Source organism: Streptomyces sp. NPDC048473 (genome assembly GCF_043200155.1).
Classification (GTDB): Bacteria; Actinomycetota; Actinomycetes; order Streptomycetales; family Streptomycetaceae; genus Streptomyces.
The window spans coordinates 109,958-222,784 of the sequence record NZ_JBICXE010000004.1; the positions used below are offsets into that span (position 1 = coordinate 109,958).

The 112,827-nt window shown below is 69.6% G+C and carries 108 protein-coding genes, 2 tRNA genes and 3 pseudogenes (2 of these 113 only partly in view); 55 read left to right on the forward strand and 58 right to left on the reverse strand.

Going from position 1 to position 112,827, the window contains the following annotated elements:
• The 3 genes from trpS to ACGFU7_RS08990 all read right to left on the reverse strand — a co-directional run.
• On the reverse strand, positions 1–39 hold the start of the coding sequence (trpS, locus tag ACGFU7_RS08980) for a tryptophan--tRNA ligase (RefSeq protein ID WP_393693784.1). 1,053 nt of this gene lie to the left of the window's left edge; 39 of the gene's 1,092 nt are visible here — the first part of the coding sequence; the start codon lies at positions 37–39; its stop codon lies beyond the left edge, outside the window.
• A 239-nt stretch (positions 40–278) separates the two neighbouring features.
• Positions 279–689, reverse strand: a complete 411-nt coding sequence (locus ACGFU7_RS08985) for a VOC family protein (RefSeq protein WP_393693786.1) — start codon at positions 687–689, stop codon at positions 279–281.
• Positions 690–859: 170 nt separating this feature from the next.
• The gene (locus tag ACGFU7_RS08990; RefSeq protein WP_351196063.1) at positions 860–997 is read right to left on the reverse strand and encodes a DUF6126 family protein; all 138 of its coding nucleotides are present in this window, start codon (positions 995–997) and stop codon (positions 860–862) included.
• A gap of 155 nt (positions 998–1,152) precedes the next feature.
• Here ACGFU7_RS08990 and ACGFU7_RS08995 point away from each other — a divergent pair, with 155 nt between their 5' ends.
• The 3 genes from ACGFU7_RS08995 (at position 1,153) to ACGFU7_RS09005 (ending at position 3,470) form a co-directional block, all read left to right on the forward strand.
• On the forward strand, positions 1,153–2,241 hold the full coding sequence (locus ACGFU7_RS08995; protein WP_393693788.1) for an LLM class flavin-dependent oxidoreductase: 1,089 nt from the start codon (positions 1,153–1,155) through the stop codon (positions 2,239–2,241).
• Positions 2,242–2,264: 23 nt separating this feature from the next.
• Positions 2,265–2,918: an FMN reductase gene (locus ACGFU7_RS09000; protein ID WP_393694256.1), complete on the forward strand. Its 654-nt coding sequence runs from the start codon at positions 2,265–2,267 to the stop codon at positions 2,916–2,918.
• Between the two features lie 129 nt (positions 2,919–3,047).
• Entirely contained in the window at positions 3,048–3,470 is a 423-nt protein-coding gene (locus ACGFU7_RS09005; RefSeq protein WP_393693790.1) for a universal stress protein, read from the forward strand.
• A gap of 90 nt (positions 3,471–3,560) precedes the next feature.
• On the opposite strand, the gene ACGFU7_RS09010 is transcribed toward ACGFU7_RS09005, so the two are convergent.
• Positions 3,561–3,971 (reverse strand): hypothetical protein, encoded by a 411-nt coding sequence (locus ACGFU7_RS09010; RefSeq protein ID WP_393693792.1) that lies wholly within the window; start codon positions 3,969–3,971, stop codon positions 3,561–3,563.
• 120 nt (positions 3,972–4,091) lie between these two features.
• Between ACGFU7_RS09010 and ACGFU7_RS09015 the strand changes: the two genes are divergently transcribed.
• From ACGFU7_RS09015 to ACGFU7_RS09030, 4 genes are all read left to right on the forward strand, one after another.
• Positions 4,092–4,997: a hypothetical protein gene (locus ACGFU7_RS09015; protein ID WP_393693794.1), complete on the forward strand. Its 906-nt coding sequence runs from the start codon at positions 4,092–4,094 to the stop codon at positions 4,995–4,997.
• 209 nt (positions 4,998–5,206) lie between these two features.
• The gene (locus ACGFU7_RS09020) at positions 5,207–6,154 is read left to right on the forward strand and encodes an NADP-dependent oxidoreductase (protein WP_393693795.1); all 948 of its coding nucleotides are present in this window, start codon (positions 5,207–5,209) and stop codon (positions 6,152–6,154) included.
• A gap of 48 nt (positions 6,155–6,202) precedes the next feature.
• Positions 6,203–6,454: a DUF2630 family protein gene (locus tag ACGFU7_RS09025; protein ID WP_393693797.1), complete on the forward strand. Its 252-nt coding sequence runs from the start codon at positions 6,203–6,205 to the stop codon at positions 6,452–6,454.
• A gap of 22 nt (positions 6,455–6,476) precedes the next feature.
• The gene (locus ACGFU7_RS09030) at positions 6,477–8,435 is read left to right on the forward strand and encodes an FUSC family protein (protein WP_393693798.1); all 1,959 of its coding nucleotides are present in this window, start codon (positions 6,477–6,479) and stop codon (positions 8,433–8,435) included.
• A gap of 14 nt (positions 8,436–8,449) precedes the next feature.
• On the opposite strand, the gene ACGFU7_RS09035 is transcribed toward ACGFU7_RS09030, so the two are convergent.
• Positions 8,450–8,851: an RNA-binding S4 domain-containing protein gene (locus ACGFU7_RS09035; RefSeq protein WP_393693800.1), complete on the reverse strand. Its 402-nt coding sequence runs from the start codon at positions 8,849–8,851 to the stop codon at positions 8,450–8,452.
• Positions 8,852–8,861: 10 nt separating this feature from the next.
• Positions 8,862–9,452, reverse strand: a complete 591-nt coding sequence (locus tag ACGFU7_RS09040) for a hypothetical protein (protein ID WP_393693801.1) — start codon at positions 9,450–9,452, stop codon at positions 8,862–8,864.
• Between the two features lie 371 nt (positions 9,453–9,823).
• Between ACGFU7_RS09040 and ACGFU7_RS09045 the strand changes: the two genes are divergently transcribed.
• A complete protein-coding gene (locus tag ACGFU7_RS09045) occupies positions 9,824–11,413 on the forward strand; it encodes a VWA domain-containing protein (protein ID WP_393693803.1) in 1,590 nt (529 codons plus the stop codon).
• Here ACGFU7_RS09045 and ACGFU7_RS09050 read toward each other — a convergent pair.
• The gene (locus tag ACGFU7_RS09050; protein WP_393694258.1) at positions 11,344–12,564 is read right to left on the reverse strand and encodes a sensor histidine kinase; all 1,221 of its coding nucleotides are present in this window, start codon (positions 12,562–12,564) and stop codon (positions 11,344–11,346) included. The two genes, ACGFU7_RS09045 and ACGFU7_RS09050, sit on opposite strands and share 70 nt — an antisense overlap.
• Positions 12,565–12,608: 44 nt before the next feature.
• Positions 12,609–13,262 carry a response regulator transcription factor gene (locus ACGFU7_RS09055; protein WP_164495293.1) on the reverse strand — a complete coding sequence of 218 codons (654 nt, stop codon included), beginning with the start codon at positions 13,260–13,262 and terminating at the stop codon, positions 12,609–12,611.
• Between the two features lie 159 nt (positions 13,263–13,421).
• Here ACGFU7_RS09055 and metG point away from each other — a divergent pair, with 159 nt between their 5' ends.
• A complete protein-coding gene (gene metG / locus ACGFU7_RS09060) occupies positions 13,422–15,026 on the forward strand; it encodes a methionine--tRNA ligase (protein ID WP_393693805.1) in 1,605 nt (534 codons plus the stop codon).
• Positions 15,027–15,098: 72 nt separating this feature from the next.
• Here the strand turns inward: metG and ACGFU7_RS09065 are convergent, their stop codons facing one another.
• The 3 genes from ACGFU7_RS09065 to aspS all read right to left on the reverse strand — a co-directional run bounded on the left by ACGFU7_RS09065 (position 15,099) and on the right by aspS (position 19,050).
• Positions 15,099–15,923, reverse strand: coding sequence for a L,D-transpeptidase family protein (locus ACGFU7_RS09065; protein WP_393693806.1), 825 nt, complete (start codon positions 15,921–15,923; stop codon positions 15,099–15,101).
• 226 nt (positions 15,924–16,149) lie between these two features.
• On the reverse strand, positions 16,150–17,091 hold the full coding sequence (locus tag ACGFU7_RS09070) for an intradiol ring-cleavage dioxygenase (protein ID WP_393693808.1): 942 nt from the start codon (positions 17,089–17,091) through the stop codon (positions 16,150–16,152).
• A 174-nt stretch (positions 17,092–17,265) separates the two neighbouring features.
• A complete protein-coding gene (gene aspS, locus ACGFU7_RS09075) occupies positions 17,266–19,050 on the reverse strand; it encodes an aspartate--tRNA ligase (RefSeq protein ID WP_393693810.1) in 1,785 nt (594 codons plus the stop codon).
• A 207-nt stretch (positions 19,051–19,257) separates the two neighbouring features.
• Here aspS and ACGFU7_RS09080 point away from each other — a divergent pair, with 207 nt between their 5' ends.
• On the forward strand, positions 19,258–21,360 hold the full coding sequence (locus ACGFU7_RS09080) for a SpoIIE family protein phosphatase (protein WP_393693812.1): 2,103 nt from the start codon (positions 19,258–19,260) through the stop codon (positions 21,358–21,360).
• 186 nt (positions 21,361–21,546) lie between these two features.
• Here ACGFU7_RS09080 and ACGFU7_RS09085 read toward each other — a convergent pair whose 3' ends face one another.
• The 3 genes from ACGFU7_RS09085 to ACGFU7_RS09095 form a co-directional block, all read right to left on the reverse strand.
• Positions 21,547–22,626 (reverse strand): AI-2E family transporter, encoded by a 1,080-nt coding sequence (locus ACGFU7_RS09085; protein WP_393693814.1) that lies wholly within the window; start codon positions 22,624–22,626, stop codon positions 21,547–21,549.
• An 84-nt stretch (positions 22,627–22,710) separates the two neighbouring features.
• On the reverse strand, positions 22,711–23,667 hold the full coding sequence (locus ACGFU7_RS09090) for a pirin family protein (protein WP_393693816.1): 957 nt from the start codon (positions 23,665–23,667) through the stop codon (positions 22,711–22,713).
• A gap of 142 nt (positions 23,668–23,809) precedes the next feature.
• The gene (locus ACGFU7_RS09095) at positions 23,810–24,250 is read right to left on the reverse strand and encodes an SseB family protein (protein WP_148836880.1); all 441 of its coding nucleotides are present in this window, start codon (positions 24,248–24,250) and stop codon (positions 23,810–23,812) included.
• A 172-nt stretch (positions 24,251–24,422) separates the two neighbouring features.
• On the opposite strand from ACGFU7_RS09095, the gene ACGFU7_RS09100 reads away from it, so the two are divergent.
• The 7 genes from ACGFU7_RS09100 (at position 24,423) to ACGFU7_RS09130 (ending at position 33,474) form a co-directional block, all read left to right on the forward strand.
• Positions 24,423–26,249 (forward strand): acyl-CoA dehydrogenase, encoded by a 1,827-nt coding sequence (locus tag ACGFU7_RS09100; protein WP_393693818.1) that lies wholly within the window; start codon positions 24,423–24,425, stop codon positions 26,247–26,249.
• Between the two features lie 106 nt (positions 26,250–26,355).
• Positions 26,356–27,054, forward strand: a complete 699-nt coding sequence (locus ACGFU7_RS09105; RefSeq protein WP_393693820.1) for a hypothetical protein — start codon at positions 26,356–26,358, stop codon at positions 27,052–27,054.
• A gap of 23 nt (positions 27,055–27,077) precedes the next feature.
• On the forward strand, positions 27,078–27,743 hold the full coding sequence (locus ACGFU7_RS09110) for a hypothetical protein (protein WP_393693822.1): 666 nt from the start codon (positions 27,078–27,080) through the stop codon (positions 27,741–27,743).
• A gap of 62 nt (positions 27,744–27,805) precedes the next feature.
• Positions 27,806–29,104: a M18 family aminopeptidase gene (locus ACGFU7_RS09115; RefSeq protein WP_393693824.1), complete on the forward strand. Its 1,299-nt coding sequence runs from the start codon at positions 27,806–27,808 to the stop codon at positions 29,102–29,104.
• Positions 29,105–29,208: 104 nt separating this feature from the next.
• On the forward strand, positions 29,209–29,430 hold the full coding sequence (locus ACGFU7_RS09120; protein WP_393693826.1) for a DUF6458 family protein: 222 nt from the start codon (positions 29,209–29,211) through the stop codon (positions 29,428–29,430).
• Positions 29,431–29,561: 131 nt separating this feature from the next.
• Positions 29,562–32,624, forward strand: coding sequence for a BTAD domain-containing putative transcriptional regulator (locus tag ACGFU7_RS09125; protein WP_393693828.1), 3,063 nt, complete (start codon positions 29,562–29,564; stop codon positions 32,622–32,624).
• Positions 32,625–32,793: 169 nt separating this feature from the next.
• Entirely contained in the window at positions 32,794–33,474 is a 681-nt protein-coding gene (locus tag ACGFU7_RS09130; RefSeq protein WP_393693830.1) for a DUF4232 domain-containing protein, read from the forward strand.
• Positions 33,475–33,508: 34 nt separating this feature from the next.
• Here ACGFU7_RS09130 and ACGFU7_RS09135 read toward each other — a convergent pair whose 3' ends face one another.
• Positions 33,509–35,335: an NHL domain-containing thioredoxin family protein gene (locus ACGFU7_RS09135; RefSeq protein WP_393693832.1), complete on the reverse strand. Its 1,827-nt coding sequence runs from the start codon at positions 35,333–35,335 to the stop codon at positions 33,509–33,511.
• Between the two features lie 64 nt (positions 35,336–35,399).
• Between ACGFU7_RS09135 and ACGFU7_RS09140 the strand changes: the two genes are divergently transcribed.
• Positions 35,400–35,891: an LURP-one-related/scramblase family protein gene (locus ACGFU7_RS09140; protein WP_393693834.1), complete on the forward strand. Its 492-nt coding sequence runs from the start codon at positions 35,400–35,402 to the stop codon at positions 35,889–35,891.
• 27 nt (positions 35,892–35,918) lie between these two features.
• Here ACGFU7_RS09140 and ACGFU7_RS09145 read toward each other — a convergent pair whose 3' ends face one another.
• Positions 35,919–36,719, reverse strand: a complete 801-nt coding sequence (locus tag ACGFU7_RS09145; protein WP_393693836.1) for a carbon-nitrogen family hydrolase — start codon at positions 36,717–36,719, stop codon at positions 35,919–35,921.
• 170 nt (positions 36,720–36,889) lie between these two features.
• Here ACGFU7_RS09145 and ACGFU7_RS09150 point away from each other — a divergent pair, with 170 nt between their 5' ends.
• Positions 36,890–37,714 (forward strand): maleylpyruvate isomerase family mycothiol-dependent enzyme, encoded by an 825-nt coding sequence (locus ACGFU7_RS09150; RefSeq protein WP_393693838.1) that lies wholly within the window; start codon positions 36,890–36,892, stop codon positions 37,712–37,714.
• A gap of 89 nt (positions 37,715–37,803) precedes the next feature.
• Here ACGFU7_RS09150 and ACGFU7_RS09155 read toward each other — a convergent pair whose 3' ends face one another.
• On the reverse strand, positions 37,804–39,114 hold the full coding sequence (locus ACGFU7_RS09155; RefSeq protein ID WP_393693840.1) for a nitrate/nitrite transporter: 1,311 nt from the start codon (positions 39,112–39,114) through the stop codon (positions 37,804–37,806).
• Positions 39,111–39,794 carry a GntR family transcriptional regulator gene (locus ACGFU7_RS09160; protein WP_393693842.1) on the reverse strand — a complete coding sequence of 228 codons (684 nt, stop codon included), beginning with the start codon at positions 39,792–39,794 and terminating at the stop codon, positions 39,111–39,113. The genes ACGFU7_RS09155 and ACGFU7_RS09160 overlap by 4 nt, the downstream gene beginning before the upstream one ends.
• Positions 39,795–40,012: 218 nt before the next feature.
• Between ACGFU7_RS09160 and ACGFU7_RS09165 the strand changes: the two genes are divergently transcribed.
• Positions 40,013–40,912 carry a D-alanyl-D-alanine carboxypeptidase family protein gene (locus ACGFU7_RS09165; RefSeq protein WP_393693843.1) on the forward strand — a complete coding sequence of 300 codons (900 nt, stop codon included), beginning with the start codon at positions 40,013–40,015 and terminating at the stop codon, positions 40,910–40,912.
• Positions 40,913–40,983: 71 nt separating this feature from the next.
• On the opposite strand, the gene ACGFU7_RS09170 is transcribed toward ACGFU7_RS09165, so the two are convergent.
• Complete coding sequence (locus ACGFU7_RS09170; protein ID WP_383976279.1) at positions 40,984–41,418, reverse strand: VOC family protein; 435 nt, start codon at positions 41,416–41,418, stop codon at positions 40,984–40,986.
• Between the two features lie 126 nt (positions 41,419–41,544).
• Positions 41,545–42,180, reverse strand: a complete 636-nt coding sequence (locus tag ACGFU7_RS09175) for a hypothetical protein (RefSeq protein WP_393693845.1) — start codon at positions 42,178–42,180, stop codon at positions 41,545–41,547.
• Positions 42,181–42,311: 131 nt separating this feature from the next.
• Between ACGFU7_RS09175 and ACGFU7_RS09180 the strand changes: the two genes are divergently transcribed.
• Entirely contained in the window at positions 42,312–42,704 is a 393-nt protein-coding gene (locus ACGFU7_RS09180) for an SgcJ/EcaC family oxidoreductase (RefSeq protein WP_266731429.1), read from the forward strand.
• A 79-nt stretch (positions 42,705–42,783) separates the two neighbouring features.
• Here the strand turns inward: ACGFU7_RS09180 and ACGFU7_RS09185 are convergent, their stop codons facing one another.
• Both ACGFU7_RS09185 and ACGFU7_RS09190 read right to left on the reverse strand, forming a co-directional pair.
• A complete protein-coding gene (locus tag ACGFU7_RS09185) occupies positions 42,784–42,972 on the reverse strand; it encodes a DUF397 domain-containing protein (RefSeq protein WP_393693847.1) in 189 nt (62 codons plus the stop codon).
• Between the two features lie 5 nt (positions 42,973–42,977).
• Complete coding sequence (locus ACGFU7_RS09190) at positions 42,978–43,289, reverse strand: Scr1 family TA system antitoxin-like transcriptional regulator (RefSeq protein ID WP_393693849.1); 312 nt, start codon at positions 43,287–43,289, stop codon at positions 42,978–42,980.
• Between the two features lie 32 nt (positions 43,290–43,321).
• Here ACGFU7_RS09190 and ACGFU7_RS09195 point away from each other — a divergent pair, with 32 nt between their 5' ends.
• The gene (locus tag ACGFU7_RS09195; protein ID WP_393693851.1) at positions 43,322–43,726 is read left to right on the forward strand and encodes an ATP-binding protein; all 405 of its coding nucleotides are present in this window, start codon (positions 43,322–43,324) and stop codon (positions 43,724–43,726) included.
• Here the strand turns inward: ACGFU7_RS09195 and ACGFU7_RS09200 are convergent.
• The 3 genes from ACGFU7_RS09200 to pdhA (ACGFU7_RS09210) are packed head-to-tail and all read right to left on the reverse strand — an operon-like array spanning position 43,713 to position 47,303.
• Positions 43,713–45,116, reverse strand: a complete 1,404-nt coding sequence (locus ACGFU7_RS09200; RefSeq protein WP_393693853.1) for a dihydrolipoamide acetyltransferase family protein — start codon at positions 45,114–45,116, stop codon at positions 43,713–43,715. The two genes, ACGFU7_RS09195 and ACGFU7_RS09200, sit on opposite strands and share 14 nt — an antisense overlap.
• Before the next feature lie 10 nt (positions 45,117–45,126).
• Positions 45,127–46,107, reverse strand: a complete 981-nt coding sequence (locus ACGFU7_RS09205; protein ID WP_393693855.1) for an alpha-ketoacid dehydrogenase subunit beta — start codon at positions 46,105–46,107, stop codon at positions 45,127–45,129.
• A gap of 2 nt (positions 46,108–46,109) precedes the next feature.
• On the reverse strand, positions 46,110–47,303 hold the full coding sequence (pdhA, locus tag ACGFU7_RS09210) for a pyruvate dehydrogenase (acetyl-transferring) E1 component subunit alpha (protein WP_393693857.1): 1,194 nt from the start codon (positions 47,301–47,303) through the stop codon (positions 46,110–46,112).
• Positions 47,304–47,643: 340 nt separating this feature from the next.
• On the opposite strand from pdhA (ACGFU7_RS09210), the gene ACGFU7_RS09215 reads away from it, so the two are divergent.
• From ACGFU7_RS09215 to ACGFU7_RS09225, 3 genes are all read left to right on the forward strand, one after another.
• Positions 47,644–48,303: a response regulator gene (locus ACGFU7_RS09215; RefSeq protein ID WP_393693858.1), complete on the forward strand. Its 660-nt coding sequence runs from the start codon at positions 47,644–47,646 to the stop codon at positions 48,301–48,303.
• 205 nt (positions 48,304–48,508) lie between these two features.
• Positions 48,509–48,937, forward strand: coding sequence for a pyridoxamine 5'-phosphate oxidase family protein (locus ACGFU7_RS09220; protein ID WP_393693860.1), 429 nt, complete (start codon positions 48,509–48,511; stop codon positions 48,935–48,937).
• A gap of 126 nt (positions 48,938–49,063) precedes the next feature.
• The gene (locus tag ACGFU7_RS09225; protein WP_393694260.1) at positions 49,064–50,056 is read left to right on the forward strand and encodes a phosphotransferase; all 993 of its coding nucleotides are present in this window, start codon (positions 49,064–49,066) and stop codon (positions 50,054–50,056) included.
• A gap of 13 nt (positions 50,057–50,069) precedes the next feature.
• On the opposite strand, the gene ACGFU7_RS09230 is transcribed toward ACGFU7_RS09225, so the two are convergent.
• Positions 50,070–51,701 (reverse strand): protein kinase, encoded by a 1,632-nt coding sequence (locus ACGFU7_RS09230; protein WP_393693861.1) that lies wholly within the window; start codon positions 51,699–51,701, stop codon positions 50,070–50,072.
• A gap of 295 nt (positions 51,702–51,996) precedes the next feature.
• On the opposite strand from ACGFU7_RS09230, the gene ACGFU7_RS09235 reads away from it, so the two are divergent.
• From ACGFU7_RS09235 to ACGFU7_RS09260, 6 genes are all read left to right on the forward strand, one after another.
• Positions 51,997–53,646 (forward strand): protein kinase, encoded by a 1,650-nt coding sequence (locus ACGFU7_RS09235; protein WP_393693863.1) that lies wholly within the window; start codon positions 51,997–51,999, stop codon positions 53,644–53,646.
• 197 nt (positions 53,647–53,843) lie between these two features.
• Positions 53,844–54,509, forward strand: a complete 666-nt coding sequence (locus tag ACGFU7_RS09240; protein WP_393693865.1) for a hypothetical protein — start codon at positions 53,844–53,846, stop codon at positions 54,507–54,509.
• A gap of 83 nt (positions 54,510–54,592) precedes the next feature.
• Positions 54,593–55,207, forward strand: a complete 615-nt coding sequence (locus ACGFU7_RS09245) for a PadR family transcriptional regulator (protein ID WP_393693867.1) — start codon at positions 54,593–54,595, stop codon at positions 55,205–55,207.
• A 135-nt stretch (positions 55,208–55,342) separates the two neighbouring features.
• Positions 55,343–56,122 carry an ABC transporter ATP-binding protein gene (locus tag ACGFU7_RS09250; protein ID WP_393693869.1) on the forward strand — a complete coding sequence of 260 codons (780 nt, stop codon included), beginning with the start codon at positions 55,343–55,345 and terminating at the stop codon, positions 56,120–56,122.
• On the forward strand, positions 56,119–58,968 hold the full coding sequence (locus ACGFU7_RS09255; RefSeq protein WP_393693870.1) for an FtsX-like permease family protein: 2,850 nt from the start codon (positions 56,119–56,121) through the stop codon (positions 58,966–58,968). Before ACGFU7_RS09250 ends, ACGFU7_RS09255 begins: the two co-directional genes overlap by 4 nt.
• A gap of 119 nt (positions 58,969–59,087) precedes the next feature.
• Positions 59,088–59,636 (forward strand): bacterial proteasome activator family protein, encoded by a 549-nt coding sequence (locus tag ACGFU7_RS09260; RefSeq protein ID WP_323183884.1) that lies wholly within the window; start codon positions 59,088–59,090, stop codon positions 59,634–59,636.
• A gap of 122 nt (positions 59,637–59,758) precedes the next feature.
• Here the strand turns inward: ACGFU7_RS09260 and ACGFU7_RS09265 are convergent, their stop codons facing one another.
• From ACGFU7_RS09265 to pdhA (ACGFU7_RS09295), 7 genes are all read right to left on the reverse strand, one after another.
• Positions 59,759–60,745 carry an NAD(P)H-quinone oxidoreductase gene (locus ACGFU7_RS09265; RefSeq protein WP_393693872.1) on the reverse strand — a complete coding sequence of 329 codons (987 nt, stop codon included), beginning with the start codon at positions 60,743–60,745 and terminating at the stop codon, positions 59,759–59,761.
• Between the two features lie 189 nt (positions 60,746–60,934).
• A complete protein-coding gene (locus ACGFU7_RS09270) occupies positions 60,935–62,071 on the reverse strand; it encodes a potassium channel family protein (protein WP_393693874.1) in 1,137 nt (378 codons plus the stop codon).
• A complete protein-coding gene (locus ACGFU7_RS09275) occupies positions 62,029–63,573 on the reverse strand; it encodes a molybdopterin molybdotransferase MoeA (protein WP_393693875.1) in 1,545 nt (514 codons plus the stop codon). Before ACGFU7_RS09275 ends, ACGFU7_RS09270 begins: the two co-directional genes overlap by 43 nt.
• A gap of 416 nt (positions 63,574–63,989) precedes the next feature.
• Positions 63,990–64,838 (reverse strand): NTP transferase domain-containing protein, encoded by an 849-nt coding sequence (locus ACGFU7_RS09280; RefSeq protein WP_393693877.1) that lies wholly within the window; start codon positions 64,836–64,838, stop codon positions 63,990–63,992.
• A 99-nt stretch (positions 64,839–64,937) separates the two neighbouring features.
• Positions 64,938–66,353, reverse strand: coding sequence for a dihydrolipoamide acetyltransferase family protein (locus ACGFU7_RS09285; RefSeq protein WP_393693879.1), 1,416 nt, complete (start codon positions 66,351–66,353; stop codon positions 64,938–64,940).
• A complete protein-coding gene (locus ACGFU7_RS09290; RefSeq protein ID WP_393693881.1) occupies positions 66,353–67,384 on the reverse strand; it encodes an alpha-ketoacid dehydrogenase subunit beta in 1,032 nt (343 codons plus the stop codon). Before ACGFU7_RS09290 ends, ACGFU7_RS09285 begins: the two co-directional genes overlap by 1 nt.
• On the reverse strand, positions 67,381–68,544 hold the full coding sequence (gene pdhA / locus ACGFU7_RS09295; RefSeq protein WP_393693883.1) for a pyruvate dehydrogenase (acetyl-transferring) E1 component subunit alpha: 1,164 nt from the start codon (positions 68,542–68,544) through the stop codon (positions 67,381–67,383). The genes ACGFU7_RS09290 and pdhA (ACGFU7_RS09295) overlap by 4 nt, the downstream gene beginning before the upstream one ends.
• Before the next feature lie 264 nt (positions 68,545–68,808).
• On the opposite strand from pdhA (ACGFU7_RS09295), the gene ACGFU7_RS09300 reads away from it, so the two are divergent.
• Positions 68,809–69,315 (forward strand): Lrp/AsnC family transcriptional regulator, encoded by a 507-nt coding sequence (locus tag ACGFU7_RS09300; protein WP_393694261.1) that lies wholly within the window; start codon positions 68,809–68,811, stop codon positions 69,313–69,315.
• A 336-nt stretch (positions 69,316–69,651) separates the two neighbouring features.
• On the opposite strand, the gene ACGFU7_RS09305 is transcribed toward ACGFU7_RS09300, so the two are convergent.
• Entirely contained in the window at positions 69,652–70,245 is a 594-nt protein-coding gene (locus tag ACGFU7_RS09305) for a TetR/AcrR family transcriptional regulator (protein ID WP_393693885.1), read from the reverse strand.
• 123 nt (positions 70,246–70,368) lie between these two features.
• Here ACGFU7_RS09305 and paaN point away from each other — a divergent pair, with 123 nt between their 5' ends.
• Positions 70,369–72,069, forward strand: a complete 1,701-nt coding sequence (gene paaN, locus ACGFU7_RS09310; RefSeq protein ID WP_393693887.1) for a phenylacetic acid degradation protein PaaN — start codon at positions 70,369–70,371, stop codon at positions 72,067–72,069.
• 192 nt (positions 72,070–72,261) lie between these two features.
• Here the strand turns inward: paaN and ACGFU7_RS09315 are convergent, their stop codons facing one another.
• Genes ACGFU7_RS09315 through ACGFU7_RS09325 form a run of 3 tightly spaced genes read right to left on the reverse strand, consistent with a single transcriptional unit; the run spans position 72,262 to position 75,079 of the window.
• On the reverse strand, positions 72,262–73,047 hold the full coding sequence (locus tag ACGFU7_RS09315; RefSeq protein WP_393693889.1) for a TrmH family RNA methyltransferase: 786 nt from the start codon (positions 73,045–73,047) through the stop codon (positions 72,262–72,264).
• The gene (locus ACGFU7_RS09320; RefSeq protein ID WP_393693891.1) at positions 73,044–74,327 is read right to left on the reverse strand and encodes an HTTM domain-containing protein; all 1,284 of its coding nucleotides are present in this window, start codon (positions 74,325–74,327) and stop codon (positions 73,044–73,046) included. Before ACGFU7_RS09320 ends, ACGFU7_RS09315 begins: the two co-directional genes overlap by 4 nt.
• Complete coding sequence (locus ACGFU7_RS09325; RefSeq protein ID WP_393693893.1) at positions 74,324–75,079, reverse strand: DUF5819 family protein; 756 nt, start codon at positions 75,077–75,079, stop codon at positions 74,324–74,326. The genes ACGFU7_RS09320 and ACGFU7_RS09325 overlap by 4 nt, the downstream gene beginning before the upstream one ends.
• 119 nt (positions 75,080–75,198) lie before the next feature.
• On the opposite strand from ACGFU7_RS09325, the gene paaA reads away from it, so the two are divergent.
• From paaA to ACGFU7_RS09355, 6 genes are all read left to right on the forward strand, one after another.
• Positions 75,199–76,203: a 1,2-phenylacetyl-CoA epoxidase subunit PaaA gene (paaA, locus tag ACGFU7_RS09330; RefSeq protein WP_393693895.1), complete on the forward strand. Its 1,005-nt coding sequence runs from the start codon at positions 75,199–75,201 to the stop codon at positions 76,201–76,203.
• Complete coding sequence (gene paaB / locus ACGFU7_RS09335) at positions 76,200–76,490, forward strand: 1,2-phenylacetyl-CoA epoxidase subunit PaaB (RefSeq protein WP_327368469.1); 291 nt, start codon at positions 76,200–76,202, stop codon at positions 76,488–76,490. The genes paaA and paaB overlap by 4 nt, the downstream gene beginning before the upstream one ends.
• A complete protein-coding gene (gene paaC / locus ACGFU7_RS09340) occupies positions 76,487–77,188 on the forward strand; it encodes a 1,2-phenylacetyl-CoA epoxidase subunit PaaC (protein ID WP_393693897.1) in 702 nt (233 codons plus the stop codon). Before paaB ends, paaC begins: the two co-directional genes overlap by 4 nt.
• Entirely contained in the window at positions 77,182–77,688 is a 507-nt protein-coding gene (paaD, locus tag ACGFU7_RS09345) for a 1,2-phenylacetyl-CoA epoxidase subunit PaaD (protein WP_393693899.1), read from the forward strand. The genes paaC and paaD overlap by 7 nt, the downstream gene beginning before the upstream one ends.
• Positions 77,689–78,747 (forward strand): 2Fe-2S iron-sulfur cluster-binding protein, encoded by a 1,059-nt coding sequence (locus ACGFU7_RS09350; protein WP_393693901.1) that lies wholly within the window; start codon positions 77,689–77,691, stop codon positions 78,745–78,747. It abuts the gene before it with no gap.
• 142 nt (positions 78,748–78,889) lie between these two features.
• On the forward strand, positions 78,890–80,089 hold the full coding sequence (locus tag ACGFU7_RS09355) for an acyl-CoA dehydrogenase family protein (RefSeq protein WP_393693903.1): 1,200 nt from the start codon (positions 78,890–78,892) through the stop codon (positions 80,087–80,089).
• A 73-nt stretch (positions 80,090–80,162) separates the two neighbouring features.
• On the opposite strand, the gene ACGFU7_RS09360 is transcribed toward ACGFU7_RS09355, so the two are convergent.
• The 4 genes from ACGFU7_RS09360 to ACGFU7_RS09375 form a co-directional block, all read right to left on the reverse strand.
• On the reverse strand, positions 80,163–80,507 hold the full coding sequence (locus ACGFU7_RS09360; protein ID WP_393693905.1) for a rhodanese-like domain-containing protein: 345 nt from the start codon (positions 80,505–80,507) through the stop codon (positions 80,163–80,165).
• Between the two features lie 46 nt (positions 80,508–80,553).
• The gene (locus tag ACGFU7_RS09365; protein ID WP_393693907.1) at positions 80,554–81,534 is read right to left on the reverse strand and encodes a J domain-containing protein; all 981 of its coding nucleotides are present in this window, start codon (positions 81,532–81,534) and stop codon (positions 80,554–80,556) included.
• A gap of 58 nt (positions 81,535–81,592) precedes the next feature.
• Positions 81,593–83,053, reverse strand: coding sequence for a DUF2252 domain-containing protein (locus ACGFU7_RS09370; protein WP_393693909.1), 1,461 nt, complete (start codon positions 83,051–83,053; stop codon positions 81,593–81,595).
• A gap of 148 nt (positions 83,054–83,201) precedes the next feature.
• Positions 83,202–84,344 carry a hypothetical protein gene (locus ACGFU7_RS09375; RefSeq protein ID WP_393693911.1) on the reverse strand — a complete coding sequence of 381 codons (1,143 nt, stop codon included), beginning with the start codon at positions 84,342–84,344 and terminating at the stop codon, positions 83,202–83,204.
• Between the two features lie 91 nt (positions 84,345–84,435).
• Between ACGFU7_RS09375 and ACGFU7_RS09380 the strand changes: the two genes are divergently transcribed.
• Positions 84,436–84,906: a MarR family winged helix-turn-helix transcriptional regulator gene (locus tag ACGFU7_RS09380; protein WP_393693912.1), complete on the forward strand. Its 471-nt coding sequence runs from the start codon at positions 84,436–84,438 to the stop codon at positions 84,904–84,906.
• Between the two features lie 90 nt (positions 84,907–84,996).
• Here the strand turns inward: ACGFU7_RS09380 and ACGFU7_RS09385 are convergent, their stop codons facing one another.
• Positions 84,997–85,341 (reverse strand): winged helix-turn-helix transcriptional regulator, encoded by a 345-nt coding sequence (locus ACGFU7_RS09385; protein ID WP_393693914.1) that lies wholly within the window; start codon positions 85,339–85,341, stop codon positions 84,997–84,999.
• A gap of 129 nt (positions 85,342–85,470) precedes the next feature.
• Here ACGFU7_RS09385 and ACGFU7_RS09390 point away from each other — a divergent pair, with 129 nt between their 5' ends.
• A complete protein-coding gene (locus tag ACGFU7_RS09390) occupies positions 85,471–86,082 on the forward strand; it encodes an FMN-dependent NADH-azoreductase (protein ID WP_393693916.1) in 612 nt (203 codons plus the stop codon).
• 174 nt (positions 86,083–86,256) lie between these two features.
• Here ACGFU7_RS09390 and ACGFU7_RS09395 read toward each other — a convergent pair.
• Positions 86,257–86,339, reverse strand: a tRNA-Leu gene (locus tag ACGFU7_RS09395).
• A 315-nt stretch (positions 86,340–86,654) separates the two neighbouring features.
• Here ACGFU7_RS09395 and ACGFU7_RS09400 point away from each other — a divergent pair.
• From ACGFU7_RS09400 to ACGFU7_RS09430, 7 genes are all read left to right on the forward strand, one after another.
• Positions 86,655–87,545, forward strand: a complete 891-nt coding sequence (locus ACGFU7_RS09400; protein WP_393693918.1) for an FhaA domain-containing protein — start codon at positions 86,655–86,657, stop codon at positions 87,543–87,545.
• Between the two features lie 10 nt (positions 87,546–87,555).
• The gene (locus tag ACGFU7_RS09405; protein ID WP_093895021.1) at positions 87,556–88,071 is read left to right on the forward strand and encodes an FHA domain-containing protein; all 516 of its coding nucleotides are present in this window, start codon (positions 87,556–87,558) and stop codon (positions 88,069–88,071) included.
• A 129-nt stretch (positions 88,072–88,200) separates the two neighbouring features.
• Entirely contained in the window at positions 88,201–89,697 is a 1,497-nt protein-coding gene (locus tag ACGFU7_RS09410) for a Stp1/IreP family PP2C-type Ser/Thr phosphatase (RefSeq protein ID WP_393693920.1), read from the forward strand.
• A 23-nt stretch (positions 89,698–89,720) separates the two neighbouring features.
• Positions 89,721–91,121 carry an FtsW/RodA/SpoVE family cell cycle protein gene (locus tag ACGFU7_RS09415; RefSeq protein WP_393693922.1) on the forward strand — a complete coding sequence of 467 codons (1,401 nt, stop codon included), beginning with the start codon at positions 89,721–89,723 and terminating at the stop codon, positions 91,119–91,121.
• Positions 91,118–92,575, forward strand: coding sequence for a penicillin-binding transpeptidase domain-containing protein (locus ACGFU7_RS09420; protein WP_393693924.1), 1,458 nt, complete (start codon positions 91,118–91,120; stop codon positions 92,573–92,575). Before ACGFU7_RS09415 ends, ACGFU7_RS09420 begins: the two co-directional genes overlap by 4 nt.
• Before the next feature lie 167 nt (positions 92,576–92,742).
• On the forward strand, positions 92,743–94,725 hold the full coding sequence (gene pknB, locus ACGFU7_RS09425) for a Stk1 family PASTA domain-containing Ser/Thr kinase (RefSeq protein ID WP_393693926.1): 1,983 nt from the start codon (positions 92,743–92,745) through the stop codon (positions 94,723–94,725).
• A gap of 215 nt (positions 94,726–94,940) precedes the next feature.
• A complete protein-coding gene (locus ACGFU7_RS09430; RefSeq protein ID WP_393693927.1) occupies positions 94,941–95,978 on the forward strand; it encodes a restriction endonuclease in 1,038 nt (345 codons plus the stop codon).
• A 132-nt stretch (positions 95,979–96,110) separates the two neighbouring features.
• On the opposite strand, the gene ACGFU7_RS09435 is transcribed toward ACGFU7_RS09430, so the two are convergent.
• From ACGFU7_RS09435 to ACGFU7_RS09460, 6 genes are read right to left on the reverse strand one after another with little or no spacing between them, the layout of a single operon-like run.
• A complete protein-coding gene (locus ACGFU7_RS09435) occupies positions 96,111–96,839 on the reverse strand; it encodes a class E sortase (RefSeq protein WP_393693929.1) in 729 nt (242 codons plus the stop codon).
• Between the two features lie 27 nt (positions 96,840–96,866).
• Positions 96,867–98,321, reverse strand: coding sequence for a class E sortase (locus tag ACGFU7_RS09440; protein ID WP_393693931.1), 1,455 nt, complete (start codon positions 98,319–98,321; stop codon positions 96,867–96,869).
• A complete protein-coding gene (locus ACGFU7_RS09445; RefSeq protein WP_393693933.1) occupies positions 98,318–98,956 on the reverse strand; it encodes an aminodeoxychorismate/anthranilate synthase component II in 639 nt (212 codons plus the stop codon). Before ACGFU7_RS09445 ends, ACGFU7_RS09440 begins: the two co-directional genes overlap by 4 nt.
• Positions 98,953–99,135 carry a hypothetical protein gene (locus ACGFU7_RS09450; protein WP_393693935.1) on the reverse strand — a complete coding sequence of 61 codons (183 nt, stop codon included), beginning with the start codon at positions 99,133–99,135 and terminating at the stop codon, positions 98,953–98,955. The genes ACGFU7_RS09445 and ACGFU7_RS09450 overlap by 4 nt, the downstream gene beginning before the upstream one ends.
• 56 nt (positions 99,136–99,191) lie before the next feature.
• Positions 99,192–99,890 (reverse strand): class E sortase, encoded by a 699-nt coding sequence (locus tag ACGFU7_RS09455; protein WP_393693936.1) that lies wholly within the window; start codon positions 99,888–99,890, stop codon positions 99,192–99,194.
• 26 nt (positions 99,891–99,916) lie between these two features.
• Complete coding sequence (locus tag ACGFU7_RS09460; protein WP_393693937.1) at positions 99,917–100,684, reverse strand: DUF881 domain-containing protein; 768 nt, start codon at positions 100,682–100,684, stop codon at positions 99,917–99,919.
• Between the two features lie 141 nt (positions 100,685–100,825).
• Here ACGFU7_RS09460 and crgA point away from each other — a divergent pair, with 141 nt between their 5' ends.
• Positions 100,826–101,080 carry a cell division protein CrgA gene (gene crgA / locus ACGFU7_RS09465; RefSeq protein WP_265543105.1) on the forward strand — a complete coding sequence of 85 codons (255 nt, stop codon included), beginning with the start codon at positions 100,826–100,828 and terminating at the stop codon, positions 101,078–101,080.
• Between the two features lie 303 nt (positions 101,081–101,383).
• On the opposite strand, the gene ACGFU7_RS09470 is transcribed toward crgA, so the two are convergent.
• Together ACGFU7_RS09470 and ACGFU7_RS09475 are read right to left on the reverse strand one after the other, a co-directional pair.
• Entirely contained in the window at positions 101,384–102,286 is a 903-nt protein-coding gene (locus ACGFU7_RS09470; RefSeq protein WP_393693939.1) for a rhomboid family intramembrane serine protease, read from the reverse strand.
• 163 nt (positions 102,287–102,449) lie between these two features.
• Entirely contained in the window at positions 102,450–102,977 is a 528-nt protein-coding gene (locus ACGFU7_RS09475; RefSeq protein ID WP_393693941.1) for a peptidylprolyl isomerase, read from the reverse strand.
• A 409-nt stretch (positions 102,978–103,386) separates the two neighbouring features.
• On the opposite strand from ACGFU7_RS09475, the gene ACGFU7_RS09480 reads away from it, so the two are divergent.
• Positions 103,387–104,121, forward strand: coding sequence for a DUF5324 family protein (locus tag ACGFU7_RS09480; RefSeq protein WP_393693943.1), 735 nt, complete (start codon positions 103,387–103,389; stop codon positions 104,119–104,121).
• 307 nt (positions 104,122–104,428) lie between these two features.
• On the opposite strand, the gene ACGFU7_RS09485 is transcribed toward ACGFU7_RS09480, so the two are convergent.
• Positions 104,429–104,791, reverse strand: a complete 363-nt coding sequence (locus ACGFU7_RS09485) for a hypothetical protein (RefSeq protein ID WP_393693945.1) — start codon at positions 104,789–104,791, stop codon at positions 104,429–104,431.
• Between ACGFU7_RS09485 and ACGFU7_RS09490 the strand changes: the two genes are divergently transcribed.
• Positions 104,790–105,263: a hypothetical protein gene (locus ACGFU7_RS09490; RefSeq protein ID WP_393693947.1), complete on the forward strand. Its 474-nt coding sequence runs from the start codon at positions 104,790–104,792 to the stop codon at positions 105,261–105,263. The genes ACGFU7_RS09485 and ACGFU7_RS09490 overlap by 2 nt on opposite strands.
• Here ACGFU7_RS09490 and ACGFU7_RS09495 read toward each other — a convergent pair.
• The 3 genes and pseudogenes from ACGFU7_RS09495 to ACGFU7_RS09505 all read right to left on the reverse strand — a co-directional run.
• On the reverse strand, positions 105,197–106,105 hold the full coding sequence (locus tag ACGFU7_RS09495) for a sensor histidine kinase (RefSeq protein ID WP_393693948.1): 909 nt from the start codon (positions 106,103–106,105) through the stop codon (positions 105,197–105,199). The genes ACGFU7_RS09490 and ACGFU7_RS09495 overlap by 67 nt on opposite strands.
• Before the next feature lie 45 nt (positions 106,106–106,150).
• Positions 106,151–106,303 (reverse strand): annotated as a pseudogene (locus ACGFU7_RS09500) (hypothetical protein); the annotation flags it as partial.
• Positions 106,243–106,636: pseudogene (locus ACGFU7_RS09505) on the reverse strand (ATP-binding cassette domain-containing protein); the annotation flags it as partial. The pseudogenes ACGFU7_RS09500 and ACGFU7_RS09505, both read right to left, overlap by 61 nt.
• 247 nt (positions 106,637–106,883) lie before the next feature.
• Between ACGFU7_RS09505 and ACGFU7_RS09510 the strand changes: the two are divergent.
• Both ACGFU7_RS09510 and ACGFU7_RS09515 read left to right on the forward strand, forming a co-directional pair.
• Positions 106,884–107,502: pseudogene (locus ACGFU7_RS09510) on the forward strand (response regulator).
• A gap of 128 nt (positions 107,503–107,630) precedes the next feature.
• Positions 107,631–107,831: a hypothetical protein gene (locus tag ACGFU7_RS09515; protein ID WP_393693950.1), complete on the forward strand. Its 201-nt coding sequence runs from the start codon at positions 107,631–107,633 to the stop codon at positions 107,829–107,831.
• Positions 107,832–108,056: 225 nt separating this feature from the next.
• On the opposite strand, the gene ACGFU7_RS09520 is transcribed toward ACGFU7_RS09515, so the two are convergent.
• Positions 108,057–108,129: transfer RNA gene (locus ACGFU7_RS09520), tRNA-Ala, on the reverse strand.
• A gap of 170 nt (positions 108,130–108,299) precedes the next feature.
• Here ACGFU7_RS09520 and ACGFU7_RS09525 point away from each other — a divergent pair.
• Together ACGFU7_RS09525 and ACGFU7_RS09530 are read left to right on the forward strand one after the other, a co-directional pair.
• Positions 108,300–108,848, forward strand: a complete 549-nt coding sequence (locus ACGFU7_RS09525; protein WP_393693952.1) for a DNA-binding protein — start codon at positions 108,300–108,302, stop codon at positions 108,846–108,848.
• A gap of 78 nt (positions 108,849–108,926) precedes the next feature.
• Positions 108,927–110,279 (forward strand): serine/threonine-protein kinase, encoded by a 1,353-nt coding sequence (locus ACGFU7_RS09530; protein ID WP_393693954.1) that lies wholly within the window; start codon positions 108,927–108,929, stop codon positions 110,277–110,279.
• A gap of 48 nt (positions 110,280–110,327) precedes the next feature.
• Here ACGFU7_RS09530 and ACGFU7_RS09535 read toward each other — a convergent pair whose 3' ends face one another.
• Both ACGFU7_RS09535 and ACGFU7_RS09540 read right to left on the reverse strand, forming a co-directional pair.
• The gene (locus ACGFU7_RS09535) at positions 110,328–111,719 is read right to left on the reverse strand and encodes a hypothetical protein (protein WP_393693956.1); all 1,392 of its coding nucleotides are present in this window, start codon (positions 111,717–111,719) and stop codon (positions 110,328–110,330) included.
• On the reverse strand, positions 111,719–112,827 hold the 3' portion of the coding sequence (locus tag ACGFU7_RS09540) for a VWA domain-containing protein (RefSeq protein WP_393694263.1). It continues 742 nt past the right edge of the window; the window shows 1,109 of its 1,851 coding nt (coding positions 743–1,851); the start codon falls outside the window, past its right edge — the gene reads right to left on this strand; its stop codon occupies positions 111,719–111,721. The genes ACGFU7_RS09535 and ACGFU7_RS09540 overlap by 1 nt, the downstream gene beginning before the upstream one ends.

Below are 112,827 nucleotides of genomic sequence, written 5' to 3' on the forward strand. Positions count from 1 at the left end.
GTCGGTGTCGGTGTCGGCAGTGGTGTCCGTGACGGTCATGGATCTCTCCTCGCGATGGTGTGTGCGTGGAGGACGGCCCACGGGCTCGGTTTCGTACCGCAGAAGGGCATGAAAAAGGGGCCGTCCATATCGAACGGCCCTGATCCCGTGCTGATGAGGTGGCCGCTCCTAGAAGGAGCGCCACCAGTTCCGGCACGGTACGGAGGTCATGGACCGAGTGTAGCGACTACCGCCCGCCACACCACCTCGCGTTTTCCCTCGCCTCCCTGTCCGGCCCCTCAGGAGTTGGACCATCCGCGCCTGCACAGGACGAGCCGGTATCCGTCCGGGTCCTCGACGGTGACGCCCCACTCGTTCCAGTACGGATTCGGCGACAGGACGCGCTTGCCCCCGTGCTCCTGCAGCTGCTCCACCATCTCGTCCGGCACGGGCTCATCGAGATAGAGGACGAGCAGGTCCTCGTCGGTGGGGCGCGGATCTACGGGGTGGTCGCCGCCGTGCACGAGCTCCAGGTGCCAGGAGGCATCCGGCAGCCCCACCATGAGCAGATCGTGCGCACCGGGCTCCCGTCCCGCTTCGGCGCGGAACAGCACGCTCAGTCCGAGTCCGCCCACCCAGAACCGCTCGGCGGCGGCGAGGTCCCGGGACGGCCGGGCAAGACGAATATGGCTCTGGCCGGTGAACGGCACGGTGGTGCTCCTCCCTGACAGCGGCACGCCCGTCTGCGCACCGAGGCCCGCAGCGTAGGCATTCGGCCCCCCGCCCGCATCGGCACACGGTCCTGGTCCCCGCGACCGGACTCCTGCGACCGAAGGTCTACGTCCTCCGCGCGCCCCGGGCGCTGCCACGCGCCGCCCGCTCACTTCTTGGCGTGCTCGCCCACGTAGAAGAGGATCCAGATGAAGCCTGCGAAGAGATGCGTGGCGAAGACGTACACGAAGACGCGCAGCGCTACGCCGCGTTCCTTCCAGCGCTCGCTCTCGCCGCTCTCGCCCACAGCCCTGCCTCCGTCCGGCCGGAGGCGCCCGGCCTCCGCAACCCGTCCAGGGTACGCACCACCCCGGCCCTCCCCGGCGGAATAGGTCAGGGGGGTGACCCGTTGTAGGGTGTGTTCAGATAGTTCAATGTTCAACAAACTTGGAGGCGGGCGCCATGGAGTTCGGGATCTTCACCGTCGGAGATGTCACCACCGACCCCACGACCGGCAGGACACCGAGCGAGCACGAGCGGATCAAGGCCACCATCGCCATCGCCCAGAAGGCGGAGGAGGTCGGCCTGGACGTCTTCGCGACCGGTGAGCACCACAACCCGCCGTTCGTCCCGTCCTCCCCGACGACCACGCTCGGCTACATCGCCGCCCGCACCGAGAACCTGATCCTGTCCACGTCCACGACGCTGATCACCACCAACGACCCGGTGAAGATCGCCGAGGACTACGCGACGCTCCAGCACCTCGCGGACGGCCGCGTCGACCTGATGATGGGCCGCGGCAACACCGGACCGGTCTACCCCTGGTTCGGCAAGGACATCCGCCAGGGCATCCCGCTCGCCATCGAGAACTACGCCCTGCTGCACAAGCTGTGGCGCGAGGACGTCGTCGACTGGGAGGGCAAGTTCCGTACGCCGCTGCAGTCCTTCACCGCGACCCCGCGCCCGCTGGACGGCGTCCCGCCGTTCGTCTGGCACGGCTCCATCCGCTCCCCGGAGATCGCCGAGCAGGCCGCGTACTACGGGGACGGCTTCTTCCACAACAACATCTTCTGGCCCATCGAGCACACCAAGAAGATGGTGAACCTCTACCGGCAGCGGTACGCGCACTACGGGCACGGCACCGCCGAGCAGGCCATCGTCGGCCTCGGCGGCCAGGTGTTCATGCGGAAGAACTCGCAGGACGCGGTACGGGAGTTCCGTCCGTACTTCGACAACGCGCCGGTCTACGGGCACGGGCCCTCGATGGAGGACTTCACCCGGCAGACCCCGCTGACCGTCGGCTCCCCGCAGGAGGTCATCGAGCGGACCCTGTCCTTCCGGGACGCCGTCGGCGACTACCAGCGCCAGCTGTTCCTGATGGACCACGCGGGACTGCCGCTGAAGACGGTCCTGGAGCAGCTCGACCTCCTCGGCGAGGAGGTCGTCCCGGTGCTGCGCAAGGAGTTCGCCAACCTGCGGCCGGCCGGAGTCCCGGACTCCGCCCCCGTACACCCGGCCGTCGCCGCCCGCACGGCCACGAAGGAGGCCTGACCACCGTGTCCACCACGTCCAGCGTGTTCGCCACCGAGCCCCTGAGGATCGTCGCCGTATCGGCCGGGCTGAGCAGCCCCTCGTCGACCCGGCTGCTGGCCGAGCGGCTGGCCGGCGCCGCCCGCGAGCGCCTGATGGCCGAGCAGGACCGCACGGTCGAGGTCCGGGTGATCGATCTGCGCGATCTGGCCGTCGACATCGCCAACCACCTGGTCACCGGGTTCCCGCCGAGCACCCTGGACGAGGCGATCAAGGAGGTGACGGAGGCGGACGGCCTGATCGCCGTCTCGCCCGTCTTCACCGCCTCGTACAGCGGACTGTTCAAGTCGTTCTTCGACCTGATCGACAACACGGCGCTGACCGGCAAGCCCGTCGTCATCGCGGCGACGGGCGGCACCGCCCGCCACTCGCTCGTCCTGGAACACGCGATGCGTCCGCTCTTCGCCTACCTGCGGGCCACCGTCGTACCGACCTCCGTGTACGCGGCCTCGGAGGACTGGGGCTCGTCCGGCGACGAGTACACCGACGGCCTGCCGTCCCGCATCCGGCGTGCCGGTGGCGAGCTCGCGACCATGATCGCGGGCGGCCGGGCGGCCTCCGGGGCGCCGAGGGCGCTCGGGCTCGACGACGAGGTCGTGCCATTCGAGCAGCAGCTCGCCGACCTCCGGCTGGACTGAGCCTGCTCGAGCGAACCCGCCACCCGAAGCCCTGTCCGGTTTGATTAGAGTTGGACCGAAAGATGCGTCGTGCGAGGTTTTCTCGCACGACGCCTCTGCGCACTGAGCCGAACCGAGCTGGAGGCAGAGATGGGCAGGATCGTAGTGGGCGTTGACGGCTCCGAGTCGTCGATCAAGGCGCTGCACTGGGCCGTACGCCAGGCGGAACTGACCGGTGACACGGTGGAGGCCGTCAACAGCTGGGAGTACCCCTCGACCAGCTGGGCGTCCATGATGCCGGGCATGCCGGAGGACTTCGATCCGCAGGCCGTCGCGACCGTGGCCCTCACCGAGACGCTGGAGGAGGCCCTGGGCGCCGAGGGCGCGGCCACGGTCAGCAAGATCGTGGTGATCGGCAACCCGGCCCAGTCCCTGCTGGAGCGTGCCAAGGGCGCGAACCTGCTGGTCGTCGGCGCTCGCGGCTACAGCGGCTTCAAGGCGACCCTGCTCGGCTCGGTCAGCCTCCATGTCACCCAGCACGCACCGTGCCCGGTGACGGTCGTACGCGACTGACCGCAACTGTGGGCAAGAGAGGACGGGCCCGCGCTCTGCGCGGGCCCGTCCTCTCTTGCCGGGGGCTTCTCACTGCGGCGGGAGACGCGCTCACGTCTCCTCTCGCGTGTAGAAGATGTAGAAGGTGGTGATGAACATCCCGAGGCCGACCGCCAGTCCCAGTGCCGAGGACCGCAGCACGCTCGAATCGGTCAGCCCGACGAGCAGGCCGATCGCCGCGGCTGTCAGCGCGCCGTACGCCACCGCCCGCACCAGGGGCAGCATGGTGTGCTGGATGCGGCCCAGCGCGAAGCAGAGAACGGCGAGCACCACCGCACCGATCAGGCCGTACCAGAACTGCCGGCCGCCGCTCGCGCCGTTGTTGCGCAGGATGAACGACGCGTAGAGACCGTACGCGGCACCCAGCGTGACGGGGATGGCCCAGGCGCGGGCGCTGTGCCCACGTGCCCGTGACTTGTCCCCGGTCCGTCCGCGGGTCGGCATTGCTGCATGAGTGGCCATGGCGGAGAACTCCTTCCGTCGCCCCTTTTCCCTACCAGAGCACACCCGGCCGCGCCGCCCGGCAACTCGGATGGCGCAGGGCCCGGGGCGCGCCGCTCCCGTACGGGATTCCCTGGAGGGGTGCGGACGTATCTCTCGGCGGCTCTGGCGGTGGTGGTGCTGGTGCTGCTCGCCGTCCTCGTCCCGCTGAGCGCACTCTCCGCCTGGGTGGATCTGGAGATCGACAACACGGACCGTTACGTCGCCGCGGTGGCCCCGCTCGCCGCCGACCCCGAGGTACAGAGCACCGTCAGCGACCTCATCACCGACGGGGCGATGAAGCAGATCGACGCCGGGCCGCTCCAGAGCACCGTGCGGGACTTCCTGCACGAGGCGGTGATGTCCTTCACCACCACCGACGCCTTCCAGGCTGCGTGGAACGCCGCCAACCGCACCGCCCACGAGGCCGTGACCGCCGCGCTGAACGGCAACACCGGCGATGCCGTGACCATCGATCTGGCGCCGATGACGGAGCAGGTCAAACAGAACCTGGAGGAGAACGGGGTGCTGCTCGCCAACCTGATCCCGGTTCAGCACACCGACATCACGATCGTCTCCGCCGACCGCGCCGACCAGTTCCGCCAGACCTTCCGGTGGCTTCGGGCCGGCAGCATCTGGCCTGCCGTGGGCACGGTCGTGTTCGCCGTACTGACCGTGGCCGTGGCCTGGGTGCGCGGCGGCCCCGGGCGCAGGCGCTCCGCGCTCGCCGCGCTCTCGGCCACGGCGGTGGCCGGGTTCGGCTTCGCGCTGGGGGCGCTCGTCCTGCGCGTGGGGATCGCGGTCGCCCGCGACCGGGTGCTGTCCGGGGTGCCGGACAGCGAGACGGGCGGTGCGGCGGCGGTGTACGACGCGCTGACGAGCTCGCTGCGCACGACGGTGTGGATCGTGTTCGGTGTGGGGCTGGCGGTGGCGCTGTGCGCGGTGCTCGGGCGGGTGTGGACGGCGCGCGGAGTGCACGGCGGCGGGCAGGGCGGGCAGCGCCCGTAGCGGACCCGGTTCGACGTGCGGCGGCGCGCAGGGCCCGTAGCGAACCCGGTTCGACGTGGAGCGACGGGCAGGATCCGTACCGGACCCGGTTCGACGTGCGGCGACAGGCAGGATCCGTACCGGACCCGGTTCGACGTGCGGCGACAGGCAGGCCGGGGAAGAGTGGTTCTCGTGACTGCCGGATCGGGGACGACTGAGAGGTCTTCCATATGCGAGCCATAGCCGTCAGCGCGTTCCGAGCCGACCCCGCACTGGTCGAGATACCCAAGCCCGAGCCGGAAGCCGGTGAGGTACGGGTCAGGATCGAGTACGCCGCACTCAACCCGTGCGACTGGCAGGCCGCACAGGACTCCCTGGACGACAGCCTCACCCCGCGGGTGTTCCCGCTGGTCGTGGGCGTGGACTTCGCGGGCCGGGTGGACATGATCGGCAGCGGCGAGAACCGTTTCCGGGTCGGCGACCAGGTCTTCGGCCGGGTGGCCGGGCCCGCGGCCGGCGCCGGTACGTACTGCGACTACGTGTCCGTACCGCAGGACTCCGCCATCACCCTCGTCCCGGACGGCCTCCCCCTCCGTACCGCGGCGGCGCTGCCGTCCGCCGGAATGGCTGCTGCCCAGATCCTGGAGATCGCGGTGCTCCGCGGCCACGAGAGCCTGCTGGTCATCGGGGCGGCGGGCGGCGTCGGCAGCTATCTGACCCAGCTCGCGTCGGCCCGCGACGTACGCGTGCTCGCGGCCGTGCGCGGCGACGAACGCAAGCGGATGACGGCCCTGGGCGCCACCGTCACGATCGACACCACGGACCGCTCCCTCGAAGCGGCGGTACGGGAGACCTGCCCGGACGGCGTCGACGCACTCGTCGACCTGGTCTCCACCACCCCGGACACCTTCGCCGCCCATGCCGCGCTGGTACGCGGCGGCGGGATCGCCCTCACCACCCGGGGCGTCGCCGCCGGGGCCGCCCTTCCCGCGGACGTGACCGGCATCGACTTCCGGCTCGAACCCACCCCGGTCCTGCTCGACGTCCTGGCCGAGGGCGCCGCCGAGGGCGTACTGCGCGTGCCCATCGACATCGAGCTCCCGCTGGAGAAGGCCCCGCAGGCCCTCGACCGGAACCGGACGGGCGGCGCACGCGGCAAGACGGTCATCGTGCTCTGAGCCCCGCCTCCGAGCCCCGTGCGTACACCGATCCCCGAAGGAGGCGTCATGGACGACCAGGAACGCGACATCATCGACAACATCGGCGGGCTCATCTCCGAGGAACGGAACCTGCGCGACCGCTCCGCCCAGGACATGGGCCTGACCGAAGACGAGAAGTCCCGCCTGCGTACGGTGGAGGTCCGGCTCGACCAGTGCTGGGACCTGCTGCGACAGCGCCGCGCCCTCAGTGAGTTCGGCGAGGACCCGTCCGCGGCGAAGGTCCGGCCGGCCGACGAGGTCGAGGGCTACCGGGGCTGAACGCACGACGCAGGGGGACGCATTGACCGGCACGGAGGCGGAATCGGGACGCAGGCGTGCGGCACCACCGCCCTGGCTGGTGAGCGGACTTCGCCCCCGGTCGGCCGCCCGCATCCCCTGGGCCGCGGCCGTCCGCGCCTCCATCGCCCTGGCCGCACCGCTCGCCGTCGGCTTCGCGCTGGACCGGCCCGCGTACGGCGCACTCGTCTCCATGGGCGCGCTCTCCGGCGTCATCGGCGACACTGCCGACGCGTACCGGATGCGCATCCTCAACATCGCCGTACCGCAGCTCTTCGGCGCGCTCGGCATCATGCTCGGCACGCTGGTGTTCGGGACCGGCTGGGCGGCCGTCGCCGCGCTGACCCTCGTCGGTCTGGTCTCCGGAATGATGTCGACGATCGGCGCCGTCGCCTCCGTGTCCGGTCTGCTGCTCCTGCTCGACGCGGTGGTCGGCGCCGGGCTCCCGATGCCGAACCCCTGGTGGGTGGCGCCGCTGCTGCTGACGGTCGGCGGCCTGTTCGTCCTCACCATGTCGCTGCTGGCGTGGCCGCTGCGGCGGAAACTGCCGGAACGGGTCGCGGTCGCGGACACCTACCTCTCGGTCGCCGACATGCTCGCCGCCGCAGGCACCGACGCGTACGAGGAGCAGCGGCAGGCCGTCACCCATTCCCTCAACACCTCCTACGACCTGATCCTGGCCCGCCGGGCCCGCTACCACGGCCGCAGCAACGCCATGGTGCGGCTGCTCGCCCAGCTCAATGTCGTCATCCCGCTCGTCGAGGCGGCGTCGGCGGTGCACGTCCGGCGGTGCCCGCTCCCGGACGAGATCCCGGCGGCGGTACGTGAACTGGCCGCCGCCGTCGAGGAGAGCCGCACCGGCGGCGCCGAACTCACCCTGCCCGCCCCGGACTCACCCGCCACCCGGGCGGTGGACAGCGCGCTGCGGCACGCGGCGTCCGTCGTGCACAAGGCCGACCCCGACCCGTACAACGTCGACGACCGGCTCGGACGCCCGGCCGCGCTCGGGGCACGGATTCGGCGGACGACGCGCGACGTGCTGCTCTCCGGGTCCTCGTGGCGGTACGGGCTGCGTCTGGCCCTCTGCATCGGCCTGGCCCAGGCACTGACCTCGCTGGTCCCGGTGGAGCGCTCCTACTGGGTCGCGCTGACCGTCACGTTCGTCCTCAAGCCGGACTTCGGCTCGGTGTTCTCGCGGGCCGTGCTGCGCTCGGTGGGCACAGCGGCCGGTCTCGTGATCGCCGCACCGGTGCTCGCCGAGGTGCCTATCGGCTGGTGGGACGTGCCGGCGATGGTGGTGCTCGCCGCGCTGATCCCGGCACTCACGGCGAAGGGGTACGCGTTCCAGACCGCGGCCATCACCCCGGTCATCCTGCTCCTGTCCGATCTGCTGAACCACCAGGGCGTCCATCTGGTCTGGCCGCGCTTCCTGGACAGCCTGATCGGCTGCGCCATCGTGCTGGTGGCGGGCTATCTGCTGTGGCCGGAGAGCTGGCACGTCCGGGTCGGCCACCGGCTCGCGGACGCGGTGGCGGACATCGCCGACTATGTGGCGTACGCATTCGAGCCGGGCGGCTCCGGCGACCGGGCGGAGCGGGTGCGGGCCCGGCGCCGCATCTACCGCGACCTGTCCGTCGTACGTTCCGAATTCCAGCGCGCCCTGACGGAACCGCCCCCGGTCGGCACCCGGGCCGCGGCCTGGTGGCCGCTGGTCGTCGCGGTCGAACGCATCGTGGACGCGACGACGGCGGCCCGGGTCCGCGTCAACCACGGAGCACCGGAACCGCCGGTCGCGGAGGTGGCCGGGATCCAGCAGCAACTGCGGGAACTGGCGGACGGGATACGTACGAGCGAGACCCTGGTCGGCGTACGCGCGGAACTGCCGGGCGACGAGGAGGGGGTCCTGGCACCCCTGCGCCAGGAGGTGGCTGCGGCGAGGGCGATCGCCTCACCGCAGCCGTAGCCGCGCTCTCCGCGTCACCCCGTGGGGCCCGCCCCCCGCAACCGCTCCATCTCCCGCCGGTCCCGCTTTGTCGGCCGCCCCGCACCCCGGTCCCGTACCGGAACCTGGATCGCCGCCTCGCGCGGCGGCGGGGGCGGGCTGTTGTCGACGAAGCACTCCGCCGCCACCGGAGGGCCGACCCTCTTCTTCACGATCTTCGACACGACGACGATCCGGTCCCGGCCCGCGTGCCGGAGCCGTACCTCGTCGCCGACGTGCACCGCCTGGGCGGGCTTGGCACGCTCGCCGGCGACCTTCACATGTCCCGCGCGGCAGGCGGCAGCGGCCTGCGAACGGGTCTTCGTCAGCCGGACCGACCAGATCCAGACGTCGACCCGAACGCTTCCCTCCGCCTGCGGCGCCTCACCGGAAACCATGCAACCGACTCTAGTGCGGTGCACGCGCGCCCGGGTTCTCCGCGTCGTAGCCGGCCACGGCGATCGGCTCGGCGTTCGACGTGCCCCAGTCCTCGTCCTCCTGCGCGTCCGAGACCCCGGTGATGGCCTGCGGTACCCACTCCGAGGAGGTGGCGTCGTCGCTCTGCCAGCAGACGCGGTGGTTGACCGCCAGATCGGAACCGTAGATACCGGCGGTTCCGCAGGCCCCCTCCCAGCCGGCGGGCCGATTGGCCTGTTCCATCAGCTCGGTGAGGCCCTGCTTGGGCAGCGCGGCGTCCAGTTGGGTGACGAGCCCGGAAATGTCGGTGCCCGTCGCCAGCTTGAAGTCGGCGGCCCGGCCGGGGACGGGGGCGGCAAGAGCGGCGGCGCTCGGGGCGGCCGAGGCGGTACCTGCTCCGGACCCGGTTCCGGCGAAGTCGTCCTGCTCACCCTCGGGTTCGTCGTCGAAACCGTCGTCCGGCATGCCCTCGTGGCCCGGTGCCGGATCGTCCGCGGCGAGCGTCGCGGATGCCGGGGTGGCCGTCCGGGTGGCCGCCTGGGCTACGGAGGCACCGGCCGCCGGTGCGAGGCCGGAAAGCATTGCCCCTGCCGCCACGGCACAGGCCGCAAGACGCGTTCTGCGGGATCGTTTCCCCATGTGAGGGCCCTTCTTGTTAACGCATGCGGATAAAACAGACAACGGTGCGCCTGACCACTTGTCAGGCGCACCGGCCGCTCAAGCCAACAGGGCAACTCGGGACCAGGTGGGCACATTTGAACGACGTACATCAGGCCCGCACGGCATGCGCACAGGACTCGGTCAGGGCTCGGTTGCGGCTCAGTTGTCCCACGGGCGGGCCGCACCGCCGAACGGCCGGATCCGGCCGCTAACCTTACGTATCCGCCCTGGCCAGGGATGAATCCCGCAGGTCGGACATTTATCGCACCCAACTCACGCGAAAGGCCTCGCCCATGGGCATTCGGAGCTTGCTGCGCAAGGTGTTCGGCCGCGACCGCGCGGAGCAGGACGCGCCGGCGCCGACGGCCACGGTCCCGTCCCAGACCGAACGCACCGCGCCCGCGGAGTCGGAGCCGGTCACCGTGACGGTGGACGAGCCGGCTGCGGAAACCGTCCCGGTGCGCGAAACCGCCCCGGCCACCAAGGCCTCGGTACCGGCCCCCGCCTCTCCCCGGTCCGCGACCGGCGACAGCGGTCTGGCGTCGGACCTGGTGGCGGCGGCCTTCGACAAGGCGTCCATCCCCACGGTCCCGGCACAGGGCTCGGCCCCGAAGCGGAAGCCGGCGGAGCCGGAGGTCGAGGTCGAGGTCGCGGAGCTGAAGCCGACGGAGCCGGAGGCTGAGGTCACGGAGCCGGTGGCTGCGGAGGCGGTCGCTGCTGAGGCCGACAAGGTCGAGGCCGAGCCGGTCGCCGACAAGGCAGAGGTCGAGCCGGTCGCCGCCGAGGTAGAGGCCGAGCCGGTCGCTGCGAAGGCGGAGGTCGAGGTCGAGCCGGTCGCTGCAAAGGCGGAGCCGGAGGCTGCGCCCGCCGCCGAGGCCGAGACTCCTACCGAGGTCGAGACCACGCCCGCTGCCGTCGAGGCCGAGGCTCCCGCCGAGCCGGAGGCTGCACCGGTTGCCGAGGTCGAGCCCGCTGCCGCCGAGGTCGAGGCTGCTGCCGAACCCGAGCCCGTCAAGGTCGAGGCCAAGGCCGAAGCCCCCGCCGAGCCCGAGGCTGCACCCGTTGCCGAGGCCGAGCCGGTCGCCGCGCCCACCGCCACCGAGGTCGAGCCCGAGCCGGCGGCTGCGCCCGCCGCCGAACCGGCAGCCGACACGGCACCCGCACCCACACCCGCACCCGAGGTCACCCCCGAGCCCGCCCTCCCCCTCGCCCAGGTCGAGTCACGCGCGCCCGGGCTCGTCGACTCGTACAAGGCCGCCCAGACCGGGCTGGAGGCGCACGGGCTGACCGGGCTGCGGGCCACCGTCTACCTGGTCCTCGACCGCTCCGGCTCCATGCGGCCGTTCTACAAGGACGGCAGCGCCCAGCACCTGGGCGACCGCACCCTGGCCCTCGCCGCGCACCTGGACGAGAACGCCACCGTCCCCGTCGTCTTCTTCTCGACCGACATCGACGGCACCGGCACGGTCGACCTCACCGACCACGAGGGCCGGATCGACGAGCTGCACGCGGGCCTCGGCCGCCTCGGCCGTACGAGCTACCACCGCGCCGTCGAAGAGGTCGTCGCGCACTACGAGAAGTCGGAGGCCACCGGCCCGGCGCTGGTGATCTTCCAGACGGACGGCCCGCCGGACGCCAAGCAGCCCGCCAAGCAGGCGCTCGCCGAGGCGGCACGGCTGCCGCTGTTCTTCCAGTTCGTCGCGTTCGGCGACCAGGACGCGAAGGGCTTCGACTTCCTACGGAAGCTGGACGCCCCGAACGCCGGGTTCTTCCACGCGGGCCCCGCCCCCCGCGAGGTCGCGGACACCACGTTCTACCGCGAGGCCCTCGCCGCCCTCCCCGCCTGGGTCGCGGCCCGCGAAGCGGCGGCGACCGAGGACTGATCCACCGGCAGGCGTACGGTCACGGCGAGCCCGCCCTCGGGGCCCGGCACCGCCGTGACCGTACCGCCGTGCGCCACAGCTATAGAACGTACGATCGACAGACCGAGCCCCGACCCGCGCCCCATCCGGTCCTTGCCCTCGCCCCGCCGGAACGGCTCGAACAGCCCGGGGATGTCCGCCGCGTCCACCACGGGCCCGGTGTTGCGCACCTCCAGCAGCCCTCCGTCGCCCGCCGTCACCAGGGACACGACCACCGTCCCGCCGGGCACGTTGTACGTGACGGCGTTGGCCAGCAGATTCGCCACCAGCTGGGCGAGCAGCAGCCGGCTGCCCCGTACCGCACAGGGCCCGGCATCGATCTTCACGCCCGGGTGCCGGACTCCCTCCTCGGCCACCACCTGCGCCAGGTCCACCGCTTCCCGTTCGCCCGCCGCGAGCCCGCGCTCGCTGCGCGCCAGGACCAGCAGCCCCTCGATGAGCCGCTCGCTGCGCCGGTTGTTGTCCAGGAGTGTCTGCCGGGTCCGTACGAGATCCTCCTGGGACGGATCGTCCAGGCCGACCTGGATCGCGGCCCGCTGGGTGGCGAGCGGCGTGCGCAGTTCGTGGGAGGCGTTGGCGATGAACCGGCGCTGGCTGTCGAACGCCTTCTCCAGCCGGGCCAGCAGCGCGTCGAGCGTGTCGCCGAGCTCCTTCAGTTCGTCGTCGGGGCCGCTCGACGCGATCCGTTCGTGCAGGGTGTGCTCGGAGAGCCGGCGCGCCTTCGCGGTCATTTCGTGGACGGGCCGCAGGACCCGCCCCGCGGTCCACCACCCCACGCCGACCGCGCAGGCCGTCATGACGAGCAGCGAGGCCGTGGACCACATGAGCAGCTGATGACCGGCCGCGTCGCTGACATGGTCGGTGAGGTCGTAGACGGTGGGCGGCCCGAGTCTGCGCCGGGTGATGAGGGGGCCGTTCACCGCGTATCCGGGCTGGACGACCGCGGCCGTGCGGGCGATGGCGCGCGCCTGGGAGTCCGTACCCGCGCGGGAGGCGAGGTTGACGGTGGCGAGCAGCGCCGTCCCGAGCACCAGGAAGACCCCGCCGTACACGAGCGCGATCCGCGTCCGGATCGTGGAGTGCTGAACGTGCGGGACGCGCGGAGCACGCAGGACACGCGGGACACGCGGGACACGCCCAACGCGCAACGGGCGCTTCACAGGGCGTACCCCACGCCCTGCACCGTACGGATCAGTGCCGGCTCCCCGAGCTTCCCGCGCAGCTTGCTCATGCAGACGCGGACGGCCCCGGTGAACGGATCGGCGTTGGCGTCCCAGGCCCGCTCCAGCAGCTCCTCCGCGCTGACGGTCCCGCCGTCGGCCTCCAGCAACAGCTGCAGCACCGAGAACTCCTTCGGCGAGAGGTCCAGCTCCCGCCCGTCCCGGGACGCGGTGCGCCGTACGGTGTCGAGCCGGATGCCGTGCCGCTCCAGCTGCGGCGGTACGGGGCGGGCGCTGCGCCGCCGCAACGCCCGTACCCGCGACACCAGCTCGGGGAACTCGAACGGCTTGCCCAGATAGTCGTCGGCGCCGAGGTCGAGGCCGGCGACCCGGTCCTCCATGGAACCGGCCGCGGTGAGCATCAGAATCCTGGTCCGGGAGCCGGAGGCGACGAGCCCCCGCGCCACGTCGTCGCCGTGCACCCGTGGCAGGTCGCGGTCGAGGACGACGACGTCGTAGTCGTGCAGCCCCAGATAGGCGAGGGCGGCATCGCCGCTGTACACCGTGTCGACGGCGAACCCCGCCCGCCGCAGCCCGGTGGCGACCAGCTCCGCCAGGATCTCCTCGTCCTCGGCGACCAGTACCCGCATCGTGATGTCCCCTGCCTCGTGCATGCGTGCCCACTCCCTCCCAGGATGCGTCTTTGTTACGGGAAGGGATGTTTCGCAAAGGTCTCCGCCGGGCCTCCGCGCCCGGTGCGCCGCATATCGGTGTGAGTTGATCTTCCGCAGGCCGTTAGGATTTCGACCATGGCGGCCACTGGATCCGAGAAGCAGGGGGCGACGGCGTACTACGTCTCGACCCCCATCTACTACGTCAACGACGCTCCTCACCTGGGCCACGCCTACACGACCGTCGCAGGCGACGTGCTCACGCGCTGGCACCGCCAGCGCGGCGAGAAGGTGTGGTACCTCACCGGCACGGACGAGCACGGTCAGAAGATCATGCGCACTGCCGAGGCGAACAACGTCACCCCGCAGGAGTGGTGCGACAAGCTCGTCGAGGAGGCATGGAAGCCCCTCTGGGAGCACCTGAACATCGCGAACGACGACTTCATCCGTACGACGGAGAAGCGGCACACCGACCGGGTGCAGGAGTTCGTGCAGGACCTGTACGACAAGGGCGAGGTCTACAAGGGCGGGTACGAGGGCCCGTACTGCGTGGGCTGCGAGGAGTACAAGCTCCCCGGCGACCTCATCGAGGACGAGAACGGCGTCAAGCTGTGCCCGGTCCACAAGAAGCCGGTGGAGATCCTCAAGGAGGAGAACTACTTCTTCAAGCTGAGCGCGTACGGCCCGAAGCTGATGGAGTTCTACGCGAACAACCCGGGCTTCATCCAGCCCGAGTCCGCCCGCAACGAGGTCGTGAACTTCGTCAAGCAGGGCCTGCAGGACCTCTCCATCTCCCGCTCGACCTTCGACTGGGGCGTCCCGGTGCCGTGGGACGAGAAGCACGTCATCTACGTGTGGGTCGACGCCCTGCTCAACTACGCCACGGCGGTCGGCTACGGCGCCAACCAGGAGAAGTTCGACGGGACCTTCCCCGCCGACGTCCACCTGGTCGGCAAGGACATCCTCCGCTTCCACGCGGTGATCTGGCCCGCGATGCTGATGGCACAGGGTCTGCCGCTGCCGGGCCGGGTCGCGGCCAACGGCTGGCTGATGGTCGGCGGCGAGAAGATGTCGAAGTCGAACCTGACCGGCATCAAGCCGCAGGACCTTACCTCGCACTTCGGCGTGGACGCGTACCGCTGGTACTTCCTGCGCGCCATCGCGTTCGGCAGCGACGGCTCGTTCTCCTGGGAGGACTTCTCCGCCCGCTACACCTCCGAGCTCGCCAACGACTACGGCAACCTCGCCTCGCGCGTCGCCGCCATGGTCGGCAAGTACTTCGGCGGGGCGCTCCCGGAGGCCACCGCCGCGGGTGACGCCGAGAAGGCGGTCCAGGAGGGGCTGGCGAAGGCCGTCGCCACGGCCGACCAGAAGATCGGCGAGGAGCTGGACTTCCAGGCCGGCATCCTGGCGATCTTCGACTTCGTGAAGCAGGTCAACGGCTACATCACGGAGCAGGAGCCCTGGAAGGTCGCCAAGGACACCTCCCCCGAGGGCCAGGCCCGCCTCGCGACGATCCTCTACACGGCCGCCGAGGCGCTGCGCGGTGTCGCGGTCCTGCTGAACTCCGTGATGCCGGAGACCTCGCAGAAGCTGTGGGAGTCGCTGGGCGCCGAGGCGTCCCTGGGCGCTCTGGCCGACCAGCGTGTGCAGGACGCGGGCAACTGGGGGCAGCTCCCGGTGGGTGCGACGGTGACGAAGGGCGCGGTGCTGTTCCCCCGCCTGGAGGAGAAGCCGGCGTAAGCGGGCGCACGTACGTACACACGGCGAGGGCCGGGACCGCAAGCTCGGTCCCGGCCCTCGCCCGTACCCGGTTCACCGCTCCAGCGCCTCCACGTCCCCCATCACGACGACCGGCTTCTTCGCCGGGTCGAGGATCTGCAGCAGTTCCCTCATCCGGTCCGCGGGGAGCGAGATACAGCCCTGCGTCGGGCCGTCGTGGTCCACATGGATCCAGATGCCGCCGCCCCGCTCCTGGCCGAGCGGACGCTCCGGGTCCAGGGGTGAGGCGCCGGGGATCCGGTTGTAGTCGATGGCGACGACATAGTCGAAGGAACCCTCCAGGGGCTCCCCGTCGAGCCCTTCACCACTCAGGGCGAACGCCGGGCTCTGGTTGTACGGGAGCATGGTGCCCGGGGGATCGAGCAGGCCGCCCGCGGACGTCAGTCCGTAGACCCCGGTCGGCGAGCGAAGGTCGTCCTCCCAGTGCTCGTCGGTCCAGCCGTTCAGGGCGTTGTGGGCAGGCCAGCGGTCCGAGGCCGCGCGCCAGCCCAGGGCGGGGTTGTCGCGGGTGTACAGGACCGCGGTGGACAGGCTGGAGCGGTAGGAATCGCCGGTGACGACGAGCGCCTGCCGCGAGTCCGCCGGAATCGCGGCCCTGGTCCGCGGCCCCAGCACGGGGATCTCGCGGGGGCGGACGCGCGGAGCGTACGGACCGGGGGCGGCCCGTCCCCGCACCCCGTCGGCCGGCGGTCCCGCAACACCGGCGGAAACCGTCGCGCCTACCCGGACATCGCGGGTTCTCGTGGCAGTATCGGAGGTGTTGTCGCAGGCGGTGAGCAGCAGGATCGCGGCGGCACACGTTCCGGCACAGACGGCGTACGGGGGACGCCGGGCGGCCGACGGACGGAACACGGACACGGGTACTCCTCAGCGGTCGTGGGTGAAGGCAGCACGGGCGAGCTCCCCGTCACGCCTCGTCCCGCTGAACCCAGTTAACGCCGCGACACGCCGACGCGAATCCGCACGAGGGCCATACGGCTGTACCGCCCGCCGGACACGCCCGCAGAAAAGGCCCGGAACCGATTGCTTGGCGTAGGTTCCGGGCCCTTCATCTCCGCGGGGTGAACGGAGGGCTGAGGACAGGTCAGAGATCCGTTCCGTCGTGCGTCTCGTCCGGGTCCACGCCCATCGTGATCGAGCCGACGACGCCACGCGCCATGTGACGCTTGCGGTACGAGAGCTTCATCAGCCCGCCGGTCACGCCACTCTGGTCGTAGATGGTGTCCTCGGTGAGGGTGGTCCGGGTGGTGGTGCTGGTCGAGTACGGCTCGACCTCCGCCGAGTCGAGGACCGCGGACTCCGCGAAGAAGAACTGCCCGGTGTGGCAGGTGTGCCCGCCCTCGTACCCGGCGTCGGTCATCTTCCCGCCGACGTGCACCTTGGCGTGGATGTGCACGCAGCGCCCCTGGTACCAGCCCGGGAAGATCGTCTTGAACTCCACGTACCCGTGCTTGTCGGTGAGCTGGGTGCCCCTCAGATACCGCTCGTCGTCGGTGGGCTCGCTGTGCCCACCACCCCCGCCTCCGGGCCCGCCGGACGGGGGCGCACCGGTGGGCGTACCGCTGGGTGCGTCGGTGGGCGTACCGCTGGGCGGCGTACCGCCACCGCCGGGGCCACCGGGCCCGCCGGAGCTCATGGCCTCGTACCCCGAGTAGACCCCCAGGGCATCGCAGTGCCAGATGTCGACAGCCGCGTGTTTCACCGGCTTACAGGTGTCGGAGTCGATCACCTTGAGCCGCAGGGTGAGGGGGATGCCTTCCTTGTCCTCGGTGATGTCCTTCCGGAACTTGTCGGCGTCGATGTAGTACGGCCCCTCGGTGGTCTCCGAGGTGAGCCGGTAACACTCCTCGCCCTGTCCGCCGCCGGACTTCTTCGCGCTTGTCGTGCCGGTCGTCTCCTCGTCGGCGGACGCGGTGGCGACAACGCCCGCCCCGATCCCGGCGGCAACGATCGCCGCCCCTCCGGCGAACACCATCCTGCGACGCGTCATGTCCTTCTTGTGCGCGGGCCCTTCAGTCTCTGTCATGAACGGTGAGGCTAGGCAGGGGAGCTGGGAGAGGCGTGAGTGTGAGCTGTGGCGTTGCTATGAGGGGGCCAGGGCTCCGTGTCCGCCGGACACAGCGAACAGCCCCCGGCCGTCGTGGCCAGGGGCTGTTTCACGTGGAACCAGGAGCGTGGAACCAGGAGAAGGAACGGGTGGTTACTTCTCCGTCTTGTCCTTGGCCGTTGCCGCCGGCTTGCGCAGCTGGATGTTCAGCTCGCGCAGGCGGGACTCGTCCAGCTCCGTCGGGGCGCCCATCATCAGGTCCTGGGCGTTGCCGTTGAGCGGGAAGGCGATCGTCTCGCGGATGTTGGGCTCGTCGGCCAGCAGCATCACGATGCGGTCGACGCCCGGGGCGATGCCGCCGTGCGGCGGGGCGCCGAGGCGGAAGGCGCGGAGCATGCCCGCGAACTCGTGCTCGACGGTCTCGCGGTCGTAGCCGGCGATCTCGAAGGCCTTGAGCATCAGCTCGGGCTCGTGGTTACGGATGGCGCCGGAGGACAGCTCGATGCCGTTGCAGACGATGTCGTACTGCCAGGCGAGGATGTCCAGCGGGTCCTTCTCCTCCAGGTCCTTCAGGCCGCCCTGGGGCATCGAGAAGGGGTTGTGCGAGAAGTCGATCTTGCCGGTGTCCTCGTCCTTCTCGTACATCGGGAAGTCGACGACCCAGCAGAACCGGAAGACGCCCTCCTCGAAGTGGCCGGCGCGCTTGGCGGCCTCGACGCGGACGGCGGACATGATCTTGGAGACCTCGTCGAACTCGCCCGCGCCGAAGAAGACCGCGTGGCCGGGGAGGAGGGAGAGACGCTCGGTGAGGGTCTTGATGTCGGTCTCGGTGAGGAACTTGGCGATCGGGCCGGCGAGGCCGCCGTCCTCGCCCACACGGACCCAGGCCAGGCCCTTGGCGCCGTGCTGGACGGCGTAGTCGCCGAGGCCGTCGAAGAACTTCCGGGACTGGCCCGCGGTGTCCGGGACCGGGAGAGCGCGGACGTGCTTGCCGGCGAACGCCTTGAACTCCGAGTCGGCGAAGATGTCGGAGATGTCGACCAGTTCCAGCTTGGCGCGCAGGTCCGGCTTGTCGTTGCCGTACTTCAGCATCGACTCGCGGAACGGGATGCGCGGGAACGGCGAGGTGACATGGCGGCCGTTGCCGAACTCCTCGAAGAGCTCGGTCATCAGCTTCTCGATCGGCCGGAAGACGTCCTCCTGCTCGACGAACGACATCTCGACGTCGAGCTGGTAGAACTCGCCGGGCGAACGGTCGGCGCGGGCATCCTCGTCGCGGAAGCACGGCGCGATCTGGAAGTAGCGGTCGAAGCCGGAGATCATCAGCAGCTGCTTGAACTGCTGCGGGGCCTGGGGCAGGGCGTAGAACTTGCCCGGGTTCAGGCGGGACGGCACGACGAAGTCACGGGCGCCCTCGGGGGACGTCGCGGTGAGGATCGGGGTCGCCATCTCGTTGAAGCCGAGGGCCACCATCTTGGAGCGGATGGAGGCGATGACGGCCGAGCGCAGCATGATGTTGCGGTGCATGCGCTCGCGGCGCAGGTCGAGGAAGCGGTACTCCAGGCGCCGCTCCTCGTTGACCCCGTCCTCGGCGTTGATCGTGAAGGGCAGCGGGGCGGCCTCGCCCAGCACCTCGACCTCGGTGACCTCGATCTCGATCTCACCGGTCGGGAGCTCGGGGTTGACGTTGTCGGCGCCGCGCGCGGAGACCTTGCCGTCGATCCGTACGACGGTCTCCTTGGTGAGCTTCGCCAGGGCCTCGTTGCCGGGGGTGCCGGGACGGGCGACGAGCTGCACCAGACCGTAGTGGTCGCGCAGATCGATGAAGAGGATGCCACCCAGGTCTCGGCGATTGTGCAGCCAGCCGCTCAGCCGGACGTCGGTGCCGACGTCAGAGGCGCGGAGCTCGCCGCAGGTGTGGGACCTGTACCGATGCATTCTCGTTCATCCAGTCTTCGCGGTTCGGGGTGGATTCAGCCTCCCCAGGCTACCGCCCGCACCCGCACCACATCATTGACATTGACATTTCAAGATCATCCAGGGCGTGACGGGCGGGCTCCGGACCCTGGCCCGGGCGGGCCCTGGGTGGCTGTCCGCGGCAATCCTCGGTGGCGTCCGCGGAGCAGATCTTCTTAAAGTGGGGCAATGCGCACCGAGGACGTCCTGGCCGCGACCGCGACCGGCCTGTGGCGCTGGGACAACGGAGCCGGGACCGTCACGCTCGATGCGGAGGCGGCGCGGCTGCTCGAGCTGCCCGCCGCTGCCGGTGTCTTCCGTGAGTCCGCGGTGCGTTCCCGTTTCCATCCCGTCGACTGGAACGAGATCTACGGGGTGGTGAATCTCGCGGTCGCCGAGGGCACCCTCGCCGAGGCCCGGCTGCGGATCGTGGACGCGAACGGCCGGGTGCTGCGTACCGTACGCGGCCGTTCCAAGCCGCTTCCGCCCGAGAAGCCGGGCGGCATGGGCTATGTGCTGGTCGGCACCCTTCAGGAGGTCGCCGAGCCGCAGCCCGGCACCACCGGGGCACACACCCCCATCACCGGGGACTGGCGCCGCTCCCGCGAGGCGTTCCTGCTGGACGCGGGCCGGGCACTGGCCGAGGCCCGGTCGACCGCCGAGGTGCTGCGGGTCGCCGCCTCGCTCTCCATGCCCGGCTTCTCGCCGGACGGCCTGGCGGTCTTCGGCATCGCGGGCGAGCGGCTGACGATCATCGGGCACCACGGGCACGGCGTGGGCGACGAGGGCCCGTTCAACGACATGCCGCTGGAGACCGACTATCCGGCCGCCGAGGTCGTACGGACGGGGCGGGCGATCTATCTGCCCTCGCCCGAGGAGTACCGCCGCCGCTACCCGGCCACCTGGCCGCTCGCCAGCCGTTTCGGGCGCCGCTCCTGGGCCTTTCTGCCGCTGATCGTGGCGGGGCGGAACATGGGCGCCTGGATGGCGGGGTTCCGGCACCCGGTGTCGTTCTCGCCGGACGAGCGGTCCGTGCTGACGACCGTGGCCCGGATGCTCGCCCAGGCGCTGGCCCGTGCCGGGGTCGCCGAGACCGAGCGTGAGCTGTCGCTGGGGCTGCAGCGCTCGATGATGCCGTCCCTCGGCCCCGGCATCCCGGGGATGACGGTCGCCGCTCGCTACATCCCGACCGGCGGCGGGCTCCAGGTCGGCGGCGACTGGTACGACATGATTCCGCTCCCCAACGGCCGTTTCGCCCTCGTCATCGGTGACGTCCAGGGCCACGATGTGCGCGCCGCGGGCCTGATGGGGCAGTTGCGGATCGCCCTGCGCGCGTACGCCGCCGAGGGGCACCGCCCGGACGCGGTGCTCTCCCGTGCGTCGCGGTTCCTCTCCGGGCTCACCGATGCGTACGAGGACGGGGAGGAGACCGGGCCGCGCTTCGCGACCTGTCTGTACGCGGAGGCCGACCCGGAGACCGGCGTCCTCGACATCGCGCGGGCCGGCCACCCCGATCCGGTGGTGATGACCGCCGACGGGACCGCGATGATCCGCCAGACCGAGGGCGGGCTCCCGCTCGGCGTCGAGGCGGACGCCGACTATCCGACGACCCGGCTCACCCTGGAGGCCGGAGAAACGATCATGCTCTGCACGGACGGGCTGATCGAGACCGGCGGCCATGACATGTGGACCGGCTGGATCCGGCTGCGGCCGATCCTGGAACGGGACACGTCCGACCTGGAGAAGCTCGCCGACGCCCTCGTCCAGGCCGTGCACGGGCCGACGTCGCACTACACGACCGGGCCGCTGGCGGACCGCCGGGAGGACGACATCGCGGTACTGCTGCTGCGGCGCGACGGGGGGACGCCCGGGGAGACGGCGGCGCGGCGCACCGCGCTGACCATCGCGCAGGCCGAGCCGGCGCGGATCGCGGCGGCCCGGCAGCAGCTGCGGGAGTTTCTGCACGACTGGGCGGATCCGGAGCAGGTCGACGCGGCGGTGCTGATGTTCTCCGAGATGGTCGCCAATGTCCTCGTCCACACGGACGGGGACGCGCTGATGGTCGCCGAGGCGACGGGGGAGCACGGTGAGCGGCGGCTGCGGATCGAGGTGGCCGACGGCAGCGACGAGCTGCCGCACAAGCGGCGGCCCGGGGAAATGGCCTCCAGCGGGCGGGGGCTGGTGCTGATGGAGATGCTCGCCGATGTGTGGGGGGTGGATCCGCGAGGGGCGGGGAAGTCGATCTGGTTCGAGCTGTACGAGTCGGGGGCGGGGCCCGGGGCGGGGGGCTGAACCGGTTCGTCGGGTTCGGGGCGTCCCGGTGGACGGTTCCGTCCTCGAACGCCGGACGGGCTGGATCGGGTCGCCGTGGTCCGGGAAGGGGCCGACCGGCCCGCCAGGCGCCGGACGGGCCGGAAGGCTGAGCGCCGGACGGGCTGGATCGGGTCGCCGTGGTCCGGGAAGGGCCCGGCCGCCCCGTCAGGCGCCGGACGGGCCGGAAGGCTGCACGCCGGACGGGCCGGGACGCTCTCCGCGCAGTTCGCCGAGGATGCCGAAGGCCGCCGCGCAGGCCGGTACCGCGAGCAGCATGCCCAGCAGGCCCGCCACACCGGCGCCCGCGGTGATCGCGATCATGATGGTGGCGGGGTGCATCTGGACCGTACGGCTCTGGATCATCGGCTGCAGGACGTGGCCTTCCAGCACCTGTACGGCGAGCACGATCCCCAGCGCCCAGAGCGCGATCACGAACCCCCGGTCGGCGAGCGCGACCAGCACCGCGACCGCGCCGGAGAGGAACGCCCCGAGGTAGGGGATGTAGGCGCCGACGAAGACCAGCGCACCGAGCCCCACCGCACCGGGGACGCTCAGGATCAGCAGCCCGACGGTGATGCAGACCGCGTCGATCAGCGCGATGAACGTGGTGCCGCGCATGAAGCCCTCGACGGCTTCGAAGGCCCGCCGCCCCATGGCCTCGACCAGGTCCCCGGTACCACGCGGGGCGACCGAGTGCGCGAGGTCCACGGCCTTGTCGGAGTCGCGCAGGAAGAAGAAGGTCAGCAGGAGGGCGAGGACGCTGGTCGCGATCAGCGAGCCGATCAGGCTGATGCCGGAGAGGAGCCCGCCCGCGGCGCTCGCGCCGAACTTCTCGAAAAGTTTCTGGGCGTTGGCGGCGAGGTCGTCCACATTGGTGTTCTTGGCGACCCCGAAGTGGTCGACGATCCACTGCCCGGCGTCCTTCAGCGACCGGACGATCTGGTCGCCGGTGTCGACGAGCGCGGTGACGACGATGTATCCGGCGCCGCCGACCACGGCGACGAGCAGGGCGCAGGTGAGCCCCGCGGCCAGTGAGCGGTTCATTCCGCGGGCGGTCAGCCGGCGGTGGACCGGGCCGAGCAGCGCTGTACCGAGCAGCGCGAGCAGAACGGGGGTGACCGCCGTCTTGAAGATGATGCACAGCCAGACGGCGACCGCGGCGACCCCGGTGACGAGGAGAACGACACCGCACCAGGCGGCTGTGCGCCGCGCGCCGTCGGGCAGGAGGGGCTTTGGGGTCTGCACCCTCCCACCCGATCACGGTGCGGGTGTGATGTCCCGCTTGTGCGGCCGTACGAGTGACGGACCGTCACACTCCGGCCGCGGGTGTCACATTCCGTGGACAGCGGGCACCGTACCGAGGCGGCCGGCCTGGAAGTCCTCGAAGGCCTGCTTCAGTTCGGCCTGGCTGTTCATCACGAACGGCCCGTAGTGCGCCATCGGCTCGCGGATCGGACGGCCGCCGAGCAGGACGACCTCCAGGTCCGGGGTGTTGCCGTCCTGCTTCTCGTCCGCGCGGACGGTCAGCGAGGAACCGGCGCCGAAGACCGCGGTCTGCCCCATGTGGACGGGGCGGCGCTCCGCACCGACGGTGCCGCGCCCGGCGAGCACGTACGCGAGTCCGTTGAAGTCCTCGCGCCACGGCAGGGTCACCTCGGCGCCGGGGCGGACGGTGGCGTGGATCATCGTGATCGGGGTGTGGGTGACGCCGGGGCCCTCGTGCCCGTCGAGCTCACCGGCGATGACGCGGAGCAGCGCGCCGCCGTCCGGGGAGGCGAGGAGCTGGACCTGGCCGCCGCGGATGTCCTGGTAGCGGGGGGCCATCATCTTGTCGGCCTTGGGCAGGTTCACCCAGAGCTGGAGGCCGTGGAAGAGGCCGCCCGACATCACGAGGGACTCCGGCGGGGCCTCGATGTGGAGCAGGCCGGACCCGGCGGTCATCCACTGGGTGTCGCCGTTCTGGATGGTGCCGCCGCCACCGTTGGAGTCCTGGTGGACGAAGGTTCCGTCGATCAGGTACGTGACGGTCTCGAAGCCGCGGTGCGGGTGCCAGGGGGTGCCCTTCGGCTCTCCGGCCGCGTACTCCACCTCGCCCATCTGGTCCATCATGATGAACGGGTCGAGGTACTTGTAGTTGATCCCGGCGAACGCGCGGCGAACCGGGAAGCCCTCGCCCTCGAATCCGCTCGGCGCCGTGGTGACGGCGAGCACGGGACGGGCTGCGGCGTCGCCCGAGGCGGCGACCTTGGGCAGGCTCAGCGGGTTTTCGACGGTCACTGCAGGCATGGGAGCCACCTCCGGGATTGTCCTGAGACCAATTTAGTTGAATGGTGAACATCCCGCAAGGTGTCATCCATTCCCGCACCGCCCACGGCAACGAGAAGGGGCCCGTACCGAGCGGTACGGGCCCCTTCTCGAAGAGCGGACGTCAGCCGTACATACGGCGCATCGCGAAGTCGACCATCTGCTCCACGGCCTTGGCGTCGAAGACCATGCGGTGCTCACCCTCCATGTCGAGGACGAAGCCGTAGCCGGTCGGCAGCAGGTCGATCACCTCGGCCCCGGTGATCACGAAGTACTTGGACTCCTTGCCCGCGTACCGCCGCAGCTCCTTGAGCGTGGTGAACATCGGGATCACCGGCTGCTGGGTGTTGTGCAGCGCGAGGAATCCGGGGTTGTCGCCGCGCGGGCAGTAGACCTTCGACGTCGCGAAGATCTGCTGGAAGTCCTCGGCGGACAGCGAGCCGGTGGTGAAGGCCCGCACCGCGTCCCCCAGGGACGGCGGCGAGGGCTCGGGATACAGCGGCTGCTCGCCGTAGCCGCCACCCATCTGCTGCTGTGCGCCCGGGTTCTGGTCGTAGCCGTACATACCGCAAAGAGTAATCGGACACATCAGGCCCTTGAGGGGTTGCGTCTTATTACTGACGGGTAGCATCATCGGAGAGGTCAGCTGATATACGCACCGCCAGCTCGTCGCCCGCCCGGCCCACGCCCCTTCCCGGGGTGCTGCACGCCACTGCTATTGATTACGGAGCCTTCCCATGGGGCACTACAAGTCGAATCTCCGCGACATCGAGTTCAACCTCTTCGAGGTGCTCGGGCGCGACAAGACGTACGGCACAGGACCGTTCGCCGAGATGGACGTCGAGACGGCGAAGAGCATCCTCGACGAGGTCGCCCGCCTCGCGGAGAACGAGCTGGCCGAATCCTTCGCCGACGCCGACCGCAACCCGCCGGTCTTCGACCCGGAGACCAACACCGCGCCGGTCCCGGAGACCTTCAAGAAGTCGTACCAGGCGTTCATGGACTCCGAGTACTGGCGTCTCGGCCTGCCCGAGGAGATCGGCGGCACCACCTCCCCGCGCTCCCTGATCTGGTCCTACGCGGAGCTGCTGCTCGGCTCGAACCCGGCCGTCTGGATGTACTCCTCGGGCCCGGCGTTCGCCGGCATCCTCTTCGACGAGGGCAACGAGGCGCAGAAGAAGATCGCCGAGATCGCCGTCGAGAAGCAGTGGGGCTCGACGATGGTGCTGACCGAGCCGGACGCCGGTTCGGACGTCGGAGCGGGCCGCACGAAGGCCGTCGAGCAGGAGGACGGCTCCTGGCACATCGAGGGTGTGAAGCGCTTCATCACCTCGGGCGAGCACGACATGTCCGAGAACATCATTCACTACGTGCTGGCCCGCCCCGAGGGCGCAGGCCCCGGCACGAAGGGCCTCTCACTCTTCATGGTCCCGAAGTTCCACTTCGACTGGACCACCGGCGAGCTGGCCGAGCGCAACGGCGTGTATGCGACAAACGTCGAGCACAAGATGGGCCTCAAGGCGTCCAACACCTGCGAGATGACGTTCGGCGACCAGCACCCCGCCAAGGGCTGGCTGATCGGTGACAAGCACGACGGCATCCGCCAGATGTTCCGCATCATCGAGTTCGCCCGCATGATGGTCGGCACGAAGGCCATCGCGACCCTGTCGACCGGCTACCTGAACGCGCTGGAGTACGCCAAGGAGCGCGTCCAGGGCACGGACCTGTCGCAGTTCATGGACAAGACCGCCCCCAAGGTCACCATCACGCACCACCCCGACGTGCGCCGCTCGCTGATGACGCAGAAGGCGTACGCGGAGGGCATGCGCTCCCTCGTGCTGTACACCGCCTCCGTCCAGGACGCGATCCAGGAGAAGGAGGCCGCGGGCGAGGACGCGAAGGTGCTGCACGGCCTCAACGACCTGCTGCTCCCGATCGTGAAGGGCTACGGCTCCGAGAAGTCGTACGAGCAGCTGGCGCAGTCGCTCCAGACGTTCGGCGGCTCCGGGTACCTCCAGGAGTACCCGATCGAGCAGTACATCCGTGACGCCAAGATCGACACGCTGTACGAGGGCACGACGGCGATCCAGGGCCAGGACTTCTTCTTCCGGAAGATCGTCCGCGACCAGGGTGCCTCGCTGAACATCCTCTCCGAGGAGATCAAGAAGTTCCTCGCGGGCGCCCAGGGCAACGAGGAGCTGTCCGGTGCGCTGGACTCGCTCGCCAAGGCGGCCGTGGATCTGGAGGCGATCGTCGGCACGATGATCACCGACCTCACCGCGACCGGCGAGGACGTCAAGAACATCTACAAGGTGGGCCTCAACACCACCCGCCTGCTGCTGGCCTCCGGCGATGTCGTCGTCGGCTACCTGCTGCTCAAGGGCGCGGCCGTGGCGGCCGAGAAGCTGCGGGACGCCTCCCCGAAGGACGTCGCCTTCTACCAGGGCAAGATCGCCGCCGCGAAGTTCTTCGCCGCGAACATCCTGCCGGGCGTCTCGGCCGAGCGCGCGCTCGCCGAGTCCGTCGACAACTCGCTGATGGAGCTGGACGAGGCGGCGTTCTAGCCTCCGGCCCACCGGATACGACAACGCCGCCGCCCGAGACCGTTCGGGCGGCGGCGTTGTCATGTCCCTATGATCGGCATGCGAGTCCTGAGGGGGAGGTTCACACGTGAGTTCCACCGGAGCCGCACGGGCCATGCGGCGTACCCGGGCCGGGGTCATGGCCGTGCGGGCCGCGACGGCCGCCTGCGCGACGCTGCTCCTCGCAGCCTGCGGCGGCGGCGCGGACGCGGGTTCCGGTGCCGAGGCCGAGGCAGCCTGGCTCGCCAAGGACCAGGTCAAGGCGGTGCTGCCGGACCAGACCGCGATGCCCGGCTGGCAGGTGACCGAGCGACCGGCCTCGGGCTCCATGGAAACCCCGATGATGGAGAGCCAGTTCTGCCCCGGTGCGGGCGCCCAGGGCTGCGAACGCTTCCGCTTCTTCGGCTCGGCCGCCTTCCGACGCGATGACGACAAGGCCGAGGCCCGGTTCTGGCTGGTTACCTACCAGGACGAGCTGGACGCCAAAGCCGCGTACGAGGTGCTGTGGCGGAACACCTGGCGCAAGTCGGGCACCGAGAACGTCGACCTCGGCACGGTGGGCCAGCAGCGCGCCGCCACCGCCGGACCGGCCGGGCGGCACGGCGAAGCGGTCACCGGCCAGATCCGGGTGGGCACCGCCATCCTCTGGATCGGTGCCTCCGGGTCCACCGTGGCCCCGGACCGGCTCGACAAGGACTTCCCGAAGCACATCGCCGCCCTGTTCGCCGAGCGCGCGCAGCAGGCCCAGAACGGCGACAAGCCGTCGGCGGCGCTCGACCGGACGTGACACCCATCGACCACGGGGGCGGTATGAAGAACCAGCAGAGGTGCATACAGGGCGCGGCGGCAGGGGTGGCGGCTCTGTTGCTCGTGGGCTGCGGTGGCGCAGGCGGCGGCGATGCCAAGGCGGCGGCGCTCGACAAGGGGCAGGTCGCCTCGGTGCTGCCGGACGCGAAGGCCGTGCCGGGCTGGCGGATGTACATGGAGCCGGAGGCCCAGAAGCCGGTCCCCGATTACCCGCCGTCGGTCTGCATGACCACGACGAAACAGAAGCGGGAGACGGCCTGCGGCAAGGTCACGACCTGGGGCTTCTCGGGCTTCGTGCGGAAGGCGGACGCGACCACGCTGAACTTCTGGACCCTCGCCTACAAGGACGAGAAGGCCGCGGACGCCGCCTACGACGCCCTGGCCGAGTGGTACGGCGGGGACAGGGTCGGCCGGAACGCCGAGAAGGTGGATCTCGGCAGCCCGGGCGCCGACCGGGTGGCCAACCGTGCCGAGGTCGGCACCATGGGCGGCCCGGCCACGATCACGCAGATCCGGGTCGGGACGACCGTCCTGGGCATCAGCACCGGCACCCAGGGCAAATCGGCCGTCCCCGACAAGCAGGTCAAGGCGTTCGCCGCCATGTTCGCCGAGCGGGCACAACAGGCCCAGAACGGTGAGAAGCCCTCCGCAACGCTCACCGGACATTGAGCGGGCACCGGCCGCGGGGCAAGGGTGAAACCTCTCGGTCCGGCCTCGTTACAGTGAAGAACATGAGTTCCTCCCTCCGCTTCGACCGCGGTCACACCGACGATCTGATGGCCTTCCTGATGGCCTCCCCCTCCCCGTACCACGCCGTGGCCACCGCGGCCGAGCGGCTGGAGAAGGCCGGATTCCGGCAGGTCGAGGAGACCGCGGCCTGGGACGGCACCAGCGGGGGGAAGTACGTCCTGCGCGGCGGTGCGATCGTGGCCTGGTACGTGCCGGAGGGCGCCGCGGCGCACACCCCGTACCGGATCGTCGGGGCGCACACCGACTCGCCGAATCTGCGGGTCAAGCCGCTGCCCGACACCGGGGCCCACGGCTGGCGGCAGGTCGCCGTGGAGATCTACGGCGGGACGCTCCTCAACACCTGGCTCGACCGGGACCTCGGTCTCGCCGGCCGGATCTCGCTGCGCGACGGCACGCACCGGCTGGTGAACATCGACCGGCCGCTGCTGCGCGTACCGCAGCTGGCCGTGCATCTGGACCGTTCGGCCAACCCCGATGGCCTGAAGCTCGACCGGCAGAAGCACATGCAGCCGATCTGGGGGCTCGGGGACGTCGAGGAGGGCGACCTGATCCGCTTCGTCGCCGAGGAGGCGGGCGTCGACGCCGAGGACGTGACCGGCTGGGACCTGATGCCGCACCCCGTCGAGCCGCCCGCCTACCTGGGCCGGGACCGCGAGCTGCTGGCCGGGCCCAGGATGGACAACCTGCTCTCCGTGCACGCGGCGACCGCCGCGCTCGCCGCCGTCGCCGGGCAGCCGGACGCCGAACTTCCGTACATCCCGGTCATGGCCGCCTTCGACCACGAGGAGAACGGCTCGCAGTCCGACACCGGCGCCGACGGACCGCTGCTCGGCACCGTCCTGGAGCGCTCGGTGTTCGCCCGCGGCGGCACGTACGAGGACCGCGCCCGGGCCTTCGCCGGGACCGTCTGTCTCTCCTCGGACACCGGTCACGCGGTCCACCCCAACTACGCCGAGCGCCACGACCCGACCCACCACCCGGTGGTCAACGGCGGACCGATCCTCAAGGTCAACGTCAATATGCGGTACGCGACCGACGGCAGCGGCCGGGCTGTGTTCGCGGCGGCGTGCCAGAAGGCGGACGTGCCGTGGCAGACGTTCGTCTCCAACAACTCGATGCCCTGCGGCACCACGATCGGCCCGATCACCGCCGCCCGGCACGGCATTCAGACCGTGGACATCGGCGCCGCGATCCTGTCGATGCACAGCGCCCGTGAACTGTGCGGCGCGGACGACCCGTATCTGCTGGCCAACGCGATGGCGGCGTTCCTGACGGGCTGAGTCCCACCCGCCCCGACCGCAGCCCCGGGCATGGTCGTTGCCGGGCCGGGTACGCGATCCGTACACCGGTCCGGAACCGCCGGGCCGTCGAGGAGGCGGGATCAATGGGACTCGGAGGATGCATCATCCTCATCGGCGCCGGGGCGATACTGGCCTTCGCCACCGACTGGAAGATGGACACCGTCGACGTCGACCTGGTCGGCTGGATCATGATGATCGTCGGCACCATCGGGGTCTTCGTCTACGCGAGCATCGCGCGGCGTCGCCGGATGGTCGTGCCGCCCAGCACCACTGTCGTGTCCGAGGACGAGCGCCGCTACCCCTGACTCACGGCGCCGGTCAGGTCGCGCCCTGCCGACCGGGCGTGACCCGTCGTGGGCCCCTCGGCACCCCCGATATTCTGGGACTTGTCCCGAGCCCCACCTCGGGCGCATCCCGCCCGGAAGGGGAGACACTCGTGGAGTTCCGGTTGCTCGGCACCATCTCCGTCGACACGCTCACCGGGCCGCTGCCACTCGGCCCCGCCAAACGCCGCAGCCTGCTCGCCGCGCTCCTGCTGTCCGCAAACACGCCCGTCTCCATCGCCCGGTTGACGGACTGCCTGTGGGACGACACACCGCCGCTGCACGCCCGTGGCGTCATCCAGGGGCATGTGTCCCGGCTGCGCGCCCTCCTGGTGGGCGCGGACGCGGAGGCGTACGGGGTGGAGCTGGTCACCCTCGGCGACGCGTATCTCCTGCGGGTACCGGAAACACTGCTGGACTCCCAGCGGTTCGAGGAACTACTGATGCTGGCGCGGGAGCAGCGCAGCCCCGCCGACTCCGTACTGATGCTCAAGGATGCCCTGTCGCTGTGGCAGGGACCGGCACTCAACGGCGCGTTCGCCGGTCCGCCGCTCCAGGCGGCCGCGCACTCGCTGGAGCAGTCACGGCTGGCGACGGTCGAGCAGCTGGCGTTCGCCTATGCGATGTTGGGGGAGCACAACCGGGCGGCGTCGGTGCTACGGGCGGAAGCGGTTGCGCATCCGATGCGGGAGTCGCTGGCGGCGGCCTTGATGACGGCGTTGTACCGGGCGGGTCGTCAGTCGGAGGCACTGGACTGGTTCCACCGCACGAGGCGGCTGCTCGCCGATGAACTGGGGGTTGACCCGGGGCAGGAGCTCACCGATACGTACGCGCTGATCCTGCGCGGCGACCCCGGGCCGGACGCCGGACGGGACACCGCACCGGACGCCCGACGGAACACGGCCGACGGCCCGGCGGCGCCGATGCGCGGTCCTGGCCGGCCGCTCAACGGCTCCGGCAGAGGCAGGGGCAGCGGCTCCGGCTCCGGCTCCGGCTCCGGCTCCGGCAGTGACACGGTCCGCAGCGGCGGCAGCAACGGCACGGGGCACGCCACAGGCGGCGGGAGCGGTCACGGCACAGGCATCGGCAACAGCAACGGGGCCGTGTCCGTGGCCCGTCCGGTGGCCGAGCGTCGGGCCGGGCCGGATGCGGGGGCCGAACCGGCCGACCGCCCGGGCGACTCGATCAGCGGTACGGACAGCACCCCCGGCCCGCCGTCCCCCCGCCCCCTCCCCCTGCCGCCCCTCGTCGGCGAGCCGCACCCCGCCGATCTACTGCCCCGCGCACCCCGCGGCTTCCACGGGCGGGGCACCGAACTGGCCGCGCTCACCCGGGCCGCGGCCGGTGAGGCGCCCGTCTGTCTGGTCACCGGACCGGCCGGCGTGGGAAAGACCGCGCTGGCCCTCCAGTGGGCGCACCGCAACCCCGGCGCTTTCCCGGACGGACGGCTCTTCGCCGATCTGCGCGGGTTCAGCGACACCGGTGAGCCCGCGCTCATCGAAGTGCTGCGCGAGTTCCTGCTGGCGCTCGGCATCGCACCGCGCCGCGTCCCCGAGTCCGTCCCCGCCGCGGCGGCGCTCTTCCGCTCCCTGACCGACCGGCGCCGGCTCCTCGTCATCCTCGACAACGCCCGCGACTCCGCCACGGTCAGGCCACTGCTGCCGGGCGGCACCGACTGCGTCACGCTGGTCACCAGCCGGCACCGGCTGGAAGGCCTCATCGCCTCGGACGCGGCCCGTCCCGTCCCGCTCGACATATTCGAACCGCAGGACAGCACGGCCCTGCTGGCCGGTGTGCTCGGCGAGGAACGGGTCCTCGCCGAGCCAGTGGCGGCCCGCCGGCTCGCCGGGCTCTGCGGGGGCCTGCCGCTCGCCCTGCGCGTCACCGCCGCCCGGCTGGCAGGCCGTCCGCAGTGGACGCTGGCCGGACTGGCGGACGAACTGGCCGACGAACGCAGCCGGCTGACGTACCTCGACGTGGACGACACCGGTGTCTCCGCCGCGCTGCGGCTGACCGTGCAACAGCTGCCGCCGGACGCCGTCCACCAGTTCACCCGGCTCGGCCACCACCCCGGCAGCCACTTCGACCCGTACACGGCCGCCGCACTCGCCGGCACGGACCCGGTCGTCGCCGCGGCGGCGCTGGAACGGCTCGCCACCGCCCACCTCGTCACCGAGACGGCACCCGGGCGCTGGGTGCTGCACGATCTGGTGCGCCTCTACGCCCGCGGTCTGGACCCCGCGTCCGGGTCCGAGGCCCTCATCGGTGTACTCGACCACTACATCGCCACCGCGCTCGCCGCCGCCGACACGGCCGAACCCGGCGGTGAGCCCTGCTTCGCCCTGCCGGACGGCTACCACCGCCCCGCCGCCACAAAGGACTTCACCGACCGGGCGGCGGCGATGAGCTGGCTGGCCACCGAACGCGACGATCTGGCCCTGGCCGCCGTCGCGGCCCGGGCCGCCGGGCTCGACGACCGGGCCTGGCGGATCATCCTGCTCCAGTGGCCACAGGTGGTGTGGCGGGTACGGGACAGCTGGGCCCCGCTGCTGGAACTGGCGCTGGACTCCGCCCGCACCGAGAACGATCCGTACGCCGAGTCGCGGGTGATCAATCTGCTGGGCTGGGTGCTGACCGAGGAGGGCAGGACCGCCGAGGCCATCACCCTGCTGGAGCGCTCGCCCGGCCTCGCCCGGCAGGCCGGTGACCGGCTCGGCGAGGCGACCGCGCTGATCAACCTGGCCGTCGTCCAGGCCGAAGAGGGCGGGCTCGACATGGCGCTGGAGGACTGCGGACGGGCCGTCGGCCTGGCCCGCGAGGAAGGCGACGCGCACACCGAGATGCTCGCCCTGCAGCACCTCGCCCGGATGCAGCTCACCGCGAACCGGCCGCAGGACGCCCTCGACTCCGCCCGGACGGCGCTCGACCTCGGGCCCGAGCACGAGGAGGTCGCACGCCGGGTGCTGCTGCTGACCACCAGCGGCGAGGCCCGTCTGGCGCTCGGCGAGGAGAGCGAAGGTATCCGGCTGCTGGACCGGGCGGCCGGGGAGGCGGAGTGCGCCGGTTACGACGAGGGAGCGGTACGGGCCCTCGAAGCGCTGCTGCGGGTGACGGCGCAGGCGGAGTACCGCAAGCGGTACGAACAGGCGGTCCGGCGGCTCGCCGACGACGAGTGAGCCGCGCCCCCGCGCAGCGACGCGAGAGCGAGGGTCCCGGACGTCAGCGGGACGTTAGCGGGACGGCAGCAGAACATGAGCGGTGGACCCCAGACTCATAAATGTCAGCAGGTCAGGGGCGCTCGCCACATGACCCGGCGTCCGCTCCGTCACACTCGGGGGAAATTCCATGAGTACTCTTCGCAACCGCACCACCGTCCTCGCCGCCGCGACCACCGCCGTGCTCGCCCTGGCCCTCACCGCCTGCGGTGGAGACGATTCCGGCACGAAGTCCGCCGGCCCGGCGACGAGCAACACCGCAGCGGCCGGTTCTTCGTCCGAAGCCGCGAAGGACACCGGCACCACGACGGGTGGCAGCACCGCGTCGGGTGGCGGCACCGCGAAGAACACCAGCGCCACGAAGGGCTCCACCGGCTCCGCGTCCGCGACCGCCCCCGCCTGCGCCACCAAGGACGTCAAGATCACCGCCGCCACCCAGGACGGCCCGCCCTACACCCACATCGTCCTGACGGCGAAGAACACCTCGGGCCACAAGTGCGAGATGAAGGGCTTCCCGGAGATCCAGTTCCTGGAAAGCCACAAGGAGAACGTGCCCGCGGTCGCCAAGAGCAAGCCGGCCGCGCCTGTCGTGCTCACCCCCGGCGCCCCGGCCTACGCGCTGGTGAAGCTGTCGGACGGTGGCAAGGACGAGGACGGCGAGCCCGTGTCGGCCTTCTCCGTCATGCTCCAGGGCGGCAGCGGCCTGGCCGCCGTGAAGGCGCCCGGCGCCTCCGGCATCTTCGTCGACCCGGCGCAGGCGAAGACCGGCTACTGGACGTACGAGCTGCGCAACGGCGCGGACGACTTCTGAGCCGTCGGGTCCTGAACCATCAGGACCCGAACCGTCAGACCTGCTCGTCCATCCCTGCCAGCACCAGCGGCAGCCGGGGCGTTCCCTGCGCACTCACGCGGACGGGGACGCCCCAGTCCTGTTGGTGGACATGGCAGGCCGGGTACTCGTTCGCCGGATCGTCGTCGCAGGACGCCGCCATCGCGGACACATGCAGAACGCCCTCGGTGACACCGTCGGCCAGGACCAGGTCGCGGAACAGGTCGGTACCGGGCCCGGAGCCCTCCGCCAGCAGCTCGGGCGGGGTCGCCGAGACCAGCAGCCGGGTCGAGGGACCGTACCGGGTGTCCAGCTTCTGCCCGGCGGGCGCCTGGAAGACCACATCGAGCCGAAGCGTGCCCGGGGCGATCTCGGTGGCCGCGCGCTGCGTGTGGTGTGCCTGGTCGGCGACGCGTACGGCCTCCTCCGGGAGCCGCAGCCGGGTCAGCCGGTGCCGGGCGGACTCGACGACGACGAGATCGCCGTCGACCAGCACGGCGTCGCTGGGCTCGCGCAGATCCGTGGCCAGGGTGGTGACCTCGCCGCTCGCGGGGTCGTAGCGCCGCAGCGCGTGGTTGTACGTGTCGCAGACGGCGACGGATCCGTCGGGCAGCGCGGTCACACCCAGCGGGTGCTGGAACAGGGCCTGATCTGCGGCACCGTCGCGGTGTCCGAAGTCGAAGAGGCCGGTGCCGACGGCCGTACGGACGGCGAAGCCGGTGCCGTCGCGCTCGACGTATCGCAGGGCGGACGTCTCCGAGTCGGCGACCCACAGCCGCTCCCCGTCGGCCGACGTGGCGAGCCCCGACGGCTGGGCGAACCAGGCCTCGTCGGCCGGCCCGTCGACCAGGCCCTCGTTGGTCGTGCCGGCCGCGACCTGCACGGTCTGAGTCGCGGGGTCGTACGCCCACAGCTGGTGCACGCCCGCCATGGCGATCCACAGCCGGTCCGCGAACCAGGCGACGTCCCAGGGCGAGGAGAGGTCGACCTCGCGGGCCGGGCCGGTCGTCGGGGAGCCCTGCCACCACTGGTGGCCGGTACCGGCGAGAGTCGTCGTCACCCCGGTGGTGAGGTTGAGGGCGCGGATGGCGTGGTTGACGGTGTCGGCGACCGCGATCCGGCCGTCGGGCAGCACGGCGAGCCCCTGCGGCTCGGAGAACCGGACCTCGTCGGGCCCGCCGTCGGTGAACCCCCTGTCCCCCGTACCGACGTGACGGCGAACCGTCTCGCTGTCACGTTCGATCTCGACCAGGCGGTGGCGGGTGGTGTCGGAGACGAGGAAACCGCCGTCGGGCAGGAGCAGGGCCTTGCCGGGGAAGCGCAGATGCGTGGCCACCGGCTCGGGCGCGACGTAGGGGCCGTCGCCGCGGCGCAGCGTGCCCTTCGCCCCGTGCTCGGCCTCCAGTTCCTCGACCAGCTTCTCGATGGCGTGCGCATGGCCCTCGCCCGCGTGCTGGGCGACGACATAGCCCTCGGGGTCGATGACGACGAGCGTGGGCCAGGCCCGTACGGCGTACTGCTTCCAGGTCGCCAGTTCCGGGTCGTCGAGGACCGGGTGGTGGACCTCGTAGCGCTCGACGGCGTCGACGACGGCCTGGTGCTCGGCCTCGTGGACGAACTTCGGCGAGTGCACACCGATGATCACGACGGTGTCGCGATGCTTCTCCTCCAGCTCGCGCAGCTCATCGAGGACATGCAGACAGTTCACACAGCAGAACGTCCAGAAATCCAGAATGACGATGCGCCCTCGCAGGTCAGCGAGGGTGTACTGCTGGTCGCCGGTATTGAGCCAGCCGCCCTTGCCGACCAGCTCGGGGGCCCTGACGCGCGCACGTGTTGCCATGTGAACAGTCAACATCACCGTGGCCCGCCCGCATTCCGGAGGGTCTTGGGGGAACCTGTGAGCCATGAGACTCCTGGTGCGTGAACGGCTCTTCGCTGTCGGTGACGACTACTGGATCGAGGACGCGGACGGCCGCAAGGCCTTCCTCGTCGACGGCAAGGCCATGCGGGTGCGTGACACCTTCGAGCTGAAGGACGCGCAGGGCCGGATCCTGGTCGAGATCCGGCAGAAGCTGCTCAGCCTGCGCGACACGATGCTCATCGAGCGCGACGGCGAACAGCTCGCCGCGATCAAGCGCAAGCGGCTGTCACTGCTGCGCAACCACTACCGGGTCACGCTGGTGGACGGAACCGAGCTCGATGTCAGCGGCAAGATCCTGGACCGTGAGTTCGCCATCGACTACGACGGGGAACTGCTGGCCCAGATCTCACGGCGCCGGCTGACCGTCCGGGACACGTACGGAATCGATGTCGTACGGGAGGACGCCGATGCGGCGCTGCTCATCGCCGTATCGGTGTGCGTCATCGTGCTCGCGGACAAGGAGCACGAGGGCTGACCTCGGCGCGTTTCACGTGAAACGTGACTACTTGCCCGTCTCGGGCGGGGCCAGCCCCAGCCGCCGGTCCTTGAGCGCCGGGAACTGCTCGCGCGTGGCGGCGACCTTCGACGGGTCGAACTCCACGGTGAGTACCTCCTCGTCCGCGCCCGCCTCCGCGAGCACCTCGCCCCAGGGGTCGACGACGATGCTGTGCCCGGCCTGCTGGATTCCGGCGTGGGTGCCCGCGGTGCCGACGGCCAGGACGTACGACTGGTTCTCGACGGCGCGGGCCTGGGCCAGCAGCGTCCAGTGGGCGCGGCGGCGCTCGGGCCAGCCCGCCGCGACGATCAGCGTCTCGGCGCCCGCGTCGACCAGGCCACGGAACATTTCCGGGAAGCGCAGGTCGTAACAGGTGGCGAGGCCCAGGGTGGTCTGCGGCAGGGCGACCGTGACCAGTTCCTCGCCGGCGCCCATCATGACCGCCTCGCCCTTGTCGAAGCCGAAGCGGTGGATCTTGCGGTATGCGGCGGCCCGCTCGCCCTCGGGTGTGAAGACGAGCGCGGTGTTGTAGAGGGTGCCGTCGGCCGCGCGCTCCACGAAGGAGCCCGCGTGCAGCCATACCCCGGCGTCGGCCGCGGCCTTCGCCATGATGTCGTGGGTGGGCCCCTGGAGCGGCTCGGCCTCGTCCGCGAAGGCGGTGTACGCGAACGCGCCGACCGGCCAGAGCTCGGGAAGAACCACCAGATCCGCACCACGCTGGGCCGCGATCAGCGAAGCCGCGCGCTGCCTACGGGAATTGGCGGATTCGTCCGGGTCTACTGCGATCTGGATGAGGGAGGCGCGCACACTACCACCGTCCTGGCATTCGAGCCGTCAACACGGGCCTACGATCGTCACACGAAAGCACTGCCGGGGTGCCTGCTCGCAGCGTAACTTAGCGACCGAACCTCCCACGCAGCCCGCCGCCCGCGCCCAGCACTCCAGCCCATGCACCGCAGAACCGCACGAGGGGTCCCGTGACCGTCCATCCCAGCCTCCAGACCTACGCCGATGCCTGGACCCACTCCATCGAGTCGATAGCCGAGCTGGTGAAGCCGCTCGCCGAGGGAGAGTGGAACCGCCGTACGCCGTGCCCCGCCTGGTCGGTGCGAGACATCGTCTCGCACGTCATCGGCATGGAGTGCGAGCAGCTCGGCGACCCGCGTCCGATCCACACACTGCCGCGCGATCTCTACCATGTGCAGAACGACTTCGCTCGCTACATGGAGATGCAGGTCGATGTGCGGCGCCACCACACCGCGCCGGAGATGACCTCCGAGCTGGAGTACACGATCATTCGCCGCGCACGTCAGCTGCGCAACGAGACACGTGACCCCGAGACCATGGTCCGGGCGCCGCTCGGCGCCGAGCAGACCCTCGAACTGGCACTGCGGATGAGGGCCTTCGATACCTGGGTGCATGAGCAGGATCTGCGGGCGACGCTGGGGCAGCCCGGCAATCTGGACTCCCCCGGCGCCACCATTGCCCGGGACACGCTGCTCGCCGCGCTGCCGAAGGTGGTCGCCAAGGACGCGGGTGCGCCGGCCAATTCGGCGGTCGTGCTCGATGTGCACGGGCCGATGGAGTTCCTGCGCACGGTCAGGGTCGATGCGGAGGGCCGCGGTTCGGTGGACGGTGCGCCGTCGCTCGGGCCCGCGGTGACGCTGGCGATGGACTGGGAGACGTACTTCCGTCTCGCCTGCGGGCGGGTGCGGTCGGGTGCGGTCGCGGACCGGATCAAGGTCGAGGGCGACCATGATCTGGCGGAGGCGATTCTGCAGAACTTCGCCGTGACGCCGTGACGCCGTAGCGTCCCGGCGTCGTGCCACCGTGGTCGGCGGCGCCCGTCGCGCGAGGACGGGCGCGCCGCCGATCCGGCGCGGCAGACGCGTTACGCGGGTACGTGCACGGCCTCCACGCGGCTGATCACATGGTGCTCCCGCTCGCGGTGCGTGGCCCGGGAGTGCAGCCGCAGAATCTGCACGACGCCGATCGCCTCCAGTACGAAGACCGAGGCGAATGCGATCCGGTAGTTGTCGCCGGTCGCGTCCAGCAGCACGCCGACGGCGAACAGTGTGGTCATCGAGGCGATGAAGCCGCCCATGTTGACGATGCCCGAGGCGGTGCCCTGGCGCTCCGGCGGGTTGGCGGGCCGTGCGAAGTCGAAGCCGATCATCGAGGCGGGACCGCACGCGCCGAGCACCACACACAGGACGATCAGCAGCCACATCGGCGCATGGTCGCCCGGGTAGAAGATGGTCGATGCCCAGAGCAGGGCCGTCACCGTGACCGTCCCGAGGGCCAGCGGGGCGCGGGCCGCGTGGTGGCGGGCGATGATCTGCCCGTAGACCAGCCCGACCGTCATGTTCGAGAGCACCACCAGGGTGAGCAGTTCACCGGCGGTGGACCGGCTCAGCCCCTGCGCCTCCACCAGGAACGGCAGCCCCCACAGCAGCAGGAACACCATGGCCGGGAACTGCGTGGTGAAGTGCACCCACATGCCGAGCCGGGTGCCGGGCTCCCGCCAGGAGGCGGCGATCTGCTTGCGTACGTAGGCGGCGCCCACGTGTTCGACGGGCGGCGGCTCGTGGCCCTCGGGGTGGTCCTTCAGGAACAGCAGAAGAAGGACGAGGACGAGAACCCCGGCGGCGGAGCTGCCGGCGAAGGTGGTGGTCCAGCCGAATCCGTGCAGGGCCCGCGCGATGAAGAGCGTCGAGACGAGGTTGCCCGCCATGCCGAAGAGCGCGGCGACCTGCCCGATCAGTGGACCGCGCCGGGCCGGGAACCAGCGGGCACCGAGCCGCAGCACGCTGATGAACGTCATCGCGTCGCCGCAGCCGAGCAGCGCCCTGGACGCCAGTGCCGTGCCGTACGAGGGGGAGAGCGCGAAGCCGAGCTGCCCCAGGGTGAACAGGACGGCCCCGAGGGTGAGGACCTTCTTGGTGCCGAGCCGGTCGACCATCAGGCCGACGGGTATCTGCATGCCCGCGTAGACGAGCAGTTGAAGGATGGAGAACGTGGAGAGAGCGGAGGCGTTGACGTGGAACCGGTCGGCGGCGTCGAGTCCGGCAACACCCAGGCTGGTGCGGAAGATGATGGCGACGAAGTAGACGGCGACCCCGATGCCCCAGACCCACAGGGCACGCCGGCCGCCGGGTGGATCACCGGGCAGGGACAGGGTGGGAGCGGCGGCAGAACTCACCGGTCCTCACCCCTGACCAGCACCTTGACCCGGCTGACATGACGCCGCACGACCTGTGCGGCACCGTCCGCGTCACCGGACCTGATCGCCTCCAGCAGCTCACCGTGCTCGGTGATGTTGGCGGCGATCCTGCCCGGGTGCGCCTCCATCACGGCGACGCCCATCCGCAACTGCCGATCGCGCAGCTGGTCGTAGAGGCGCGAGAGGATGTCATTGCCCGCGTTGCGCACGATCTCGGCGTGGAAGCAGCGGTCCTTCACCGACACCTCCGCCAGATCCCCGGCCTCGGCCAGCTGCCGCTGCTCCTCCAGGAGTTCTTCGAGCCGGCCGATCAGCTGCGCGGAGGCGGGCACGGCCTTGCGCGCCGCGAACTCCTCGACGAGCAGCCGGGTCTCCACCACATCCGCGATCTCCTGCGCGGAGACGGCGAGAACGAGAGCGCCCTTCTTCGGATACAGCTTGATCAGCCCCTCGACCTCCAGCCGCAGCAGCGCTTCACGCACGGGCGTACGGGAGACCCCGACGGCCTCCGCGAGATCACCTTCGGTGAGGAGCGTGCCGCCCTCGTAGCGGCGGTCCAGGACCGCCTCCTTGATGTGGGCGTAGACGCGCTCGGCGGCGGGGGGCTGCTTGACCGAAGACTTCACAGGGGGCTTCACGGCTGAGGGTGCGGCAGGCATGTACACAGCATAGATACAACATGTGTGCATCGCGAATCCCGCCCGGGATGCGGACAGGCTCCGGTCAGATTCGGGACGGGCTCCGACCTATGACCCGAACCATCCGCAGCTCCGAAATTGCCCCAGGAATCAGCACATCCTTCGCCCCGCCTCACGAGTCTCACCACCGAGCGGCACCCTCATGTGGCCGCATTCCAGGGGCATTTGGAGCGTTCAAGTTGAAAATCGGCATTAAGGGCATAAACCGCGTTTCCGCCACTGCCACCGTGGCTCTCACCGCGGGTGCCGTCATCGCGGGCAGCGTGTTCGCCTCCACGGCGCAGGCCGCGACGCCGCCCACTCCCACGATCACCGCCAAGGGCGGTTACGTGATGAACAACGGCACCGCGAAAACCCTGTTCACCAAGGCCGCGGACACCCGTCGCTCCACCGGCTCCACCACCAAGATCATGACTGCCAAGGTCGTCCTGGCGCAGAAGAATCTCAACCTGGATTCCAAGGTCACGATCCAGAAGGCGTACAGCGACTACATCGTCTCCAAGGGCGCCTCATCGGCCCGCCTGATCGTGGGCGACAAGGTCACGGTCCGCCAGCTGCTGTACGGCCTGATGCTGCCGTCCGGCTGCGACGCCGCGTACGCGCTGGCCGACAAGTTCGGCTCCGGCACCACCCGCGCGGCCCGTGTGAAGTCGTTCGTCGGCAAGATGAACGCCTCCGCCAAGTCCCTCGGCCTGAAGAACACCCACTTCGACTCGTTCGACGGCATAGGGAATGGCTCGAACTACTCGACGCCGCGCGACCTGACGAAGATCGCCAGCAGCGCGATGAAGAACTCCACGTTCCGCACGGTCGTGAAGACCAAGTCGACCAAGCAGAAGGTCACCACGAAGACCGGTGGCTACCGCTACATGTCGTGGTCCAACACCAACACGATGCTCAGCAGCTACAGCGGCGCGATCGGCGTGAAGACCGGTTCCGGCCCGACGGCCAAGTACTGCCTGGTCTTCGCCGCAACCCGCAACGGCAAGACGGTCATCGGCACGGTGCTCTCCTCCACGAGCGCGACCACCCGTTCCGCGGACATGAAGAAGATCATGGACTACAGCTTCAAGAAGTAGTCCGGCCCGGCAACGCACGCAAAGAGGGGGCCCGCGCCATGCGGGCCCCCTCTTTCTGTGCCGGAGGATGCTCAGTCGAGACAGAACTCGTTGCCCTCGATGTCCTGCATGTTGATGCACGACTCGTTGTCCTCGTCGGCATACAGCACCTTCGTGCACACCGCGCCGAGCGCCACCAGCCGATCACGTTCGGCCTCAAGCACGGCCAGCCGCTCCGCACCCACGAGCCCGGTGCCGGCCCGCACGTCGACGTGCACCCGGTTCTTGGCGACCTTGCCTTCGGGAACGCGCTGGAAGTACATGCGCGGGCCCTCACCCGTGGGATCGGAGCACGCGAACCACGCACCCCGCTCCTCGGGCGGCAGTGAGTCGTTATAGGCGTCCCAGGAGTCGAACCCCTCCGGCGGCGGAGGTGCGACGTACCCCAGCACCTCGCACCAGAAACGGGCGACACGCTCGGGGTCCGCGCAGTCGAAAGTGATCTGGATCTTCCTCACCGATGCCATTCGGCCACCCTAACAGCGGGCCTCCGCACACCAGTTCCCCTTTATTGAGCCCGGCATTCCGATCGCTCTTCTGGACACTTACGGCACCTCGACGCTCGCCCGCCCGGGGCGCCGGCGTCTCCCCGCTCAGCGAAGACCGCGCTTCTTGCGTTCGGCTTCGATCAGCTCCTCCATGAGTTTCTCCGGGTTCACCGTGTGCTCGGTGTCATCGAGGGCGTCGTAGTCCTGGGTGCTCAGCGGTAGACCGAGCTCGGCGAGTTCGGCGGCCAGTTGTGCGAACGCGATTCGCTCGTCGGGCTCGTCCTGGTAGCTTGCCCGCTCGGCGGCGACCCCCTCGGTCAGGGTGAGACCGACCAGGCCCCAGAAGGTGAACTCGGTGTCCAGCTCCATGAGGTGCCAGGCACGATCCCCAGGTTCGTCGGGGTGCAGCCAGTAGCCGATCCACCCCTTTCCGCCCTTCGCCACGAGTTTGACGTACTTGGCCATCTCCGCGGCTGCGGCGTTGACGGCCTGCATCTCCGGGTCCGCGAGTTCCTTTTCGCTCAGATAGCTGGTGTCCAGGAGCGGGTGGACCTCTCCCGCCTCGAAGAAGTCGAGGTCGAGAAGGTGGGTGAAGTCGGTGCGGCCTTCCCACTGCGCCAACAGCAGCACGCGCAGATCGTCGGGTATCGGACGGCCGTCCAGCCGCTCCCGGGAAAACCCGGCGAGCCGTTCGTCGTACATGCGCACTCTCCAGAGGTCGAAGCGAGATTCTCGCGTCAACGTAACAACGGTGTCTGACAAGAGGCTGGACCCAGGGCGAGAAGGGCCGCCGTACCGCGCTGATGAGGTTCTGGGGCGATCCCGCAGCCGGCCTTGACCTCAAGTCCGCTTGAGATCCCAGAGTGTTCTGCATGAACACCGAAACCGCAGACATCAAAGCCATCGAACAGGTCGTCGCCACCGTCGAGCGCGCTCAGCGTGCCAAGGACGTCGAGGGCTTCCTCGCACTCTTCCACCCCGACGCCCTCTGGACGACCGGCCACGGCAAGGTCCTGATCGGCTTCGACGCGATCGCCGAGTTCACCCGCACCGTGCTGCCCGCGGCCAACTGGGAGGGTGAGATCACCTACGAGGCAGTGCACACGCAATTCCTGCGGCCCGACGTGGCGGCCGTCAAGGTTCGGCAGGTCTACCACTCACCGGAGGGCGAAACGGAAGGCGCTCCGCTCTACGTCATGACGAAGCAGGATGACGGAAGGTGGCTGCTGCACGCCTGCCAGAACACGGCAGTGTGGGTGGAATAGACAGCTCGAAGTCACGGACGGCGACGGCGCGGGGGATATCGCAGGCGACCTCCTCGCCCTCGCCGTTCCACCGCCGCGTCTACGGTCGCCGGCGCAGGCCCGCCGTGAAGCTGTCCCACGCGGCGGGAGCGAGGACGAGGAGCGGGCCGTCGGGGCGCTTGGAGTCGCGGACGGCGACGGTACGAGGGATGTTGCGGGCCACTTCGACACACTCCTGGCCCGCGTTGCCGCCGCTGTAGCTGGACTTGACGAACTCGTACCCGGGCACGCGGTTTACAGCTCCCGGAGGATGGCGTTGATGAGTCTGACCGAGGTGTGCTGCGCAAGCCCCAGACGCGAGATGCGGTCGAAAAGGCTGCTGTGGCGCTCGGCATCAGTATCGCTCTCCAGCCAGAGAGTGGTCGAGGTCGTATCCATGTGAACCACATCGAGCGCCCCCGGTTCAGCGAAGGACACGATGGTGAAGGCGCTTGTCATGCCGGGGTGAGCACCGGCGATGTACGGCATCACCTGAAGCTTCACGTTCGCTCGCACAGCGGAGCCGAAACCGGCGGAAGTGCACCGCCCTGCCCGCAGGCGCGACATCGCACCGCCACCTCACCGAGAGGTACGCGCCCATGACCGCAGCTCAAGAGGTTCCGACACCCGAACCCGTCCTCCGCGAGGACCGGCTCGACTTCGCCCCCACCGCCCGCAGCGTCTCCTTCTCCCGGCGCCGTACCGCGCGGCTCGTACGGGAGTGGGGACATCCGGGACTGGCCGGCGACGCGGCCTTGCTGGTCAGCGAGTTGGCGACCAACGCGTTACTGCACGGCGCCATCCGGGGGCGGCTCTTCCGCGTGCACCTCACGCTCAGCGCGGCCACGCTGCGCATCGCGGTCAGTGAGCCGCGCTCCGTCGGCAAGACCGTGTTCGCCGAACTCGCCCTGCGGCAAGGGCCGGAGATGCCGATGGGCCCGCGCGAAGCCGTTCGCGCGGGCCCATCTCGTACAGGTACCGAAGTGACTGCTACGCCCAGGTGATCAGGCGCTTCGGCTGCTCCAGGATCGCGGCGACATCCGCCAGGACCTTGGAGCCGAGCTCGCCGTCGACCAGGCGGTGGTCGAACGACAGGGCCAGCGTAGTGACCTGGCGGGGCTTCACCTTGCCCTTGTGGACCCACGGCTGGAGCTTGATCGCTCCGACCGCGAGGATCGCGGACTCGCCCGGGTTCAGGATCGGCGTACCCGTGTCGACGCCGAAGACACCGACGTTGGTGATGGTCACCGTGCCGCCCGCCATCGCGGCGGGGGAGGTCCGGCCCTCGCGGGCCGTGGAGACCAGTTCGCCCAGGGACGCGGCCAGCTGCGGGAGCGTCTGCTCGTGCGCGTCCTTGATATTCGGCACGATCAGACCGCGCGGGGTGGCGGCGGCGATGCCCAGGTTCACATAGTGCTTCTGGACGATCTCCTGGTTCGCCTCGTCCCAGGCGGCGTTGACGCCCGGGTTCCGCTTGATCGCGACGAGGAGGGCCTTGGCGATGATCAGGAGCGGGTTGACCCGCACCCCCGCCATCTCCTTGTCCTCCTTGAGCTCCGCCACCAGCTTCATCGTGCGCGTCACGTCGACGGTCACGAACTCGGTGACATGCGGAGCCGTGAAGGCGCTGCCGACCATCGCCTGGGCGATGGCCTTCCGTACGCCCTTGACCGGGATACGGGTCTCCCGCGCGCCCGCGACGGCGGCCGGCGCCTCAGGGGCGGGGGCCTGCGCGACCCCCACCGCGACGGGGGCCTGCGCCTGTGCCGGTACGGGCGTGGCCGCCGCGTGCACGTCCTCGCGGGTGATGATCCCGCCCTCGCCGGTCGGGACGACCGTCGCCAGGTCGATACCCAGGTCCTTGGCCAGCTTGCGCACCGGCGGCTTGGCGAGCGGCCGGCTCTCCGGGATCACGGCGCCGTGGCCGTTCATCTCGCCCTGGATCGCGGCCGCGGCGGCCGGTACGGCCGCGGTCGTACCCTTGCGGGCCCGTCGCTTGGTCGAGCTCTCGGCGACGCCGTACCCGACCAGGACCGGCTGACGGCCCTTGGGGGCCTCCGGCTCCGGTTCCACGACCGGCGCGGGAGCGGCGACCGGCGCCGGGGCCGCGTCACCGCTGCCCGGCGCCACGTCCACCGCGATGATCACCTGGCCGACGTCGACGGTCGTGCCCTCGGGGAAGCGCAGCTCATGCACCACCCCGTCGAACGGAATCGGCAGCTCCACGGCCGCTTTGGCCGTCTCGACCTCGCACACGACCTGGCCGTCGGTGACGGTGTCGCCGGGCTGGACGTACCACTTGAGGATCTCGGCCTCGGTCAGTCCCTCGCCCACGTCGGGCATCTTGAACTCACGGAAGCGAGCAGCGTTGGAAATGTCGGTCATCGTTGTCACGCCCCAGTCCTCAGTACGCCAGCGAGCGGTCGACGGCGTCGAGCACACGGTCGAGACCCGGCAGGTACTCGTCCTCCAGCCGCGCCGGCGGGTACGGGACGTGATAGCCGCCGACCCTCAGCACCGGTGCTTCCAGATGGTAGAAGCAGCGCTCGGTGATCCGGGCGGCGATCTCGGCCCCGGAGCCGTAGAACACCGGCGCCTCGTGGACGACGACGAGCCGGCCGGTCTTCTCGACCGAGGTCTGGACGGTGTCGAAGTCGATCGGGGACATCGAGCGCAGGTCCAGGACCTCGATCGACTTGCCCTCCTCCTGGGCGGCCGCGGCCGCTTCCAGGCAGACCTTCACCATCGGGCCGTACGCGACGAGCGTGAGGTCGGAGCCCGTACGCGCCACCGAGGCCCGGTGCAGCGGGCCGGGGATGGAGTCGGTCTCGACCTCGCCCTTGTCCCAGTAGCGGCGCTTCGGCTCGAAGAAGATGATCGGGTCGTCGCTCTGGACGGCCTGCTGCATCATCCAGTAGGCGTCGCTCGCGTTCGAGGGCGAGACCACCTTCAGGCCCGCGACGTGCGCGAACAGGGCCTCGGGGGACTCGCTGTGGTGCTCGACGGCGCCGATGCCGCCGCCGTACGGAATCCGCACGACGACCGGCAGCTTGATCTTGCCGAGCGCCCGGGCGTGCATCTTCGCGAGCTGCGTGACGATCTGGTCGTACGCGGGGAAGACGAAGCCGTCGAACTGGATCTCCACGATGGGCCGGTAGCCGCGCAGGGCCAGGCCGATCGCCGTACCGACGATTCCGGACTCGGCGAGCGGGGTGTCGATCACCCGGTCCTCGCCGAAGTCCTTCTGGAGCCCGTCGGTGATCCGGAAGACCCCGCCCAGCTTGCCGACGTCCTCACCCATGATGAGGACCTTGGGGTCGGTGTCGAGAGCCTTGCGCAGCGACTCGTTGAGAGCCTTCGCAATGGACATCTTTTCCATGGCCATGGCTACTTGCCCTCCTCGGCAGAGTCTGCGAACGATGCCTGGTAGGCGGCGAACTGGGCGCGCTCCTCGTCGACGAGCGGGCTCCCGTCGGCGTAGGCGTGGTCGAAGATCGCCATCCGGTCCGGATCGGGCATCGCCCGTACCGCTTCACGCACCCGCTTGCCGAGGGCTTCGCTCTCCTCCTCCAGCGCGGTGAAGAACGCCTCGTCGGCGGCGCCCTGCTTCTCCAGGTACGTACGCAGCCGCAGGATCGGGTCCTTGGCCTCCCAGGAGGCCCGCTCCTCGTCCGCCCGGTACTTCGTCGGGTCGTCGGAGGTGGTGTGCGCGCCCATGCGGTAGGTGAACGCCTCGACGAGCGTGGGCCCTTCACCCCGGCGGGCCCGCTCCAGCGCCGACCTGGTGACGGCCAGACAGGCGAGTACGTCATTGCCGTCGACCCGGACGCCGGGGAAGCCGAAGCCCTGCGCGCGCTGGTAGAGCGGGACGCGGGTCTGCTTCTCGGTCGGCTCGGAGATCGCCCACTGGTTGTTCTGGCAGAAGAAGACGACCGGGGCGTTGTAGACCGCGGAGAAGGTGAAGGCCTCGGCGACGTCTCCCTGGCTGGAGGCACCGTCGCCGAAGTACGCGATCACGGCCGAGTCCGCGCCGTCCTTGGCGACGCCCATGGCGTAGCCGGTGGCGTGCAGGGTCTGCGAGCCGATGACGATCGTGTACAGGTGGAAGTTGTTGGTGTTCGGGTCCCAGCCGCCGTGGTTCACACCGCGGAACATCCCGAGCAGATTGGTCGGGTCGACCCCCCGGCACCAGGCGACGCCGTGCTCGCGGTACGTCGGGAAGACGTAGTCGTCGTCGCGCAGGGCCCGGCCGGAGCCGATCTGGGCGGCCTCCTGGCCGAGCAGCGAGGCCCACAGACCCAGCTCGCCCTGGCGCTGCAGGGCGGTGGCCTCGGCGTCGAAGCGGCGGGTCAGGACCATGTCCCGGTACAGACCGCGCAGCTCTTCGACGGTCAGGTCGATCCGGTAGTCCGGATGCTCCACCCGCTCGCCCTCGGGCGTCAGCAGCTGTACGAGCTCGGGCTCGGAACTCTGCGGCGTCTTGGCGGGCGTCCTGGCGGACGTCTTAGCGGGCGTTTTCACGGCGCTGGTCCGCTTACTGCTGCGTCGCGGTTTGCTCGCGGCAGTGCTCTCCACGGTCACGTGCGTGCTCCTCCGTCGGTCCGGCCCCCGGGGTCTGCCGGGAAGCCAGTGCGGCTCGCCTGTGTCCGTACCCGTGCACGGGGTGGGTGCCGCTCGGTCCGGGAACAGGCGTGACAGGTGCCCCGGCGAGCGCCCTGCGAAAAGCACGTTACCCAGTACGCCGCATAACTGCGAAACCCTATCTGACCTGCGATTTTGCTTGGATTTCCAAGTAAATCGAAAAAGTCGGGAACTCTCGCTGGTCACAGCACTGGGAACAGCCTTGCAGGCCGCCGGAACAACGGCACGTTATCCCGCCGTTCGGCGGCAGGGAAGAGGCGAGTGTGTGAGACTGCGTTTTGTGCGCGAACAAGGAAAAATCACCGTTTTTCTGCTGGACGACCACGAAGTCGTCCGGCGCGGAGTCCATGAATTGCTCTCGGTCGAGGACGACATCGAGGTCGTCGGCGAGGCCGGCACGGCGGCGGACGCACTGGTCCGCATCCCCGCGACCCGGCCCGATGTGGCGGTGCTCGATGTGCGGCTGCCGGACGGGAGCGGGGTGGAGGTCTGCCGGGAGATCCGTTCCCAGGACGAGAACATCAAATGCCTGATGCTGACCTCGTACGCCGATGACGAGGCGCTTTTCGACGCGATCATGGCAGGCGCGTCGGGATACGTACTGAAAGCGATCCGCGGCAACGAACTGCTGAGCGCGGTACGGGACGTGGCGGCCGGGAAGTCGCTGCTGGACCCGGTGGCGACAGCCCGGGTGCTGGAGCGGCTGCGCGACGGCAAGAAGGGCCGGGGCGACGACAAGCTCGCCGGTCTCACCGATCAGGAGCGCAAGATCCTCGATCTGATCGGCGAGGGGCTGACGAACCGGGTGATCGGCGAGCGGCTGCACCTCGCCGAGAAGACGATCAAGAATTATGTCTCCAGTCTGCTCTCCAAGCTGGGCATGGAACGGCGCTCGCAGGCCGCCGCGTACGTGGCCAGGCTGCAGGCGGAGAAGGGCTGAGCGCCGCGTGGCGCGAGGGCCGCGTAGCGCAAGGGCCGCGTAGCGCAAGGGCCGCGTAGCGCAAGGGCCGCGACCTCGCGTGGCGAGAAGGCCGGGGCGTGGGCGATGCGGCCGCGGTCCTCGGTGGTCTTCGGGACTTTGGTCCCGGACCACCTGGGGCCGCAGCCTCTTTTTACGGCCTCCCCGGTGGCGGAGAGTGGAGAACATGCCCTCTGAGGAACTCCACGCGATCGAACTGCTCGGCCGCGTCCCGTACGGCCGGCTGGCGACGAGCATGCGGGCCCTCCCGATACTGGCGGTGGCCCGCCATATCGTGGTCGACGGCCGCGTCGTCCTGCGGATGCACGGCGGCCTCGGCTACCACGAGGCCTGCGACGGCACGGTCGTGGCGTACGGGGCGGACAACTTCAACGCCACGCCCTCGGGGGGCGACGGCGAGCTGTGGTCCGTACAGTTCACCGGCCCCGCGGAGATCGTCTTCCCGACCGCCGAACAGCAGGAGCGCTTCGGGGCCTCCCCCGTCCACGTGAACGGGGAGCCGTTCACCCCGGCCTACCTCGGGGTCGACCCGCACTTCGTCTCCGTGCACACTCTGGGCTTTGACGCAAGTCAACTGATCCGCAACGCAGCGTGATCTAACATCTGGCGAGTGCCGCGCTCATTTGTAACCCTTCCGTCTGCTCAACCGGCCGGCGAGGCGCTGTGCTCATCCGCGCCCCGTTCGGCCGTGCCCCGTCCGCCCGTTCCTCCGGTGGACGAGGTGCTGCGCCGCTACCCGGATGCCGGTGAGCCCCTCACCTGCAAGCCCGTCACCCAGGGCCTGCTCAACCACGGCTACCGCGTCTCCACCACCCGCGGCTCCTACTTCCTCAAGCATCACCTCGACGACTCCACCGGCGACCGCGCCACGATCGTCCGCCAGCACCGCGCCACCCAGCGGCTGCAGTCACTCGGCGTGCCCGTCGCCCCGCCCGTGGTGGACACCGAGGGCGACACGGTCACGGAGATCGGCGGCCGGTGCTACGCCCTGCACCCCTGGGTCGACGGACTGCACCGGGCCGGCGCCCAGCTCACCGCCGCCCAGTCGCAGCGGCTCGGAGCGCTGCTCGGGGCCGTGCACACCGGGCTCGAACAGGTCATGGAGGCGGGCACGGGGCTCGCGCAACGGTCCGGCGGCCACCGGAGCCCCGACCCCGCCGACACCTTCGTGCTGATCGACGACCTGCTGGCGGCCGCGCGCGGGCGCCGCCCCCGGGACTCGTTCGACGAGCTGGCCGAACACCGCCTCCTGGAGCGGCGCACCCTGCTCGAACAGCACGCCGACCGCAGGCCGCCCACCCCCGACATCCCGGCCACCGGCTGGGTGCACGGCGACTTCCACCCGCTGAACGTCCTCTACCGGGGCACGGACCCGGTCGCGATCCTCGACTGGGACCGGCTGGGGGTCCAGCCGCGCGCGGAGGAGGCGGTACGGGCCGCGGCGATCTTCTTCGTACAGCCGGCCGGGAAGCTGGAGCTGGAGAAGGTACGGGCGTACGCGCGGGCCTACCGGCGGGCGGCCGGGGCGGGGGCGTCGGAACTGGCCGCGGCGGTGCATCGGGTGTGGTGGGAGCGGCTCAACGACTTCTGGATACTGCGCTGGCGGTACTGCCTGCACGACCGAAGGGCCGACCCGCAGTTCCCTGCGGTGTCGGCCCTGGCGGTCTGGTGGACGCGCGAGTACGAGGCGGTGTGCGAGGCGTTCACGGGGTGAGGCCTCGGGGGGGTTACGGGGTGGTGCCCGCCGTGGTGCCGGCCGCCGCGGACGTGCCGGTGCTGGTCCCGGCGGCGTCGCCGGCGGAACCGCCTTCGCTCGTTCCCGTACCCGCAGTCGTGCCGGTGTCGGTGTTGCCGCCCGGACCGGTGCCGGCATCGGTGCCCGTGCCGGCGTCGGTGCCTTCGTCCGTCCCCGTGCCGGCGTCGGTGCCCGTACCGGCGTCGGTGCTGCCGCCCGTGGCCGGTGCGGACGGTTCGGTCGACGGCGGCTCGGACGACTCGCTCGGGGTGACCGGCGGGGAGTAGGAGTTCGGCGGCGGCGAGTCCTGCTGGTTGCCGGTGGAATTCTCCGGCAGCTGGCTCTCCTGGCTCTGCTCGTCGCTCGGCGAGGGCGAAGTCTCCGACTCGGACGACGAGCTGGAGGTCGTCGCGGGCGGCTTCTTGTGCTGGTTGCCGCTGCTGCTGGCCGCGTTGACGGCGATGGCGACACCGGCCCCGATCGCGATCAGCGCGAGCACGACGAACAGCCACAGCTTGCCGCGGCCGCCACCGCCCTGGTGTCGGCCTTCGTAGCCACCGTCGTCGGGGTTCATCGGCGGCAGGATCGGGCCCTGCGAGGTATCCCCGTGCTGCGGGTGGCCCATCGCCATCGTGCCCCCGGCGATGCCCATGGCCGGGGTGTGTCCGCCTTCGTGCATCGCGACCGGGCCGGTGTTCCACGTACCCGTGTGGCCGCCCTGCACCTGAAGCATCTGCAGGCTGTACTGGACGAGGCCACGCATCTCCTCGGCGCTCTGGAACCGGTCGTCCGGGTCCTTCGCGAGCGAGCGCATGACCAGCCCGTCCAGCTCCGGCGGCACCGCTTCCAGCACCTCGGACGGCGGGACCGGAATGTCCTGCACATGCTGATACACCACGGAGAGCGGCGTCTCACCCGTGAATGGGGGCCGCAGCGACAGGAGTTCGTACAGCAGGCAGCCGGTGGCGTAGAGATCGGAGCGGTGGTCGACGGCCTTGCCCAGCGCCTGCTCGGGGGAGAGGTACTGCGGCGTGCCCATGACCATGCCGGTCTGCGTCATCGTCGACTGCGCGCCGTGCAGCGCACGGGCGATGCCGAAGTCCATCACCTTGACCGCACCCGAGTTCGTGATGATCACGTTGGCGGGCTTGATGTCACGGTGCACGATGCCGTGCTGGTGCGAGTACGCGAGGGCTTCCAGCACACCCGAGACGATGATCAGCGCCTGCTCGGGCGGCGGGGCCTCGGCATTGAGCAGCAGATCGCGGATGGTGCGGCCCTCGACGAGCTCCATCACGATGTAGGGGACGGTCTGGCCGCCCACGACGTCCTCGCCGGAGTCGTACACGGCGACGATCGCATGGTGGTTGAGGCCCGCGACCGACTGTGCCTCGCGCGTGAACCGGGCCTTGGAGACCGGGTCCTCGGCAAGATCGGAACGCAGGAGCTTCACCGCGACCGTACGTCCCAGCCTGACATCCTCGGCCGCGAAGACCTCCGCCATGCCGCCCCGGCCGAGCCGGTGGGTCATCCGGTAACGTCCGTCACCGACGACGCCGCCGATGCCCCAGGAGTCGGTGCCATCCGAAACTCCGCCGCCGTTTGCTTCGGAATCGGGTGCCATCAGTCCTCGCCGTCGTATCTGTCCGCGCGTCCGCGGGTTCTCACGGTGTCTAGCTGCATTGCCACGCCACGCTACAGCCTTCGCCGGACACACCGTTTCCGAGAGGGACGGGTCATCCAACCGGCCGACGTGCCGCGCGCGCAAATTCCATGTGGTTCCTGTAACGCTTCCGAGACGCTTCTTGTGCGTAGGGTCACGGAACGGGCACCTGGCTTGACGTGTCGTACCCCTCGGGCAGACTTGGCGCGTAAATAGGGATCATCGCGTCAGTCGCGCGCCGAGGGGGAAGCAAGTCATGAGCCAGGACGGCGCACACGGCGCTCAGGGGCGCTATGCAGGCGGTTCGGTCGCCGGCGGCCGGTACCAGCTTCGCGACCTGCTCGGCGAGGGCGGGATGGCGTCCGTATATCTGGCGTACGACTCCGCACTGGACCGCCAGGTCGCGATCAAGACGCTGCACACGGAGCTGGGCCGCGAGCAGTCCTTCCGTGAGCGGTTCCGGCGCGAGGCCCAGGCCGTTGCCAAACTGCAGCACACCAACATCGTCTCGGTCTTCGACACCGGCGAGGACGAGCTCGGCGGCGCGCTGATGCCGTACATCGTCATGGAGTACGTGGAGGGGCAGCCCCTCGGCTCCGTGCTCCAGGCGGACATCCGGAGTTACGGTGCGATGCCGGCCGACAGGGCGCTCAAGGTGACGGCCGACGTACTGGCCGCGCTGGACACCAGCCACGAGATGGGCCTGGTCCACCGCGACATCAAGCCCGGCAACGTGATGGTGACCAAGCGCGGTGTCGTGAAGGTCATGGACTTCGGCATCGCCCGCGCCATGCAGTCGGGTGTCACGTCGATGACGCAGACCGGCATGGTCGTCGGCACCCCGCAGTACCTCTCCCCCGAGCAGGCCCTGGGCCGCGGGGTGGACGCGCGCTCCGACCTGTACTCGGTCGGCATCATGCTGTTCCAGCTGCTGACCGGGCGCATCCCGTTCGACGCGGACTCGCCGCTCGCCATCGCGTACGCGCATGTCCAGGAGGAGCCGGTCGCGCCCTCCACCATCAACCGGTCGATCACCCCGGCGATGGACGCGCTCGTCGCCCGCGCGCTGAAGAAGAACCCGAACGAGCGCTTCCCGAGCGCCGCGGCGATGCAGGACGAGATCGCGCGCGTGCTGAACGCGAGCGGGCAGACGGGCGCCCCGGTGATCGTCGCGGGCGGCGGCGCGCCGTCGAACAGTGGCTCGGGCGTCGGCTCGGCGGTCTTCCCGCCGGTCGACCAGTCCACCCCGGCGCCGCAGAACGTCCAGACGCCGTACCAGCCGGGCCCGTACCAGTCGGGGCCTTACGGTCCGCAGACCTCGGCGCCCACGCCGGCACCGTCGTACGGCTATCCGCAGTCGGCTCCGGCGTACCAGAGCCAGGCGCCGATGTCCCCGATGTCCCCGATGCAGCAGCAGACCCCGCCGCCGTACACGATCGCGCCGCAGACGCAGTCCGGCTCCGGCGGGGGCGGCTCGAAGCGGAACATGCCGGTGATCGTGGGCTCGATCGTGGTCGCGCTGATCGCGATCGGCGGGCTGATCACGGTGCTCTCGCTGAAGGACGACTCGGGTTCGGGCGGCGACAACTCCGCAAGTGAGTCGTCGGCCGCGAGCGAGCACAAGGATCCGGAGCGGAACCGGACGATGAAGACCGACGACTGCACGGACGCCATGGAGGACAGCGACGACCCGAACAAGGTCGACGCACCGAGCTTCATGTACAAGGACATCCTCTCCGCGAAGGCGTGCGCGGACGCGGCGGGCTGGACCATCAAGCAGATCAAGGTGCCGGGGAACGCCTACGCCGAGGACCAGGTCATCGACCAGTTCCCCACCTCCGGAACGGCCGTGCCCAAGACGGGCGCGCACTTCGAACTGCGCATCGCTACGGGCGACCCGGCCTGAGCGGACGCAAAAGCGGACGCGCGGGTACGCCCGTGCGCGGGAGTGACGGACCGGTAGATGTGAGGGCCGTTTCCCCAGCCGCATACACGTGACAGCGCCTCCTGGATCAGTCATATATCCGAGATGCCGGACATATCGTCACATGTGACGCTGACCTCATGGCTCCAGGACTTCTCCCCTCACGGTCCACAAGGTGCGTGGCCTGCCTCATATTGACGGCGGGCGCGGCGCTGGGGGGCGCAACCGGCGTGGCGCACGCGGACCGACGCACCCCCGGCGGGACACCGGAGACGGCCAGCGCCCCGGCTGCGCCGCCCACGACCACGTCGGCCGGACTTTCCGCCCCGCCTTCCACCGCCTCCGGTGCCGAACCGTCAGGCAAGGGTTCGGCCACTCCTTCGGCCGAACCTCCGGCCGTACCGACGACCACCCCCTCGGGTGGCGCCTCGGCCGCCCCCGCACCCCCTGCGCCCGCCTCCCCGGCCTCGGGCTCCCCCTCCCCCTCGCCCTCCTCCGCCGCCGTGGACGCAGGGTCACCGCCTCCCGAAGCGCAGCCCCCGCTTGCCGGGCGCGAAGCAGGGGAGGGGCGGCTGCGGCCCGGGCGGCAGCCCCTGCCGTGGGAGCTCGCGCCTGCGGACAACTCGCTCGACGAGCCCGACGCGCGGCCCGCAGCGACCGACCCGGGGCCGGCGACCGCCGTGACTCCGGCGGCGAGCACGTCCCCCGAGGCCGGCCGGCTCGCTCCACAGGCCCTCGACGGGCCGTCCGTGGAGCGGGTGCAGCGGGTGTCGCTGGGCGCGGGAATCGCACTGATAGGACTGGGGCTGGGCTTCCTGGCATTCCGCTTGCGCCGCCCGAACTGAGACGACCCACAGGCCTCCCAAAAGCTCCCACACGCTCCGGCCGGGGCTTGCGTCGAGCAGCATACTCGGTATACATACTCAGTATGTCGATCCGTCACGGGCTGCTGGCCCTGCTGGAGCGGGGGCCCCGATACGGCTCCCAGCTCCGTACCGAATTCGAGTCACGCACGGGCTCCACCTGGCCGCTCAACGTCGGCCAGGTGTACACGACGCTGAGCCGACTGGAGCGTGACGGCCTGGTCGCCCAGGACGACGAGGACGACCAGGGACACGCCCTCTACGCGATCACCGACGACGGCCGCACGGAGCTGCGGAGCTGGTTCGAGACGCCCGTCGACCGCAGCAACCCGCCCCGCGACGAACTGGCCATCAAGCTCGCCATGGCGGTCGGCGCGCCCGGTGTCGACATCCGGGCCGTCATCCAGTCCCAGCGCCACCACACCGTGAAGGCGATGCAGGACTACACCCGCCTCAAGGCACAGGCCCTCGCCGATGTCCCGGCCAACCGCGACGAGGTCGCCTGGCTGCTCGTACTCGAACAGCTGATCTTCCAGGCGGAGGCCGAGGCCCGCTGGCTGGACCACTGCGAGTCCCGGCTGGTCCGCCTCGCCGAGGCCGCAGCCACGGAGCCGGAGCCCGAAGTACGTACGCCCGGCCGCGCCCCGGCCCGCACCGCCCGCCCACGCACCCGACGCTGACCGCCCACGTACGCGCCCGGCGCCGGCACCCGGCACCCACCACGGATCGCCACGTACGCACCCGGCGCCGGCCACGGACCGCTTCGGTGTCCGGCGCCGGCCCCACAAGACCCGTTCCAAGGGGGAACCACCCACATGTCCTCGCGCGCCCCGTCCCGATCCGCGTCCTCGTCCGGCTCGCCGCTGTCGGCCGACGCACCGGTGCTCGAACTCCGAGCGCTCACCCGCACCCACGGCACCGGCATCGCCGAGGTGCACGCCCTGCGCGGCATCGACCTCTCCGTGCGCACCGGTGAACTCGTCGCCGTGATGGGCCCCTCCGGCTCCGGCAAGTCCACCCTGCTGACCATCGCGGGCGGTCTCGACACCGCGACCAGCGGCCAGGTCATCATCGAGGGCCAGGACATCGCCGGCCTCGGCCGCAAGGGCGTCGCCGCCCTGCGCCGCCGCAGCGTCGGCTATGTCTTCCAGGACTACAACCTGATCCCGGCGCTCACCGCCGCCGAGAACATCGCCCTGCCGCGCGAGCTCGACGGGGTCTCCGTGCGCAAGGCCCGCAAGGAGGCGCGAGCGGCGCTGGAGGAGTTGAAGCTCCTGGAGATAGCCGACAGGTTCCCGGACGAGATGTCCGGCGGCCAGCAGCAGCGCGTCGCGATCGCCCGCGCGCTGGTGGGGGACCGGCGCCTCGTGCTCGCCGACGAACCGACCGGGGCACTCGACTCCGAGACCGGCGAGGCCGTGCTCGCGCTGCTGCGCAACCGCTGTGACCAGGGTGCGGCCGGTGTCATGGTGACGCACGAGCCGCGGTACGCCGCCTGGGCGGACCGGGTCGTGTTCCTCCGGGACGGTTCGATCGTCGACCAGACGCTCACCGCCGACGCCGACTCGCTGCTGGCCGCCGAGGCCGCCAAGTGAGCCTCTTCACGGGCTGGCGCGCCTCCCTCCGCATAGCCAGGCGCGACGCGATGCGCGCCAAGGGCCGCAGCGCACTGGTGGTCGCGATGATCGCCGTGCCGGTACTCGGTGTCACGGCCGTCGATGTGACGTACCGCAGCGTGACGCCGACCCTCGCCGAGAAGCTGACCAGCGAAATGGGTTCCGCAGACGCGCTGTTCAGCGACCAGATGATGGGGCCCATCGAGCAGCTCCCCGATGGGGGGATGAGCAACATTTACATGGGCGCCGACGACGCACCGCCCGTGGAGAACGCTGACCCGGTCGACGTCAGGACGACGTTCCCCAAGGGTTCGCGGGCGATCAGCATCCAGTCCGTCCCGGCGAGTGTCACCACCCGGTACGGCGTCACGAACACCGACATCTTCGAGGTCCGGACGTCGGACACGATGGTCCGCGGCAAGATCGACCTCGTGCGCGGCGCCCACCCGCACGGCAAGAGCGAGATGGCCGCCACCGAGCCGTTCCTGAAGGCGACCGGACTGCACGTCGGCTCGACCACCACCGTGCGCAACTTCGGCAAGCCGTACACCATCACCGGTGTGGTCGAGCTGCCCAGCGAGCTGAAGGCCAAGGCGCTCTACGCCGACCCCGGTGCGGTCATCGCGCCGTGGAAGGCCGAGGCCGACCACGACAAGAAGGTGCTTCAGCCGAACACCGGGTCCACGGACTGGCTGGTCAAAGGCCCCGCAGGGGTCGGCGTGACCTGGCCGGCCGTCATGGAGGCCAATAAGTCGGGCGTGCTCGTCACGTCCCGGCAGGTTGTCCTCGACCCGCCGCCGGACTCCGAGGTCCCGCTGGCGGCCAGGAACCCCGGCCGCTTCGACAGCGGGTCCGAGAAGCTCAGCACGGCACTCGTCACTGTGATCGCCATGGCGGTCCTGGAGATCGTGCTGCTCGCCGGACCGGCCTTCGCGGTCGGTGCGCGCCGCTCCCGCCGCCAGCTCGGCCTCCTCGGTACCTGCGGCGGAGACAGGCGCCACGTCAGGGCCGTGGTGCTCGGCGGTGGTCTGGTGCTCGGTGGCATCGGAGCGGTGACGGGTGTCGTGGTCGGCCTCGGGCTCACCGCGGCTCTCCAGTCCATGATCGAGAACTGGGCCGGACAGCGGTTCGGCTCCCTCTCGATGCCGCCGCTGGAGTTGCTGCTCATCGCCGCGATCGGCCTGGTCACCGGCCTGCTGGCGGCGTTCGCCCCGGCGATCGTGGCGAGCCGGCAGTCCGTACTGGAGTCGCTCACCGGCCGCCGCGGCGTCCGCCGCTCCTCACGGGTGCTGCCCGTCCTCGGCGCCTGCGTGCTGGCGTTCGGTGCCGCGATCGCCCTCTACGGCGGCACCAGCGGGAACTCGACACTGGTAGCCGGCGGCTCGATGGTCGCCGAACTCGGGCTGCTCGCCTGCATCCCGGTGATCGTCGGCTTCCTCGGGCGGCTCGGCAAGAGGCTGCCTCTCTCGCCCCGGATGGCGCTGCGCGACGCGGCCCGCAACCGCGGTCGTACCGCTCCTGCCGTCGCCGCGGTGATGGCGGCCGTCGCGGGTTCGGTGGCCATCGCCACGTACATGTCCAGCCATTCGGCCGAGGCCGAGTACAACTACATTCCCTCGATCGCCAAGGGGACCATCGTCGTCTCGTCCTCCGACGAGGAGACGGCCGAGCGGCTCCCGCTGGCGCGGACGGCCGTGGAGCGGAACATGGCCGTCACCAGCGGACACGCGGACTTCCGACGGGTCTGGGCAGGCAGCGACTGCAACTCCTACGAGGAGAACCACTGCGGCTCGCTGGAACTGGTCAAACCCACCGGCAAGGCCCACAGCTGCCCGCTCACCCGCAAGGGAGCCAAGGAACTCGCCGCGCGGCTCTCCGCCGACGAGCACAAGAAGCTGATGCGTTCCCCCGCCTGCCTCACCGACCTGATGTCATCGGGTCTCTTCACCACGGATGGGAGCAACATCGTCGTCGCGGACGCGGCCCTGCTCGACACGTATGTGAAGCTCGACGACCCCGCAGCCGCCAAGGCACTGGCCGCGGGCACACCGGTGCTGCTCAACCCGGTGTACGCGGAGAACGGCGAGGTCACCGTCAAGGCGGTCCACCAGTACAGCGAGAAGGACAAGAAGAACTGGAAGCTGCACCCGGGCAAGGCGCGGACCACCGTGGACAAGCTGAAGGTGTACGTGGCTCCCGCGAAGTACGCCACCACCCCTGGGATCCGCATGATCCTTCCGGAGAGGGCCGCGGAACGGCTCGGCCTGCACACCAGGGCGTCCGGGAGCGTGTATGCCGTCGCCCATGCGCCGACGGACGCCGAGGACCAGCGCGTTTCCGGTGCCATCGAGCAGGCCGGCGGCGGCATCTGGGTTCAGTCCGACTACGGCACCAGCCAGGATCAGCAGGACACCATCCTGCTGATCCTGACCCTGTTCGCCGGCATGGTGACCCTGGGCGCCGCCGCGATCACCACGGGCCTCGCCAAGGCGGACGCGGAAGCCGATCTCAACACCCTCAGCGCGGTGGGCGCGCCTCCGAGCGTGCGACGGAGGCTGTCCGGCTTCCAGTGTGTGGTGGTGGCGCTCACGGGTGTGGTGCTCGGCACGCTGGCAGGCCTGGTGCCCGCGGTGGCGCTGCGCCTCATCGACCTGCGGGAAGCGCTCAAGTCGATGCGGCTTGATCCCACGCAGTCGGCGTACACGCCGATCGTGCTGCCCTGGGCGACCATCGGTCTGCTCGTCGTGTGCATTCCGCTGCTGGCCGGGGTGCTCGCGGCGGCGCTCACGCGGTCGCGCCTGGCGCTGGCACGGCGGGCCGGATGATGACACGGGCGGTGCGGGCAGTGGCCTGACCGGCTGATTCGGTGCCCTCGAAAACGGTGGATCAACCGTTTGCGGGGGCACCACCGTGTTGTACGGCAGGTGTGCGAGACAATGGCGCCATGGAGATGCCGAGGAATGAACGGTCGCAGGAGCACCCCCAAGTCCTCGTAGTGGGGCAGGACGGCATGGCGATCGGCGGCGGTGGCACTGACGACGAGTCGCGTGAGGTCCCGGTGACGGAGATGGTCGAACAGCCCGCGAAGGTCATGCGCATCGGCAGCATGATCAAGCAGCTCCTGGAGGAGGTCAGGGCGGCTCCTCTCGACGAGGCGAGCCGGGTAAGGCTCAAAGAGATCCACGCAAGCTCCGTGAAGGAGCTGGAGGACGGCCTCGCGCCGGAGCTGGTGGAGGAGCTGGAGCGGCTCTCCCTGCCGTTCACCGAGGAGTCGGTGCCTTCCGAGGCGGAACTCCGGATTGCACAGGCACAGTTGGTGGGCTGGCTGGAGGGCCTCTTCCACGGCATCCAGACGGCGCTGTTCGCCCAGCAGATGGCGGCACGGGCCCAGCTGGAGCAGATGCGGCGCGCCCTTCCGCCGGGGAGCGGACACGAGGACGAGGACGGCAGCGGGGACCAGCACGGGGCCATCCGGTCGGGCCCGTATCTCTAGTCCGTACACCGCAATTGGTTGGTACACCTCGATCACGTAGCAACAACACCGAGGCCCGGCACACATGGTCAACGACCTGTGTGCCGGGCCTTTTCCTGCGCGGTACGGGAACGGGGCGCGCGTCAGCCCGCGGGTGCCTGCAGAAGCACCTTTCCGATGTGTGCGCTGGACTCCAGCACCCGGTGGGCCTCGGCGGCGTCCGGCATCGGCAGTGTGCGGTCCACGATGGGCCGGACGACACCGTCGGCGATCAGCGGCCAGACGTGCTCGCGAACGGCGGCGACGATGGCGGCCTTCTCGGCGAGCGGACGGCCACGCAGCGAGGTCGCGGTGATGGCGGCCCGCTTGTGCAGGAGGGCGTTCAGATTCAGCTCGCCCTTGACGCCGCCCTGGAGACCGATGATGGCCAGCCGACCGTTGACGGCGAGCGCCTCCACGTTACGGTCCAGGTACTTCGCGCCGACGATGTCGAGGATGACATCCGCACCGGCCCCGTCCGTCGCCTTGCGCAGCTCCTCGACGAAGTCCTGCTCCCGGTAGTCGATCAGGATGTCGGCCCCGAGCTCCGCGCAGCGCGCCAGCTTCTCCGGTCCGCCCGCGGTCACCGCGACCCGTGCGCCCACGGCCTTGGCGAGCTGGATCGCCATCGTTCCGATGCCGCTGGACCCGCCGTGCACCAGCAGTGTCTCGCCGGGGCGCAGATGGGCCACCATGAACACGTTCGACCAGACCGTGGCCGTCACCTCGGGCAACGCAGCGGCCAGAGTCAGGTCGACTCCGTCCGGTACGGGCAGCAGCTGCCCGGCGGGTACGGCGACCTTCTCCGCGTAACCGCCGCCTGCGAGCAGCGCACACACCTCGTCGCCGACCGACCAGCCGGTGACACCGGGCCCGATCGCCGAGATGCGGCCCGAGCACTCCAGGCCCGGGTACGGGGACGCACCGGGCGGCGGGTTGTAGAAGCCCTGCCGCTGCATCACGTCGGCGCGATTGACCGCGCTGGACACGACATCGACGAGAACCTCGCTCTCGCCGGCTACCGGATCTGGCACCTCGGCCCATACGAGCGCCTCGGGGCCACCGGGTTCGGGGATCGTGATCGCATACATGGCGGCGAGGCTACTCCGTGGCGCGGTCCGGGCGACGCCATGGCACCGGGAGGCCGGGCGACACCATGTGGGCCGGGCCGGGCGACACCGTGTGGACGAGGCCGGGCGACACCATGGGCAGCTGGTCACACCGACGGAAGCAAGCCGTGCCGGAGCGATGCCCGGCTACGGGCGCAGCGCGATGCACCGCTACGGGCGCGGCGTACCCGTAGCCGGGTTGCTCAGCGGTGGTTCGTTCGAGGCACGCACGATGGTGATCAAACGGTCCGTCAACTGCAGCGGACTGGCCGCCGGATCGTCGTATCCGATCAGCCGATGCCCCCGCAACACGCTGACCACGAGATCGTCGGTCTCCCGGACACCCCTGCCCACTTCGGCCTTTATCACCGGCCGCTCGACGAGATCGAGACCGCTGCCCTGTTGGATCAGGTCCTCCATCACCGTGCCCGCGCTGGGGCTGAGGACGGAGAGGCCGAGCAGCCGGCCCGCCGCGCTGGCACTGGTGATCACGGCGTCGGCGCCGGACTGCCGGAGCAGCGGGGCGTTCTCCTCCTCGCGCACCGCGGCGACGATCTTCGCGCCGCGGTTGAGCTGCCGCGCCGTCAACGCCACCAGCACCGCCGTGTCGTCGCGCTGGGTGGCGATGATGATCTGACGCGCCTTCTGGACCTCGGCACGCAACAGCACCTCACTGCGCGTCGCGTCGCCGACCACGCCCACGAACCCTTCGGCGTTGGCGATCTCTATCACCTTGGTCGCCGGGTCGACGATGACGATCTGTTCCTTCTTCAGGCCGGTGGCCCGCAGGGTCTGGATGGCCGAACGGCCCTTCGTCCCGAAGCCGACGACAACGGTGTGGTCACGCAAGTTGGTTCTCCAACGCTTCAGCCGAAAGTCCTCCCGGGTCCGTTCCGTAAGGACCTCGAGAGTGGTGCCGACCAGGATGATCAGGAAGAGCACCCGCAGCGGTGTCACGAGCACCACATTGGTGAGTCGGGCGCCGTCCCCGTACGGAGTGATGTCGCCGTAGCCGGTGGTGGAGAGGGTGACCGTCGCGTAGTACACCGCGTCCAGCAGGTCGACGTTGTCATCGGCGGCGTCGTGATATCCACTGCGGTCGAGCCAGACGATCAGCACGGTGGCGGCAAGCACCATCAACGCCATCATCAGCCGCTTGGCGACCTGCCGCGCCGGTCCGTGGACGACCCTGCGCGGGAGCTGCACCCGCGTGGGCACGGCATGCTCGTCGGCGCGCCTGGCCATCGCATCGTGGCCGGGAAGTTTCACGTGAAACACCCTTCCGTCCACGGCGTCGCCGAGGCCCACGGTAGGTCGAGGATCTCCACCTCGGTGCCGGACCGTACCCCGCTCGGTGGCACGACGGCCAGCCCGTCCGCCGCGGCGATTCCTCGGAGCATCGCCGGACCGTTGTAGTGCAGCGGTACGACGTGCTCGGCACCGCTGCCGGTTCCCGCGCCGCCGAGGTTGCCGGCGCTGTCGCGGGTGCTGCCGGTGCTACCGGTGCCGCCTGTGCCGCCTGTGCCGCCTGTGCTGCCTGTGCTGCCTGTGCCGCCTGCGCGGTGGACGACAGGCACCAGACGGGTGTCGTGCGGGTGTCCGTGCACCTCGTCGCGTACGACGACCCGGTACGGCGCCTCCGGCGCCCGGCCGGCCAGCCCGCGGAGCAAGGGCTCGGCAAGTGTGAGGAGCCCGGAGACAGCGGCCAGGGGATTGCCGGGCAGTCCGACGAGATACGGGCCCACGTCTGAGCCCTCCGTCTTGAGCCTGGCCAGCAGCATCGGGTGACCGGGGCGGACCGCGACGCCGTCGACCAGCAACTGGGCCCCGATCTCGGCAAGGACCGGGTGGACGTGGTCGACAGGGCCCGAGGCGGTACCGCCGGTGGTGATGACCAGATCGGCGTCGGAGGTGGTGAGGGCGCTCCGGAGGGCCGCCGCGTCGTCGCCCAGGCGCTGCGGGGCGGAGACCTCGGCGCCCAGCGCGCGCAGCCAGGGGCCGATCATCGGGCCGAGCGCGTCACGGATCAGCCCGTCGTGCGGCAGACCGCTGGTCAGCAGTTCGTCACCGAGGACGAGGACATCGACGCGAGGGCGGGGGACAGTGACGAGTTCGTCGTACCCGGCAGCGGCGGCCAGACCGAGGACAGCAGGCGTCACCAGGGCTCCGGCGGGCAGGAGTTGATCGCCGGAACGGCATTCCTGACCGCGGGGCCTGATGTCCTGTCCGGGGTGCACCTGCTGCTTCGCGTGGAGCAGCCCCTTGGCCTCGTCCACGTGAGCGTGTTCGCTGCGGATCACGGCGTTGGCATCCGCCGGGATGCGGGCGCCGGTGGCGATCCGTACGGCATCGCCGTCGGGGAGCGTGGCGGGGGTGCCGTGCCCGGCGAGGATGCCCAGATCCTGGCGTGGGCGTGGACCTGCCCCCGTGTCCCCGGGACCCTTCTCGTTGCCGGCTCCTTCGACCTCGCGGATGGTCCACGGCCCCGGTCCCGTGACGACCCAGCCGTCCATGGCGGAGGTGTCGAAGGACGGCAGATCGGTGAGCGCGACGAGCGGCTCGGCGAGTACGTGTCCGAGCGCCTGGTCGAGGGGGAGTCGCCGGGCGCGGGCAGGAACGTCACGGCCCGACCGCGCGGCCAGGGCGCGCGCCTCCCGCCAGGGCGTCGCCCGCCTGTGCCGGTCACGCTCGTGGGGCCGGTCGGCGCTCTGGTCCGAGGTCGGGGGCGGGGACTGGGATGCGGACGCGAGCCTTTCCGTGGGGTGGGGCCGGTCCGCGGAATTCGGCTGCCCCGAGGAACAGGAGTCCATGGAGTGGGGCCGATCCGCAGAATGGGGCTGATCCGCGGACTGAAGCCGGCGTGCAGGGTGGTGCTCACCTGACGGCTGACGCCCGACCAGAGCGAGGGCCTGTTCAACAGCCCGGTCCTCTTCGGCGGCCCGCAGTTCCTCCGGAGTCGGGTCCCGATCGGCCGTCGGAGGACGATCGCTCGCCGAGGGCGAGTCGACCGCTGACAACGGGTTCGCCGCCGAAGGCGAGTTGACCGCTGAGAAGGAGTCGGCCGCCGACAACCGATCGCCCGCCACCAACCCACGGTCGGCCGCCCCCGGACGGTCACGAGCCGAAGGCCCGACATCCGCCGAAAGCCCGACACCCGCCGAGGGCCTCACGCCCATCGACGCAACGTCGGCCGCCGGAGGTGGGTCGGACCTGTCGTTGTGGGCCGTCATTGCGTCTCGTTCTCGTCCGCCCACCGGAGGGCGAGCGCGGCAGCCTTGCGGGCGGCCTCGGCCACCGCCGCCGAGCCGTCGCCGCCGCTGCTCGCCTTCGCCGCCGCGTACCCGACCAGGAAGGTCGTCAGGGGCGCGGCGGGCCGGGCGACGCCGTGGGCGGCGTCACGGGCGAGATCGAGCAGGACGTCGGTGTCGACGTCGAGTTCGATGCCCAGTTCGTTCTTGACTGCGGTGATCCATTCGTCCAGCACGGTCCCATGCTCTCTGATACGGGCCCGGGCCGACGCAATGTCCTCCCAGGTGTCGCAGTCGAAGGAGGCGAGGGGGGCGGCCTCCACCCGGGCCAGGTCGAGTTCATTCGTCAGCAACCGCAGGGGGAGTCCGGACAGACTGCCGTGCTCGGTGGCGAGCAGGGCAAGCTCGCGCCGTAGCGGTTCGGCACGGTAGACGGCGACGAGAGGCTGGTCGCGACCGTCCTGATCGGTACACAGGGCCCCGTCCCACTGCCCGTCACCGGCAGCGGCCAGCAGCGCTCCGACGGTGCTCTCCCCGAGGAACGGCAGATCGGCGGAGAGTACGAGAACCCATTCCGCGGCCGTTCGCCGGACCCCGGCGTCGAGGGCGGCCAACGGCCCGCCGCCCTGCGGTTCTTCGCGCGTCCAGGTCACTGCGCGCACGGTGGGCCGCCGCCCGCCCACCACCACGGTGGTCGAGGCATCGGCGCAGGCCGCCAGCACCCGGTCGAGCAGCGCACGGCCACCGACCCGGATCCCGGGCTTGTCGGCGCCGCCGAGCCGCTTGGCGGCCCCTCCGGCAAGGACGATGGCGTCATACGGGGTCATGCATCCGAGTATGCGGGCCGCAGCCTCCCGTTGATCCTCCCCGCCCGCAATCCAGTGGATCTACGAGGGCAGGAAACGGGAGCCCGCGCCCCATTCCGCCTACAACGTGCGCAGCAGTACCGTCGGCTGTTCCACGCAATCAGCCACGTAGCGCAGGAAGCCACCCGCCGTACCGCCGTCGCAGACCCGGTGGTCGAAGGTCAGCGAGAGCTGGACGACCTGGCGTACGGCCAGTTCCCCCTGGTGCACCCACGGCTTGGGCACGATCCGGCCGACACCCAGCATTGCCGCCTCCGGGTGGTTGATGATCGGGGTCGATCCGTCGACTCCGAACACCCCGTAGTTGTTCAGCGTGAACGTGCCGCCGGTCAGCTCCGCCGGGGTCAGCCTCCCGGTCCGGGCCGCCTCGGTCAGCCGGGCGATCTCGGCCCCGATCGACTCCGCGTTCCGGGACTGCGCATCCCGTACGACGGGGACGACCAGGCCCCTCTCGGTCTGGGCCGCGAACCCGAGGTGGACCTCCGGCAGCCGCACGATCTCCCGCGCCTCCAGGTCCACCGTGGAGTTGAGCTCGGGGAACCGGGCCAGTGCAGCGGTGCAGATACGCGCCAGCAGGGCGAGCACCGACACCTTGGGCCCGGCGGCCGGACCACCGGCGCTGTTCATCGCGGATCTGGCCGCCATCAGCTCGGTGGCGTCGGCGTCGACCCAGCACGTGGCATCGGGGATCTCCCGTCGGCTGCGCGCCAGCTTGTCGGCGACCGCGCCCCGTACGCCGCGCAACGGAATCCGCTCCACGGCCGGACTCGCAGCCCTCCGCGCCACCGACGGCTGCACCGGAGGCAGCGACGTCGCTTCCGATACCGACTCCGGCACCGCGGCCGAGGCCGGCATGGGAGCCGCCGCCCCCTCTGCCAGTTCCCTGATCGCGGATTCGACATCGGCCCGCAGGATCAGCCCGTCGGGGCCGGAACCCGCCAGCTGCCGCAGATCAAGATCATGCTGCCGCGCCAGCTTCCGTACCAGTGGGGAGACGACAGCCACCGGACCGCCCCCCGGCACCACATCCGGAACAGCCGCAGAAACCGCAGCCGCAGCCGTCACATGTGCGGCAACAGGCGCCGCCATCGCCTCGGGACGGACCCGTCGACGGCGCGCCACCGGTGCGCCCGTCCCGTACCCGACCAGCACATTGCCAGACGCCTCCGCCTCACGAGATCCAGAACCGGACCCAGAACCGGAATCGGAACCGGCCCCCAAGGCTCCCTCGGACCCCACCGCCACCGTCAACAGAGGCGCCCCGACCGGAAGTTCCTTGCCCTCCTCGCCGAACCGCGCGGTCACCACGCCCCCGTACGGGCACGGCACCTCCACCATCGCCTTGGCCGTCTCAACCTCGACGACCGGCTGGTCGATGGCGACGACATCGCCGACCTCCACCAGCCAGCGCACGATCTCCGCCTCGGTGAGCCCCTCGCCGAGGTCCGGCAGCTTGAATTCGAATACCTGGGGCATCAGTTCTCCGCCTCCCACTGCAAGCGGGCGACCGCGTCGAGCACCCGGTCCACGCCTGGCAGATGGTGCCGCTCCTGCATCGGCGGCGGATACGGAATGTCGAACCCGGTGACCCGCAGCACCGGCGCCTCCAGATGGTGGAAGCAACGCTCGGTGACCCGGGCCGCGATCTCGCCGCCCGGGCCGCCGAAACCGGAGGACTCGTGGACGACGACGGCGCGACCCGTACGCCGCACGGAAGCGGCGACGGTCTCGTCGTCGAACGGCACCAGTGAGCGCAGGTCGACGACTTCGAGATCCCAGCCCTCTTCGACGGCCGCTTCCGCAGCCTCCATACAGACCGGCAGCGACGGCCCGTACGTGATCAGCGTCGCGCTGCGCCCGGGCCTGCGGACGACAGCTCGTCCGATCGGCTCCACGTCCACCGGCTCCTCGGGCGACCAGTCAGCCTTCGACCAGTAGAGCCGCTTCGGCTCCAGGAAGACCACAGGATCGTCGGAGGCGATCGAGGCCCTCAGCAGCCCGTATGCGTCCTCGACCGTGGCGGGCGTGACGACATGGAGGCCGGGCGTCGCCATGTAGTACGCCTCCGAGGAGTCGCTGTGATGCTCGACGCCGCCGATCCCGCCGCCGTACGGCACCCGGACCGTGATCGGCAACGGCATGGCACCGGCCGTGCGGTTCCGCATCTTGGCGACATGGCTGATGAGCTGCTCAAAGGCCGGATAGGCAAAGGCATCGAACTGCATCTCCACCACGGGCCGCAGCCCGTACATCGCCATGCCGACGGCCGTGCCGAGGATGCCCGCCTCGGCCAGCGGGGTGTCCGTGCAACGGTCCTCGCCGAACTCCTTCGCCAGACCGTCGGTGATCCGGAAGACCCCACCGAGCGTGCCGACGTCCTCGCCGAGGACATGCACCGTCGGGTCCTCGGCCATCGAGTCGCGCAGCGCCCGCCCGAGCGCCTGCGCCATGGTGGCGGGTTTGGCCTTCGTCGTCCGCTCTCCGGCCGGTGCCGCTGCGGTGGTCATCGCCCTTCCTCCAGGTCGTTGTGGCCGTGCTGGCCCTGCTCGGCCTCCAGCTCGACACGCAATCGGGCGGCCTGCTCCCGCAGTTGTGTGGTCTGTTCCGCATAGACATGGGCGAAGAGATCCATCGGGTCGAGCACCGGATCGGCGTTCATCCGCTCGCGCAGAGCGGCAGCCATCCGCTCCGCGGCCGCGCGCGCCTCCTCGATCCCGTCGTCGCCGAGCAGCCCCCGCCCGGTCAGCTCCCGCTCCAGGAGCTGGATCGGATCGTGCGCACGCCACGCCTCCACTTCGCTGTCGCCGCGGTAGCGCGTGGCGTCGTCGGCGTTCGTATGGGCGTCCATGCGGTACGTCACCGCCTCGACGAGCGTCGGACCGCCACCGCTCCGGGCCCGTGCGACTGCCTCACCGAGGACTTGGTGCACGGCGGCCGCGTCATTGCCGTCCACCAGCCGGCCGGGCATCCCGTATCCCACGGCCTTGTGTGCCAGGGACGGAGCAGCGGTCTGCTTCGCCAGCGGTACGGAGATCGCGAAGCCGTTGTTCTGCACGAGGAAGACGACGGGGGCCCGCCAGACGGCCGCGAAATTCAGCGCCTCGTGGAAATCGCCCTCGCTGGTCCCGCCGTCCCCGACCATGGCCAGCGCCACCACGTCGTCGCCCTTGAGGCGCGCCGCGTGTGCCAGGCCCACCGCGTGCGGCAGCTGGGTGGCGAGGGGGGTGCAGAGCGGGGCGATGCGGTGCTCGCGCGGGTCGTAGCCGGTGTGCCGGTCGCCACGCAGCAGCGTCAGTGCCTCGACCGGGTCCAGGCCGCGCGCCACGGCCGCCAGCGTGTCGCGATAACTGGGAAAGAGCCAGTCCCGCTCCTCCAGCACCAGCGCGGCCGCTATCTCGCAGGCCTCCTGCCCCGTGCTGGACGGGTAGACGGCGAGCCGGCCCTGCTTGGTGAGAGCGGTGGCCTGCGCGTTGTACCGCCGGCCGCGCACCAGCTCCGCGTAGAGCCGCAGCAGCAGCTCGGGGTCGGCATCGGCCACGGCATCCGTACCGAGCACGCGGTACGGCTCGGGGTCCGGGAGCAGCGGCGCGGGATCGGTGAGCGGCTTCCAGGCCGGGGGCGGCGTGGGCCGGTAAGCGGCCGCGCCGGGCAGCTCTTGGACCGTCATGACAAGCACCTCCTGGCATCGAGGGTTTTCGAGCGGCGTCTGACGACATCGGAGGATCGTCCAATGTCGAGGGGTGTCGAAATGCATCGAAATGTCGAGCGCTGTCCGAGGCACGGATGCGCTGTGCCTCACCTACCGATTGTTCGGTCGCGAGCGCATTTTGGCTACAGGCACCTCCAGCCTGTGGACAAACGGTTCTCCACAGCCTGGGATAGGGGCAGGTCGTCCAGGACAGGGAGGCGCGGGCACATGTCAGCTGAACAAATGGCCGACGGGGGCGAGGACCCCGGCCAGGTTCCGCCCGCGCGCCCGCTCGACGCCATCGACCGCGACATTCTGCGACTGCTCCAGACGGACGGCCGCGCCTCGATACGGTCGGTGGCCGATCGCGTCCATGTGTCCCGGGCCAACGCGTACGCGCGGATCAACCGGCTCATCGACGACGGCGTGATCCGCGGTTTCAGCGCGCGCGTGAACCATGAGCGGGCGGGGCAGGGCGCCTCCGCGTACGTCACGCTCAAGATCGTCCAGAATTCCTGGCGCACCGTGCGCGAGCAGCTCCAGGCGCTGCCGGGCGCCACACATATCGCGCTGGTCAGCGGCGACTTCGATGTCCTGCTGCTGGTGCACACCCCGGACAACCGGTCGCTGCGCGAGCTGGTGCTGACCAGGATCCAGGCCATCCCGGAGGTGCTCTCCACCCGCACACTTCTGGTGTTCGAGGAGACGGACCTGGCCTCGGGCCCGGCCAGACCCACCGAGCTGACCTGACGGGGACCAGTAGACGTGAACCAGTAATCCGATTCAGGACCGGAACTTCTTCAGGAGCCGTACTTCTTGAGGAACGCCTGGGACCTGGCCCAGTTCTTCACACTGCCGAGCAGCGCCACCCGAAGCCGTCCGGCGTCACGCCCTCGGCCGCACTCCGGCCGCCTCGTCCGTCCGCGCCGGCCCCTCCGTCACCGTCGCCTCCACCGCATCCGGTCAGCGACACGGCCACGAGCAGCACGACAGCGGACAGGACCCCGGGAGCACGCAAGACAGGAGCACGCAAGACAGCGGTCATGCCGAAGGATGGCGGCCTGGACCTGTCCGGCCGCCAGCGGCTCAGTGGCTGGACCGCATCCCCTCGAAGGCCACCCGGACGAGCGTGTCCGCCAGCCGCTCCCCCTCGACGCCGCCGTCAGGTTGCGGCCGGTACCACTCCACCAGGGAGTTGACCATCCCGAAGAGCAGCCGTGTCACCAGCCGTATGTCCACGTCGGAGCGGAGATCGCCGTCCGCGACCGCCGCCCGGAGCAGATCGGTCACCCGGTGGTCGAACTCGCGCCGCCGCTCCATGGCCCAGCGCTCGGCCTTCGTATTGCCCCGCACGCGCAGCAGCAGCGTGACGTAGGGCAGTTCGGCTATCAGCACATCGACGGTGCGACGGGTGACGTACTCGACCCGCTCGATCGCACGCCCCTGCGTCGCTCCCGGCTCGTCGAGGATTCCGAAGAGCCCGTCCAGCGCCCGGCTGACCGCACGACGGAGCAGTTCCTCCTTGCCCGCGACATGGTGGTAGATGGACGACTTGGAGATGCCTGCCGCCTTGGAGAGATGCTCCATGGACGTGCCGTCGTAGCCGCGCTCGTTGAAGACACGGACGGCGACGGTGAGCAGAGTCTCCGGGGTGTACGTGTCCCGCTTGGCCGTGGTCATGTCCGCGATCCTCCCCTACGAGTTGTCCACAGGTTTGGCGGGCCCCCTTGTCCCGACCGATCGTTCGGTTACTCTAACTCTGTCCGCCCGTCCCTGCCCAGCTCGATGAGGAGTTGGTCCGTCATGGCCGCCGAGCTCTCCCCGCACCTGCTGTCCGAGAAGCACCGCCCCACGCTCGACCAGGCCCTCGACGCGATCCGTACGCGCGCCTACTGGTCCCCGCATCCCGAGCATCCGAAGGCATACGGCGAGGGCGGCGCCCCCGGCAGCCTGAGCGCCGCCGAGGGCAAGGCCTCCTTCGACGGCGTGCTGCACACCCGGCTCGACCTCGGCCAGCCGGGCACCGACGGCTGGACGGGCGGAGAGACCTCTCCGTACGGGCCGGAGCTGGGCGTCGAATATCCGCACGCCGACCTGGACGTCCTGCTGCCGGCGATGCGTACGGGAATGGCGGCCTGGCGCGCGGCGGGCCCCGAGATCAGGGCCCTGGTCTGTCTGGAGATCCTGGCGCGGATCAGCGCCAGGACCCATGAGTTCGGCCATGCCGTGATGCACACCAGCGGCCAGGCCTTCATGATGGCGTTCCAGGCGGGCGGCCCGCACGCCCAGGACCGCGGCCTGGAGGCGGTGGCGTACGCGTACGAGGAGCAGATCCGCACCCCGCAGAGCGCCGACTGGTCCAAGCCGCAGGGCAAGCGCGACCCGCTCCAGCTGCACAAGTCGTTCACCGCGGCACCCCGCGGCATCTCGCTCCTGATCGGCTGCAACACGTTCCCCACGTGGAACGGCTATCCGGGCCTCTTCGCCTCCCTGGCCACCGGCAATCCCGTCCTGGTCAAGCCGCACCCGCGCGCCGTGCTTCCGCTCGCGCTCACGGTGCAGCTGGCCCGCGAGGTGCTCGTCGAGGCGGGCTTCGATCCCAACCTGGTCGCCCTGGCGGCCGAACGGCCGGGCGAAGGCATCGCGAAGACCCTCGCGGTCCGCCCCGAGATCAAGATCATCGACTACACGGGCTCCACCGCCTTCGGCGACTGGCTGGAGACCAACGCCCGCCAGGCCCAGGTCTACACAGAGAAGGCCGGAGTCAACACGATCGTCCTCGACTCCACCGACAACTACCAGGGCATGCTCGCCAACCTGGCGTTCTCCCTCTCGCTGTACAGCGGCCAGATGTGCACCACCCCGCAGAACCTGCTGATCCCCCGCGACGGCATCACGACCGACGCCGGCGACAAGACATACGACGAGGTCGTCGACGACATCGCCGCCGCGGTCAACGGTCTGCTGGGCGACGACGCCCGGGCGAACGCACTGCTCGGCGCCCTGGTCAACCCCGATGTGAAAACCCGCCTGGAGGCGGCCGCAGAGCTGGGCGAAGTCGCCCTGACCTCCCGCGAGGTGGCCAACCCGGAATTCCCCGACGCCGTGGTCCGCACCCCCGTCGTCGTCAAGCTGGACGGCACCAAGCCCGACGACGAGGAGCACTACCTGTCGGAGTGCTTCGGACCGGTCTCCTTCGCAGTAGCGGTCGACTCGACAGCCGACGCCGTGGAGCTGCTCCGCCGCACGATCCGCGACAAGGGCGCGATGACAGTAGGCGCGTACACCACCTCACCGGAGGTGGAGCGCGCGGTGGAGGACGTCTGCCTGGAAGAGTCGGCCCAGCTCTCGCTGAACCTGACCGGCGGGGTGTACGTCAACCAGACCGCCGCGTTCTCCGACTTCCACGGCTCGGGCGGCAACCCGGCAGCGAACGCGGCCCTGTGCGACGGAGCCTTCGTAGCAAATCGCTTCCGCATGGTGGAAGTCCGCCGCCAGGCGTAACCCCCGGCTCCGGCCTTCTGCTCCGTCCACCCGGCACCCAGCTCTTCCGGGCTTCCTCCCAGCCCCTCCGGCGTTTGAGGGGCTGGGGGTCCGGGGGCGGAGCCCCCGGTTACGGGAAGGGGCGGGTAGGGAACAGATCCGCCCCAGGCTCGCCCACCCGCACCCACGCCCAAACCCGCCGCCCCACCTACCTCAGAACCCCGGCCCGGGCCCCTGCTCCCGCCCCGCCCCCGGAATTTCCGCATACCGCTGCACCCACGCATGCATGGCAATCGCAGCCGCAGCTCCCGCATTGATCGACCGCGTCGACCCGAACTGCGCAATGGAGCACACCATCGCCGCGTGCTTGCGGGCCTCCTCGGTCAGCCCGGGCCCTTCCTGCCCGAAGAGCAGCACACACCGCCGCGGCAGCTCGGTCCGCTCCAGCGGCACCGCCCCCGGCAGATTGTCGATCCCGATGATCGGCAGCCCCTCCGCCGCCGCCCACGCGGTCAGCGATTCCGTGTCGGGGTGGTGCCGCACATGCTGGTACCGGTCGGTGACCATCGCACCGCGCCGGTTCCAGCGCCGTCGCCCCACGATGTGGATCTCCTTGGCGAGGAAGGCGTTCGCGGTGCGCACCACGGAGCCGATATTGAAGTCGTGGCCCCAGTTCTCGACCGCCACATGGAAGTCGTGCCGCCGCAGATCCAGGTCGGCGACGATTGCCTCCCGCGTCCAGTACCGGTAGGCGTCGCCCACGTTGCGCCGGTCGCCGTAGGCAAGCAGCTCGGGGTCGTACCGCTCGTCCACGGGCCAGGGCAGCGGGTGCGGCCCGACACCGATTTCCGTCCCGAATCCGTCGTCGTACTGCATGGGTTCCGCCGCCGGTACAGAGGCAACGGACGGTTCAAGTCCTGGGGACTCCTCGATCAACGATTTCCCGCCGGTACTGCCGGTGCTGCCGGTGCTGCCACTGCTGCCGCTCTCACTACTCACCCGACGAGCGTATGGCCCCCGTCGCCGCTGTGCTGCGGGGCCTCCTCGTCATCGACGGCACGCCGCTGCCCCGGCACCTTGCCCCTGCGCGAGAACAGAAGCTCCCGTCCGAGGGTCGCCCGGCCGCCGAGCCACACCAGGAAGACGGTCGGCAAGAAGACGGAGTCGGCGGCGATCATCGCCATCGAGAAGAACGGCAGCCCGAGCAGCAGGGCGATGCCGGCGTGCTCGCACATCATGACGACGAGCAGGACGTTCTTGACCCGCCGGTTGAACAGGGTGAAGGGGAAGGCGACCTGAACGATGACCGTGCCGTACGTCAGCAGCATCACCATCACACCGCTGGACGCGAGGATGTCCGACAGCCCGGGCCAGGGCGTGAAGTAGTCGAGCTTGAGCGGGTAGTACAGCGCCGTGCCGTCCTGCCAGCGCGAACCCTGGATCTTGTACCACCCTGCCGTCGCGTAGATCAGACAGACCTCGGCCATGATCACGACGAAGGTCGCGTTGTGGGCGAGGTTGGCGACGACATCGAGCAGGGTGCGCGCCTCGCTGTGCGGCGCGTAACGATTCACGGCCCACCAGGCACCCTGGCCGACCCAGAGGGCCCAGAAGAGAACCGGCAGCCACCAGGTGCCGCCGAGGCCGTCTGTCACGGTGGCCACGATCAGAACCAGGCCGAGCACCACCCAGAGAACCGGGCCGGCCACGTTCCCCCACACCGAACGCCGAGGACCATCGTCTTCCGCATCCGAATCCGCCGAACGGGCCACATGGGTCACACCAGCCACACTGGCCGCACGGCCTGCACGGAGCGCATCCAACGACCAGACCTGCCCGCAGCGCGTCAGCACGAGATAGATCGCCATCAGATGGATGACGTTGTCGCCGCCGTCACCCATGAAGATGCTGCGGTTCTGCAGGGAGAGCACACCGGCCATGAAAAGGACCGACATGGCGCGGGTGTGCCAGCCGACCATCAGCAGCGCGGCGGAGAGCAGAGCAACCGCGTACACGATCTCGAACCAGACCGTGCTGTCCGACCACATGAGCGTGGTGAAGGCTTGATTGCCCGATATGAGCTGCTGCGCCATGTCCCAGCGCCACGGGGCGTCGGGTCCGTACATCTCGTGGCGGTGCGGCAGTTCGCGCAGCAGGAACAGCAGATAGGTGGCGGAGAAACCGATCCGGATGACGGCGCTCTGGTACGGGCCGAGGGCCGAGGAGGTGATGCGCTGAATGCCGCGGGCCAGCTTGCGGTCGAAGGTGAACGTACTCACTTGTCCGCCTCCTTGGAGTTCTCGGGCAGGTCGGCGGGGGTTACGGTCCACCACGGCAGCACCCGGTAGGACGGCTTCGTGCTGATCTTCTCCTCGCTCCATCCAGGTGCCGCGATGGACCGCACCTCGGAACGGATCTGGATGCGCTCGACGGTGCCGCCGTAGTCGTGTTCGCCGAGGCGCAGCATCGCGATACGGCGGATGTAGCTCTCGGAGAGCTCACCGCGCAGGCCGTTCGCCCGGTTCTCGTTGTCGTGGGAACTGAGATAGAAGTCCCAGCCGCGACGCAGCTCGTTCTGATGGACGTGGCTGGGGAGCAGATTGCCGCGTATCGCCTTGCCGTCCTCACCTGAAAGGCTCATCCAGGGGGTCGTGTGGCGGCCGTCGGCGCCGACTATCTCGGCTCGTACATGAACGGCGACGTTCTGCTGAAGCGGGTTCGGGGCGAAAAGCTTCCAGTTCTGCTCGAACTCGGGATAGATCCAGTCGTCGACCGCTTCGCCGTGCTGCTTGGTCAGGGTGTTGGAGGGTGCGACGTGCAGAAACACCATGGCCAGCTGAGCGCAGGCGACCAGCCCGATGACCGACAGTGCGATCGCGGCAACGATCTGGTACGGAAGTGACAGGGCAGCCATGCCACCACGGGGACCTGGACCCGGCCCCTGACCAGCGCCGGACGACACGTCCTCACGCTGTCCCGACCCTGGCCCGGCGCTCCCGCTCCCGACACCCCTGTCGTCGTACGAATCCATCCCGCCCCGATCCCCGTCGATCCCCGGTGAGTTATCCACAGGGTTGACACCCTACGGGCCACCGACTCACCATTGAAGACATTGAACCGAACGATCGGTCGGTCGGTAGGGAGTCCGGGATGACGGCAGTGACTGCGAGCCAGACAGCGCAGGCAGGAGCAGGCAGGCCCGAAGGGGCGGACAAGGCCCTGGAGGCAGCCTTCGACGCCGCGGTGGCGGCGGACGAGCGCATCGAGCCGCGTGACTGGATGCCGGATGCATACCGCGCCTCGCTGGTCAGGCAAATGGCCCAGCATGCCCACTCCGAAATCATCGGAATGCAGCCGGAGGCCAACTGGATCTCGCGAGCGCCCTCGCTGCGCCGCAAGGCGATCCTGATGGCCAAGGTGCAGGACGAGGCCGGACACGGGCTCTATCTCTACAGCGCCGCGGAAACCCTCGGCACCGGCCGCGAGGAGCTGCTCGACAAGCTCCACGCAGGCCGCCAGAGGTATTCATCGATCTTCAATTACCCGACGCTGACCTGGGCGGACGTCGGCGCGATCGGCTGGCTTGTGGACGGCGCCGCGATCACCAACCAGGTTCCGCTCTGCCGCTGCTCCTACGGCCCGTACGCCCGGGCGATGGTCCGTATCTGCAAGGAGGAGTCCTTCCACCAGCGTCAGGGTTACGAGCTGCTGCTCACCCTCAGCCGCGGCACCCCGGCGCAGCACGAGATGGCGCAGGACGCGGTGAACCGCTGGTGGTGGCCGTCCCTGATGATGTTCGGCCCGCCGGACGACGCATCGGCCCACTCGGCGCAGTCGATGACCTGGAAGATCAAGCGGCACTCCAACGACGAGCTGCGGCAGCGCTTCGTCGACATCTGCGTCCCGCAGGCCGAGGCGCTGGGACTCACCCTCCCTGACCCGGATCTCCGGTGGAACGAGGAGCGTGGACAGCACGACTTCGGGTCGATCGACTGGCAGGAGTTCCAGGAGGTCCTCAAGGGCAACGGCCCGTGCAACGAGCAGCGCCTCACCCAGCGCCGCCGGGCGCACGAAGAGGGTTCCTGGGTCCGGGACGCGGCGGTTGCGTACGCCGAGAAGCACACAGCAGTACGGAACGGGGAGGCGACAGCATGAACAGCTCGACCGAATGGCCGCTGTGGGAGGTGTTCGTGCGTTCGCGCCGCGGGCTGTCCCACACCCACGCGGGCAGCCTGCACGCCCCGGACGCGGAAATGGCCCTGCGCAACGCGCGCGATCTGTACACGCGCCGCTCCGAGGGCGTCTCCATCTGGGTGGTCCCGTCCGCACAGGTCACGGCCTCCTCGCCGGACGAGAAGGACTCCTTCTTCGAGCCGGCCGGTGACAAGCCGTACCGGCACCCGACGTTCTACGAGATCCCGGAAGGGGTGAAGCACCTGTGACCGCGGCCCTCGCCCTGGGCGACGACGCGCTGGTGCTCTCGCACCGGCTGGGAGAGTGGGCCGGCCATGCCCCCGTACTGGAAGAGGAAGTGGCCCTGGCCAACATCGCCCTGGACCTGTTGGGGCAGGCCCGGGTGCTGCTCTCCCTCGTCGGGGACGAGGACGAGCTGGCGTATCTGCGCGAGGAGCGCGCCTTCCGCAACGTCCAACTGGTCGAGCAGCCGAACGGCGACTTCGCCCACACCATCGCCCGCCAGCTCTACTTCTCCACCTATCAGCGACTGCTCTACGAGCAGCTGGCGGCCGGTGAGAGTCCGTTCGCCGGACTGGCGGCGAAGGCGGTCAAGGAGGTCGCCTACCACCAGGACCACGCGGAGCACTGGACGCTGCGGCTCGGCGACGGCACGGCCGAGAGCCATGAGCGGACGCAACGCGGGGTCGACGCCCTGTGGCGGTTCACCGGCGAGCTGTTCCAGCCCGTCGAGGGCGTGGAGATCGACTGGCAGTCGCTGCACAGCGGCTGGCTGGAGTCCGTCACCGCAGTGCTGCAGCAGGCCACGCTGACCGTACCGGCCGGCCCGCAGTCCGGAGCATGGACGGCGGGCGCGGGACGTCAGGGCATCCACACCGAACCCTTCGGCCGGATGATCGCCGAGATGCAGCATCTGCATCGCAGCCACCCGGGGGCGTCATGGTGACCGAAACACTCCTGGAAGAGGAGCTGCACCGGCTGGCGGGCTCCGTACCCGATCCCGAACTGCCCGTACTGACCTTGGACGAGCTGGGGGTGCTCCGAGGCGTGGACGTGCTCGCGCCCGGCAAAGTCACGGTGCGTCTCACCCCGACCTACACCGGCTGCCCGGCGATCGAGGCCATGTCCGCCGACATCGAGCAGGTGCTGCACGACCATGGCATACCGGAGGTCTCCGTGGTCACCGTGCTCTCGCCGGCCTGGTCCACGGACGACATCAGCGCGGAAGGGCGGCGCAAGTTGGCCGAGTTCGGCATCGCGCCCCCGCGCCCGCACGACGCCACGGCCCCCGCAGGCGGCCCGGTGCCGCTCACGCTCTCGGTCCGCTGCCCGCACTGCGGCTCGACCGACACAGAGCTGCTGAGCCGGTTCTCCTCCACCGCATGCAAGGCACTGCGCCGCTGTGTGACATGTCGCGAACCGTTCGACCACTTCAAGGAGTTGTAGATGTTCCATCCGCTCCGGGTCCGCGCGATCGAACGGCTCACGGACGATTCGGTGGCCGTCACCCTCGCCGTACCGCCCGAGCTGCGCGAGACCTTCCGCCACAAGCCCGGCCAGCACCTCAATGTGCGCTACAGCGTCGATGGCGAGGAGATCCGCCGCTCGTACTCGATCTGCTCCCCGGCCACCGAGGAACCGGCAGATCCCGTGCTACGAGTAGGCATTCGGCTTGTCGACGGCGGCACGTTCTCCACGTACGCGCTGAAGGAACTCGCCGTCGGCGACCTGGTAGAGGCGATGCCCCCGATGGGCCGCTTCGTGCTCACGCCCCGCGCCGGACATTTCGTGGCGATCGTCGGAGGCAGTGGGATCACCCCGGTGCTGTCGATCGCGGCGACACTGCTGGCGCGGGAGCCCGCCGCCAGTTTCTGTCTGATCCGCAGCGACCGGACGGCGGTCTCGACGATGTTCCTGGACGAGGTCGCCGACCTCAAGGACCGCTACCCGGACCGGTTCCAGCTGGTCACGGCGCTCTCCCGGGAAGAGCAGCAGGCGGGTCTCCCGTCCGGCCGGCTGGACCGGGACCGGCTCACCGAGCTGCTGCCCGCGCTGCTACCGGTGCCGGAGGTGGACGGCTGGTATCTGTGCGGGCCGTTCGGACTGGTACAGGCGGCCGAACGCGCGCTGCACGGCCTGGGCGTCGACCGGACCCGTATCCACCAGGAGATCTTCCATGTGGACGACGGCCCGAGCACGCCTGCCCGCGCACGGGCCGAAACGCCTGCTCACAGCAGTCTCACCGCGACCCTGGACGGCCGCTCCGGCACATGGCCGGTACAGGAGAGTGAATCGCTGCTGGAGACCGTGCTGCGCAGCCGCTCCGACGCGCCGTACGCCTGCAAGGGCGGTGTGTGCGGAACCTGCCGGGCGTTCCTGGTCTCGGGCGAGGTACGGATGGACCGCAACTTCGCGCTGGAACCCGAAGAGACGGGCGCCGGCTATGTGCTGGCGTGTCAGTCGCACCCCGTCACCCCGGAGGTGGAGCTCGACTTCGACCGCTGACCACACCCATTTCGCCCACCCACCCCCGTTCATGCCCCTCACCTCCCACCCCTCCTCCTGTTCCCTTCTCATAGAACCTGTTCTATCTTGACGGTCCGTCAGGTCCGGGTACGGGAGCAGCGGTTCGCGGGAGGCCAGGGCAGTGGACTTCACCTTCACCGAGGAACAGCAGGCAGCCACTGAGGCAGCGAGAGCGGTCTTCTCGGGCGTTGCGCCCGACGGGGTGCCCAGTCCTGCTCTCGTGCCGGGAGCGGTGGCCGAGGACATCGACCGGCCTCTGTGGGCCGGACTCGCCGCAGGCGACCTGCTGAGTCTGACGCTGTCGCCGGAGCACGGCGGGGCCGGACTCGATCTCGTCGCGCTCTGTCTGGTGCTGCGCGAGTCCGCCAGGGTGCTTGCGCGGGTGCCGCTGCTGGAGACGTGCGCGGTCGCGATGGCGCTCCAGCGCTACGGCGACGAGGGGCTGGCCGCCGAGTTGCTGCCCCGGGTCGGCCGGGGCGAGCTGGTTCTCACCGTCGGGGCCAACGGCCGCTCCGGCCACGATCCGGCCGAGCTCGCCGTCACCGCCCGCCGGGAAGCCCCCGCAACGAGCAACCGGCCCGGCGAGGGTCCTGGCGACGCCCCCGGGGATGCCGATGCTGACACTGCGGGCTGGGTGCTCGACGGGGTGCAGTCAGGGGTGCCGTGGGCGCAGGCCGCGGACTGGATCGCGGTTCCCGCCCACACGGGCGAGGGCCGGGCTGTTGTGGCTCTGATCCGGCCCACCCACGTCGGCGTCACTCTGGCCGAGCAGGTCTCCACGAGCGGTGAGCTGTTCGCCGAGGTCCGGCTGGATTCGGTACGGATCGACAGCCGTGCGCTGATCGACACCGCCGGGGCCTGGGAGTGGCTGCGCGCCCTGCTCACCACTGGGACGTGCGCGCTCGCGCTGGGCCTGGGCGAAGCCGTGCTCGCCATGACGAGTGAATACACCGGCAAGCGCGAGCAGTTCGGCTTTCCCGTCGCGACCTTCCAGTCCGTCGCCGTACAGGCAGCGGACCGTTACATCGACCTGCGGGCCATGGAAGTGACGCTCTGGCAGGCGGCCTGGCGGATCTCCACCGGGGCCGACGGTGCACTGCCGGCCGAGGGCGACATTGCCGTGGCGAAGATCTGGGCGTCGGACGGTGTCCGCCGGGTCGTGCAGACGGCACAGCATCTGCACGGCGGCTTCGGCGCGGACACCGACTACCCGCTGCACCGCTTCCACGCCTGGGCGAAGCAGATCGAGCTCTCCCTCGGTCCTGCGGCGGCACACGAGGAGGCACTGGGCGACCTACTGGCCGCACACCTCCTCGGCTGACACCGGCCAGGCCCTCAACCGACGCCGGCCGAGCAGCCGCCCAGCACTCCAGCGACCGAGCAGCCGCCCGGGCTCAGAGCACGAAAGCCGGGTTGCCGTTGTCGGTGACCATCGGACGTCCGGCACCGTCCCAGGCGAGCATCCCGCCGTCGATGTTCACGGCGTCGATGCCCTGCTGCACCAGGTACTGGGTGACCTGGGCGGACCGGCCACCGACCCGGCACATCACATGCACGCGCCGACCGTCCTCGGCAGCCTCGGTCAGCTCCCCGAAGCGGCCCACGAAGTCACTCATCGGAATGTGCAGGGCGCCTTCGACATGCCCGGCCGCCCATTCGTTGTCCTCCCGGACGTCCAGCACAAAGCCGTTCGACGGAACCGCCGCGACATCCACCGAGGGCAGCGGGGCGAAATTCATGGGTCATGCCTTCTCTCGTACGTACGCTCCAGAGTCACCGGGAACGCTACTGCACCAGACCCGCCAGCTCCGCCTCACGCTGAGCGACCTCGCCCAGCAGCTGATCGGCGATCTCGTCGAGCAGCCGATCCGGGTCGTCGGGCGCCATGCGCAGCATGGACCCGATCGCGCTCTCCTCGAGCTCCTGGGCCAGCACCGTCAGGAGTTCCTTGCGCTGGGTCAGCCAGTTCAGCCGGGCGTAGAGCTCCTCGCTCTCGCTGAGCTCCGCCTCCGGCACCACCGGCCCCGCCGCCCACTCCTGCGCCAGCTCCATCAGCAACGGCTCGTCCCCGCGCCCATAAGCAGCGTTGACGCGCGTGATGAATTCCTCCCGGCGTGCCCGCTCCTTCTCGTCCTGCGCCAGGTCCGGGTGGGCCTTGCGCGCCAGCTCGCGGTAGAGCTTGCGCGCCTCCTCGGTCGGCCGGACCCGCTTGGGCGGCCGGACCGGCTGCTCGGTCAGCATCGCCGCCGCCTCGGGGGACAGCCCGTCGGAGTCGATCCAGTCGTGGAACAGCTCGTCGACGCCCGGCATCGGCATCACGATCGCCCGGGCCTCCTGAGCCTTGCGGAGGTCTTCGGGGTCACCGGTCCTGGCGGCTTGGGCCTCCGCGATCTGCGCATCGAGCTCATCGAGGCGGGCGTACATCGGCCCGAGCTTCTGGTGGTGCAACCGGGAGAAGTTCTCGACCTCGACCCGGAAGGTCTCCACCGCGATCTCGAACTCGATCAGCGCCTGCTCCGCCACCCGCACAGCCTTTGCGAGCCGGGCCTCGGGCCGAACCCCCTCAGCAGTCCCGCCGGCAGCCCCGCCAGTCCCGTCGTCAGTGCCAGCAGCAGCGCCGGTCTCCGGACCAGCACCGGCACCACCATCGGCACCGGCCGGCCCTCCGTGCTCAGCATCCTGCGCAGGATGCTCGTGCTGCCGGTCGTTTTCCTGCCGGTCATCGTCGTTCCGGGTGGTCGGCACCCCGGCGGCTTCGTGGGTCACCCGTCCAGCGTATGGCCACCGTCCACGCCCCGAGGACGCGCGGTCGGCTCAATGCTCCTCACACGCCCAGTTCGGCGGCTATCCGCCCCGAACCGATGGCCCGCACCAGCTCCGCGTGGTCCGCCTCCGTACGGTCCGCGTACGTCACCGCGAACGCTGACACAGCCTCGTCCAGCTCTTCGTTCTTGCCGCAGTAACCCGCGATCAGCCGCGGATCGGCGCTGTGCGCATGGGCCCGCGCCAGCAGCGCACCGGTCATACGGCCGTAGTCGTCGACCTGGTCGGCTGCCAGGGCCGCCGGGTCCACACTGCCCTTGCGGTTCCTGAACTGCCGCACCTGGAAAGGGCGCCCGTCGACAGTGGCCCAACCCAGCAGGATGTCGCTGACGACCTGCATCCGCTTCTGCCCGAGCACCACCCGGCGCCCCTCGTGCGCCACCTCCGGCACGTCGAACCCGACAGCCGGGAGGTAGGGCACCAGCACGGAGGGCCGCGCCTCCTTCACCTGCAGTACCAAGGGCTCACCACGGTGATCGAGCAGGAGCACCACGTACGACCGGGTGCCGACGCTTCCCGTGCCGACCACCCGGAACGCCACGTCGTGGATCGCGTATCTGGCGAGGAGCGGTACCCGGTCCTCCGAGACCGTGCCCAGGTAGTCGCCGAGTCCCGCCGCCACGGCGGCGGCCTCCTCGTCCGGCACCCGCCGCAGCACCGGCGGCGCTTCTATGAAACGGCGTCCGCCGTCCCCGGAATCTTCGGTGGACTTGGCCGCGAAGCGGGCGCTGGTGTTGTTACGGGCCTTCTCCGAGACCCGCTCCAGGGTGCCGAGCAGATCCCGCGCATCTGTGTGTGAGACCAACTCCTCGTCCGCGATGGCGTTCCAGGCATCGAGCGCGGGCAGTCTGGCCAGCAGCCGCATCGTCCGCCGGTACGCGCCCACCGTGTCGTATGCGCCCTGGCGGCAGGTGTCCTCGTCCGCCCCGGCCTCGCGCCCGGCGAGCACAAGCGAGGTGGCGAGGCGCTTGAGGTCCCATTCCCACGGGCCGAACACGGTCTCGTCGAAATCGTTCAGATCGATGACCAGGCTGCCCCGCGCATCGCCGTACAGCCCGAAATTGGCCGCGTGCGCATCGCCGCAGAGCTGGGCGCCCACCCCGCTGACCGGTGTGCCCACCAGGTCATGGGCCATCAGCCCGGCCGAGCCGCGCAGAAACGCGAACGGTGTGGCCGCCATCCGCCCCACTCGGATCGGAGCGAGACCGGGCACCCTGCCCCGGCTCGACTCCTCCACCGCCTGCACGGCATCGGGCCGCCCGGCCGGAAGGTCGAGGACGGAGTGAGAGCCCCTGGACACCCTCTCCCGCAGCGCCTTGCCCGCCTCCCTGAGCGACTGCGGCGCACTCTTGCCCGCCGCAGTCGTCACAGCCGCCCGGCGCGCGAATCCGGGCACGACCGGAATACGCGGATCACCTGTCACAGCCCGCTGGACCGGCACTGTCGCTTCGATTTCACCCATGGCGCGCAGCCTCCCCCGCCCTCGCCCTGCGCTCCTGGCCCCATGCCCTGTCGCAGATCAATTGCGACGAAGGTACCGCCGTCCACCGAAAGCCGTCTGCCCCTGTGGAAAACTCACCTCGCGGCCTGTGGACAACACTCTGTCCTGGTCAGACGCCGACGGCCTCTTCCAGCTCTTCCTCCAGCTCTTCCTCGTCGTCCGCCCCGGTCCGGGCCTCGGCCTTGACGTGCCGCCCCCGTCCCTGTGCTCCCCCGGCCTCGGCGGACCCGACGACGGCGCCGGACTGAGCCGTCTCCACGCCGGCCTTCCGCCGCTTCGCCTCGACGAGCCCCGCCGCACCCATCACTGCCAGGCCGACCACGAACCAGAGCACGAGCACCAGCACATGCCTGCCGAGCGCGTGTCCGCCGAAATACACGTGGCTGCGTATGCCCTCGACGAAGCCCGCACCGTTCCAGAAGGAGTGCAGCGCACCGAAGAAGCCGGGCTGCAGCTCGGGCCGGAAGATGCCGCCGGAGCTGGTGAAGTTGAGCATCACGAAGAGCACCATCACGCCGAGCGTCGTCCACCGCTTGAGGAAGGTGTGCAGCCCGACACCGATCAGCAGAATGCCCAGTGAGTAGAGCCAGGCCATCGCCCAGAGACCGCCGAGCCCGTGGTCCACGAGGCCGAACAGCGGACCGGCGAAGACCACTCCGATCACGCTCACCATCAGGGACGCGGCAACCGTCAGGGCGGCCCTGATCCGCAGCGCCAGCACCGCGCCCGCACCGCCGATCACCGCAACCGATGCGTACGAGCCGATGCTCACCGCGACCAGCAGGAAGAAGATGCCCTGACCGGTCGGATCGCCGTCAGCGGTCGGTGCCGTGTCCGTGACCTTCAGCGGGTCCCCCTCCGCGGCCGCAACCTCGGTGAAGACCTTCTCGACCACCGTGGCGCTGGTGTCGGAGGACGCGCTGGCCACCAGCAGCTCGGGGTGCTTCCCCGGCAGGTAGGCACCGTAACTCGCCTGCGTCCTGAGGTGGTTCACCGCCGTCGCGCGATCGGGAACCGTGCGCACGCTCAGCGCCCCGTCACCCTTGTCCTGCAGCGTCTGCGCGAGCACCTGTGCGCTCGGCCCGGACCCGACCACGTCCACCCGCAGATCGTGCGGCTCAGGGGCATGGAATGCCCCGAGGTAGGCGAGCCCCATGCCGATGCACATCAGCAGCGGCGTGACGAGATGGCTCAGCACATGACGCAGAGCGGCGGCGGTGGAGCCGGGGGCGGCACTCGGGCCTGACGGCATTCGGAACACTCCAATAGTTGGCTTTTACAACTCCTAATCTGTTGTACTATACAACTGAAATCCCGAGGAAGGCGAAGCGGAAGGCAAATCAGTGCCAGGCACCCCCGGAGAACGCGAAGAATCGCTGGATGTCATCCAGCGCGAACTGACCGCCTTCGCGCGCCGCGCGCGGGCCGCGGCAGCCCGCCTCCATCCGGAGCTGCCCCTGGTCTCGTACACGCTGCTGGCCCACATCGACGACCGGCACGGCTGCCGCGCAACGGATCTGGCCGCGCACTACATGCTGGACAAATCAACGGTCAGCCGGCAGATCGGCGCTTTGGAGAAACTGGGACTGGTCGAGCGCCACCCGGACCCGGACGACCACCGCATCCAGGTGCTGCACCCCACCGAAGCCGGAACCCAGGCACTCGCATCGACGCAGGCCAGCCGCCGCTCCGCCTACCAGGAGCGCCTCGCGGACTGGACGGCGGACGACCTCGCCAGCTTCGCGGAGTACCTGCTGCGCTACAACGCGGCGGGCGACACGAGCGCGACCGCCCCGCAGACGCCGAAGGCCTGACCCGGCAGAACATCCTCCGGCCCACCACAACCAGCGCGACGGCCAGGGCGCATCCACAGACTCCCGCCCACCCCCGGCATCCGGTACGCCTCAGCAGGGACCGTCGGAGGTCAGGTACGTCTTCGACCAGTGAGCCAGCTCCTTGAGCGCGGGCTCCATCGCGGCACCGGCCCGGGTCAAGCGGTACGAGACCCGCAGGGGCGGCCCCTCATCGACCTCACGGACCACCAGCCCGGCCGCACCCAGCTCGGAGAGCCGGTCCGAGAGCATGCGCTCGCTGATACCCGGAATCGCCCGCCGCAGATCCGCGAAGTGCACCGGCTGCTGCAGCAGCACCGAGACGATCGGCCCCGTCCAACGCTTGCCGAACAGCTCGAAGACGCGGGTGATGCCCACGTCGACCCGCCGACACGCCTGCTCACTGTGCTCCGCCATACACCCAGGGTACTGCGCCGCAGTGCGGGACTTACGAATAGTAAGCACCTATGTTATTACTAGGTACGCACGAAAATAAGGCTCGCCGCATCGGCCCGCCACCATCCCTAGATATCCGTGGAGACCCCCATGGCCACACTTCTGCACCTCGACTCCGCCGTCTTCCCCGAGGGCTCCGCGTCGCGCGATGTCAGTGCCACCTTTGTGCAGACCTGGCGCGAGCAGCACCCCGACGGGCAGGTCGTCTACCGCGATCTCGCCGCCGCCCCACTGCCCCACCTGGACGCCGCGGCTGCCGCCGCCGGTGCCGAGGACCCGCTGCGCCGCGAGCTCGCAGACGAGCTGGCAGCGGCGGACGCCGTCCTGATCGGCGCTCCGATGTACAACTTCAGCATTCCGTCCACGCTGAAGGCCTGGCTCGACCAGGTGATCATCGTCGGCCACAACGCAGGCCCGGACAGCCCCGTGACGGGCACCCCGATCACTGTCGTCGCCAGCCGCGGCGGCTCGTACGCCGCCGGCACCCCGCGCGAGGACGCCGAGTTCGTCCAGAACTACCTGGAGAAGCTGCTGACGAGCATGTTCGGCGCCGAGGTCGACTTCATCGTCCCCGAGCTGACGCTGGCCCGGTCCCAGCCCTCGATGGCCGAGCTCATTCCGCTCGCCGATGCCTCCCGCGCCCAGGCGTTCACCGCGGCCACGGAGAAGGCCAAGGCCCTCGCCGCCCGCCTCGCAGCCTGAGCCGTACGACACAGAGCCGACCGGGGCCCGCGGAGGTCAAGACTCCACGGGCCCCGTAAGCCGCACACCCCCGCAAGACGCCCCGAATCCGGCGTTTCACGTGAAACCAAACCAGGAACGGAAAAGGGAACGAAGAAGCCCCACAGACCGTTGGCCTGTGGGGCTTCTCTCTTGTGCGCGAGGGGGGATTTGAACCCCCACGTCCCTAAGGACACTGGCACCTGAAGCCAGCGCGTCTGCCGTTCCGCCACTCGCGCAAGAGTGGTGTTTCCAGACTCTCTCACCGTTTGGTGCGAGCGCCTGGCGACATCCGGAAGATTAGCACGCTGGACAGGGCGGATTCACATCCGTTGTTTCACCGAACGCCTGGCGGGAACCGGGAACGCCGTGCGGCCGCCCCCACTCCTCCTCAGTGCACCCCAGGTGCGGGACACTGTCTGGGGGCCGCCTCTACGATCCGTGTGAGAGGTGACACTCATCCACAGGGCAGACAAGGGGAACCAGCCGATTTCCCGACGCGTGGATACGATCAGTAAGCAGTACAGGGACGACTACAACGGAGGAGGTGCCCCATGGGAGTCATGAAGCGTTTCGAGCAGCGTCTCGAAGGTCTGGTCAATGGCACCTTCGCCAAGGTCTTCAAGTCCGAGGTCCAGCCGGTCGAGATCGCGGGAGCCCTCCAGCGCGAGTGCGACAACAACGCAACGATCTGGAACCGTGAACGGACCGTCGTCCCCAACGACTTCATCGTTGAACTCAGCACCCCTGACTACGAGCGACTCAGCCCGTACTCCGGCCAGCTGGGCGACGAACTCTCCGGCCTGGTCCGCGACTACGCCAAGCAGCAGCGGTACGCCTTCATGGGTCCCATCAAGGTCCATCTGGAGAAGGCCGACGACCTCGACACCGGGCTCTACCGGGTGCGCAGCCGCACCCTGGCGTCGAGTTCGTCACAGCAGCAGGAGCCCCAGGGCCGGCAAGGACTGCAGAGCCACCCGGGACAGCACGGCCAGTCCGCCTACCCGGGCCCGGGGCGACCGCCACAGCCCACCGGCGGCTACGGCTATCCGCCCAGCTCCGCCCCGCCCATGCCCGCGGCCCCGCCGCCGGGCGCCAGCAGGCCCGGAGCGCCCAGTACCGACCGGCGCCCGCCGGCCGGGCCCAGCCCCCTGCCGAACGCGCAGGTACGGCGCTGGATCGAGATCAATGGCACCCGCCATCAGATCTCCCGCCCGACGCTGGTGCTGGGACGCAGCACCGAAGCCGACGTGCGGATCGACGACCCTGGCGTATCGCGCCGGCACTGTGAGATCCGGACCGGAACGCCCTCGACGATCCAGGATCTCGGGTCCACCAACGGCATCGTGGTGGACGGGCAGCACACAACCCGCGCTACGCTCCGCGACGGCTCGCGGATCGTCGTGGGCAGCACCACCATCGTTTACCGGCAAGCCGAAGGGTGAAGCGGGGGCAATGTCAGAGCTGACCCTGACGGTCATGCGGCTAGGTTTCCTGGCTGTTCTGTGGCTGTTCGTGATCGTGGCCGTCCAGGTCATCCGCAGCGACCTGTTCGGAACGCGCGTCACGCAGCGCGGCTCACGCCGCACTGCGACCGACGCACGGCCGCCACAGGCACGCCAGAATGCCGCGGCACCGCCGCAGCAACGCCAGCAACCCGGCCGCCAGCGCCGGGGGGCACCCACAAAGCTGGTCGTCTCCGAGGGCACCCTCACCGGCACCACGGTGGCGCTCCAGGGGCAGACCATCACGCTGGGCCGTGCCCATGACTCAACGATCGTCCTGGACGACGACTACGCGTCCAGCAGGCATGCCAGGATCTACCCCGACCGTGACGGCCAGTGGATCGTCGAGGATCTCGGGTCCACCAACGGCACGTATCTCGACCGGACCCGGCTCACCACCCCGACGCCTGTTCCGCTGGGCGCGCCGATCCGGATCGGCAAGACCGTCATCGAGCTGCGGAAGTAGTACGACAATGAGCGAGCGGAGCGAGCGAGCCGCGGCGGTCCGGGCAACGGACCCGGCCCGGCTCCCGACCGGAGGGTGGGCAGTGTGGCTCGAGACCGGCTGTACCCCGAGCCGACGGGCGAGGTGCGCATGAGTCTTTCCCTGCGCTTCGCCGCCGGATCGCACAAGGGCATGATCCGGGAAGGCAACGAGGACTCCGGCTATGCCGGTCCGCGCCTTCTCGCCATCGCCGACGGCATGGGCGGCCAGGCAGCCGGCGAGGTCGCCAGCTCCGAGGTGATCTCCACACTTGTCCAGCTCGACGACGACGTCCCGGGCTCGGACATCCTCACTTCGCTCAGCACGGCGGTCCAGCGGGCCAACGACCAACTGCGCATGATGGTCGAGGAGGACCCCCAGCTGGAGGGCATGGGCACCACGCTCACCGCCCTGCTCTGGACCGGCCAGCGCCTCGGTCTCGTCCATGTCGGCGACTCCCGCGCGTACCTGCTGCGCGACGGCGTACTCACCCAGATCACCCAGGACCACACCTGGGTGCAGCGGCTGGTCGACGAGGGCCGGATCACCGAGGAAGAGGCCACCACCCACCCGCAGCGCGCCCTTCTGATGCGTGCGCTGGGCAGTGGCGACCACGTCGAACCCGATCTCTCCATCCGTGAGGTCCGGGTCGGCGACCGCTATCTGATCTGCTCCGACGGGCTCTCCGGCGTCGTCTCCCACCAGACGATGGAAGAGACCCTCGCCAGCTACCAGGGCCCCCAGGAGACCATCCAGGAGCTGATCCAGCTCGCCCTGCGCGGCGGCGGCCCGGACAACATCACCTGCATCGTCGCCGACGTCCTCGACGTCGACAGCAACGACACCCTGGCCGCACAGCTCAACGACACGCCGGTCATCGTCGGCGCGGTCGCCGAGAACCAGGCCGCCCAGCTGAACGACGGCAGCGCCATGCAGACCCCCGCCGGACGAGCGGCCGGCCTCGGCCGCCCCGTCCCGCCGCCCGCAGGCGGCTTCGGCCCGCCCGGAAGCGGCGACGGCGGCGGCTACGGCGGAATGCCGGACGGCTCCTTCGACGCGTACACCGACGACGACTTCATCAAGCCCGGCGGCGGCCGCAAGTGGCTCAAGAGGTCCTTCTACGTCGTGCTCGCGCTCGCTGTCATCGGCGGCGGCCTCTACGGCGGCTACCGCTGGACCCAGAACCAGTTCTATGTAGGCGCGAAGAGCGAACACGTCGCGCTGTTCCGCGGCATCGGCCAGGACCTGGCCTGGGTCTCGCTCTCGAAGGTCGAGAAGGACCACCCCGAGATCGAACTCAAGTACCTCCCGCCCTACCAGCGCAAGCAGGTCGAGGCGACCATCGCCGAGGGCAACCTCACCGCCGCACGCGAGAAGATCGGCGAACTCGCCGTCCAGGCATCCGCCTGCAAGAAGGACGCCCAGCGACGCGCGGCCGAGAAAGCCCGCTCCGACGAGGGCCAAGCCAGTGGTACGGGCTCGGACGCCACCAAGACATCCGGCACGTCCGATGCCACCAAGACCAAGCCGACCGCAGCGACTCCCACTCCTGGTCCCAGCCTCTCGGAGGAAGAGAAAAAGCTGGTCCCGCAGTGCGGTAAGCAGTAAAGCCGTAGGGGGCCTTCAGCACCATGAGCGTTGTCACCAACACGACCACGATCGGCGCGATCGACGCACCGAGCCGCCGCAACACCGAGCTGGTGCTGCTTCTCTTCGCCGTGTTCATCTCGGTGTTCGCGTACGCCAACGTGGGCCTCGCGCTCAACGGCGAACTGCCCTCCGGCATGCTCGGATACGGGCTCGGGCTCGCCCTGCTCGGCGGCATCGGCCACCTCGCCGTCCGCAGGTTCGCCCCGTACGCGGACCCGCTGCTGCTGCCACTGGCGACGCTACTGAACGGGCTGGGACTGGCCATCATCTGGCGTCTGGACCAGTCCGAACGGTTCCAGGCAACCCCGAACTTCGCGCCCGCCGCCTCCAAGCAACTGCTGTTCTCGGCAGTGGGCGTCGCACTGCTGATCGTCGTCCTGGTGGCCCTCAAGGACCACCGCATTCTGCAGCGCTACACCTACATCTCCATGCTGGTGGCGCTGTTCCTCCTGATCCTTCCGATGTTCTTCCCCGCGGTGAACGGTGCCAAGATCTGGATCAAGATCCCCGGCGTCGGAACGCTCCAGCCAGGGGAGTTCGCCAAGATCATCATTGCGGTGTTCTTCGCCGGCTATCTCATGGTCAAGCGCGACGCGCTGGCCCTGGCCAGCCGCCGCTTCATGGGCCTCTATCTGCCGCGGGGCAGGGACCTCGGGCCGATCCTCATGGTCTGGGCCTTCTCGATCCTCATCCTGGTCTTCGAGACCGATCTGGGCTCGTCCCTGCTGTTCTTCGGCATGTTCGTCGTCATGCTGTACGTCGCCACCGAGCGCACCAGTTGGATCGTCTTCGGTCTGCTGATGTCCGCAGCCGGCGCCGTCGGTGTGGCCACATTCGAACCGCACGTCCAGCAGCGTGTCACCGCCTGGCTCGACCCATTCGCCGGATGGGGCAAGCTGGCCGCCAGCGAGCAGATGGCCAAGTCCCTGATGGCGTTCGGCTCCGGCGGCACCCTCGGCACCGGGCTCGGCCAGGGCAACTCCGACCTGATCGGCTTCGCCGCCAACTCCGACTTCATCCTCGCCACCGTCGGCGAGGAGCTCGGCCTCGCCGGAATGATGGCCATCCTCCTTGTCTACGGTCTGATCGTCGAGCGCGGTGTCCGTACCGCCCTCGCCGCCCGCGACCCCTTCGGCAAGCTCCTCGCGATCGGGCTCTCCGGCTCCTTCGCCATTCAGGTCTTCGTCGTTGCCGGCGGCGTGATGGGACTCATTCCGCTGACCGGTATGACCATGCCGTTCGTCGCGGCAGGCGGATCGTCAGTGATCGCCAACTGGGCCCTGATCGGCATCCTGCTCCGCATCAGCGACACCGCGCGCCGTCCCGCACCGGCCCCAGCCCCATCACCCGACGCCGAGATGACCCAGGTGGTCCGACCGTGAACAAGCCCCTTCGAAGGATCGCGATCTTCTGCGGGCTGCTCGTCCTCGCTCTCCTGGTCCGTGTCAACTGGCTCCAGTACGTGCGTGCCGACGAACTGAACGCGAACGAGCACAACCGCCGCGTCCAGATCGAGCGGTACGCACACGAGCGCGGCAACATCATCGTCGACGGGAACCCCGTCACCGGGTCCGTCGAGACCAAGGGCAGCGACTTCAAGTACAAGAGGGTCTGGAAGAACGGCCCCATGTGGGCCCCCGTGACCGGCTACTCCTCGCAGGCGTTCGATGCATCGCAGTTGGAGAGCATCGAGGACGGAATCCTCACCGGCAACAGCGATCAGTTGTTCTTCGACCGCACGCTGTCTCTCTTCAACGGCGAGAAGAAGACCGGCGGCAACATCGTCACGACCCTCAACGGCGCCGCCCAGAAGGCTGCCTTCAAAGGGCTCGGCGACAAGAAGGGTGCCGTAGCCGCGATCGACCCGCAGACCGGCGCCATCCTGGCCCTGGTCAGCACCCCCTCGTACGACCCCTCGGTCTTCGCGGGCAATTCCCTCAAGGACGCGGATGCTCGGCAGCAGCTCCTGAAGGACAAGGACAAGCCGATGCTCAACCGGGCATTGCGCGAGACCTACCCGCCGGGCTCTACCTTCAAGGTCGTCACCGCCGCGGCTGCGCTGGAGAACGGGCTGTACACCAGCATCGACGAGCCCACCAAGTCGCCGCTGCCCTACCGGCTCCCGCTGACCACCGGCAATCTGGAGAACGAGGGCAACATCCCGTGTGAGAACGCCTCGCTGCGGGAAGCGCTGCGGTGGTCCTGCAACACCGTCTTCGGCAAGATCAGTGATGACCTCGGCAACCAGAAGATGATCGACGAGGCCAACAAGTTCGGCTTCAACAAGGACATCTTCACTCCGGTACGGACCGACGCCAGCATCTACCCCAAGGACAACCGCCCGCAGAACGCCATGGCCGGCATCGGCCAGGCGTCCAACCGCGCCACCCCGCTGCAGATGGCGATGGTCGCCGCCGCGGTCGCCAACGACGGCAAGCTGATGCAGCCGTACATGGTCGCCGAGCGCCAGGCCCCCAACCTGGACGTGATCTACACCCACGAGAAGGAACAGCTCAGCCAGCCCCTCTCGGGTGAGAACGCCCAGAAGCTCCAGCAGATGATGCAGACCGTCGTCGAGACCGGCACGGGGCAGCGGGCCAAGATCCCCAATGTCACCGTCGGCGGCAAGACGGGTACGGCCCAGCACGGTCTGAACAACAGCGAGAAGCCGTACGCCTGGTTCATCTCGTACGCCAAGACCGACAGCGGCTCCCCGGTCGCCGTCGCCGTGGTTGTCGAGGACGGCCAGGCCAACCGCGACGACATCTCCGGTGGCGGTCTGGCCGCCCCGATCGCACAGGCTGTAATGAAGGCTGTCATCGACAGCAAGAAGTGATGCCCATCACATCGGGTGCCATATCTGCACATTGGGATACCGGTCAGATATCAGGTCCGGACTCCGGGCCGATCAGGTAGTGCGCGGCCGGTAGCGTATGCGCGAGCAGCACACCGCCGGACCGCACACCGGTGCGGTCGGGACTGACGGAGAGGGCTGGAACAGTTATGGAAGAGCCGCGTCGCCTCGGCGGCCGGTACGAGCTGGGCTCGGTGCTCGGCCGTGGTGGCATGGCCGAGGTCTACCTCGCACACGACACCCGGCTCGGCCGCACCGTAGCTGTGAAGACGCTGCGGGCCGATCTGGCCCGCGACCCGTCCTTCCAGGCCCGGTTCCGCCGTGAGGCCCAGTCCGCCGCCTCGCTCAATCACCCGGCGATCGTCGCTGTCTACGACACCGGTGAGGATTACGTCGACGGGGTCTCCATCCCGTACATCGTGATGGAGTACGTCGACGGGTCGACGCTCAGGGAACTTCTGCACTCCGGCCGCAGACTGCTGCCCGAGCGCACCCTCGAGATGACCGTCGGCATCCTCCAGGCGCTGGAGTACTCGCACCGCGCAGGCATCGTCCACCGCGACATCAAGCCGGCGAACGTCATGCTGACGCGCACCGGCCAGGTCAAGGTCATGGACTTCGGCATCGCCCGCGCCATGGGCGACTCCGGTATGACGATGACCCAGACCTCGGCCGTGATCGGCACCGCCCAGTACCTCTCCCCGGAGCAGGCCAAGGGCGAGCAGGTCGACGCGCGTTCCGACCTGTACTCGACCGGCTGCCTGCTCTACGAGCTGCTGACGGTCCGGCCACCGTTCATCGGGGACTCACCCGTCGCGGTTGCCTACCAGCACGTACGGGAAGAGCCGCAGACGCCCAGCAACTTCGACCCCGAGATCACGCCCGAGATGGACGCGATCGTGTTGAAGGCCCTGGTCAAGGACCCCGACTACCGCTACCAGTCGGCCGACGAGATGCGCGCCGATATCGAGGCCTGCCTCGACGGCCGGCCGGTCGCCGCCACCGCGGCGATGGGTGCGCCCGGTTACGGCGGCTACGACGGATACGGCAACGACCAGCCCACCACCGCACTGCGCGCCGCGGACCAGAACGGCGCGCCCACGTCCATGCTGCCCCCGGTCAGCCCGGACGACGGCGGCTACGGCTATGACGACCGCCCGGACCGCCGCCGCCAGAAGAAGAGCAACACCTCGACGATCCTGCTGATCGTCGCGGGCATCCTGGTGCTCATCGGCGCGATCCTGATCGGCCGGTCGGTGTTCAGCGACTCCAACCGCAACAGCGGCAAGGTCGATGTGCCGAACATGGTCGGCTCGACCGTGAAGGGAGCACAGCGACTCGCGGACAACGCCGGCGTCGTCCTCAAGGTCGGCTCGCGCGAACCCTGCGAGGAGCAGCCCAAGAACAAGATCTGCAGCCAGACCCCGACCGCGGACGGCACGATGGCGGAGAAGGAGATCGTCACGGTCGTCGTCTCCACCGGTGCGCCGAAGGTCGAGGTCCCGGACGTCGTGGAGAAGACCGAGGCGACCGCCCGTAAGGACCTTGAGGACAAGGGCTTCACGGTGAACGTCACCGCGGTCGAGTCCGACAAGACCCCGGGTACGGTCACCAAGCAGGACCCCGAGGGCGGCACGAAGGCCGAGAAGAACTCCGAGGTCACGATCACGGTCGCCAAGCAGGCCACCCAGCAGGTGCCGCCCGTGACCGACCGGGATTACGATGCCGCGGTGACTCAGCTCAACGCCCTGGGCTTCAAGAACATCTCCAGGACCGACGTCGATTCCGAGAAGCCCGCGAACGTGGTGACCGACCAGACTCCGCCCGCCAACTCGATGCAGCCGCTGACCGCCCAGATCGTGCTGACGGTCTCGAAGGGTCCGCAGCAGCCGGAGAAGGCCACGGTTCCCGACCTGCAGGGCAAGACCCTCGCGGAGGCGAAGGCCCTGCTGGCCCAGGCAGGTCTGCAGCTCGGCCAGGTGCAGGGACCGAATGACGACAACGCAACGGTTGTCACCTACCAGCCCGGAGTGGGCCAGCAGGTCGACAAGAACAGCGCGGTCAACGTCCAGACCCTGCCGGGCGGCGGAAACGGCAACATCTTCGGCGGCCAGACCGGCTCACAACGCTGACCCCGAACCGCACCACCCATCGGGCCCCGGCACCGCAACGGTGACCGGGGCCCTTTGCTGTGTCCGCCCGCGATGCCTCCTGCCCACATACCGCACATGCGGTCGTAAACCGATCGTGTCTTCATATGTCCTGAATCGTTGGACCGATGGGGGTGACGTGGGGTTCAGGCCCCACCCCCCAGCTCGCACCGACATCCGAGACGAGCCGAGAGGGCATGAACGTGGTCAACGATGCAGTACTGCTGGAGTCGAGGTCTCTGCGCAATGACGTCGCCGGCCGGACAGAGGTGCTCGACAAGGTCAAGGCACTCTCGCTGCTGCCGGACGGCATGCACGTGACCACGGCGATGGTCGCGGTGTACTTCGAGGTGACCGTGAAGACCCTTGAGTCCGTTATGGAGGACCACAGGGAGGAGCTGGACTCCAATGGCCTCCAGGTTCTGACAGGCACGCGACTGGCCCTCTTCAAGGGGGCCTGTGGAATTCAGTCACGTTCACGGGCGATCGCAGTCTTCTCCCGACGGACGGTACTCAACGTCGCCATGCTTCTCCGGGACAGCGAAGTCGCACGTCAGGTGCGTACGTACCTGCTCGACATGGAGTACGTGGCACGGACTCAACCTGTGGACAACTCTGTCCACAGGGGGCCGGAGTCCCTCGACGACCGCATCGACCGACGCATTACCCACATCCTCGGCAAGACCGTCGTCCCCATGTTCAACGCCCTCATCGAGGCCTCCGGCGAGCATCGCAAGGAGCTGATCTCGCTCCGGGACGACGTCGAGAAGGTCGAGCGGAAGCTCTGCAACCACCACCAACGGCTCAGGCACCTTGAGCACGCCCAGGGCCCGCGCCCCTACACCGGAATCATGGCGTCCATCGATGCCATGAACTGGCGGGAGTTCGAGCACCACGTCGCCGTACTGCTCCGCCGCGACGGCTGCACGGACGTCGTGGTGCACGGCGGCCCCGGCGACCGAGGTGTGGATGTCACAGCAGTGACCGCGGACGGCCGCAGCATCGTCGTGCAGTGCAAGAGCTTCGCGCCCTACCGTCCGGTGTGGAGCAGCGAGCTGCAGAAGTTCCTCGGCGCCTCTTTCGTCCAGCACGGGGCCGATGTGGCTCTCTTCGTCGCCACGACCTCCTTCACACCCGACGCACGCGCCATCGCCGAGACCTACGGCATCACCCTCGTCGACCGTGCCCGCCTCGAAAAGTGGAGCGCCGGAGTAACGCTACCGATCCTGCAATAGCCGACAGCAACCCGTAGACGCGAAAGGCCCGAAGCCGCAAAAGGAAGTTGCGGCTTCGGGCCTTCGCCATCCTATGGGCCGGCTTCGTGAAGCCAGGACAACTGAGGTCCTCCTGGGACCTCGGTCCCAGTCTCAGCGCAGCTCCGCCGGCTTCGTACGGTCCTTGTCCACCTTCTCCGTACGCACCAGCTCGCCCCACACGATGTAGCGATACTTCGACGTATAGACCGGCGTGCAGGTCGTCAACGTGATGTAGCGGCCGGGCTTCTTCGTTCCCGATCCCTTCGGCACCGCCTGCAGTACATCGACGTTGTACTTCGACGTCTCGGGAAGCTCCTTGAAGACCTTGTAGACGTACCAGGTGTCCTTGGTCTCGAAAACGACCGCGTCCCCCGTCTTCACCTTGTCGATGTTGTGGAACTTGGCACCGTGCCCGTCGCGGTGTGCCGCCAGGGTGAAGTTGCCCTTCTTGTCCCAGGGGAGAGCCGACTTCACCGGGTCCGTGTAGTAACCCGCGATTCCGTCGTTGAGGTTCTCGGTGTCGGTACCCTTCTTGACCAGCACCTCGCCGTTCTTCATCGACGGAACGTGCAGGAAGCCGATGCCGTCCTTGGTGTCCAGCGCACCCGGTCCGCCCGCCCAGCGGTCGCGGATGGTGTGGCCCTGTTTGGTGGCCTCGCGATCGGCGAGCACATTCGTCCACCAGAGGGAGTAGACGACGAAGAGCCCCAGCACCAGGCCCGCGGTGATCAGCAGTTCACCGAAAACACTGACCGCGGTCGCGACGGGATGGCGGCCGCTGCGCCGTGGCGGGGGCGCGGACTCACCGATTCGCTCTTCGTGCTCGGTCCTCGCTGTCACCGCACCCGTCCCTGTCGTGATGATGTTTCAGCCGACGAGCGCGTCGGGCTTCCCCTTGCTGCGCGGTCGTTCGTCGACCATCTTGCCCCAGACGATCAAACGGTACGTACTCGTGAATTCCGGCGTACAGGTCGTCAGAGTGATGTATCGGCCCGGCCCGGTGAACCCCGAACCGGGCGGCACCGGGCCGATCACCGAGACATTGGACGGCGATGTCTGCGGAAGGGTCCTCGTCGCCTCGTACGTGTAGTACGCATCCTGCGTCTCGACCACGATCAGGTCACCGGGGCTCAGCCGGTTGATGTAGCGGAACGGTTCGCCGTGCGTGTTGCGGTGGCCCGCCAGCGCGAAGTTACCCTGTTTGGCCGACGGCATCGCGGTGCGGAGCGTGCCCTCGCCGTAGTGGCCGACCATGCCCCGGTCGAGGACCTTCTCCTTGCTGGTGCCCTCGGCGATCGGAGCGACCACGTCCAGTTTGGGGATGTGGATGATGGCGAATCCCTGCCCCGCTTCGAACACACCGGGATTACGGTCACCCTTCGCCCAGTCGTCCTGGATCTTGTGCGTCTCCTTGCCGGCGTACTGGTCGGCGCGCACATTCGTCCACCACAGCTGATACGTCACGAACAGCAGCATCAGGACGCCGAGGGTGATGAACAGCTCCCCGGCGACCCGGCTGGCGACAACGGCCGGGCTGTCCTTGGCCGCGCGCGCCGCACGCCGTGCCTCGACGCGTGACATCGGCTTCGCGGCCGGCGCCGCGGCCGACGCCGTTGTCTCCGGCTGCGGTTCGACACGCCGACGGCCGTGCCCCTTGGCGGCGCGTCGGCGCTCGGCGCGGCCTCCGGTGCGTGGTTCCGGATCGGCCTTCTCGGGCCCCGTGCCCGGTTCCGCGAAGCTCTCCGCATCGCTCGCCGACCCCGAACCCGGCTCCGACTTCGGCACCGGCTCCGGCCCGGAATTCGGCTGCCTGATCGTCACCGCCTGGTCGACCAGGCGCCGGGTGTCCGCCGTCCGCAGACCGACCGTCTCGTCGTCGAGCGGGAAGGGACGGGTGACAGGCTGCGCCCGGCGCGTTGACTCGGGCGTCGGTACGGGCGTCTGTGCGGGCGTCTGTGCGGGCGTCTGCTGCCCGTACCAGTCCCGTTCGAACCCCTCGGGGTCGTACCACTCCCGCGGGTTCTCCTCGGGCCTCTGCGCCCCTTGTGGCGCCTGCGCCTGCGTCTGTGCCGGCGGCGGCCGATCCGGCGCCCGGTGCAGCCCCCGCCCCTGCTTCTGGTCCTGCTCCTGCCCCGCCCCCGGCTCCTCCGGCAGGGCATTGCCCGCCCGGAACCACGGCGAGGCATGCTGCCCCGGCAGTGGATCGTTCAGCGGATCCGCCAGCTGGTCGACCGCCGCCTCGAACGCGCCTGCGGCCTCGTACGCTCCTTGCTCGTACGGGCCGTCCTGTCCGGCGTCGTGTTCGGGGCGGAGTGTGGTCACGCGACGGCCTTGCCCACCACCGGCGCGAGCCCCGCCGACCTCGCGACGGCTCCTGTGTCGCCGCACTGTGCCAGCCAGTTGGCCAGCATCAGATGGCCGTGCTCGGTCAGCACCGACTCAGGGTGGAACTGCACACCCTCCACCGCCAGTTCACGGTGGCGCAGCCCCATGATGATGCCGTCGGCGGTCCACGCCGTCACCTCCAGCTCCGGCGGAACCGTGTCGGGTTCGGCGGCGAGCGAGTGGTAGCGGGTCGCGGTGAAGGGGGACGGCAGACCGGCGAAGACCCCGGTGCCCTCATGGGTCACCAGCGAGGTCTTGCCGTGCAGCAGCTCCGGAGCGCGGTCCACCACACCGCCGTACGCCACCGCCATCGACTGCATCCCGAGGCAGACCCCGAAGATCGGAACGCCCGTCGCCGCGCAGTGGCGCACCATCTCGACGCAGACACCTGCCTGCTCCGGGGTGCCGGGGCCGGGTGACAGCAGCACGCCGTCGAAGCCGTCCTGGGCGTGTGCCGTGGTCACCTCGTCGTTGCGCAGCACTTCGCACTCGGCGCCGAGCTGGTAGAGGTACTGGACGAGGTTGAAGACAAAGCTGTCGTAGTTGTCCACGACAAGGATGCGGGCACTCACTGGCCGGCCCCCGTTCCGGTCGAGCCGTCAACCGTCACGTCGCCGAACGGAAGCAGCGGCTCCGCCCACGGGAAGACGTACTGGAAAAGCGCGTAGACGACAGCCAGCGCCAGCACGAGCGAGATGAGCGCACGCACCCATACGTTGCCCGGCAGATGCCGCCAGATCCAGCCGTACATGCTGTCCCCTCCATTCGGTACGGGACCAGACTAAAGGGCCGAGGCAGGAGCGTGGGTCAGCTGTGGAAAGCTGCCGGCTTGCCGTCGGTCACAGGCTGGGTCGCATCGAGGTGCGCCCAGGCGATCAGCCGGTGGCTGCTGCCCCATTCGGGGTCGCAGGTGGTCAGCGTCAGATAGCGGCCGGGCCCGTCGAAGCCGGACTTGCGGGGGACGGGGTCGATGACCCCGATGTCGCTCGGCACGGTCCGGTAGGGCTTCTTGTCGATGCGGTACGTGAACCACGTCGTCCCGTCCGTCAGCACCACCGCGTCTCCCGGGCGCAGCCTGGGGAAGTCCTTGAACGGATCTCCGTATGTGCGACGGTGTCCGGCCACCGCGAAATTGCCGGTAGCGCCGAGGCCGGCGGTCCCGGTGTAGTGACCGAGCCCCTTCTGCAAGGTCCTGACCTCGGTGTTCTCCAGGACGGGCCACTCCCAGCCCTTGCCGAAGCGGGGTATGTACAGCATCGCGAACGGCTTACCGTCCCGGTACGCCGCGGGGGCTGGGGGCGCCGCGGGCGTCGGGGATGTGTGCGGCGCGGGTGCGGACACCGTTCCCTGCGCCCACTGATCGCGCAGGGCGTCGATCTGTCCTTCGGTCGCGCCGGCGGCCTTCACTCCGGTCCAGAACAGTACGTACACCACAAAGAGCACGATCAGGGCTCCGACGGTGATGCAGAGTTCGCTGAACGTCCTCACGATCAGTCGCACCGACACCTCGTCGGCCTCCCCACAGCTGCTCGCTACTTCACCGGCTCCGCATAGTGGAGATCCACTGTGCCCGAGTAGCCGGGAAGAGTCACCGCCTCGTGCTCGTCGACTTTCCAGCCGAGCCCGTACGCCTTCACATACAGCAGGTAGTTGTTGATCGCCGGGGAGTTGTCGAGCGCCTGCCTGAGCTCGGCGGGGTCACCGACTGCGGTGATCTTGTACGGCGGGGAGTAGACCCGGCCCTGGAGGATCAGGGTGTTGCCGACGCAGCGCACCGCGCTGGTGGAGATCAGCCGCTGGTCCATGACCTGGATGCCCCGGGCACCGCCCTGCCAGAGGGCGTTGACGACCGCCTGCAGGTCCTGCTGGTGAATGACCAGGTCATTGGGTTGCGGGTCGGGGTATCCGGGGTTGGCCGTGGCGTTGGGCGGGGCGTCGTCGAGTGTGACGGCCACGGACCGACCGGTGATCTTTGTGGTGCCCGCGGCCCGCTCCAGCTCCTTGAGCCGGGCGTCCTCCGCCTTGGTGCTGCCGTCGTCGCGCCGGACGAGGGTGTCGATGTCCTCGCGCACGGCTGCGTTGGTCTCGTCCAGCTGGGCGTTCTTGCCGCTGCGCTGCTGGATGAGGTCGGAGAGCTTCAGCAGCGAGGAGTCGGTGCGGATGTTGGTGCCCTTGGCCGTGTTGGCGCTGGTGACGAAGATCAGTCCGGCAAGGGCGAAGACGGCAGCGGTGAGCACCCGGACCGGGTGCCGGAAGACGCGCCGGACCGGTCCTTGGGGGGAGTCGGCAGAATTGCTCAACGTACCCTTATCTCCTTCGGCGCCACGGAAGCACTACGCTAACGGACGCCCGGGGGAGGCAGCATTCCCCCTCGCGCCCTGCCCCGGCGCCAGCCACAGTTCCCTGCGCGGTCACGCAGCGCATCGACAGGAGAGTTCCTCGTGCCGAAGTCACGTATCCGCAAGAAGGCCGACTTCACGCCCCCTCCGGCGAAGCAGGCAACCAACATAAAGCTGACCAGCCGCAGCTGGGTGGCGCCGGTGATGCTGGCGCTCTTCCTCATCGGTCTGGCCTGGATCGTCGTTTTCTATGTGACCGACGGCGATCTGCCGATCAAGTCGCTGGGGAACTGGAACATCGTCGTCGGCTTCGGTTTCATCGCCGGTGGCTTCGGTGTCTCCACGCAGTGGAAGTAGTGCCGCAGGGCACGTAATCCCACAGCAGGGCCCGGTCCTGCAACCCTTCCCCCGAGTTACCCACAGCGTTATCCACAGGCGGGGGAAAAGGTCAGACGATCTGTGGATAACTCCCTGGCTGTTGACGCCGATGTGACTGCAGCCTCCCTCATCGAGGGATGGCACGCCCCTTGTCTCTGCTGGAAAAACCCAGCTCAGCGACAAGGGGCACAGTTGTTCCCACGGAATGCACAAGATCCGGCACTCGCTGTGGACAACTGACCGACGAAACACCCCAGGGAACGCCCGGGGAACGGCGTCCGCTCAGGTCAGCGCGGCTGTTCTGGCGATGACGACGGCGACCACAGCCACCAGGACCAGGGCGCAGGTGCCGTACTGCACCAGCGCGCGCCGCTCGCGGGGTGCGTGCACCATGCCGATCGCGATCAGCGTGCCCGCGATCAGACCGCCGACATGTGCCTGCCAGGCGATTCCGCCCCAGGGGTTGAAGGTGATGACCAGGTTCACCGCGAGAAGCACGAAGACCGGGCGCATGTCGTAGTTGAGCCGGCGCATGAGCACGGCAGTGGCGCCCAGCAGGCCGAAGATCGCTCCGGAGGCTCCGAGCGAGCCCTGTACGGGTGCGGAGAGCCAGTAGGTGAGGGCGCCGCCCGCCAGGCCCGAGAGCATGTAGAGCGTGAGGTAGCGGGCCCGGCCGAGCGCCGCCTCCAGCGGCCCTCCGAGCCACCACAGCCCCAGCATGTTGAACACGATGTGCCACATCTCCTGATGCAGGAACATCGACGTCACCAGCCGGTACCACTGGCCCTCGGCGACGCCTTCCAGCGGACCGCCGAAGTGGGTCGTGGCGCGGCCGAGCAGCACCAGCTCGTCGACCAGCGCATTGCCCTTCGCCAGCACGGCGATGTACACGGCGACATTGATGCCGAGAAGGATCTTGGTGATGAGCCGGGGGTCGGCCGTGATGCTGCCGCCTGCGACGGTGCGCGGCTGGTTGGCGGCCGGGCCGTGTCCCGTACCGGATCCCTGGCGGACGCAGTCCGGGCACTGGAAGCCGACCGAGGCGTTGACCATACACGCGGGGCAGATCGGGCGGTCGCAGCGGGTGCAGCGGATGTGCGTCCCACGACCGGGGTGGCGGTAGCAGCTGAGCGAGCCGTCCGTGGCGGCGGACCGGTCCTGGTCTCCCGGCGGCTGCTGGTCCATCGGTCCCATCACTTCCCGGTCCCCTCGGTGCTCGTCGTGGCGGCAGCACGCACAACGCAGCCCTGCTCGTCCGCTATGTAACAAGTACGGACGAGCAGGGCGGTTGGTTCCCGGGGGACCCGAAAAGACGGTCAGACCGTGATCATCTGATGACCACTGGTGATCATCGGTTCTCGATGACGACCGACTCGATCACGACGTCCTGCAGCGGACGGTCGGTGCGGGAGTTGGTCTTGGCGGCCGCGATGGCGTCCACGACCTTCTGGCTGGCGGGGTCGACGACCTCACCGAAGATGGTGTGCTTGCCGGTCAGCCAGGCGGTCGGCGAGACAGTCACGAAGAACTGCGAGCCGTTGGTGCCCGGGCCGGCGTTGGCCATGGCCAGCAGGTACGGCTTGTTGAAGCTGAGGTCAGGGTGGAACTCGTCTCCGAACTCGTACCCCGGGCCACCGGTGCCGTTGCCCAGCGGGTCGCCGCCCTGGATCATGAAGCCGCTGATGACACGGTGGAAGACGGTGCCGTCGTACAGCCTGTCCGTGGACTTCTTGCCGGTCTCGGGATGCGTCCACTCACGCTCGCCCTTGGCGAGCTCGACGAAGTTCTTGACCGTCTTGGGCGCGTGGTTCGGCAGAAGCCGGATCTCGATGTCGCCCTGATTGGTCTTCAAGGTGGCGTAAAGCTGCTCAGCCACGATCTGCCTTCCGTAAGTCTTCAGTGACGTTCACCGATCCTCGCACGGACCGTCAGCTCCGGCGCCCGGCCGCCACCACCAACGCACTTCGCTCACCTTCTTGCCCGATTGCGCGCCCCGTGCGCCGAGGCCGTTTTCGCCCCCGCTCGCCCATGGCATCCCCGAAACCCTTGCGTGCCGCTCCCCGCAGGAACAAATGCGGCCAAGTGCGTGACGAACCGGCGCGGGCTGAACCGAACCATGGCATTGTCGTCGGCAAGCTCCCCTTGCACCACATTGCCCGAAGGCGCCACTGATGACCTGAATGACCCGGATGCCTGCCCCGCATGCCATACAGGCCTCCGGCAGGCATGATCTCGAAGTGGGTGGAAAGGCGGAGTATCCACCCGCCACCAAGGAGGAGGATCCCGTGACCCGCATCGACAGCGTGCGCGCCGCAACCGACTCGGCGAAGGACAGCGTGCAGCACGCCGCAGAAGTGGTGGCGCCCTACGCCGACACGGCCAAGGACCAAGCCGCACATCTTGCGTGCGAGGCCCGCACGCGGCTCGCGCCGAAGGTGTCGAAGGCAGCCCAGCAGGCCCGCGTCCAATACGACGCGCATCTCGCACCACGTATCGAACTGGCCCGCGCTCATGTGCCCCCCAGGGTCGACGAGGCCGCCCAGCGCGCCGCGCTCCGCACCCGCCGGGCCGCCCGTACCGCCGCGGACTACACCGTGCCGCGCGTCGGGCACGCGATGGCGGTCGCCCAGCCCGTGGCCGAGGAGGCCTCGGCCCGCAGTGCCGCCGCGCTGGCCGCGCTGCGCGGGCAGGTCACTGCGAAGGAGATCAGGCAGCTGGCCAGAAAGCACGAGCGGCGGGCGAAGGCCGGGCGGCTGTTCAAGGGGTTCGTCGTGGCCGGCATCGTGGCGGGCGGCGCCTACGCCGCCTGGAGGTGGTGGGACAAGCAGGCCAACCCGGACTGGCTGGTCGAACCGCCCGCCCCCACGGAGGTCTCCGACCGCGCACCACTGTCCTCGGTCGACGGCAGCGGTCCCACCTCGCTCGACCCGGACGTCCAGGCCAAGCAGGCCGAGGCGGAGAGCAAGGGGACGGACGGCCCGGAAGGTGTGGACGGCACCGATCTCGACGACCGCCGCTGAACAGCCCCCGCACGACGAACGGGCGCCGGAAGACCCTGCGGTCTTCCGGCGCCCGTTCTGTCACCTGTCGAGCCCAGGAGATTCGAACCCGAAACTGAGAGCTTCTCACCTGCGATTTATCGAAGAACCGGACTTTTACGCCCTTCTCGATCCGGCTCCGTCCTCCTCGGTCCGCCTCCGCGAGAGATCTGTGCCCACTCGTGGGCACAGCACCGAAAATCGTTGCGAAAGCAACGAGTAGCCGCCAGCAAGGGCCTACATTCAGAGCTGACTGCACGTGCGATCCGCATTTGCGCAAACCCAAGGCTCATGCTGCGGAAAGAGTATCGGCAGGCAGTCCGGACGCAGCACGGTTCGGCATCGTCAGCGCCTCGATGTGCGGGCTGACCAGGAAGTCGTTGACGAAGAGCGAGGAACAACCCAAGTGTTCGGCCAGGCGGCCGATGGCGACCAGCTCGCGGGCATCGTCGGCTGCGCCCCACCGGGCGGTTCCGGTCGGAGGCAGTACACCGATGTCCATGCCGACGATGCTCATGAACGGCGCGGGCAGCGACAATTCCCTGCTGGGAATGGGCGTCCCCAGATCCGTCGACCGGGGCTCAGGAAGGTGAAGGCCTGCGCTGAGCGCCTGCCGTTCCCGGAGCTCCTTCGACGCGGCCATGGCGGTCATGACCGTCCACCACTGGCCGGATGTGCGCCGCGGGCTGAGTGAACTGCGTCGCGTCGCGCGCGGTCAGGCGGTGTTCACCTGGCATCCAGTCCACCGGCCGGAGCTGTGGCTGCTTGAGGAGTACCTGCCGGAGATCCGTGAGCTGGAGTACGCCCGCTTCACCGCCATGTCCGAAGTCGCCGAGGCGCTCGACGCGCATACGATGCTGCCCTTCCCCATCCCGCACGACTTCACCGACGGCTGCCAGATCGCCCACTGCCTGGCGGCGCCGTCATGCCAACCTGCTCGACAAGGAAAGCGTGGACTACGGGTACCGCCTGCTCATCGCAGGGGAGAGCTTCGGCCCCAGGTGACAGCACCGTCCCGGGATCCGCTCGCATACATGCCCTGCAAACCCGCTGGGGACTACTCCGTCCCCGTATCGAGCGTGTCTTTGGCGACCAGTCTGGAGCCGGAGAAACACAGGCGGTAGAGATCGACCTGGTCCAGGAGGTTGCCGTTCGAGCGGTAGAACTCGCAGGTGGTCCCGGGCGGCCGGGGCGCCGAGCGCGCATCGTCGGGGGGATAGGGGAAGGGGCGTGGCGGAAGGAGGTGTGCGATTTCGGTGCGTGGCCGGCCGACGCGCAGCTCCTCGCAGCGGGACGGCGGCAGCACACTGGTGGCCAGTTGGTAGGCCAGATACGCGACGGCGGGCAGGAAGATCACCGCTGCCCCGGTGGGGACCGCGAAGACGGCAGCGAAACGCCAACGGGCGCTGCGCCGTATGTGAGCCAGTCGGCGCGCCGATTCGGGTGCGGCGCCAGTGGCCGTGTCTTCTGCGCCGGTGTCCTCCGTGCCGTTCGTGGGGAGGGGTCGGGTGGTGTCTTCGGGCAGGGCCCGTGGCGTCGGTTTCGCCGTCGCATGGTGCGGCAGGGTGGCGCTCACCTGGAAGCCGCCCTCGTACGGGCCGGTCCGCAGTGAGCCGCCGAGGACCGTTCCCCTCTCCCGCAGTCCTGCCAGGCCACGGTTGCCCGCCACTATGCCGGGCAACGGGCCCGCGGGGGGCTCGGAGTTGACGATCCGGATGTGGATACGGTCGCTGTCGTGGGTGATGCTCACCCGCACGGTGCTGCCCGGGGCGTGTTTGGTGGCGTTGGTGAGTGCCTCCTGCACCACCCGGTATACGCCGCGTTCGATCAGTGGTGACAGTGCGGGCAGGGGGCCGTTGCGCTCCCACCGCACCGGGACGCCGGAGGCGACCGCACGGCCCAGAAGTTCCTCGACGCTGTCGGCCGCGGGCGGACTGGCTTTTGTATGGGGCTCGTCGCGCAGCACGGTGACGGTCTCACGCAGCTGGTCGACGGCGTCCGATACCGTCCTGCGCAGCTCGGCGACGTCGTCGCGGTCCTGAGGGGCGAGCGTGGGGGAGAGCTCCAGGGCCCCAGCACGCAGAGCGACCAGGCTCAGAACGTGCCCAGCGAGTACGCTCCGGCACGGCGTCGCGCTGCCTTGGCCAGGCCCACCGTCTCCAATACTTCGTCCGCTCGGCGCACCGGGATGCCGTTGCTGCGCGCCTGCGCGATCAGGTGACTGCGTGCCGAGCGCGCAGGGTGCAGCGCCTTCGCGTCCAGCAACGCGCCCACTTCGCGGACCGGGTGGCGCAGGGCAGAGTACGGCCTGCTGTCAATGAGCGCCGTGCCCTGAGAGGGGTGGCCCAGGCCCAGGACCATCCGCATCGTGGTTGATTTACCGGCCCCGTTGGGGCCGAGGAAGCCGGTCACCTTTCCTTACCTTGATGTCCAGTGTCAGGTCGTGCACAGCGACGGTTTCGCCGTATCGCTTGGTAAGCCCTCTGAGGGTGATCACATCGGTTCCTTCGGCATCTGCCGGACTTCTCTCTCGTACGGCAGCGACGCTAGAGGGACTGGGCGCGACGGCACATGGGCCGTTCGTCAGCACCTTCCTTCCTTTAGTCAGGGGTGCAGCCCCGCCGCTGGTCGCACTTCTCCCAGCGATCGGACTCACGGCCGCCCTGGGGCCGTACGCTCGGCTTGTGGAACAGACGACACCAGGCCGTCGGCCGGTCCGCGTCCTTGTGGCGGACGACGAGGCGATGGTCCGGGCCGGGGTACGAGCCATCCCTGGCCAGGGACCCGCGTACCGAAGTGGTCGCCGAGGCTGCCGACGGCCATGAGGCCGTTTCACTGACGCGCCGTCACCGCCCCGACGTGGTCCTCCTGGACATCCAGATGCCCGGGCTGGACGGCCTGGCGGCGGCGGCTCAGATCCACCGGGCACTGCCGGCAGTCGGCGTGATCATGCTGACGACCTTCGGGGAGGAAAACTTCATCGCACGGGCCCTCGAGGACGGGGCCAGCGGCTTCCTGCTCAAAGCGGACGACCCCCGGGAACTGCTGAACGGAGTGCAGGCGGTGGGAGCCGGCGGGGCCTACCTTTCGCCGAGGGTTGCCACCCGAGTCATCGCCGGTCTGCGCGCACACCGGGCGGCACGTCCCCACCGCCCGCTCAAGCACTTGACCGGACGGGAACTCGACGTGCTGGCCGGGCTCGGGGCAGGGCTGTCCAACTCCGAGATCGCCGCCAGGCTGCATCTGGTCGAAGGCACCGTGAAGGCGCACGTCAGCGCGGTCCTTGGCAAACTGGGGGCGCGCAACCGGGTGGAGGCCGCCATTGCCGCGCACGAGGCCGGCCTGGTCCCTCGCGCCCCATAGGCCGCCTCCGGCCCGCCGATCCACCTGGATCGGCCGCCCGCCAAACGGTCAAGCGGCACGGCGACCGCGGTCGCACGAACTGTCGTCATCTGGTCGACGCCCGCACGTACGCGGTCCACCGGAACGGTGTGAACCGGCACCTGGTGGCACTCTTCTACGTGGTCGAACCGGGGCCCGGCCCGCTCGTGGTCGCCGAGACGGGCAGGAGCACGCGGACCACCGCATGGAGGTCACTGACCAGCCTGCCCACAGCGCAACTGTCCCCGGCGGCGATCGACGCGCTCGGCATGTTCAGCAACCAGGACACTCACCGCACGTACCCTCGCTGAGCTGAGCCGTGCCGCCCGACGGCGAAATCACCGCCTCCATCGCACCCACAGACCCGCACAGCACCCCAGGGCCCAGGGGGATCCACCGGGGGGAGGGCGAAGACTTCACAACCCCGAAAGATCAAGGGCTCCGCCACCGACCGTGGGCACCGCTGCGCCCACCAGTGGGCACAAAAAAATACCCTCCGAAGCTACGTTTCCGCAGGTCGGAGGGCATTTAGCAAGTGGAGCCTAGGAGATTCGAACTCCTGACATCTGCCTTGCAAAGGCAGCGCTCTACCAACTGAGCTAAGGCCCCGAAAAGCGGACAGCACCGGACGCTTCAGCGTCCCGGCGACCACCGCAGACCAGAGTACCGGGTACCCCCCGGAATCTTGCAAAAAGATAGGGACTCCCGGTCGGCGACCACTCTCCGTAAGATGCTCGACGAGGTTCGCAGCAGCGAAGCCGCAGCGAAGGGGAGACGCCATGGATGCAGCTCAGCAAGAGGCAACAGCAAGAGCCAGAGAGCTTCAGCGCAGCTGGTACGGAGAACCTCTCGGGGCGCTCTTCCGCCGGCTGATCGATGATCTCGGCCTGAACCAGGCCCGGCTCGCCTCGGCCCTCGGGCTGTCCGCCCCCATGCTCTCCCAGCTGATGAGCGGCCAGCGGGCGAAGATCGGCAACCCCGCGGTCGTCCAGCGCGTCCAGGCGCTCCAGGAACTGGCCGGTCAGGTATCCGACGGCAGCGTCAGCGCGGGAGAGGCCACCGACCGCATGGAAGAGATCAAGAAGTCCCAGGGCGGCTCCGTCCTCACCGGCACCAGCCAGACCTCCAACACCGGCGGCGCCCCCACCGTCCGGCGCGTGGTCCGCGAGATCCAGTCGCTGCTGCGGTCGGTCGCGGCCGCCGGTGACATCATCGATGCCGCCGACTCCCTCGCCCAGACCCACCCGGAACTGGCAGAGTTCCTCAAGGTGTACGGCGCAGGGCGCACCGCGGACGCGGTGGCGCACTACGAGGGACACCAGAGCTAGGGCTCCTTTCACGCCCTGGTGCACTACCCCGAGAGCCGGGCACGAGCCGAAACAGGAACTGGGAGCGGGCGCAGCGCAATGGGTGAGGTCTTCGCCGGTCGGTACGAACTGATCGATCCGATCGGACGTGGTGGTGTCGGTGCCGTCTGGCGCGCCTGGGACCACCGGCGCCGCCGTTATGTGGCGGCCAAGGTCCTCCAGCAGAGCGACGCACACACGCTGCTGCGCTTCGTCCGCGAGCAGGCGCTGCGGATCGAGCATCCGCATGTGCTGGCCCCGGCCAGCTGGGCCGCGGACGACGACAAGGTCCTGTTCACCATGGATCTGGTGAGCGGCGGTTCGCTGGCGCACGTCATCGGCGACTACGGACCGCTGCCTCCTCGTTTCGTCTGCACGCTGCTCGACCAACTGCTGTCCGGGCTGTCGACGGTGCATGCCGAGGGCGTCGTGCACCGGGACATCAAACCCGCCAACATCCTGATGGAGGCCACCGGCACCGGACGGCCGCATCTGCGGCTGTCCGACTTCGGTATCTCCATGCGCAAGGGCGAGCCGCGGCTCACCGAGACCAACTATGTGGTGGGAACGCCCGGTTACTTCGCGCCGGAGCAGATGATGGGCGCGGAACCCGATTTCCCCGCGGACCTGTTCGCGGTCGGACTCGTCGCGCTGTATCTGCTGCAGGGGAAGAAGCCGGACGCGCGGGCCCTCGTCGAGCACTTCGCCTCGTACGGCACTCCCAGCGCCCCGGAGGGGATTCCCGAGCCGCTGTGGCAGGTTCTCGCGGGGCTGCTGCAGCCGGATCCCCAGGCCCGGTTCCGTACGGCCACGGGCGCGCGCAAGGCGCTGACGGCCGCGGTCGACATGCTGCCCGAGCCCGGCGCCGACGACGATCCGGTGGAGGTCTTCGACCAACTCGGGCCGCTGCCCGTCGGCTTCGGCCCCGCCGGACCGGTCACGACCCCCCGGACAGCCGTACAGGACGCACAGCCCGCACAGTCGGAGCAGGCAGCCCAGCAGCCCGCACAGCAGCCCTACACCCAGCCGCCGGTCCCGATGTCGGAGACGGGCAGCTTCCACCTCCCGCCGCCTCCGCAGCAGCCCACACCGCTGCCCCATCCGGCACAGCCGGCCACGCCCCCCACTCCGCTCCCGGCGCACACGGCCTCCCCCTTCGCCGCGCCCGCGCCGGATCCTTCGCAGGCCCCCACGGCCGCGGTGCAGCACGAACCGGCTCTCACCCGTGCGTACACCGCCGGGCAGCCGCAGGTTCCCGCTCCCGGAGCAGGGGTTTCCCCGCACCTCTCGGCCGCTGTCCCCGCGCACGCGCCGCGGAAGCGTCCGGGACCGCCCCCGAAGGTGGCGGTCCCGGTTCTGCTGCTGGCGCTGGTCTGTTTCGCCGTGGGCATCTGGGCGCTGACCCAGAGCTGAGCACGGCGGCCGGAGCCCCAGCCGTACGCGGCTCCGGCTCCGGCCCGGCTACCAGGCCTGCGGCGGGCCTCCGTACGGCGGTTGCCCGCCCCCGGCCCGGCCTCCCGCAACCGGACCGTTCGAACCGATCGGGGCTGCCGGAGCGCTCGGTCCCGCCAGGGCGGTCAGCGCGCGGCGCCGTGCCAGCAGCGTCCACACACCCAGCCCGAGCACCAGCACCGCACCCACGCCGATCCCGGCCACGCCGACCATCCTCATGGTGTCGCTCTCGGCCGCCTCAGGACCGCTCTTACCGCTCCTCGCCATGTCCTTGTCGTCCTGCGTGACCGAAAAAGCCCCGGCATCCCCCGTGTACGGCGATGTCCGCGCCGTCCCCTCGACCTTGATCCTGAGGGTCAGCGGAATCGCCTTGTCGCCGTACGCCTTCGCGACCTTCGGGCTGAGGGACACCGACAGGTAGTACCAGCCGGCGAACCGCATGGCGCTGACGCTGCTGGTGGAGTCGTAGCGGTTCTCGTACGCCACCGGAGGCAGCGGATCCAGCGATACGGACGCGGGCTTGCCGGAGTACGACAGCGGCGACGCGTCGTCGACATGGCCGTGCGCCGGGTTGTCCAGGGACAACGCGAGCGCGTTGCCGATGTATTCGTTCGAGGCGTTGTTGTTGCTCAGGTCGGCGGTGGTGAAGATCTGCTGGCCCCAGTCCACCGGCACCCGGTAGAAGCGGGTCTGTCCCGGCTCGATGCTGTCGTGCCACTCGCCGGTTTCCAGGCTGGTCGCGTCGTAGTAACTGGTGCCGCCCGACCGCTTCTGCGGGGCTGCGGTGGGCGGCACGGGCGACGCCGACGGCCAGTTCTCCGGCGCCTGGGTCGGCATCGAACCGACCGATTTCAGCTGCGGCTCCGACTCGTACCGCAGTTCCAGGTCCCACGCGTCGGGTGCCGAGGTGGCCTTGCCCGCCCGCTCGATCAGAACGTTGTACGTTCCGGCTTCCTGGCAGGTGCTGCTGTCCTTCTCCATGATCCGGTAGGCGTACGCCGCGATCGGACGCGGGAATTCCGCCGACTCGAACCGTGCGTCCTGAGAACTGCACTGCAGGTCCGTGCTGTCCCTGATGCTGACCGTGATGCCGTCGCCGTAGGCGACCTGGCCGCCGCCCTTGGGCACGGCCACCGCCGAGACGTACGCGTTGGTCTTCGCGTCGAGGTTCAGGCGGTAGTAGAGCTTCTCGCCGGGCTTGATCGAACTCTTGTAGACCGATCCGGACGTGAGCGCCGACGCCTCGGTGCTGACCTCCGCACCGCTGACGCTCTTCGCCCCGGGATCGAAGGTGTACGCAGCGGGCTCCCCGGCCGCGTACGCCTGCCCCGGCAGCGCCGCCACCGCGCACATCGCCGCGACCGCGGCCAGCGCCACCCGGCCCCTGTTGCGCTGCCTCATCACGCGCTTCCCCTCGTCGTCTGTGTGGCCCGCCCGCGACGCCCGCGTACGAACACGAGCCCCGCAATCACCACCACCACGGCGCCCGCCCCGGCAGCGGCCGCAATGCCGGTCCATCCTGCCCCGCCCGTACCACTGCTGTCTTCGGCGCCGTTCGAATTGCCCTTCTTGTCAGCCTTCTTGGCTACGGCGGAAGCATGGTGCTCGGGGCCGGCCAGCTCGTCGCCGAGCACCGACACCCGCAGCACCACACCGATCTGCGGGTTCTCCGCGATATCGGCAGCCCTCGCCCCCAACGTCACCGAGATGTAGAAGTCACCCCCGGCGTGCACGGGCTGGACGTTGGAGCGGTACTCGTAGCGGTTGGTCCAGGCGACCGGCACCCCGCCCATCCTGACCGCCGACGGACGGCCGTTGTACATCGTCGTCGAGGTGAACTCGCCACCTCCGGTGAGCGGGAAACGAGCGGGGGTGAACAGCTGCGTCGCCCCGTACGAGTACGTGGAGGTGCCGCGCCCCACTGTCGGCTCGTTCGCGAACTCCACGTCGTAGCGCACCTGCTGGCCCCAGCCGGCCGGAACCCTGTACCAGAGGGTCTGCGACGGAAGGATCCGGTCGCGCCACACGCCCCGGCCCAGCTCCCTGGCGTCGTTGAAGCCGGTACCGCCCTGCACATCGCGGGGGTCGCCGGTGGGCAGCAGGGCCTCCTTGCCGCCCTTGCCGTACTCCGGCTGCGACTGGGCGGGCGTGACACCCTTCTCCAGCGGCGCCTCCACCCCGTAAAGGAGCTCGACCGGCCAACGCGCGGCGTCGGATCCCTTCTTGCTCTCCCGCTCCACCACCAGCCAGTACCGGCCCGCCCGATCGCAGGCGCGGGTGCCCTCCTCCGCGGGGATCCGGGCGACCGCCGACGTCAGCGGGGTCGCGCCCTCCTTCTGGTAGAAGTGCGCGGTGTCCGTCACGCAGGAACTTCCGGTGCCGTACGCGATGCCGGTGCGCAGTGCGTCGAAGGTGTCGACGGCCGCCCCGGGCTGCGGCACCGCCGTCGCCGAGAAGTCCACCGTCGAAACGGCGTCCAGACCGACGGCGTAGTACCGCTTCTCACCGG

Bases quoted from the DNA above. Each gene is read 5' to 3' on its own strand.
- ACGFU7_RS08995 (WP_393693788.1), top strand. From the start codon at position 1,153: ATGGAGTTCGGGATCTTCACCGTCGGAGATGTCACCACCGACCCCACG.
- ACGFU7_RS09005 (WP_393693790.1), top strand. From the start codon at position 3,048: ATGGGCAGGATCGTAGTGGGCGTTGACGGCTCCGAGTCGTCGATCAAG.
- ACGFU7_RS09010 (WP_393693792.1), bottom strand. From the start codon at position 3,971: ATGGCCACTCATGCAGCAATGCCGACCCGCGGACGGACCGGGGACAAG.
- ACGFU7_RS09020 (WP_393693795.1), top strand. From the start codon at position 5,207: ATGCGAGCCATAGCCGTCAGCGCGTTCCGAGCCGACCCCGCACTGGTC.
- ACGFU7_RS09025 (WP_393693797.1), top strand. From the start codon at position 6,203: ATGGACGACCAGGAACGCGACATCATCGACAACATCGGCGGGCTCATC.
- ACGFU7_RS09035 (WP_393693800.1), bottom strand. From the start codon at position 8,851: ATGGTTTCCGGTGAGGCGCCGCAGGCGGAGGGAAGCGTTCGGGTCGAC.
- ACGFU7_RS09040 (WP_393693801.1), bottom strand. From the start codon at position 9,452: ATGCTTTCCGGCCTCGCACCGGCGGCCGGTGCCTCCGTAGCCCAGGCG.
- ACGFU7_RS09045 (WP_393693803.1), top strand. From the start codon at position 9,824: ATGGGCATTCGGAGCTTGCTGCGCAAGGTGTTCGGCCGCGACCGCGCG.
- ACGFU7_RS09055 (WP_164495293.1), bottom strand. From the start codon at position 13,262: ATGCGGGTACTGGTCGCCGAGGACGAGGAGATCCTGGCGGAGCTGGTC.
- metG (WP_393693805.1), top strand. From the start codon at position 13,422: ATGGCGGCCACTGGATCCGAGAAGCAGGGGGCGACGGCGTACTACGTC.
- ACGFU7_RS09070 (WP_393693808.1), bottom strand. From the start codon at position 17,091: ATGACAGAGACTGAAGGGCCCGCGCACAAGAAGGACATGACGCGTCGC.
- aspS (WP_393693810.1), bottom strand. From the start codon at position 19,050: ATGCATCGGTACAGGTCCCACACCTGCGGCGAGCTCCGCGCCTCTGAC.
- ACGFU7_RS09080 (WP_393693812.1), top strand. From the start codon at position 19,258: ATGCGCACCGAGGACGTCCTGGCCGCGACCGCGACCGGCCTGTGGCGC.
- ACGFU7_RS09090 (WP_393693816.1), bottom strand. From the start codon at position 23,667: ATGCCTGCAGTGACCGTCGAAAACCCGCTGAGCCTGCCCAAGGTCGCC.
- ACGFU7_RS09095 (WP_148836880.1), bottom strand. From the start codon at position 24,250: ATGTACGGCTACGACCAGAACCCGGGCGCACAGCAGCAGATGGGTGGC.
- ACGFU7_RS09100 (WP_393693818.1), top strand. From the start codon at position 24,423: ATGGGGCACTACAAGTCGAATCTCCGCGACATCGAGTTCAACCTCTTC.
- ACGFU7_RS09110 (WP_393693822.1), top strand. From the start codon at position 27,078: ATGAAGAACCAGCAGAGGTGCATACAGGGCGCGGCGGCAGGGGTGGCG.
- ACGFU7_RS09115 (WP_393693824.1), top strand. From the start codon at position 27,806: ATGAGTTCCTCCCTCCGCTTCGACCGCGGTCACACCGACGATCTGATG.
- ACGFU7_RS09120 (WP_393693826.1), top strand. From the start codon at position 29,209: ATGGGACTCGGAGGATGCATCATCCTCATCGGCGCCGGGGCGATACTG.
- ACGFU7_RS09130 (WP_393693830.1), top strand. From the start codon at position 32,794: ATGAGTACTCTTCGCAACCGCACCACCGTCCTCGCCGCCGCGACCACC.
- ACGFU7_RS09135 (WP_393693832.1), bottom strand. From the start codon at position 35,335: ATGGCAACACGTGCGCGCGTCAGGGCCCCCGAGCTGGTCGGCAAGGGC.
- ACGFU7_RS09140 (WP_393693834.1), top strand. From the start codon at position 35,400: ATGAGACTCCTGGTGCGTGAACGGCTCTTCGCTGTCGGTGACGACTAC.
- ACGFU7_RS09160 (WP_393693842.1), bottom strand. From the start codon at position 39,794: ATGCCTGCCGCACCCTCAGCCGTGAAGCCCCCTGTGAAGTCTTCGGTC.
- ACGFU7_RS09170 (WP_383976279.1), bottom strand. From the start codon at position 41,418: ATGGCATCGGTGAGGAAGATCCAGATCACTTTCGACTGCGCGGACCCC.
- ACGFU7_RS09180 (WP_266731429.1), top strand. From the start codon at position 42,312: ATGAACACCGAAACCGCAGACATCAAAGCCATCGAACAGGTCGTCGCC.
- ACGFU7_RS09190 (WP_393693849.1), bottom strand. From the start codon at position 43,289: ATGTCGCGCCTGCGGGCAGGGCGGTGCACTTCCGCCGGTTTCGGCTCC.
- ACGFU7_RS09195 (WP_393693851.1), top strand. From the start codon at position 43,322: ATGACCGCAGCTCAAGAGGTTCCGACACCCGAACCCGTCCTCCGCGAG.
- ACGFU7_RS09205 (WP_393693855.1), bottom strand. From the start codon at position 46,107: ATGGCCATGGAAAAGATGTCCATTGCGAAGGCTCTCAACGAGTCGCTG.
- ACGFU7_RS09220 (WP_393693860.1), top strand. From the start codon at position 48,509: ATGCCCTCTGAGGAACTCCACGCGATCGAACTGCTCGGCCGCGTCCCG.
- ACGFU7_RS09230 (WP_393693861.1), bottom strand. From the start codon at position 51,701: ATGGCACCCGATTCCGAAGCAAACGGCGGCGGAGTTTCGGATGGCACC.
- ACGFU7_RS09235 (WP_393693863.1), top strand. From the start codon at position 51,997: ATGAGCCAGGACGGCGCACACGGCGCTCAGGGGCGCTATGCAGGCGGT.
- ACGFU7_RS09245 (WP_393693867.1), top strand. From the start codon at position 54,593: ATGTCGATCCGTCACGGGCTGCTGGCCCTGCTGGAGCGGGGGCCCCGA.
- ACGFU7_RS09250 (WP_393693869.1), top strand. From the start codon at position 55,343: ATGTCCTCGCGCGCCCCGTCCCGATCCGCGTCCTCGTCCGGCTCGCCG.
- ACGFU7_RS09260 (WP_323183884.1), top strand. From the start codon at position 59,088: ATGGAGATGCCGAGGAATGAACGGTCGCAGGAGCACCCCCAAGTCCTC.
- ACGFU7_RS09265 (WP_393693872.1), bottom strand. From the start codon at position 60,745: ATGTATGCGATCACGATCCCCGAACCCGGTGGCCCCGAGGCGCTCGTA.
- ACGFU7_RS09275 (WP_393693875.1), bottom strand. From the start codon at position 63,573: ATGGACTCCTGTTCCTCGGGGCAGCCGAATTCCGCGGACCGGCCCCAC.
- ACGFU7_RS09280 (WP_393693877.1), bottom strand. From the start codon at position 64,838: ATGACCCCGTATGACGCCATCGTCCTTGCCGGAGGGGCCGCCAAGCGG.
- ACGFU7_RS09285 (WP_393693879.1), bottom strand. From the start codon at position 66,353: ATGCCCCAGGTATTCGAATTCAAGCTGCCGGACCTCGGCGAGGGGCTC.
- ACGFU7_RS09290 (WP_393693881.1), bottom strand. From the start codon at position 67,384: ATGACCACCGCAGCGGCACCGGCCGGAGAGCGGACGACGAAGGCCAAA.
- pdhA (WP_393693883.1), bottom strand. From the start codon at position 68,544: ATGACGGTCCAAGAGCTGCCCGGCGCGGCCGCTTACCGGCCCACGCCG.
- ACGFU7_RS09300 (WP_393694261.1), top strand. From the start codon at position 68,809: ATGGCCGACGGGGGCGAGGACCCCGGCCAGGTTCCGCCCGCGCGCCCG.
- ACGFU7_RS09305 (WP_393693885.1), bottom strand. From the start codon at position 70,245: ATGACCACGGCCAAGCGGGACACGTACACCCCGGAGACTCTGCTCACC.
- paaN (WP_393693887.1), top strand. From the start codon at position 70,369: ATGGCCGCCGAGCTCTCCCCGCACCTGCTGTCCGAGAAGCACCGCCCC.
- ACGFU7_RS09325 (WP_393693893.1), bottom strand. From the start codon at position 75,079: ATGGATTCGTACGACGACAGGGGTGTCGGGAGCGGGAGCGCCGGGCCA.
- paaA (WP_393693895.1), top strand. From the start codon at position 75,199: ATGACGGCAGTGACTGCGAGCCAGACAGCGCAGGCAGGAGCAGGCAGG.
- paaB (WP_327368469.1), top strand. From the start codon at position 76,200: ATGAACAGCTCGACCGAATGGCCGCTGTGGGAGGTGTTCGTGCGTTCG.
- paaD (WP_393693899.1), top strand. From the start codon at position 77,182: ATGGTGACCGAAACACTCCTGGAAGAGGAGCTGCACCGGCTGGCGGGC.
- ACGFU7_RS09350 (WP_393693901.1), top strand. From the start codon at position 77,689: ATGTTCCATCCGCTCCGGGTCCGCGCGATCGAACGGCTCACGGACGAT.
- ACGFU7_RS09360 (WP_393693905.1), bottom strand. From the start codon at position 80,507: ATGAATTTCGCCCCGCTGCCCTCGGTGGATGTCGCGGCGGTTCCGTCG.
- ACGFU7_RS09370 (WP_393693909.1), bottom strand. From the start codon at position 83,053: ATGGGTGAAATCGAAGCGACAGTGCCGGTCCAGCGGGCTGTGACAGGT.
- ACGFU7_RS09375 (WP_393693911.1), bottom strand. From the start codon at position 84,344: ATGCCGTCAGGCCCGAGTGCCGCCCCCGGCTCCACCGCCGCCGCTCTG.
- ACGFU7_RS09385 (WP_393693914.1), bottom strand. From the start codon at position 85,341: ATGGCGGAGCACAGTGAGCAGGCGTGTCGGCGGGTCGACGTGGGCATC.
- ACGFU7_RS09390 (WP_393693916.1), top strand. From the start codon at position 85,471: ATGGCCACACTTCTGCACCTCGACTCCGCCGTCTTCCCCGAGGGCTCC.
- ACGFU7_RS09400 (WP_393693918.1), top strand. From the start codon at position 86,655: ATGGGAGTCATGAAGCGTTTCGAGCAGCGTCTCGAAGGTCTGGTCAAT.
- ACGFU7_RS09405 (WP_093895021.1), top strand. From the start codon at position 87,556: ATGTCAGAGCTGACCCTGACGGTCATGCGGCTAGGTTTCCTGGCTGTT.
- ACGFU7_RS09410 (WP_393693920.1), top strand. From the start codon at position 88,201: ATGAGTCTTTCCCTGCGCTTCGCCGCCGGATCGCACAAGGGCATGATC.
- ACGFU7_RS09415 (WP_393693922.1), top strand. From the start codon at position 89,721: ATGAGCGTTGTCACCAACACGACCACGATCGGCGCGATCGACGCACCG.
- pknB (WP_393693926.1), top strand. From the start codon at position 92,743: ATGGAAGAGCCGCGTCGCCTCGGCGGCCGGTACGAGCTGGGCTCGGTG.
- ACGFU7_RS09430 (WP_393693927.1), top strand. From the start codon at position 94,941: ATGAACGTGGTCAACGATGCAGTACTGCTGGAGTCGAGGTCTCTGCGC.
- ACGFU7_RS09450 (WP_393693935.1), bottom strand. From the start codon at position 99,135: ATGTACGGCTGGATCTGGCGGCATCTGCCGGGCAACGTATGGGTGCGT.
- ACGFU7_RS09470 (WP_393693939.1), bottom strand. From the start codon at position 102,286: ATGGACCAGCAGCCGCCGGGAGACCAGGACCGGTCCGCCGCCACGGAC.
- ACGFU7_RS09490 (WP_393693947.1), top strand. From the start codon at position 104,790: ATGACCGTCCACCACTGGCCGGATGTGCGCCGCGGGCTGAGTGAACTG.
- ACGFU7_RS09485 (WP_393693945.1), bottom strand. From the start codon at position 104,791: ATGACCGCCATGGCCGCGTCGAAGGAGCTCCGGGAACGGCAGGCGCTC.
- ACGFU7_RS09525 (WP_393693952.1), top strand. From the start codon at position 108,300: ATGGATGCAGCTCAGCAAGAGGCAACAGCAAGAGCCAGAGAGCTTCAG.
- ACGFU7_RS09530 (WP_393693954.1), top strand. From the start codon at position 108,927: ATGGGTGAGGTCTTCGCCGGTCGGTACGAACTGATCGATCCGATCGGA.
- ACGFU7_RS09535 (WP_393693956.1), bottom strand. From the start codon at position 111,719: ATGAGGCAGCGCAACAGGGGCCGGGTGGCGCTGGCCGCGGTCGCGGCG.